Origin of the sequence: Pseudonocardia sp. (assembly GCF_050250275.1) — a bacterium.
GTDB lineage: Bacteria > Actinomycetota > Actinomycetes > Mycobacteriales > Pseudonocardiaceae > Pseudonocardia.
Map to the genome: position 1 here is coordinate 1 of NZ_JBFWOY010000015.1, position 115,343 is coordinate 115,343.

Consider the following 115,343-nt stretch of genomic DNA (forward strand, 5'->3'; position numbering starts at 1 on the left):
AGCGGTCGTTGGCGCCCGCCGGCCACGGTGACAACACCCCCCAGATCATCGACAACAGGGGCAACGAGTCATGCCGTGGCCGGTGGCCTGCAAGCCCTCACCGGGCTTGATCAAGAAGGTAACGGGGGCACCTCGACGAGCAGCATCCGCTGCGCCCACAGGGGTGGGCCGACCCGGGCGTCCGGGAGTGCGGCGGTGAGCGGGACCGCCGCCTCGACGAACGTCCCCCTCGGCCACTGTTCGGAGATCGCGTCGCGAAGGCCGCCCCAGGTGCCGGCGGCCCCGGGGTCGGGCGTCTCGACGAAGGTGCTGTGCCCGATCCCGAAGCTCCAGACGTCCACGAGCGGGGGCCGGTCGCAGGGGCCGGGCTTGCCGAGCCCGGGCGCGCCGACCCGCCCGACCCGGTGCGGGAGGCGGGTCCGCAGCCGGGACCGCAGCGCGTCGGAGTAGGGCCACAGCCGCAGGTCGCCGAGGGCCGGGATGTCAGGCCGTAGGTCGGGGTCCTCGGTACCGCCGCCCCATCCGTCGACAACGAAAGGGACGAATGCGATGAGGGTGATCCGGCAGCATTCGGGTGGAACCGCCGCCGATTCCCGATCGTCGTCGTTGCGCTCTTCCGACGCCATACCCGACGGTATTGGCGCCATTCACCTCCCGGCGAGGCCGATGACACATTCGGCCCATTCACCGGGGCCCGCGTACGTACGTCGCGTACTGCTCAGGCCGCGAACGCCGCGATCGTCTCCCGAGCCGCCCCGGGAGTGACGGGTGGGCCGAGGATCGGCAGGTCCACCCCGCAGTCGCGGTACTCGGCCAACCGTTCCCGACACCGCGACACCGGTCCGATCAGGCAGAACGCGTCGAGCATGGCGTCGCTGAACGACGCGCCGCCGGCACCGGCCACCATCCGTGTCGTCTCCTCGACGAAGCCGCTGTCGCGCCACATCCGCTGGAAGAACGGGAGACCGGTGTAGAGGGCGAGGTTCTGTCGGGCGGCGGCCCGGCACGTGGCGAGGTCGTCACCGAGGAACGTCGAGATTCCCAGCGTCAGCTCGAACGGGCCGAGCCCGACCGAGCGCGACCGGCCGTCGGAGAGCCATTCCTTGCTCTGCGCGACCCGTTGCGGGGACCAGAACGTCGGCATCGCTCCGTCGGCGATCTCGCCCGCGAGCTCGACGGCGACCCTCCCCACCGCGGCCACGTGCACGGGGACCGCGCAGGGCGCGGGCCGTTGCGGCAGGTGCGTCGCCGGCCCGGTCCCCGCGAGCCAGACCCTGACAGACCGAGTCGTTGCGCACCCATGGCGACGCCCTTCCGTTTCCGGGGCGCGGACACTACGCGCGGGGCCCGACGCCGCCCAGGGTCGAATGCCGACATTCGTGGAGTGGCACAGCCGTTCAGCGCAGTTCCGCCGGCACGAACCCGGACGAGGAACCGCATTTCCCCGACGTATCGGAGCATTCGGACCGCGACGGTACGAACGGACCTGTCGGGGCGGGTCGTGCGCTCCTATCCTCACCGGCATGCAGCTGCTCGAACGCGAGCATCCACTGTCGGTGCTGCTCGAACGGGCAGAACGCTGCGCCCGCGGCGAGGGCTGCGTCGCGCTCGTCACCGGTGAGGCGGGCATCGGCAAGACCGTGCTGCTGCGCGCGTTCGCCGCACAGGTCCGGTCGACCGTGCCGGCGCTGTGGGGCATGTGCGACTCGTTGAGCACGCCCCGCCCGCTGGGCCCGCTGCACGACGTCGCCGCCCGGCTCGACCCGCGGCTGCCCGACCTGCTGCGCGGCGCCACCGCGCAGCACGAGATCTTCACCGCGGTCCTCGACGCGCTCGCCACCCGGCCGCACGTGCTCGTCGTCGAGGACCTGCACTGGGCCGACGAGGCGACGCTGGACCTGGTGCGGTTCCTGGCCCGCCGGATCGCGGCGCTGCCGCTGCTGCTCGTTGTGTCCTACCGGACCGAGGTGGGGGCCGGGCACCCCCTCGGTGCGGTCCTGGGCGACCTCGTGACCAGCCCCGACTCGACCCGGCTGCAGCTGACGCCGCTCAGCAGGTCGGCGGTGCTCGAACTGGTGGCCGACCTCGGGCTCGACGCCGCGCACGTGCACCGCAGGACGGCGGGCAACCCGTTCTTCGTCAGCCAGATCGTCGCCCAGCCCGACTCGCCGATGCCCGAGAGCGTCCGCGACGCCGTCCTGGCCCGCGCCGCCGCGCTCGACCCGTCCGCCCGGCATTTCCTGGAACTCTTGTCGTGCACGCCCGAACCCGTCGGCGGTGCGCTGCTGGCCGCCCTGGGCATCACGTCGGCGACGGTCGAGGCGCTGGGGCGCACCGGGTTGCTCGACCGGCACGGCAACGGCGTCACGTTCCGGCACGAGATCGCCCGTTCCGCGGTGCTGGAGGCGGCGACGCCGGGCTCCGCGCCGGGCCTGCACGCCACGATGCTCGACGCGCTGGAGACCGTCGGGGCGGGGTCGAGCGTGCTCACCCACCACGCCGTCGCCGCGGGTGACACGGTCCGGGTCCTGCGCTACGCCCGCGACGCGGCCTCGCTCGCGGCGCGCGCCGGCGCGCACCGGGAGGCCGTCGCCTTCTACGAGACGGCCCTCGCCCACGTCGGCGACGACGAGCCCGCCGCCCGCGCCGACCTGCTCGAGGCGCTGTCCACCGAGCTCTACCTGACCGACCGGCTGCCCGACGCCACGGCCTCGCGCGTCCGCGCCCTGGACCTGCGCCGCAGCGCCGGCGAGGCCGCCGCCGTGGGCGCCGCGCACACCGCCATCGCCGGGTTCGCCTGGTACGCCGCCGACCGGGCCGGCGCCGAACGGCACGTCGAGGAGGCCATCGCGATCCTGCGCGACGCCGGGGACCCCCGCGCCTTCGGGTTCGCCCTCGCCCGCGACGCCTTCCTCGCCGCCCACCGCGGCGACACCCCGGCGGCCCACCGGTCGGGGGCCCGCGCCGCCCGGATCGCCGACGAGCTGGGCGACGACGTCGTCCTGCGCAGCACCGCGGCGGTCGGGGTGGCGGTGGCGCGGCTCTTCGACGGTGACGTCGGCGGCCGGGCCGACCTGCTCGCCGCGTCCGACGTCGGGCTGCGGTTCGGGCTCGACGACCTCGCGACCACCCCCATGAGCAACCTGTGCCATCTCGACGTCGAGCAGGGCCGCTACGAACAGGCCGAGCAGTCCCTGGCCCACGCGCTGCGGGTCAGCGAGGAGCGCGACACCCCGATCTGCACCGCCTGGCAGCTCGGCGTCCGGTCGCGGCTGCGGCTGCTGCAGGGTCGCTGGGCAGACGCCGAGGCCGACGCGCGTTCGGTGCTGACCGCACGCGACCTGCCGCTGAGCCACCTGTGGCCGCGGATGGTGCTGGGGCTGCTGGTCGCGCGGCGCGACGCCGCACCCGACAACCCGCACCTCGACGAGCTGTGGGAACTGGTCGGGCGGCTGGACAACCCCGGCATGGTCGCCCCGGCGGCGGCCGCGCTCGCCGAGAACGCCTGGATCACCCGCAGCCCCGACCCGCGCCTGGACGACCCGCTGGTCGCCGGGCTGTTCACCCGCCACTACACGGGCCGCGACGCGGTCGTGGCCCCGCTGCGGCGCTGGCTGGCCCGCCTCGGCGACGCCCGCGGTCACCGCGGGCCCGCCGACGCCCCGTCCGGTCTGCCCTACGACGACGCGCTGCGGAGCTGGGACTCGGGCGCGCCCGAGGACCTGCTGGCCGCGCTGCCCGTGCTCGACGGGCTCGGCGCGCGGCCGGTCGCCGACCTGTTCCGGGCCCGGCTGCGCGCGGACGGGGTGAGCAGCGTGCCGCGTGGCGCCCACGCGGCGACCCGGGCCAACCCGGCCGGCCTCACCGCACGCCAGCTCGACGTGCTGGCCCTGCTCGTCGACGGCCTCACCAACGCCGACATCGCGGCGCGGCTGGTGATCTCCCCCAAGACCGCCGACCACCACGTGTCGGCGATCCTCGCCAAGCTCGACGTCCGGTCGCGGGCCGAGGCCGCCGCGGCGGCGCGCCGGCTCGGCCTCGTGGCCACCGCGACCGTCACACCGACGTGAGCTGTTCCCGCCGCCTGCCCACACGCGCGGCGGCCACCTGCACGAACCCCAGCGGCAGCGGTGGCGCCGACGCCGACCGCAGCACGCTGCTGGTGTGGAACCCGTCGGGGGCGAGCCTGCGCAGCTCCCGTGCCACCTCGGCGTCCGCACCGGCGCCCGCCACCACGAACAGGATCGTCGCCGGCCCGTCGAGGCCGACCGCCGGCTGCGTCGTCACGGGGCGGCCCCGCGCTCGGAGCTGGGCCGCGACCTCCGCCCCGTCCCCCGCGACGACGACCCGGTGCTCCACCGGGTCCGCGGCCAGCCGCCCGCCGATCCCGACCCCGAGGTAGACCCCGGCCGCGACACCGACGGCGTACCCGACGACGTTCGCGGGGTTGTCCAGGTCGGTCACGACCTGACCCAGTGCGACGACCTGGATGACGGCACCCAGCGCGCCCAGCACGGCGGCCACCCGGCGACGGCCGCGCGCGGCCACCGCCATCCGGACCTGCCAGACCCCGACCTCCAGGACGACCAGCGCGGCGATCGCGGCGGGTTGCAGGAATGCGATCGACATGATCGCCCCTACGCCCCGTCACGGGCCGCGACGCGGGGGCCCGGTGGGGCGAGCGCTGCGCGCAGCAGGGATCGGACCGACCGTGCGCCGTCTCGGCGCGGCCACCGGCGGTACTCCTCGGCGGCGCGCCGGAGCTCGACGCCCCGCAGCACGGCCAGCTCGTGTGCCATGTCGTGACTGATCACGATGTCCTCCAGGTTCGGTTGATGGCCGGAACGGTAGGGAGCGGGCGGGCGCGGCCACATCGGGAGAACTCCCCATCTGCGCCGCGGCGACCTCCCACGTGCCGACATGGGGAGCCGGGGGGTCCGAGATGGGGAGCGCCCCCGACGCACCGGGTGGTCGCCGGTTCCTAGCGTTCGGCGGCGTCGGAGAGCCCGACACCGAATGCCGAACGGAGCCGAGATGTCCACCTTCCTGATCGAGCGCAACATCCCCGGTGCGTCGACGCTGACGCCGCAGCAGCTGCGCGACATCGCGACCACGTCGAACGGGGTCGTCGAGAAGCTCGGGGTCGCCTACACGTGGCACCGCAGCTACGTCGCCGGCGACAAGATCTACTGCGTGCACGAGACCGACGACGTCGAGACCGTCCGCGAGCACGCCCGCCGCGGCGGCTTCCCGGCCGACCTCGTCGTCACCGTCTCCGCCGAGTTCGGCCCGGAGACGGCGGAGTCCTGACCCGCCCGGCCGGGGCCCGGCGCGGCCGTGCCGCGCCCGGCTCCGGCGACGGCGGCACCGCCGCCGGTCCGGTGCCCGGGCGCACGGGCTCCGCGGCGGCGCCCGACGGTCGATACTCGACGCACCCGACCGGAGGAGGACCGTCGTGCTGCTCGACGGCATCAATCACGTCGCCTGGATATCCGCCGACGTCGCTCGCCTCGGACGTTTCTACGCCGACGTGTTCGACGCCGAGGTCGGCCCGACGCGTCCGCACGGGGAGGACGGCGAGGAGACGATGACCGTCATCCGGATCGGTCCACACACCGAGCTGAACATCGTCGTCATCCCCGGCAACACCCAGGCGCAGCGGCAGACCCCGATGTGGGGCCGCGGCCGCATCGACCACCTCGGTCTGCAGGCCGCTTCGGCCGAGGCCTTCGCCACGATCCGGCAGCGCCTGATCGACGCCGGGGCCTCCGACGGGACCGTCAACGACTTCGGCCGTGTGCACAGCATGTTCTTCCGCGACCCCGACGGCCTCGAGGGCGAGGTACTCGTCGCGAAGCCGCCGTCCTGACCGGACTCTCGGCGGGACCTTCGCGGGTCCCTCGCTGTGGCCGTCCACGGTGAACGCGACCCGGCGGTGGTCACTCAGACAGCGCGTCCGAATCCGCCGTCGACGACGACCTCTGCTCCGTTGACCCCCGACGACGAGGGGCCGAGAAGGAAACGGACGACCGCGACCACCTCGGCCGCAGTGACGAGGCGCCCGAGCGGGTGGGTGCGACCGAGCGAGACCTCCTTCTCTCCTGCCTGGTCCAAGACCGGCGCGAGAGCACGCAGCCGGTCGGACTCGACCGGTCCTGGACAGACCGCGTTGACGGTCACCCCGGCCTCCGCCCAGCGCCGGGACAGCGACTTGGTCAGCGTGCGCATCGCTGCGTTCGCCGCCGCGCCCACCGCGTAGCCGTCGATCGGCTCGCGCCCGGTGATCCCGGTGACAAGGACGATCCGCCCCCATCCGCTCAGCGCGAGCCGCTCCCCGAGCGCGGAGGCGATCAGTCCGGCCGACCACACCTTGGTGTGCAGCAAGCCGGCGAGCTCTTCGTAGCTCTTCTCCTCCAGCGGACCGCCGGACGCTCCGGACGACAACGCGACGAAGGCATGCGGAGGGTCCGGGCGGCTGCGCAGGTCCGCGAGCAGTGGGTCGAGTTCCTGCGGTCGGGACAGGTCCACGTCGACGACGGTGAGGTCACCGCCAGTGATGGCACCCAGCGTGTCGAGCCGAGCGCGACCGGTCTCCGACGAGGTCGTCGCCACCACCCGGGTACCTGCGCTCAGTGCCTCCTCCACGAGGGCCGCGCCGATGCTTCCGGAGGCACCGCTGACCAGCAGCGACTCGGGCCAGACCCTGGTCGGTGCTGTCACGGTTCCCGGCCGATGGCGAGCGCGGCCTGGTGGCCGTCCCAGAACGCCTGGTCGAGCAGACGAGGTGCGAGACAGTCCCCGACCCGGCGTACCGCGACGTCAGGTAGTTCGTTCCGCAGTGCGGGATAGAGATCGTCGACCACGCAGTTGCCGGTTGCGAGCAGAACGGTGTCTGCCGGTACCGCGAACACGTCCTGGGGCGCGTGCGTCGGATGACACAGCACCTCTGCGTCTCCGACGGCCGAGGCCCACGTCGCGGCCAGGATCCGCACGCCTGCCCGCTGCAGTCGGGAGTAGAGGGCGATCTGGTTCGCAGGTCCACTCCATTGGCCTGCGCTGATGCTGCGGCAGACGAGTGTGACGTCGTGGTCGGGTGCGAGGAGTTCCGCGACGGTGGTGGCGTGACCGTGCGGGTCGTCGTCCAGCACGACGACCCGGCGGCCGACAGCTTCGGGTCGGGAGAAGACATCAACTGCAGGCAGCACGTGGTCCTGGTCGTGGCCCGGCAGCACGTCCCGACCGGGGAATGCCGTCGAGAAGCCGGTCCGAATCGGTCGTGACCCGGTTGCGAGGATCACCTCGTCGGGGGCGAGATCACGCACCGCCGAGACTTCCGCCGGCCGGTCCAGTCGTACCTCGACGCCCGTTCGGGCCAGTTCCGCCTCCAGGAATGTCAGGATTCGCCCGAACTCGGCGCGGCTGGGTACCCGGGCCGCCAGCGCGATCTGGCCGCCGATGTGTGGGGCACGCTCCAGCAGGGTGACCCGATGTCCTACCTCGGCTGCGGTGACCGCGGCCTCGAGACCGGCCGGGCCGGCGCCCACGACGACGACGCGGCGGGCTTGTATCGATCGCTGTGGCAGGCGTGGTTCCCCGACTCGTGGGTTCACCGTGCAGCGCATCGACGCCCCGGACAGGACCCGTCCGATGCAACCCTGGTTGGCCCCGATGCAGGGCCGAATCTCGGTGGAGGCGCCGCGCTGCGCCTTCAGTGGCAGCCCGGGGTCGGCGATGAGCGCTCGGACCATCCCCACCATGTCGGCCGCGCCCGCGGTGAGGATCTGTTCCGCCTGCTCGGGGCTGGTGATCCGGGTGGCGACCAGGATCGGCAGGCTGACGGATGCCCGCACCCGGGCGGCCAGGTCGACGAACAGCCCCGGCGCGTGGCTCATGTCGGCGATCCAGAGCGGGTAGGCCTCGTTGCTGGCGCCGCTGATGCTCAGATAGTCGACGTGCCCGGACCCGGCGAGGGTCTCGGCGAGGACGACAGCCTGCTCCGGGCCGGCACCTCCTTCGACGCAGTCCGAGCCGTTCATGCGGACACCGACCAGCCAGTCCGGGCCGACAGACGCCCGGATGCACGCCAGGATGGTGCGCAGCAGCCGGGACCGTCCCGCCGGCGATCCGCCGTACTCGTCGGTCCGATGATTCATCTGCGGCGACAGGAACTGTGCCGGCCCGTAGCCTTGTGCGGCGAGAATCTCCACCCCGTCCCAGCCGGCCGCGCGCAGCGCTTCGGCGGATCGGACATAGTGATCGACAAGATCGTCGATCTCGGAGCGCTCCATCTCCTTCGGCACCTCGCGGACCACCGGGTCGGGCAGCGGAGAGGGCGCCAGCAGCGGGCCTCGATGCGCAGCCGTGTTTCCCTGTCTCCCCGACTCGTGTAGCTGGGCGACCAGGATCGATCCGTGGGCGTGAACGGCCTCCGCGAGCCTGGTGTGCCCGGCCACGGCCCGGGGGTCGGTCGCACGGTTGGTGAGCGCGTTCGGCATCGTGCGGGGCCACACCGCCCAGCTCCCCGTCACGATCATCGCCACGCCGCCGCGGGCCAAGGTCTCGTAGTAGTCGAGCTGTCGCCGACTGACCAACCCGTCCTCGGCGAAGTAGGTGCCGTGTGGTGGGGAGACGATCCGGTTCCGCAACGTCACGTTGCCGACCTGCAGCGGGGAGAACAGGCGGCCGGCCGACGCGCCCGCCGACGTCATCGGCGGGGTCACGGGCGGGGGGCCCCGTCCACCGTGAGCCGGGCGGTGAGTCCGGTCGTGTCGCCCTCGGAGACGACGGTGCCGAGGTCGAGGACGTAGCTGCGTTGAGTGATATGGGTGAGCCATGCCGGGTTCTGCTCGACGATCAGCGCCGCGGTGCCGCCGGAGGCGAGCCGGCCGATGCTCTCGTAGAGCTCGGCGGTGATCTTGGGGGCGAGCCCCGCGGACGGCTCGTCGAGCAGGAGCATCCGCGGCGCGGACGCGAACGCCACCGCGAGTGCGAGCGCCTGTCGCTGACCACCGCTGAGAAACCCCGCCCGGGCGTCTGCGTGCGCGGTGAGCAGCGGGAACATGTCCCACACCTCGTCGGTCGAGGGGGCGTCCGCCCCGCGCAGCCGGGCCGCGCGCAGACCGAGCTGCACGTTCTCGATGACGGTCAACGAACCCGGCATGGGTGCGCCCTCCCGGACCAGACACATCCCCATCCGCGCGATCTCGTGGGCGCGCAGGCCGGCAACCTGCCGCCCAGCGAACTCGACACCTCCGCCGGCGACCGGGTGGAGCCCACTCAGTACGCGCAGCAGGGTGGACTTGCCGGCGCCGTTCCGGCCGAAGAGCCCGACGACCTCGCCGTCGGCCACGGTGAGGCTCACACCGTGGAGAACCGTGGCGTCCCCGTAGCGGGCCGTGACCGCATCGACCGTCAGCATCAGCTGATCTCCTGACGCTCGGGGTTCTCCACCAGGCCGTGACTGAGGTACGACGCCAGCTCGGGCGACAGCTGCGCCGCCACCGAGCCGCGGGACACGATCCGGCCTTGCTCCAGGAGCACGACGTCGTCGCAGAACTCCATGACGAACGAGACGTTGTGCTCGACGACGAGCACGCTGATCCCGGTGGCTCGGATGCGCCGAACGAATCGACCGACGGCGCGGCGCTCGTCCGGGTTCAGCCCCGCCGTGGGCTCGTCGAGCAGCAGCAGCCGGGGCCGGACGGCGATCGCTCGTCCGATCTCGAGAACCCGTTTGGTCCCCAGCGGCAGGTCGCCGGCGCTGCGCCGCAGCGCGGCCGCAGGTATGCCGAGCGCCTCGACGATCGTGGTAGCGGCGACTTCCCGTTCGTGGGCGCGCCGGCGGGCGTTGGGCGTTCGGACGATGTCGGCGACGAACGCGGAGCCGCGGGTGTGGAGCAGGCCGAGCTCGACGTTCTGCCGTGCGGTGCACTCAGCGATGAGCTGCGGCACCTGGAAGGTCCGGCCGATGCCGAGCCGGGCCATCTCGTGATGGGAGCACCCGCCTACATCCGAGCCTCGGAACCGGATGCGGCCTCCGTCCGCCGGGTACACCCCGGCGATCAGGTTGAGGAGGGTGGACTTTCCAGACCCGTTGGGCCCCACCAGCCCTACGACTGCGCCGGACTCGACGTCCAGGTCCACGCCGTGCAGGACCTGGACCCCGGCGAAGCCCTTGGTCGCTGCGCGCACCTCCAGTACCCGGTCGCCGGGCGACCCGTCGTGCCGTAGGAAGGACAGGGATTCGTCAGGCTCGTCCTCCTCCACCTCGTCGTAGGCCTGGTCGGCAGCGTCGGCTCGCCCGCGCCCGGCGAAGACCGCAAGGTCACCTGCCCGAGCCAGGTAGGGCACGAGACCCTTGGGCGCGAGCAGCGCGGCGGCCAGCAGCGCCGCTCCGTAGACGATCGGCGACCACAGCGAGAATTCGCCGACGTAGAACTGGAAGATCACCAGGACCGCCGTGCCCAGGACCGGGCCGGTCACCGTTCCCTTACCCCCCACGATGACACCGGCGAGAAGCAGCAGGGCCATCTCGATACTGAAGGTGTCCGGGACGACGAACTGACGTTCGAAGGCGTACACGGTGCCGCACAACGCCACCGGGGCCGAGGAAACGAGGTAGACGACCATGCGGGTACGCGTGAGATCCAGCCCTGAGGAGGTGCCCGCGTACCGCGCGTCGCGCATCGCGCGGATACGCAATCCCCAGCCCGAACGCGACAAGGACCAGGTCCACGCGATCGACAGCACCAGGACCGACGCCATCAGCCAGAACCAGAACCGTCCGCCGACCTCGACGCCGAAGAACTCGGGGATCGAGATCCCGGCGAGCCCGTCCTCGCCCCCTGTCCACGCGCGCAGCAGTACCACGAAGTCGGGGAACGTGTACACCGCGAACAGCCCGATGACGCCGAGGTAGAAGCCCCGGACCTTGAGCCCCGGCAGGCACAGCACAACCGATACCGCGGTGCCGACGAGTGTCCCGGTCAGGATGCTGGGCAGCGACGCCCACCCCCAGACCGCGCTCGGGATCGCTGCGCCGTAGGCGCCGACACCGAGAACAACGGGAAAGTGCAGGACGAACTCCCCGGCGAAGCCGAGTGCCACGTTGAGATGGATCGCCGCCACCACGTAGATGATCCCGAGTGTGAGGGTCGACAACGAGTAGGGCTCGACGAAGGTCGGTGCCGCGAACAGGGCGACGCCGACCGCAAGTACGACGACGAGTCGCACCCGCCCGGACCAACGGCCGGAAGGCGGTCGTGTGTCGGTCGCGAGGGCGGCGCTCGGTCGTGGTGCACGGGAACCCATCGGGTCAGACCTCCCTGCTCCGGGCCGCCCCGAACAGACCCGGGGCGCCGAGGAGTCCGGTGGGCTTCAGAAGAAGGACCGTGACCAGCATCGCGAGCAGCACCGGCCCGGTCCACGCCGGTTGCAACAGCCCGGCGGACAGGCCGCTGACCACGCCGACCAGGCCGCCGCCCAGCAGGGTGCCGGACACGCTACCGAACCCGCCGATCGCCATCGCCGCGAACGAGGCGAAGACGAACGGGAACGAGGTGAACGCCGACGCCGAGGCGATCGGGGCGATCAGCACACCGGCCATTCCGGCCAGCGCCCCGGCCATGACGAAGGCCCACCGGACCACCCGCCGCACGTTGATCCCCAGCAGCGCGGCCCCGTCGGGGTCCTCCAGCGTGATCCGGAAGGTGCGTCCCAGGCTGGTCCGCGCGACCACAGCCATGAGGATGCCGACCGTCGCCACGCTGACCGCGATCATCAGCACGTAGAGCGGCCGGATCGGGATGCCGGCAACGGTGATCGGGTCCTCCGCCACGTACGACTGGACATGGCGCGGGTCGGCGCCGAAGAGCAGCGCGACCCCGGCGTCGACGGCAAGGGATATTCCCAGTGTGGTGAGCAGGACGATCTCGACCTTGTCTGCAGTCCGGCGCCCGATCGGAGTAACCGCGGCGAACTCGGTGACCGCGCCCGCGATACCCCCGACGATCAACGCCGCCGCCACGCACACCACGAGCGGCAGGTGCCAGGCCACAGTCATCCAATAGGCGAGGATCGTCCCGCTCATGATGATCGACGCCTGGACGAAGTTGAACACCCCGCTCGCCGCCAGGAGGATGTTGAAGCTGAGCGCGATCAGGATGTAGATGCTCGCCGACGCGAGACCCGACACGATCGACAGGGCGATGACCACCCGTCCGCCTCCCTCGTCAGCGCAGCATGCCGCCGCGGTCGATGGCCCGGAGCGCCGCCAGCTCGTCTTCGCTGATCGGTTGGTCGAGGCTTCCGGCAGCCGTGGCGTAGGTGAACCCGGTGCTCTCGGCGATCTGTGCCGCGGTGCCGGACAGGACCCGAACCAGCGTGGGCTGGCCGCGCCCGATCTCGAACTCGGCCTTCGGGGTGATGATGGCCCGGACGTTGCCCGCAGGTCTGCCGGTCACGTGGGAGACCTTGTCCACCAGCGCACGCCGGTGATGCCGGGTCATGTAGATCAACACGTTGCGGGAGCGGGCCATGCCGACCGGGAGGCCCGCCGGGCCCGGTCCCATGGCCCCGGACGACGTGACCGTGGTGTTCAACCTCCCCGCGCCGTCGACCTCGATGCCGCCGAAGAACGTGTAGTCGAATCCGCGCTCGAACAGGGTGGCGATCTCGTGATACGGCAGCACGCTCGTGGCGCCGTTCCGGTACTCGAACTGCGTCGAGGACGGCCAGAGCTGGTCGGGTAGTGGGTTCACGAAGCCTGTTCCGGAACAGATCCAGTCGATCGCCAAGCCACGTACATTCTTGGCATAGAGCACTGCCGTGATCGGGATCGCCGACGCTGCCCCGACGATGACGCGCCCGGGCCCGAGTCTCCTGCTCAGCGCCAGGGCCATGCGCTCGCTGGGAGTGGGCGGAGACAAGGTCGTGCCCGAAGGCATGCCTGAGGTCATGTCAGCACTCCTCGGCGGATGTGCAGGCGGCTCACACCCGAGCCTGCGGACGCCTTCTCGTGATCGAGGTAGTCCTCGACCGCCTCTTTGTCCTCGGGGTGGGTGCCGTGGCTGGCTGTGGGCCACGCCCCATCCCGGCACGGGGTCACCGCGTCGACCCAGACACCCGAGATGGTCGGGCCGGTCAACGCGAGCGAGGTGACCGGGACGAGGGTGTCCACCGTGGTGAGCACCCGCGCGGAGGCCTGGGCGAACATGAGGTCGAGGAACGGGGAGCCCCAGTAGTACAGGTTCCGGCTCTGGTCGCCGACCTGAGCGTGGAGCAGGGCCACGTCGACCGGTAGCGCTGCGGCCAGCGTCAGCGCACTTCCGTCGAACGGTGATGTCACGGTCCGGACCCGAGGCGACTCCTGGACCGAGTCGCTTCCGGTCTCCAGCACCGGCGCGCACGAACAGCCCTGCGCTGCAGCACGCAGCCCTGCGACCAGGATTTCCTGGTCGCAGAGCTCACGCTCGACCCGCCCCGAGGCGACCTCGCGCTGCAGTGCCGGCCCCGCTCCGCGTCCCTCGAACCCGACGTAGGGGCAGATCACCCGGTCGACCACGCCCGCGGCCACCAGCAGATCGACCCCGAGGCTCGCAGACGGAGCCGCCACGACCGTCAGGTCACGGACGCCCGAGTCCGCCACCGCGAGCAACAGCGCCACCGGAACGTTCTGCTCGAGATAGCCTCCGACAGCGACGGTCATGCCGGAGGCAACGCTGCTGACGTCAAGGGCGACATGGTCGGGCAATTTCAGACCTCCTCGAAGAAGACGGCCTTGGTGGCGCCTGGCTCGATCAACGAACCCGTCTCGACCAGAGTCACCGCGAACCGGCACGCCAGCGCGTCGTGCAGGACCTTCTCCAACGCGGTCCTGCGTCGCTCCTCCCGCCCCGTCGCCTCCACTTTCAGCTCGACGGGTCCCGGCAGCACGTATTGGCCCCGCGGCCTGCGGATCCGGAAGACAGGGCTGGGGCCGAGAGCGTCGGCGAGCACCTCCTGGATGGCCGACGGGAAGAGGTTCACCCCCTTGACGATCAGCATGTCGTCGCTGCGGCCGTTGCAGCGGATTCGCGGGGTTCGCCGGCCGCACGAGCACAGGCCCGTGCCGAGGACGGAGATCAGATCGCGGTGCTTGAATCGGAGCAGCGGTGCGGCTTCCCGCGTCAGGTGCGTGTATACGAGCTCGCCCTGGGCCCCGGTTTCGATCGGTAGGCTCTGTTCCGTGGCGGGATCGACGATCTCGGCATGCACGAGGTCCGGGGCAACGAAGTGCATTCCCTCCTGGCTCGCACACTCCGCCCACATCAGAACGACCAGGTCCGAGCCGCCCATCACCTCGCATACGCGGGCGCCCCACATCTCCTGCAGGGCGTTGCGAACGCTGGGGATACCCCCACCCGGCTCTCCTCCGGTGAGGATGACGCGGACGCCGAGACCACTCGGATCCAGTCCCCGCTCGTGCGAGCGAGTACCGAGCGCGTGCAGGAAGCCCGGGCTTCCCTGCAACCCTGTGGGCCGCAGCGTCTCCATGGCGTTGAGAATGCGGTCGGAGCCCGCCTCCGCCCCGAGTGGCAGCACCGTGGCGCCGAGGGCCAGGATCCCCTCGACCATCGGCAGACCGCCTGCCCAGCCGCGGCTCATCCCGAATCCGTGCAGGATCGTGTCGTCCGACGTGAACCCGACGGCGACGTAGCCGCGACGGATGATCTCTGCCCAGCCGGCCGCGTCGGCAGCCGTCAGCGGGACCATCGACGGGCGTCCCGACGTCCCCGAAGACATCTGCACCTGGCGGACAGCGGTCGGCGCCACGGCGAGGTGCTCACCGAGCGGCGGTGCCGCGTCCTGGCTGGCTCGGATCTCGGTCTTCTCGGTGAAGGGGACACCGCTGAGGTCCGCGAGGTCCGGCACACGATCGCGGCTGAGACCAGCGGCCTGGAGCTTGCGCCGGTAGAAGGCGGAGTCGTCCCACAAATGGCGCCACTGGCCGGCGAACCGTGAGCGCTGCAGAGCGAGCAGCTCCTCGGGCTCGAGCGCCTCGACCGCCGTGAAGGGCATGGCGATCTCGGTCATGCCTGCTCCCGACCGGCGGGCGTCCGGGCGAGCGCGATCGGAACCCCGGCGACATTCATCTCGCATGCGAAGATCCCGGCGTTGTTGTCGGGGTCGCCGTGAGCACCGGTCACGATGTAGAGCGTTGTCATCCCGGGGCCGCCGAAGCACATGCTCGTCACCATCGGCAGCGGGATCGCGATGCTGTCGACGACGTTCCCGTTCGGGCCGAGGCCCACGATCTCGCCCTGGTGGGCCAACGCCACCCACACGCCGCCTTCGACGTCCACAGCGATGCCGTCGGGTACTCCCTGAGGAAGCTCGGCGAAGACGGTGCGCTCGACGAGTTTCGGCGAGGTGCCCTCAAGATCGAGCTCGTAGGCGAAGACCAGCCGCCTGCCACTGTCACACTGGTAGAGCACGGTGCCGCCGGGATCGAAGGCCATCCCGTTGGACAACGCGATGTCGTCCGCGAGCGATCCGATCGACCCGTCGAGGTCGATGACCCATAGGCTCCCGGGCGGTCCGGCAGCGGCGCCGTCCACGGCTTCGTCCATGGCGACGAAGCCCAGCGATCCGACGTACACCCTTCCCGCCGGGTCCGTGGTCAGGTCGTTGAATCCGACGCGGTGGGTCGCGGGATCCTTGTCGAGCAGCACTTCCGTCGGGCCAGGCTCAGCCCGATCAGGCGTGAAGGGCTTGTAGGCGACGTTGCGCCCGGTGATCACTGCACCGTCCTGGTCGTGCAGCACGAGGCCGCCGATTCCGCGCCGGTGCGGGATCAGCGTCGTCCTTGCCCCGTCCTCCGCCAACGCGTGGACCCCACCGTGAGCAGCGTCCGCATAGATCAAGCCCCATCGGGGGTCGTAACGGGGGCCCTCCAACAACCCACCCTGTACCCGGCCGAGTGTCGTCGCGTCGCGGCGCGGGCTCACTGGGCAACCAGCTCCAGTGCCTCGCCGGCATAGATGCCGCGCTCAGGTGTGACGGCGCCGATGAGTCCCCAGAACTGACTGTAGTCGGCGTTGTTCGTGGTGTGGTCCTGCGGTGTGAACCCGGGATTGTCATAGACGAGCCGGTAGGCCTCCGGGTAATCCTGCCCGCCCACTGTCTGCAAGGCTGCTGCCAGAGCCGGGCCATCCGCGTTCGGGCCAGCCTTCTCGTAGGCCCATTTGACTTCGAAGACCAGGTCCGTCAGCGTCGCACTCAGGGTCGGGCTGGTCACCGGGCCCTGCTTGGCCAGCTCGTCGACGTAGCTCGCGGTCGCCGGGTCGACGGTCCCGCCCACCGCAGTCGCGAACCGGTAGTTCACGGCGTGGAACTGCGACGCGACGGCCGCGGGGACCTCAGCCTTGAGGTCACCGATGACCATGCCCGGCCCCACCAGGACGTCGGCGTCCCATCCGAGGGTCTGGACACCGGTCATGATGGTCGAGATCGCGCCGCGGCCCAGGTTGTCGAACAGCACGAGCCCGGCGCCCGCACCCCGCAGCTTGGCCAACTGGGGCGACAGGTCGGTGGCGTCCGGCGCCACCTTCTCATAGCCGACGACCTGCATCCCGGCCCCCGGCAACGCGGTCTGAAGGCCGTCGCCCAACGCCACCTGGGGTGGGGTGTCACTGACGATGATTCCGACCTTCGTCGTACCTGCCGAACTGGTCAGTCGAGTCGCCGCGGAGACCATCGCAGGAACTCGCTTGCTCGACAGGTCACCCAGGATGAACTGGTAGGGGTACTTCGTCGGGTCGCCGAGGGCAGGGGTCGAGGCGCCGGTGATCGTGAAGAGCTTCTTCGAGGTCACATAGGGCAGGGCGGCGAGCTCCTGGGACGAGATGTAGCCAGGCATGACGAAGTCGACGCGATCGCTCTCGACCAGTTCGCGAACCGCTCGCAACGTCTGGTCAGGCTGGCTCGCGTCGTCCTTGATGACGAGACGGACCTGCCGCCCGTCGATTCCACCTGCCTTGTTCACCCGGTCCACGCCTACCGTGAGACCGGCCTTGGTGATGGTGCCGTACTGACCGTAGACCCCGGTCAAAGGCAGCGAGGCTCCGAAGACGAACTCTTCGGAGCCGGTCGTACCGGAACTGGAACCGGCACCCGATCCACAACCCGCAACCACTCCGAGCAGGATCGCGAGGATTACGGCCACGTTGCCGCGTCGGCCACTCAGCATGCGGGTGACCGTAGTCACGCCGCGGAAAGTGCGTCAAGACCTTAGTGAACGGTGAATAACCTTTCGCTCACGAAAGTGCAGCTACTGACATGCCTGAAGCACAGAGTTGTTAATCGCGGGTAACACCGAGTACGCCAGGACACCCTCGCCCTCCACGACGAGCCGTCCCTCGACCCGCTGGTCCTGCACTCCGCCGACCCGTAGCATCACCTCGATGTCGGCCCGACCTTCGACCGGCGACCGCACTGAGATCTCAGCACGTCAGTACATACACGACCTGGCGATCGGGCAGCGTTTCGTCCGCTCAGACGATCTGTCACCCCCCGCCGCCAGACCTCGACTCGAAGGCCGGCCCCACTGAGTTGCAGCGTTACCCTGAACGTGAACAGCCGACAACCCGTGTTGGCTGTAGACGCCGCTACGGCGACGCTCGAAGACGCGCTAAGGCGCAGCTCGCGGGCGCTGCTACCGTTGTCCAGAGCGAGCGCAACGGCATTACCAGTGCCGGCTGGCGGTGAACCGCTGTGTACTTGGGGGGCGGGAGGGGTTCATGCGGAAGGCCGTGACCAAGCGACGGCGGGACCCGTCGCGCAGGGAGCAGATCCTTGCAGTGGCGGCGGAGTTGATCGCGTCGCAGGGTTTCCATGCTGTGGGCATGAGCGCGATCGGTTCAGCGGCCGGGATCACCGGGTCGGCGATCTACCGGCACTTCGACAGCAAGTCGGCCGTACTCGTCGCGTTGTTCGAGGACGTGATCGACCGACGGCTGCGCAATGCCGAGATCATCGCTGAGCACGCTGAGGACGACCGCGAGGTGCTGGCGGAGCTGATCACCGACCACGTGTGCTTCTCGCTGACGAACCGGCAGCTGATGCACATCTACCTACGCGAGATCCACAACCTGCCCGAGGAGGATCGGCGGCGGCTGCGGCGCAAGCAGCGTCGTTACCTCGAGGAGTGGCTGCACCCGGTACTCGAACTGCGCCCCGGCCTGAACGATGCCCAGGCCTGGGCACTCGTGCACGCCTGTATCGGGGCAGTCCAGTCCGTGCTCTACCACAACTCCGGCCTCCCCCTCACCGATCTCGGGTCCCTGATGGTGGCGGCCGCGAAAGGGCTCCTGGCCATCGACGGACTACCGGATGTCGAGCTGTCGCTGGACAACTACATCGTCCGCGTACCTCCTCCAGAACCCGTCGCACCTTAGGCCACATCACGACCGGACGCTCGCGCCGGCGGCTCGTCGATGCCATCGACGACCCTGCCTACTCGGACACCGTCGGACCGACCGAGCGACACGGGTCGCTCGACCGATCGCCTCGATCGCCGACCGTCGATTGCCGCTGCAGGTCGGCCGCGGGTGCGACAGAGGCCCGACCCGTCATTTCGACGTCTCGCGGTCGTCTCCGTCGGTCAGCATCCGGTGACGGAGCTGAATCGTGTGTTCTGTTGCGCGGCGCGGTCGGGCTCGCGGAGTCAGGGCGGGAGCAGTCCGCCGTTCAGCGGGTCCTGCGCGCCGTGGACGCGTCCCCGCCGACGCCGCGGCTGCCCGTTCGGCCGACCCTGCGGGTGAGCTGATCGAGCTGCGCAGCGACCACCCGGCGGGGACGACCTGCACGGTGTTGCCGGGTCGAGGTTTCCCGCGCGCCCGGACCGGCAACAGTCGCGGAGTGACCGACCGGTTCGACCGAATCCTGCTGATCTTCAACCCCCACAGCACGGGCGACGCGGCCGACCAGGCCGAGGAGCTCCGCGCCGAGCTCACCCGACGGCTGCCGCGGACGACGGTCGAGATGAGCCCCACCGAGCACGCCGGGCACGCCCGTGACCTGGCCCGGGAGGCGACCGGCTCACCCCGGACGCTGGTCGTGTCGGTCAGCGGGGACGGCGGCTACAACGAGGTCGTCGACGGGGTGATGCAGGCCGGCGACACCGACACGGTCTGCGCCGTCATGGCGGCCGGCAACGCCAACGACCATCGCCGTGCCACCCGGGAACGGCCATTGGCCGACGCCATCGTGGCCGGCGACGTCCGTCACCTGGATCTGCTGCGCCTCACCGTCGGTGAGGGGTCGGACGCGGTCGTCCGGTACGCCCACTCCTACATCGGCGTGGGCCTCACCCCGATCGTCGCGATCGACCTGGAGCGGGGCGGTAAGGGCTCGCTGCGGGAGATCCTGTCGGTGGTGCGGACGTTCGCACGGTTCAGCCCGTTCACGATCACGCTCGACGACGGCACCCGCACCTCGTTCGACAGCCTGGTGTTCGCGAACATCCCGCAGATGGCCAAGTACGCCACGCTCAGCGACGCGGACACCCCCGACGACGGCCGGTTCGAGGTGGTCTCGCTGCCGCACGTGTCGAAGTGGCGGATCCTGGGGGTCGCGGTCAGGGCCGCGACCCGGGGCCTCGGCCCGCAGCCCACGGCCACCCGCTACCGCTTCACCACGGGCACGCCCTCGCCGCTGCAGCTCGACGGGGAGGTCCTCGCCGTCGACGCGGACACCCCGGTGGTCGTCGAGATCGTGCCGGGCGCGCTGGCCACCGTCGGTTGAGCACGCACCGCGGCCGGCGCCGTCGCCACCGCTGACGCCCGGCGCCCCGGCCCGGTGACGTGCGCAGGGGCGGGCGGGAGGACGGTCCGGTGGCCGTCTCGGGTCAGGTCTGCAGCGGCCCGACCGCCGCGGCCAGCGACCCGAGCTCGGCGTCCCACCCGGCCACCGGCGGCCGGGTGGGGCGCAGCACGAACTTCGAGAAGCCCTGCTCGATGAAGCCCTCGAGCACGCGGCGCACCTCGGCCGGGCCCACGGGCACCATGTCGGCCGGATCGACGTCACGCCCCCGGGCCCGCGCCGCGATCGCGGCGAGCTGGGCGTCGTCGGGCGGTGTCACCGCATAGCCGATGCTCATCCCGAAGTGTTCGGGATCCAGCTCCCGGCCGGCGGCGTCGGCGGCGGCGTTGATGGCGGCGCGCGCCGCGACGGCCTCCGCCACGGTGCAGAACGCCCCGAGCCAGCCGTCGGCGAACCGGCCGCACCTGCGCAGCGACGCCGGCGCCAGCCCCGCGAGCCACGGCTCCAACGGTTCCTGGAGCGGTCGCGGCGCCACCCGCACCCCGTCGACCTCCTCCCCCGCCCACCAGCGCCGCAGTTTCGGCAGCACCTCGTCCATCACCGCGCCGCGCTCGGCGACCGGCACCCCGATCACGTCGCTCTCCACGCCGCGGGGCAGCCCCGGGACCAGCGTCAGCAGCAGCCGCCCGCCGGACAGCCGGTCGAGCGTGGCCACGGACTTGGCCAGCCGCACCGGGTTGCGGCCGGGCAGGACGATCGTCGCCCCGAGCCGCCGCGACGGGTGCAGGTGCGCCGCGGAGGCCAGGGCCACCAACGGGTCCGGCCCGGGCGAGGTCAGGATCTCCGACATCCACAGCGAGTCGAGATCATGGGCGTCGATGGCCGCCATGACCTCGGCGAGGTCGTCGGCGCTGACCTCGCCCTGGCCCAGCCCGATTCCGATGCGCACCTTCACCGGCCCCATCCTCCCCGTGGTGCCGATGATCCGCCCGGCGCGGGCCCGGGCGTCCGGGGCGGGCGCGCCGTCTCGTCCCGGGTCACCGGGTGACCGGGCGTCACCGTGTATCCGACGGCCCGCCCCGCTCCTGTCCGTCGCTCGGGGCTGTCCACCTCGAAGCGGGGAACCGCGACGGGGTCGTCCGCCCCGGCCCGGAACGTCAGTCTCGCAGGCTCCCCCGGCCGCAGGTCCGGATCACAGCGCCCGAGCACGCGGACCCCCTCGTCGAGGTCGACGAGCGCGATCGGCCCACGGCCGCCCTGCGCGGCCGTCGCGACGGTCAGGCCGCGGCCGGCCGCGACGGTCGGGGACACCGCTCCGCCGCACCGCGGGCACTGTGCCCGCCGCAGGTACCAGCGGTGGCCCCAGGCATCGCACACGCTCACCACGATTCGCGGTTCGCCGTCGGTCCAGTCGGCGCTCATGACGCACCGCCCGCGGTCCGCAGCACGGCGGTGACATGGGCCGACATCACGCCGCCGTCGGCGTGCACGAGGCCCTGCCGAGCACCGGCGACCTGGCCGCCCACCGACTCGCCCCGCAGCTGCGAGACCACCTCCACGAGGTGGGCGAGCCCGCCGGCGACGCCGCAGTGCCCGTAGGACAGCAGCCCACCGTGCGGGTTCACCGGTGTCGGGCCGACCAGGTCGAAACGGCCTCCGCCGCGTCGCCACCCGCCCGGCCGGGTCCGGCCAGGCCGATCTCCTCGAGCAGGGGCGCGAACGTGATCGTGAAGCTGTCGTAGATGCCGAAGACGTCGACCTCGTCGAGTCTGGTGCCCGCCGCGGCCAGCGCCCGGCGTGCCGACACGCGAGCACCGAGCTCGTGCAGGTCGGCCTCGCTGACGTGTTGGTGCAGGTGAGCCTGCCCGGTCCCGGCGATCTCCACATCGCGTGGGCCGCCCCCGGCCCCGATCAGGACCGCGGCGCCGCCGTCGGAGATCGGGCAGCAGTCCAGCAGGTGCAGCGGTTCGGCGACCGGGCGCGATGCCACGACGTCGTCGACGGCGATCGGCGTTCGGAACTGGGCGCCGCCGTGTCGGGTGGCGTGGGTGCGCATCGCGACGGCCAGCGGTGCCGGCCCGTCGCGGGGATCGAGCCCGTGCTCGTGCAGGTGCACGGTGGCGGAGACGCCGTTGCGATGTCCGGGCTGCGAGCGCTGTGCAACCGGCCGGCCGGGTCCCCACCGTGTCTGCGGAGCGCGCCGCATGCGTCGGTCCTGCGGGCCGGCGCCCGCCGTTCGTCCTCGGTAACGGATCTTCGTACGGTGCCGACTAATCCGGTGATCGTCGACCACGTCGGTGCAGGTGATGCGTGACCTCGAGGCACTTCGTCTCATCTGACCGGTTGAGATCGGCTCGTCCGGATGGTGGAGTAGCGGGGACGAGGGAGGCCTGCGATGGTGCTCGACGGGGGTCCGGCGGCGCCGCCGGGTTCCCTCGTGGGCCGCGACGAGCAGCTGGCGGCCCTGTCCCGCTGGTACGACCGCGCGGTCGCGGGCAGCGCCGCGCGGGTACTGGTGACCGGCTACGCGGGCGTCGGCAAGACGGCGCTGGTCGACGCGTTCGTCGCCGGGCTGCCGGACGCCGTCGTCGTGCGGGTCGAGGCGGACGGGGACCGACGGCCCGGCGCGTTCCAGGAGCTGGTGGGGGCCGAGCTGGGCGCCGACCGCGTCGCAGACCCGGCGGTCCTGCTCGACCGGCTCGGCGCGCGCCAGGAGGAGGGGCCGGTCGTCCTCGTCCTGCACGACCTGCACGACGTCGACGACGAGTCGGCGATCGGGCTGGCCCGCACCGTGCGCAGGCTGCACGCCGACCGTGTTCTGGTCCTCGCCACCGCCCGCGACGACGGGCTCGGCCGGGTGTGGGCGTCGTTGTTCGCCGACGGCCCCGACGCGGCGACGGTGCGGCTGGGCGGGCTCGACCCCGACGGGGTGCGGGCGCTCGTGTTCCGGCTGCGGCCCGGCCGGTGGAGCCGGGCGGTGACGGCGCGGCTGCACACCGAGACCGAGGGCAACCCGCTGCACCTGACGACGCTGCTGCGCGAGCTGCCCGACGACGTGCTGCGCGGGGACGCCCCGCTGCCCGCGCCGCGCGAGCTGGCCGCCGAGATCGCGGGCCGGACGGCACGGCTGTCCGACGGCGCCCGCAGGCTCCTGGCCTGCCTCGCGGTGCTCGCCCGTCCCGCCGGTCGCAGTCTGCTGGTGCGTCTGGACGAGCTCGCCGACGTCGACCTGGACGCGGCCGCGCGGGAGCTGACGGCGGCCGGGCTGGTCGACGTCCTCGCCCTCGGCGCCCGGTCCACGATGCGGGTGCGCCATCCCCTCGTGCGGGCGGCGGTGTACGACGCCATGGTTCCCGGGTGGCGCAGACAGCTCCATCTCGACGTCGCCGCGGCCGTCGGCGGGACCGCCGAGCTCACCCATCGCGTCGCGGCCGCCGCGGGCCGTCCCGACCCCGGCCTCGCCGACGACCTGGACGCCGCCGCGCGGTCCGAGCCGACCGACATCCGTGCGGCCGCGGCCCGGTTGCTCGACGCCGCCGATCTCAGCCCGACGGCCGAGCTGGCCGAACGCCGGCTGCTCGCCGCGTGCGTGCTGCTGGTCGACGCCTACGACACCGACCGGCTCCTCGCCCGCGCTCCCGCGGTCCGGGCCGCCCGGCCGTGCCCCGAACGCGACGTCGCGCTGGGGTTCCTGCTCAGCCGCGACGCGGACCCCGCCGCGCCCGCCCACCTGGAGAGCGCGCTGGAGGCCGCCGACGGCGATCCCGAGGTCCGTGCGCTCGCCGGGGTCCGGCTGGCGCTCGAACACATCTTCCGCGGCCGGGGCGTCCCTGCCGTCGCGGCCGCCGCGCGGGTGCCGGAGCTGACCCGCCGGCCGGTCCGCGCCGAGCAGGCGCTGATCGTGCGCGCCCTCGGTCGCGCGTTGAGCGAGGGGCCCGATGCCGGGCTCGACGAGCTGGCCGGCCACGTCGACCACGCGCTCGGAGCGGACCCTGCGGTGACGGCCGGGGCCCTGCACCTGGCGGCGGGACGGATCGCAGCCGCGCGGTCACGGCTGGAGGAGGGGATCGCCCGCTCACGGCGCGGCGCGGCCTCGACGAGCATCCACCGCGCGCACTGTCATCTCGCCGAGGTCCTCTACCGCACCGGTCGTTGGGACCTCGCCGACGCGCAGGCCGACGTCGCGCTCGGCTGGTTCGTCGACGGTGACCGGGGCTGGGCGGAGTCGATGGCCCACGCGGTCGCGGCGCTGGTACCGGCGGCCCGCGGGCAGCGTGACCGTGCCGCGGAGCACTGCGCCGCGGCGCGCGCGTCGTTGGAACGGACGTTCACCCCCCAGGGCGCCCATGCGCTCGCCGTCGCCGAGGCGACCCTGTGCCGGGCCCTCGGGGATGGGGCCGGGATGGCCCGGGCGTTGCGCCGGCTGCCCGCGGCCGCGGCCGCGGGCGGGATGTCGTCGGGGCCGTTCGCACCGTGGCGGCCGCTGCACGCCGAGGCGCTCGTCGCGACCGGTGACCTCGCCGGCGCCCGGGCCGCGCTGCGGTCGTGGCCCCGCGCCGGGGCGCCGCTGTGGTTCCGGCTCGCCCGCCACCAGGTCCAGGCCCGGCTGGCCCTGGCCACCGGTGACACCGCCGCCGCGGAGATCACGCTGCGGGCCGCGGTGGCGACGGCCGACCGCCACCCGGACGAGGTCGCCGACGAGTGCCCGGTGGAGCTCGCCGAGGTGCGTGTCCTGCTGGGCGGGCTCCCGAACGTCCCCGACGGTCCCGAGCAGCTGCGGGCCGCGGCCGCCGTCTTCGCCGAGATCGCCGCGACGCCGTGGCTGGACCGGATCCGCGCCGCGTCGACGCCGGTCGTGACCGACCACGGCGACACCGAGACGCCGCCGCTCACCCCGCGGGAACGCCAGGTCGCCGACCTCGTCGCCCGCGGCCTGACCAGCCGGGAGGCCGCGGAGGTCCTCTGGGTCACCCCGAAGGCCGTGGACTTCCACCTCGGCAACGTGTTCGCGAAGCTCGGCATCTCCTCCCGGCGCCAGCTGCGGGGCCGCACGTTCGCCTGAGCCTGGGTGTTTCTCCCAGTGCATGCGCGCGCGTGCGGGCGCACCGTCGTCGTCGGTGGTCCCGGCGGCTCGCCGGGGTCCGACGGCCGAGGAGGGACCTTGCGCAACAGCGTCGCAGCGGGCTTCGCGCCCTGGATCGTGTTCTGGGTGGTGTCCTCGCCCAGCACCTGGGAGTGGGCGTCGCTGGCCGCGCTCGTCATCTCGATCGGTCTCGTCATCCCCTCGCTCGGGCACCACCGGGGCGTCTCGGTGCTCGACGTCGTGAGCCTGGTGTTCTTCGCCGTCCTGTCGGTCGTCGCGCTCGTCGTGCCGCGGGACGCGCTGGAGACCCTCGAGAACTACGCACAGACCATCTCGATGGCGCTGCTCGCCGTCGTCGCGATCGGGGGCGTGCTGATCGGGCGACCGTTCACCGCCTACTACGCCCGCCGCGAGGTTCCGCGGGAGCTCTGGGGGACGCGCGAGTTCCTGCGGATCAACCGGGCCATCAGCCTGGTCTGGGGTGCCGCGTTCGCCGTGATCGCCGTCGCGGGGTTCGTCGCCGTCCGGTGGTCGGTCGCGGTGGACCTGCTGCAGTGGGTCGTGCCCGCGGTCGCGATCGTCGCGGCCGTGAAGTTCACCCAGGCCTACAGCAACCGGGACGACGGGCCACCCCCGTCCCGGGGCGCGGCCGCCGGGTCGACGCCGGGGCGTGCGTCGTGACGTTGCTCCCCACCGGGGCGCACCCGGTCCCCGTCGACGTCTCGCTGGTCCCCGAGCTGTCCGGGCTGTTCGCTCCGACGACGGCCGAGCGCGACATCGGCCCGCTGGAGGTCGTCGGCGACCTCCCACCCGAGCTCGACGGGACCTACCTGCGCAACGGCCCGAACCCGCGCTTCACCCCGATCGGCTCCTACACCTACCCGCTCGACGGGGACGGGATGGTCCACGCGGTCCGTATCGAGGACGGCCGGGTCAGCTACGCCAACCGGTTCGTCGAGACGCCTGCGCTGCGGGCCGAGGAGCGGGCCGGGCACGCGCTGTGGAGCGGGGTGATGGCGATGTACCGGCCCGACGCCGCGGAGGTCGGGGCCGGGCTCGCGGGCACCCGCAAGGACCTGCCCGACATCAACATCGTCCGGCACGCCGGCCGGACGCTCGCGCTCGCGGAGTCCGCGCCGCCGTTCGCGCTCTCCCCGGAGCTGGCCACGCTGGGCCGCGAGACCTTCGGCGGGGCGCTGCCGGCCGGGATCACCGCGCACCCCAAGGTCGACCCGCGGACCGGCGAGCTCCTCGTCTTCTGCTACGGCATCGAGGCACCGTTCCTGACCTGGTCGGTCGTCGGACCGGACGGGGCGGTCCGGCGGCCGCCGACCGTCGTCGACGGCGCCGAACGGCCCTCGATGATCCACGACATGGCGATCACCGACCGGTTCGTCGTGCTGATCGTCGCGCCGTACTACTTCGACATCGCCGCGGCGATGTCCGGGGGCGGCCTGCTGACGTGGCGCCCCGAGGACGGCACCCGGATCGCGCTGGTACCCCGCGACGGCTCGCCGACCCGCTGGCTCGCGACCGATGCGTTCTGGTGCTGGCACCTGGCCAACGCCTTCGACGAGGGGCCCGCGCCCGACGACGCCGTCGTCGTCGACTACGTCCAGTGGGACCGGCCCGAGACCGACGACGCCACCGCCGAGCAGAACGCCGTGCTCGTCCGCGCCCGCCTCGACCTGTCCCGCGGGACGGTCGTCCGGACTCCCGCCCACGACCGGCGGGTCGAGTTCCCGCGCATCGACGACCGTCTCCTCGGCCACCGCCACGACCGGGTCGCGACGATCGCGACCCAGCCCGACGACCCGCAGCTCGCCGACACCCTCGTCGTCACCGACCTCGCCGGTGGCCACGACGTGCACTGGCGCGCACCCGAGCTGGCGCTGGGCGAGCCGGTCCATCTCCCCCGCCCCGGCGACCCCGATCCCGGCCACGGCTGGTGGGCCACGCTCGCCGTCGACCGTCGCGACGACGTCAGCTGGTTCCTCGTGCTGCCCGCCGACGACCCGGCGGCGGGCCCGGTCGCGCGGGTCCGCATCCCCGTCCGTGTGCCGCTCGGCCTGCACGGCGCCTGGCTGCCGTCCACCCCCTGACCTTCCGCCCGGACCAGGAGGCTTTCGTGAACCCGTCGTACGGACCCGTCTTCGTCCCGGCGGTCGCGCTCATCGGCGCGCTCGTGCACATCGGGCTGGCCCGCCACCGCACACCGGAACGAAACCTGACGATCGCCCTGCTCTGGGGCCTGGTCGTGGCGGTAGGTGTCGGCGAGATCGTCACCGCCGGTTCGCACCTGCTCTTCGGCCCGGCCACCGCCGCCCAGATCGGCTTCCCCGCGGGCAACCCGTTCCAGAACGAGGTCGGCGTCGCGAACCTCGCCTTCGGGGTCCTCGGCATCACCTGCTACTGGGTGCGCGGCGGGTTCTGGACCGCGACGGTCCTCGGTTACCTCGTGTACTTCTGGGGCTGCGGGATCGACCACGTCTACCAGTACGTCGCGCACGGCAACACCGCTCCGTACAACTGGGGGCCGATCGTCCCGGTCGTCTTCGGCGTGCCTCTCGTCCTCGCGATCCTGCTCGTCGCGCTGCACCGGGTGCAGCGCCGGTCCGGCCCGCCGGCCGGGGCGCCCACCGAGCGCGGCGTCGCGTCGACACCGGCCGGCCCCTGAGCTGCGTCGCGGACAGCGGGCGTGCGGGTGGCAGGGTCGGCTCGCCGCCGCGGCAGCGTCGTCGTCTCGGCCGCGACCAGCGCGTCGATCGCCGCTCTGCAGGCCATGTCCACGGCGTCACGTTCGACGCGGCCTCCCGGGTGCTGCTCCACAGCGCGTGGAAGTCGAGGTGACCGCGGTGGAGCGCGACCAGGCCTCGACCCTTCCCGAGACGACGGCGGAGCTCGCCCGCCGGCTGCGCGACGGTATCGCCGCGGGCTTCCTGATGTACGCGAGCGTCGAGGCCACGATGCTGGCCCCGACGTTCGAGACCTGCATGCTGGCGCTGGGGCCGACGCCCGCCGATCCCGGGTTCGTCCGGCTCGACCGGGGGCCCGTCGACGGTCGCCCCCGCGTGCCGACCATCGCGCAACGGCTCATCCCCGACCTGAAGATCGTCGGCACCGCGACGGAGCGGCCCGGGGACGTGATCGTCGGGGACGTCACGCTGACCGGCACGTTGCCCGACGGCTGGCCGCTGCACCTGCACACCGAGTTCCACTGCCTGGTCGAGGACGGGCTGGTGACCCGGTACATCGTCACGAACGACCCGGCCGAGTTCCGGCGCTTCGCCGCGGCCCTCGGCGACCCCTATGCGGGCCTGGGCGTCGACGCGGCCGAGGTGCGTGCGGAGGCGGACCGTTGAGGTACTCGCTCGTGGAGCTCGCACCGGTCGCACCCGGTGCCGGCAAGCACACCGCTCTCGAACACGCCCTGGCGGCGGCCGAGGAGGCCGAACACCTCGGTTACCACCGGTTCTGGTACGCCGAGCACCATCACACCACCGGCTGTGCGGCCCAGGACCCGGCACCGCTGATCGCGGTCGCGTCGCAGCGGACCTCCCGGATCCGGCTCGGCTCGGGGGCCGTGCTGCTCAACCATCACAGCCCCTACAGCGTCGCCGAGCGGTTCCTGATGCTGCAGGCGCTCGCCCCGGGACGGATCGACCTCGGGCTCGGCCGCTCCTCGGCCGGCCCGCTCATCGACCACGCATTGCGCCGCGACCGCCGGGCGGCACCGCCCGACGACTTCCCCTCGCAGGTCGAGGAGGTCGTCGGCTACTACCACCGGGCGTTCGACCCCGGCCACCCCTACGGGTCGATCGACCTCACGAGCGGCATCGACGGCGTCCCCGAGGTGTGGGTCCTCGGTTCGTCCGGCGGGAGCGCCGCGCTCGCGGGCGGGCTCGGGCCGGGCTACACGTTCGGCAGCCACCATCACCGACGGGGTGATCCCGCCGCAGGTCTCGGGCACACCGGAGTCGTTGCGGTCCCAGCTGGAGCCGCTGGTCCGGGACATCGGGGCCACCGAGATCATGGTGCAGGACATGCTGACCGACCCCGGGCTGCGCAGCCGCTCCCGCGAGCTCGTCGCCGCGGCCCTCGCCCCGATCGTGGCCGGTGCGGCGGGGGCTCACCAGCCGCCGATCCACCCCTCGAAGATGCCGTAGGGCTCGGCCGCCGGACCCGCCGAGCGGCCCCGCAGGAAGTCCAGGTCGCAGCCGGTGTCGGCCTGCGTGACCCGCTCCGCGTACAGGGCCCCGTAGCCCCGCCGGTACGCCCGGCGGGGCGCGCGGGCCGCCCACCGGCGCGCGGCCAGCGTCGCCTCGTCGACCTCGAGCTCGAGCACGCCGCCGCGGGCGTCGAGGCGGATCACGTCACCGTCCTCGACGAGCCCGAGCGGCCCACCGACCGCGGCCTCCGGGCTGACGTGCAGCACCGTCGTCCCGTACGCGGTCCCGCTCATCCGTGCGTCGGACACGCGGACCATGTCGGTGACGCCCTCCCGGAGCAGCTTCTGCGGGATCGGCAGGGCCCCCCACTCGGGCATGCCGGGTCCGCCGACGGGCCCGGCGTTGCGCAACACCAGCACCGAGTCCGCCGTCACCGGGAGCGCGGGGTCGTCGATCCGCCGCCGGAGGTCGTCCATGTCGTCGAAGACCACGGCAGGCCCGCTGTGGCGCAACAGGTTCTCACTCGCGGCGCTGCACTTGACCACGGCACCGCCGGGCGCCAGGTTGCCGCGCACGACCGCGAGGCCGCCCGGTCCCTGGACGGGGTCGGAGAGCGGCCGGACCACCTCCCCGTCGACGGGTGGGGCGTCGGCGACGTTCTCCCCCAGCGTCCGGCCGTTCACAGTGAGCGCGTCCCCGCGCAGCAGCGGGGCCAGCTCCTTGAGCACGACGGGCAGCCCGCCGATCTCGAACAGCTGCTCGACGAGGTGCTTCCCGGCCGGGCGGACGTTCGCGATCAGCGGCACGTGCGCCGCGATCTCGTGGAAGTCCTGCAGCCCCAGCTCCACCTCGGCCCGCCCCGCGAGAGCCAGCAGGTGCAGGATCACGTTCGTCGAGCCGCCGAGCGCCACGAGGACGGTGATCGCGTTGTGGAAGGCGTCCGCGGTCAGGATCTGCGACGGCCGCACGCCCTCCTGGGCGAGCCGCACCGCGACCCGCCCGCAGTCCTCGGCGACCTGGCTGCGCCGGGCGTCCGTCGCGGGAATCGCGCTCGCCCCGGGCAGCGTCATCCCGAGGGCCTCGACGACCGCCGCAACCGTGGACGCCGTGCCCATCTCGGGGCAGTGCCCGACCGACGGTCCGGCGGAGGCCTCGAGGGCCTCGTACTCGGCCACGGACATGCGGCCCGCGCGCACGTCGTCGACGTAGCCCCACAGGTCGGTGCCGACCCCGATCTGCCGACCGCGGAAGGTCGCGGGGTTCGCCGGCCCACCGGGGACGACGATCGTGGGGACGTCCGCGCTCGCGGCGCCCATCAGCTGCGCCGGCATCGTCTTGTCGCAGCCCCCGAGCATGACCACCGCATCGAACGGGTAGGCGCGCAACGACTCCTCGACGTCCATCGACATCAGGTTGCGGAACAGCATGGTCGTGGGCTTCATCAGCTGTTCGCCGAGTGAGATGGTCGGGAACTCCAGCGGGAGCCCGCCCGCCTGCAGGACGCCGCGGCGCACGCTGTCGGCGAGCGCGCGCAGGTGCAGGTTGCAGCTGATCAGCTCGGACCAGGAGTTGCAGATCCCGATGACGGGACGGCCCTCGAAGCTCGACCGCGCGAAACCGGAGGCGCGCATCGCCGTGCGGTGCACGAACCCGGGAACGTGCTCGCCGGAGAACCACCGCGCACTGCGCAGCGGCGCGCTCACCCGGCTGCCGGCGACGGCGACATCCGCACACCGGGGTCCACGGTGGACGCGAGCTCCCGCAGGATCGCCGCGTGCCGCACCTTGTGCCTGATGAGCCGGTCGTGGAACTCGGCGTCGGTGTAGCCGTTGTACATGACCTCCTCGGACTCCCCCGGCTCGATCTTGAAGTAGACGGGGGCGGCGACCCGGGCGATGTCGGCCGCCTCCCACAGCCGGGTCATCCCGCCGAACGAGTCGAAGGTGATCGCCCAGATGTCCAGCGGGACGGACGTGACCGACCGGATGGCGCTCAGCATCGGCCTGCTCAGGTCTCCGACCGGGTTCACGCTGTCCGCGCCCAGGTTCTCCAGCACCCGTACCGACGCCGGGTTCGCGTGGCCCGCGTAGACGGAGACCTTGAAGAACGCGTCGGCGGGGATGTCCCCCCGCGTGCGCGCGGTGTTGAGCACGTCGAGGACGCCCTCGTCGATGACCAGGAGACCACGCAGGCCCGCATCGAAGATGCGCAGCACGTCGTGCAGCAGGTAGCGGATGTTGTCCACGCCGCGGATCCGCTTCCCCGAGGTGATGCCCTCCCGGCTGGTCAGCTGGCGGCCCGAGTCCCAGCCCGCGCGTGGCCCCGGGCAGGCCACGACCTCGATCCCGTTCTCCGCCGCCAGCTGCGCGAACGCCCGCAGCTCGCCCTTGTCGAGCAGGGTCGCGCCGCCGCCGAAGGAGATGATGCGGTGGACGAAGACGTCGTGCCGCTTCGCCTCGGTCAGCAGCGACTCCAGGTTGGACAGCCGCTCCACGCCCGACACCTCCAGCCGGAACCGGCCACCGTCGGCGAAGGTCCGCGCCGAGGTCGGGAGGGCGTAGTCGTCGGCGGTCGGAAGTCCCTGCGCCGCCAGGATGGTCTCGGGGGTCACGCTCGTGCTCATCTCTCTCCTCGCTGGACGTTCTCGCGGAGCCTGCTGGTCTCCGCCTCGTCTACGCGCCCGGCCACCACGGCCACCCCGTAGACCGCACGCGCCCGGTCGGGCGTGATCCAGCCCTCGACCACGTCGTGGGCGACCAGCGCGAGGTCCCGCCGGTGGGGCGCGCCGTAGCCGCCGCCCCCGCAGCTCTCCGAGACGACGGCCTCGCCGGGCTGCAGCTGTACGAGCCCGCTCGCCGGCAGGTCGACGAGCTCGCCGTCGACCCGGCGCAGCCGTTGCCGAGCCGGGGCCCCGGTGGTCCCGCCGCCGGCTCCGCGGGCGGGGTGGACCGCGCCGTCGCTGCCGTAGCCGAGGGTGAGCGGGGCGGTCGTGGGGCCGTACTCCACGAGGGCGCCGGGTGCTCCCCGGAACTCACCGGCGCCCTCGGTGTCGGGCAGGATGCGCTGTTGGGTCACGAGGATCGGGTGGTGGATCTCGTCGATCTCCACGCTGTCCCGCAGCATCATCCCGGCGTTGCCGGCGTGACCGAAGGTCAGCCAGCCGTCCGTCCACGGCGTGCCCGGACCACCGGTCACACCCGGGAACAGGATCTGGTTCACGAACGGCACACCCGTCCGCGGGTCGGACCCGGAGATCACCGCCCAGGCCGGTGGCTGCACCAGCCCGGCCTCGGCCATCCCGACCCCGGGACCCAGGTCGGCGATCGCCCGCTGCACCAGGTTGGTCACCCGGTCCGCGACGTTCGTGGTCGCCACCGAGCAGCTGGCCGGGTGTCGCGGGATGCCGACGACGCAGTTCTCCCGCAGCAGCACCTCGACCCGGCGCAGGCTGCCCGCGTTCGCCGGCACCGACGCGGGCAGCGAGTTGAACACGCCGACCAGCGCGGAGCTGGCGGAGGTGCTCTCGGTCAGGTTCAGCCCGCAGGGTTGACAGTCCGGGTTGTCCCGCAGGTCCACGACGACCCGCCCCCCGACCGGATCGACATCGACGGTGACCGAGACCGGCACGCCGCCGGGTACCCCCGGGAAGGGGTCGTGGGCCCCGTCGAGCGTGACCCGCCCGGCCGGCAGCTGCGCGATCGCCTCGGCGACCCGTTGCTCAGAGAAGTCGAACCACTCCCCGGCGTACTGCTCCAGCGCGTCCCAGCCGACGTCGGCGGCGAGCCGCTCGACCTCGCGCTCCCCGATCCGCGCGGCGCCGACCATCGCCAGGTAGTCGCCCCACCACTGGTCGGGAACCCGGATCCGCATGCGGCACATGCGGATCACGTCGTCGACGTCGGTGAAGTCGCGCTGTACCCGCACCGCGGGGAAGATCAGCGCGCCCTCCTCGTAGACGTCGACGGCCGAGGTCGAGTACGTGGTGGGGGTCCCGTTCCCGCAGTCGGCCTGGTGCGCCTTCACCAGCACGGTGAAGCGGTGCGTCCCGGCCGGGTCCACGACGGGCACGAGGATGCAGTGGTCGGCGGCGTGGGAGTTGCCGTGGTAGGGCGAGTTGTGCAGGTAGGCGTCGCCGCGGCGCAGGTCGGGATGCATCCGCGCCGTGTAGGCGGCCATGATGTCGGGACCGCGCATGACGTGCACCGGCAACGACTCGGCCGTCGCCACCAGCTGCGCGTCGCCGGTGAGGACGCAACAGGAGAAGTCCCGCGCGGTGTTGATCACCCCGGACCGGGCGGTGCGTGCGAGCGTGTTGGCCATCGCGCGCACCACCTGCTCCATCCGGCTGGTGAGGACCGCCAGCTGCAGGCCGTCGAGTGTCACCGGTCGTCTCCGTTCCGCCGCAGGACGAGCGCTCCGGTCGAGGCCCGGGTGGCCGTGGCGTCCGGGCGGACGACGACGACCGTCACCGGGGTCTCGACGATCGCCGGGCCGTCGACCACCTCCCCCGGCGCGATGTCGGCCTGGGCACGCACGGCGGCGTCGACGAGGCCGTGCCCGGCGAAGTAGACGCGCCGCGTGCGGCGGGCCGTGGGTCGTGGCGGGCCGCTCTCCACCTGGCCCAGCGGCGCCGTCCGGGTCCGGCAGGAGGCCCGGACCCGCCACCCGACGACCTCCACGTCGGAGCCGGGGTCGCTGATCGCGAAGAGCTTCTCGTGCATCTTGTGGAACGCGTCGGCGAGCGCCCCGACGTCGGCGGCCGAGGTGATCCGCAGCGTGGGCAGCGGCACCTCCACCTCCCAGACCTGGTGCGGGTAGCGGGCGTCGGCGAACAGCCGGACGTCCGCGAGCTCGGCGGCCACCCCCGTCGAGGCGACGAACTCCTGCGCGCGCCCGACGAGCCGGTCGGTCACCGCAGCGACCCGGCGGAAGTCGAAGTCCCGCGTGGTCGCGGGGCAGGCCGCCGCGAAGTCCGAGGACAGGTCGGAGATCGCGGCGCCCGCGGCGCTGAGCACGCTGCCGGTGTCGGGGATGACGGCCGCGGCACACCGCAGCCGGGACGCGATGTCGATCGCGTTGAACCCACCCGCCCCGCCGCCCGCGACCAGCACCGCGGCGGCCGGGTCGATGCCCTGCGCGACGGTGGTGTCCTCGATGGCGCGCACCATGTGCTCGGTCGCCAGCTCCATGATCGCCGCGGCGGCCTGCATCGTCGTGAAGCCCAGCGGCGTCGCGATCCTCTCCTGGATCGCCTGTTCGGCCCGCCCGACGTCGAGGGTGACCCGGCCGCCGAGGAAGTACTGCGGGTCGAGGTAGCCGAGCACGACCGCCGCGTCGGTCACGGTCGGCTCGGTGCCGCCCTGGCCGTAGCAGACCGGGCCCGGATGCGCGCCGGCGCTGCGCGGCCCCACGGTGAGCAGTCCGCCGGCGCCGACGGCGGCGATGCTCCCGCCGCCCGCACCGACGCTCTTGATGTCGATCGACGGCAACCCCGTCATGTGGCTCAGGTGGGGTGCGCCGAGCCAGGACTCCCGGGTCGACGACACGTCGCCGTCGCGGACCACGCCGACGTCGTAGCTCGTCCCGCCGGTGTCGGCGACGAGCACGGTCTGGTGGCCGGTCGTGCGGTCGACGACGTCGCGGCCGGCGATCGGGGCCATCGCCGGTCCGGACCCGATCACGTGGACGGGTGCCGCGGCGACCGCGGCGGCGTCCATGACCCCGCCGCCCGAGGTGACGATGAGCAGCCGGCCGCCCAGCCCCTCCTCGGTGAGCCGGGTGCGCATGGCGTCCAGGTACTCGGTCATCAGCGGTTTGAGAGCCGCATCGAGGACGGTCGAGCAGGCCCTCCGGTACTCGCGCACGATGGGGTTGAGCCGGTGCGAGAGCGTGTAGGGGATGCCGGGGGCGTGCTGTTCGATCAGCTCACCGATCCGCACCTCGTGCGCCGGGTTCGCGATCGACCACAGCAGACAGACCGCGATCGCCTCGATCCGGGCCTCGACGATCTCCTGCAGCTGCGCCACCAGTGCGGCCTCGGCGAGCGGGGTGACCACGGCACCGCCGGCCCCGATCCGCTCGTCGACCTCCCAGGTCAGGGCGCGTGGGACCAACGGCTCGGGGTAGCGGCGGGTGAAGTCGAACGGGTCGACGCGCCCGCCCTCGCGGAACAGCAGGATGTCCGGGTGCCCCCGGGTGGTCAGGAAGGCGGTGCGGGCGGTGGTGCCGGTGAGGATCGCGTTCAGCGCGCGGGTGGTGCCGTGCACGAACGTCTCGGTGCTCGCGAGCAGCTCGCGCCGGCCCACCCCGACCTCGGTCGCGGCCAGGTCGACGGCGTCGAGGATGCCGCGGATCGGGTCGTCCAGGACGGTGGGGCTCTTCACGATGCGGACGCGGGCGGTGTCACGGTCCTCGAGAACGAGGTCGGTGAAGGTCCCGCCCATGTCGGTGGCGATGGTGTACCGGTTCCCGGGCATCAGTGGTCGTCCTCCCGGACGGGGACGGGGATCTTGGCGAAGTCGAAGCTGATCGTGCGGTCCGGCTCGAGGCGGCCGCCGTGGAGCTGTCCCAGGACGAGGGCCGCCCGGATGCCCGCGTAGGAGGGCTCCCGTTCGTAGGCCACGCAGACCCGGGTGCCGTCGGGCGGGAGCGGGGCGGGACCGGTGGTGGCGAGCGCGAGCGCGGTCCCGTGAACGCTGCTCGTGACGAGCACGGCGGTGGGGTCGCCGTTCTCGTCGAGGTGGGCGAGGACGCCGCCCTCCTCGCCGGACAGGAACTCCTCGATCTCGGCCGGGGTCATCCGGACGTCAGGCCTGGGCATCGGTGGCCTCCAGCAGGGTGACCTCGGTGAGCGGGACGCGGAACCAGCGCCGCCGCCCGTCCAGCGACCAGATGGGGTCGCCGGGGACGGGTGCGACGACTCCCGGGAGCAGGTAGCCGGGCTCCACCACGGCCTGCGGGGGGTCGGCGCCCTCCGGCTGCAGCTCGGCCCGGCCACGCACGAGCACGGCGGGCGGTCGCGGAGCGCCGTCGCCGGACTCCACGACCACGACGGCGACCGCGGGATGGCGGATCATGTTCCGCGCCTTCGCGGACTTCAGGTACGTGTTCAACCACAACGCTCCGCCGCGGTGGAACACCGAGATCGGGTGCACGACCGCGCTCCCGGCCGCGGTCCGCGTGGCGACGAAGCCACGGGTGCCGGCCTGCAGGATCGTGTGCGCACGATCGGTCATCGGGGCGTCCTCTCTCAGCCGGCCGCGGGGAGCGTCTGCCGGCGCGCGAGCCCGACGAGGCTCGGCACCAGGGGACGCCAGTGTGCGCAGTAGGCGGTGATGGCGGCGAGGCCGGCGGCCCCGTCGGCGACCAGGTGCAGGGCGGGTGCCAGGCAGCACGCGCCGCGGCGGCGGAGCTCCGCCTCCAGCCACGCCGGGGCCCGCTCGGCCGAGTCCGGCCAGCCGCCCGTGACCACCCCGAAGACCGCGCGGCCGGTGAGCGGGCCGGCCGCGTCGAGCAGCCGGGTGGCGGCGCGCCGCCACCCGGGGAACGCGACGGGGATCGCGACCACGAGCACGTCCGATGCGCTCACCGCGCGGTGCAGCCCGCGCGGATCACCGGCCCCGTCCGCGACGACGACCCGCCGCTGCCCGGGCGGGAACGCCGAGGTCAGCGCGGTGCCGAGGGCTGCTCCCGCCGTGCCGGTGCCTGCCGCCGCCGGGACGTCGCGCGGGTCCGGGACGAGGACCGCCACGACCGGGGGCCGGCTCGCGCCCGCAGTAGCGTCATCCATCGGGGTTCAGCCCCTTCCCGATCACCTGTTCGGCTTCCAGGCTCGCGTACTCGTCGGCGGTCATGCCGAGGAGCTCGGTGACGACGTAGCGGTTGTGCTCGCCCAGCATCGGGGCGCGGCGGCGGTGCATCGGGTAGCGGTCGCGGGAGAACCGGACGGGCCAGCCGGCCACGACCGTCGTGCCCTCCCGGGGGTGCTGGACCTGCTCGTAGAACTCGCGCGCGGTGAACTGGGCGAGCTCGGGTTCGTGCGGCATCGCGACCCGGCCGGTGGGGACCCCGGCCGCCCACAGCAGCTCGAGGATCTCGGCGACCGTGTGCTGTGCGCACCACGTCGCGAGCCGGGCGTCGAGCTCGTCCTCGTGCGCCTTGCGGCCGTCGACGGTCGCCAGCTCCGCCCGGGTCGCCCACGCCGGATCGCCGAGGGCAGCGACGAGTACGGACCACTGCGCGTCGGTCTCCACCGAGATCGCGACCCGGGGCCCGCCGAGGCCGTCGGGCGGGTCCGAGGTCCGGTACAGGTTCTGCGGCGCCATGGCGGGCGAGCGGTTCCCGGTCCGGTGGGCCAGCGCGCCGTAGGCCGCGTACTCGACGACCTGCTCGGCCGCCACGTTCAGGGCGCTGGCGACCATCGGGACCTCGACCAGCATCCCCTCACCGGTCCGGTCCCGCACCGCCAGCGCCACCTGCAGCGCGAAGGCCGCGTGGGCCCCGGCGAGCGGGTCGCAGACCCCGCTCGGGACCTGGGGGGCCCCGTCGGGGAAGCCGGTCACCCAGGCCATCCCGGAGGCCTGCTCCATGGTCTGGGCGAACCCCGTCCGGTCCCGCCACGGCCCGGCCAGCCCGAACGCGGGCATCCGCACGACGATCAGCCCGGGGTTGGTCTGGCGCAGCACCTCGTGGCCCAGACCCCAGGCGTCGAGGACCCGCGGGCTGAAGTTCTCCACCAGCACGTCGCTGCGGTCGAGGAGGTCGACCAGCAGGTCGGGGCCCCGGGGACGGTCGAGCCGCAGACCGAGCCCGAGCTTGTTCGTGTTCGTCGCGTGGAACAGCGGTGCGTACTCCCACCACTGGTCCTGCTCGGGCGACCGGGTGCTCAGCGTCCGCATCCCGTCGGGGCGGGCCGGGGACTCGATCTTGATGACCTCGGCGCCGTGCATCCCGAGGAACTGGGCGGCCGAGGGACCGGCCCAGAACGCGGTCAGCTCGACGACGCGCAGGTCGTCGAAGGGGAGCCGGCCCGGCTCGGGCCGGTTGCCGGCGACCGGGCGGGCGGTGCGTGCCTGCGCGACCCGGTCCGCCCACACCGCGGTGTGCTCGCCGAGCGCCGGGGGCGGACCGAGCGGGGGCAGGTCGACCTTTCCGTGCAGCCGGTAGGGCGTCGCGGGCTGCACGAACCCGCCACGCGGGGTCTCGACGAACATCTCCTGGTCGACGAAGTGGTCGATCGTGGGGACCGTGGCGCCCGTGCCCACCGGCGCGGCGGGCACCCGCAGGGCCGCGGCCAGGTCGAGGATCTCCGCGGTGGTGCGGGTCGCGGCCCAGGCGTCGATGTGGGTGGTCACCTCGTCGCGGCGCCGCTCGCGCTCGACGGCCGAACCGAGCGACTCGTCGTCCATCCAGTCGATCCGTTCGACCAGCGCGCAGAAGTCAAGCCACTGCTGGCCGGTGACCGTCATGAAGCCGACCCAGCCGTCCGCGGTGGCGTGGATGCCCGGGAGCAGCGACACCGGGCGCGGGTCCCGCGGGTGTCCCGCCTCGGCGAAGTAGGTGACCGGGTGCATGTTGGTGAGGCTGAGCGCGACGGCGTCCAGGATCGACGCGTCGAGGATCTGCCCGCCCGGCTCGATCCGCTGCCTGCGGCGCGAGGCGAGCAGCCCGGTCGCGGCGAACGTGCCCGCCGCCCACTCCCCGACCCGGCCGCCGACGCTCACCGGTGGCCGTCCCGGCAGCCCCCGCCAGCCGATGGCACCGGCCCAGGCCTGCAGCGTGAACTCCGTCGCCGCCCGGTCGGCCCAGGGCCCGTCGAGGCCGAAGTGGGTGAGTGCCAGGACGTCGAGCGCGGGGAAGCGTTCGTGCAGGGCGGCGGGCTGCAGCTGCGGGTGGTCGGCCACCCGCGAGCCCGGCGACCAGACGACGGCGTCCGCCACCGCGAGCAGGTCCAGCACGGAGGCGAGGCCGGCGGGGCCGTCGGGGTCGGCGACGACGCTGTGCTTCCCGCAGGCGAGGAACTGGAACAGTGCACCGTCCTCGCCGGGCGGGGAGACGACGCCCGAGGCCGACCGCCGGCGTAGCGCGTCTCCCTCCGGGGGCTCCACCTTCACGACGACAGCACCCGCCCCGGCGAGCAGCCGGGTGCAGTAGGCCCCGGCGATCCCGCAGGACAGGTCGACGACGGTGTAGTCGTCGAGCGGAGCCATCTCGCCGTGCGCGGGGACCGCGCTCACGGCCGCCCCCCTGGTGTGGCGAGGTAGGCGTCGAGGTCGTCCCGGCGTGTCATCCGGTCGTACTCGACGACGGTGTACGGGCACTGGGTGACGACCCGGCCGGTGGGTGCGCGGTAGTACCTGCTGCCCTCGGCCTGCCAGGCCGCGACCGCGCCGATGTCGGCCTGCAGCCGCTCGTTGAAGGCGGCCACGACCTCGGGCCGGACCTCCAGTGCGTGCACACCGTTCTTGAGCAGGTACACGGTCTTGCCGACGATGTAGCGGGTCTGCGTCTCCAGCTTGTCGATGATGGAGCCGCCGTTGGTGTTGGGGCCGTAGAGCATGAAGAGGTTCGGGAAGTTCTCGACCGTCATGCCCAGGTAGGCGTACGCGCCGTCGGCCCACTGGTCGCGCAGTGCCACACCGTCGCGACCGACGACGTCGACGACGGACAGGAACTTGTGAGCGAGGTAGCCGGTCGCCAGCACGATGTGCTCACTGGGATGTTCCACCCCGTCGGCGGTGCGGACCGCGGTGGGCGTGACCTCGGCGATGGAGCTGGTGACGAGCGTGACGTCGGCCCGGTTGAAGGCCTCGTAGAACTGCGAGGACAGCAACGGGCGTTGGGCGCCGAGGCGCGCGGTCGGGCGCAGCGCCTCGCGGGTGGCGGGGTCCTGGACCGCCTCGAGGTTGGCGAGCGCGATGGCCGTCTGCTCCGCGGTCTTGGCCTCGTTGTCGAGGTCGGCGAACAGCTCGTCGAGCTCGCGGGCCGCCGTGGACCGGCCGGCCTCGACGACGGACGGGTCCTCGCGGCGGGCGCGTCGCTGTTCCTCGGTGTAGGGCCCGTGGTCCTTGGGGAAGACCCAGTTCGAGGTGCGCTGGAAGACCGTCAGGTGCCCCGTGTGCGGCGCGATGGTCGGCACGACCTGGGTGGCGCTGGCCGCCGTCCCGATGACCGACACCCGTTTGCCTGCGAGGAACCCCAGGTCGCCGTCGGGCCATTCGGCGGTGTGCGTGACCGGTCCCGCGAAGGTGTCGAGCCCGGGGACGGGCGGCCTGACGAACTCGTTGAACATGCCGACGGCGCCGACCAGCACCCGCGCCGACCACCGGCCACCCCGCGAGTCGTCGAGCGTCCACCGACCGTCCGCGTCGTCCCAGCGCGCGGACACGACGTGGGTGTCGAGCCGGATCGTGTCCCGGATCCCGAACCGGTCGACCGCGGCCTCCATGTACTCGACGATCTCCGCGCGGGTGGCGAAGGGCCGGACCCACTCGTGGTCGAGGAAGAAGCTGAAGGAGTACAGGTCGGTCGAGACGTCGCAGGTCAGGCCGGGGTAGCGGTTGTTGAACCAGGTCCCGCCGACACCCGCCGACCGTTCCAGCACCAGTACGTCGTCGATCCCGGCCTGACGCAGCTGGATCGCCGTGCAGATCCCACCGGGACCCGCACCGATGACGATCACGTCCGCACCGGTCTCGTCGACCTCGCTGTTGTCCGCTCCCACGAGGCGCCTCCTGTAGTTCCCGATCGTGTCGCGACGCTACCTTTTAGGATTCACTGCAGTCAAGATTGGATCCCACTTATGACGTCGTCGCGGACGACACGCCGCAGCAGCTTCCCGGTGTCGGTGTAGGGCAGCGCCGCACGGAAGACGACCACCGCCGGGGCGCACGTCGAGCGCAGCCGGGCCCGAACGTGACGGCGCAGATCGTCGGCGGACGACTCGCCCCCCGGCTCGAGCACCACCGCGGCCGCCACGGCCTCCCCCCACTCCGGGTCGGGGATCCCGAAGACGGCGACGTCCGCGACGGCCGGATGGTCGAGCACCGCCGCCTCGATCTCGCCGGGTGAGAGGTTCTCCCCGCCCCGGACGATCACGTCGTCGAGCCGGCCGAAGACGTAGAGGTACCCGCCGTCGTCGAGCAGCCCCGCATCCCTGGTGGGGAACCAGCCGTCGGTCCGGGTCGCCCGGTGCCCGACGTACTCGCCGGACACCTGCTCCCCGCGCACCCAGATCTCGCCGCGCTCGCCCGGTGCCAGCTCCTCGCCCTCCGTACCGCGGATGGACACGTCGAGGCCGGGCAGTGGACGGCCGACCGAGCCGAGCCGGGCCCGGACCCGGGGATCGGACGAGGCGAGCGCGGCCCGATGGTCGTCCGGCCCCAGCACCGCGACCGTGCTCGAGGTCTCGGTGAGCCCGTAGGCGTTGACGAAGCCGACGTCGGGAAAGACCTCGAGCGCCCGCTGGATCACCGGCAGCGGCATCGGCCCGCCGCCGTAGGACAGCGACCGCAGCGCGGGCAGTCCCGCGCCGTCCAGCTCGTCGAGGATCCGGGCGAGCATGGTCGGCACCACCATCGCGTGCGTGATCTGCTCGCGGCGGGCCACCTCGATCCAGCCACGGGCGTCGAAGGACTCCAGACGCACGACCCGCCTGCCCGCGAACAGGTTCGACAGCACCGCCGTGACACCGGCGACGTGGTAGGGCGGGACGCCGACGAGGGCCGCCTCGTCGGGTGCGGCGCCCGCGAACTCGACCGTGGAGACGATGTAGGACACCAGGTTCTGGTGTCGCAGGATCGCCGCCTTCGGCTCGCCGGAGGTGCCGCTGGTGAACAACAGGACGGCGACCGCATCGGCGTCGGAGGGGGCGTCGACCACGGCGGCCGCCCCCGGATCGGCAGCCGCGCCCAGCAGGTCACGCCGGTGCAGCAGCGTGATCCCGGCGGGCGTCCCGATCCGCTCGGCGACGGAGTCGTCGCCCACGACCAGGGTGGCGGGGGCGAGGCGCTCGACGACGGCGCGCAGCCGGTCGTCGGGCAACCGGTAGTTGAGCGGCGCGAACGGGACGCCGGCGTACGCCGCGCCCAGCAGCGCGAGCGGGACGGCGTCGGAGTTGAGGTCGACCATCCCCAGCCGTTGCACGGACCCGGCCGCGAGCAGGGCGCCGATCCGTCGCGCCCGCAGATCCAGTTCGGCGTAGCCGAGCCCGTCCGCGAGCCCGCCCGTCGCGACCCGCTCCCCCATCCCGTCGGCCGCCATCGTCGAGAGCATCGAGATGTTCACGGTCGACCGTCACTGCTTGATGTATCCATAGTGAGCAGTTTAGGATCCAGTTTCTCGGAAGTCGAGGACCCGACGGGAGGCGCCATGGAGGAGCAGGCAGGTGTCGCGGGGCCGACTGTGATCCGACAGACCCTAGAATGGATCCATGATGGCCGAGGTGACCGCCACCGACAGCACGCCCGCCCACGCCTCCACACCACGCCGCACCGACGACCACGACCTCGTCGACTCGCTGGTCACGGTGCTGCAGGAGCGGATCAACGCCGGCGAGATCCCCGCCGGCTCGTGGCTCCGGCAGGAGGCTCTGGCGAAGGAGTTCGGCGTCAGCCGCATGCCCGTCCGCGAGGCGCTGCGCGAACTGCAGGCGCGGGGCAGTGTCGAGCTCATCGCCAACCGTGGCGCCCGGGTTCGGCTCCCCTCGACCCGCGACATCATCGAGGTCTACGAGCTCCACGGCGTCCTGCAGGGGCACGCCGGGCAGGCCGCCGCCGAGCTGATCACCTCCGAGCAGCTCGGCCGGCTCTCGGCCGCGGAGGCGCTGTTCCGTCAGGCGGTGGAGGACCTGCGGGCCTCCGACGGCGACACCACCACCGCGCAGCGTCGCTGGCACGAGGCGAACACCGAGTTCCACGCGGTGATCATCGAGGCCGGCGGCAACAAGCACCTCGCGGAGGTCTACGAGAACCTGCACCACAAGGTGCCCCGCAACCTCACCTGGATCGCCCTGGGCAACGACGTGCGCCGGCTCGAGAAGGACGCGGCCGAACACGCCGGAATCCTCGAAGCGATCGGCCGCGGCGACGCCGCAGCGACCCGCACGCTGCTGACCGAGCACGTCAAGCGGGCCAGCGACCTGCTCGTCCGCACGGTGGACGAGATCGGACAGGACAGTTCCCCACGGCGGAGGTGACCGCTGGTCGTCCCCGCCGCACTCCCCCTCGGAGAGGCGAGTCATGACCACACCCCCCTTGCGCCCCGGCCTCCGGCTGCGCAGCCGGACGTGCACGGCCGAAGTCGTCGTCGTGCGTCCCGGACCCGGGACCGGCACCGTCGAGTGCGGCGGCGTGCCGATGACCCCGGGCGACGCCGCTGCACCCGCGGTCACGACCGACGGTCCGGGTGTACTGCTGGGCAAGCGCTACACCGACGAGTCCGGGACACTCGAGGTACTGGTCACCAGGGCCGGGGCCGGGCCGCTGAGCCTCGGCGGGGTCGCACTGACCGTCAAGGCGGCCAAGCCGCTCCCCTCGTCGGACTGACCCTGCGGCGTCCCGCACTAGGATCGACGTTCCGCGACACCGGCCGAGGGACGACCCATGACGAAGATCCGCAGCAAGCAGCAGCTCGTCGAGGCTGCGGCGAGGGTCTTCGAGGAGAAGGGCTACGCCGCCACCCGGATCGAGGACGTCGCGGCCGAGCTCGGCGTCATGCAGGGCAGCCTCTACTACCACGTGGGCAGCAAGGCCGCGTTGCACCGGCTCGTGGTGCAGCATCACCTCGGCCTGCTGATCACCGGGCTCACCGCGATCGTCGAGAGCCCCGCGGACCCCTCGGAGAAGCTGCGGCTGGCGATCCTCAGCCATCTCACCCACGTCGAGAAGCACCTGCTCGAGGCTCCCGGATGGTTCAGTGACCCCACCCGGTCGGCCGACATCACCGACGAGGAGACGGCGGCGCAGCGTGATCTGGTGCTGCGCTACCGCGCGGGATGGGCGCGCATCGTCGAGGAGGCCGTCGCCCGGCGCGAGATCGCTGCGGACACCGACGCCACGGCCGTCGCGGTGTCGCTGATCAGCATGTGCGACTACGTCCCGTACTGGTTCCGCCGCGACGGGGAGAAACGCATCGAGGAGGTCGCCGCGCTGCAGCACGCGATCGTCTGGTCCGGGATCGCCCTGCGCCGCGGCGACTGACCTCCGGCGCCCGATTCGAGGGACATTCGGTTCCACGGCTATCCTGGCCGGGTCGTCACCGAGGTGGGGCAGGGGCCGAACGGGACATGACCAAGATTCGCAGCCGGCAGCAGGTCGTCGACGCCGCGGCCCGGGTGTTCGCCGAGAAGGGCTACGACAACGCCCGCATCGAGGACATCGCCAAGGAGCTCGGCGTCCTGCAGGGCAGCCTGTACTACCACGTGAGCAGCAAGGCGGCACTGCTGCGGCTGGTGACCCGCCAGCAGTTCACCGAGGTCGTCGTGCGGCTCGAGAAGGTCGTCGCCGGGCGCGCCGCCCCCCGGGAGAAGCTCAAGAAGGCCATCCGCGCCCAGCAGCGTTACGTCGACCAGCACCGCACGGCGTCGCCGCGCTGGTTCACCGACACCCACGATCCCCGGCGCACCGAGATCGAGGCCGAGGAGGACGCGCGGCTGTTCGCCCGCTACCGGGAGGCCTGGAAGTCGATCCTCCGGGACGGGGTCGCCGCGGGCGACGTCTCGCCGGCGATCGACCCCACCGTCACCGTCCTCACCCTGCTCGGCATGTGCATCTCCCCCGCCGCGTGGCCCCCGCCCGGGCCCGGCCGGTCCCCCGGCACGATGGCGGCGCTCCAGCTCGACATCGTGTGGTCGGGCCTGGCCGCCGGACCGGCCTCCGCGGGCGCGGGCGAGCCCGGCCCGAGCTGAGAACACGAGGTCGCGCCCGTGCGCGGGGGCGCCACCGGTCGCTCCCGGAGCGTCGCCTGCGGGGCGCTTGACCCCGCACGTGGCGCGTGCCATATTTCGAAGGCAATTCGAATTTTTGGGTGGTAGGGCAACCTCTCGCAGCGGTCCCGCCGTCCCGTTCGACACCCGTTCGGCACTGCCCCGAGCGGACGCGCCGCCGCCCTCGTGGTGGGCGCCGAGTCCCTCGCCCGCCACAGCACTCAGGCCAGGCGTCATCCGTCGAGAGGATCAGCATGTCCAGCCACGGTCTCCCCACCTCGAAAGATCCACAGGCCGGACCGGATACCGTCGCCGCCGCCGCGGCGGACGGCACGGAACCCCGGGGCTCGTCCACCACGCTCGTGCTGCTCGTCCTCGGCGTGTTCGCCTACCTCACGATGGAGATGATGGTCGCCCCGATCGTCCCCTTCGTGCAGCAGGAGCTCGGCATCTCCGCATCGCAGAGCGCCTGGATGCTCACGGGGCTACTGGTCGTCGGTGCGGTGTGCCTCCCGCTCGCGACCCGCTACGCCGACATCGCCGACAAGAAGAAGGTCTTCCTCGTCGTGCTCGGGGTGTCCGGGATCGGCGCCGTCCTCGCCGCCGTCGCCACGACGGCTCCGCTCCTGATCGCGGGCCAGATGATCCAGGGTGTCGGTGTGGCCGTGGTACCGATCGCCATCGGCATCATGCGCGACAGCCAGCCCCTCGAGCGCGCCCGCACCGCCAACACGATCTTCGTGGTCAGCGGCGGCCTCGGCGCCGCGGTCGCGTACGTCGTCGTCGGCCCGATCGTCACCCACCTGCACTACTCCTTCATCTACTGGTTCCCGACCATCGTGATCGCCGCGGTCGTGGTGGTCGGTCTGCGCGCCCTTCCCACCTGTCCGCCGATCGGGGGCGGCACGGTCGACTGGACCGGTGCGGTGGTCCTCGGCGCGGCGCTGGTCGCACTGCTGCTGGGGCTGACGTTCCCGACCACGCTGGGCTGGGGTTCTCCCCTCGTCCTGGGACTGCTCGCCGCGACGATCCTGCTGCTCACGGTGTTCACGATGGTCGAACGGCGCCACCCGTCGCCGTTGGTCGACCTGCGCGGACTGGCCGAGCGTGAGGTCCTCGGCGTGATGTCGATCAACTTCGCCCACGCGATCGTCACCTTCGTGATGTACGTGATCCTGCCGACGGTCGCGCTGCTGCCGATCGCGATCGGTTACGGAATGGGTGGTGACGCCTCGACCGCCGGACTCGTCCTGCTGCCCTACGCCCTGCTCGTCGTCGTCGCCGGGCCGACCGCCCAGCGTCTCGAACCGATCCTGGGCCGGCGCGGCAACATGATCCTCGGCGCGGTCTTCATCATCGCCGCCGGCCTGGTCCTGCTCCCCATCGGCAGCGCGCCCTGGACGCCCTACCTGTGCTCGGCACTGATGGGCCTCGGCCTGGGCATCGGGTTCACCCAGTCGCTCAACACGATCGTCCGCGTGGTTCCCGCCGAACGCGTCGCCAGCGCCAGCGGCGCGGTGTACGTGATCCGCTCGGTCGGCGGCGTGCTGGGCGGCCAGATCGCCGCGGCCATCTTCTCCGCCGGCCTCACCGCACAGGGCGCACCGTCCTGGGGCGCGATCCTCGCCAACATCCTGCTCATCGTCGCCCTGGGCGTGGCGAGCGTGGGCCTGAGCTACCTGTTGGCCGGCCGGCGCGCGACCGCGGCCGCCACGGCGGCGCTGACACCCGCCCAGGCCTGACCTCTCCCGAAGGGACCTGTCGTGCAGGTTGGTGTGCTGTTCTACGTCACCGGACACACGATCGACCCCGTCACGCTCGGCCGGGCGGTCGAGGCGGCCGGGTTCGACTCGGTCTGGCTGCCCGACCACCCGGCCCTGCCGGTGAAGACGGACCTGCCGTTCCCGATGACCGGCGGCGACTTCCCCCGCCTCTACGGCGAGATGGCCGACCCGTTCGTCACCATGGGATTCCTCGCCGCTGCCACGACCACGCTCAAGGTGGCGACGGGTGTGTGCGTGGTACCCGGGCGGCATCCGCTCAACCTCGCCAAGGCGGCGAGCACCGTCGACAACTTCTCGGACGGACGCCTGCTGCTCGGCATCGGCGCGGGCTACCTGCGCGAGGAGATCGAGCTCTTCGGCGTCGACTTCGACACGCGCTGGACCTACACCCGCGAGACGGTCGACTTCTGCCGCAGGCTCTGGCGGGACGGCCAGGCCGCCTACGACGGCACGATCGTGACCTGCCCCGAGGTGATCATCGACCCGCTCCCGGTGCAGCGGCCGGGCCCGCCGATCGTCATCGGGGGCCTGAACACCCGGCACACCTACCGCCGGATCGCCCGCTGGGGCGACGGCTGGCTCGCCACACTCCCCTCGCCCGAGCAGATCGCCGAGGGGCGCAAGGCGATCACCGCCGAGTGCGAGGCCATCGGCCGCGACCCGGCCGGGATCGAGATCTCGGTGCTCACGCACGAGGCCGACCCCGCCCTGCAGGAGGCCTACGCCGAGGCGGGCGCGGACCGCCTCGTGGTGCAGCTCTACAACCACCCCGGCCGTGCCGTGACCCCGGACGAATGGCTCGAGGTCGGCGCCCTCGCCGCGACCTCCCCCGCACCCACCGCCGACCAGACCCTGCGTGCGCTCGACCTCGTCCGCACGCGCGCGCGGCTCTGACCGCAACCACGAGAGGACGACGCACGATGGCCAAGGACTTCCTGAAGGACCTGCTGGAGCGACACATCGCGGAGGGCTCGGACAACACGATCTGGTGGGACGAGGAGCGGATCCCCCTCCACACGATCGACCAGCGCGTCACGGACGTGATGAGCTTGAAGGGCCGCAAGGCCGTCGTGACCGGAGGGGCCGGGGTCAACCTGGGGCAGGCCGTCGTCAACCGCCTCGCCGGGCTGGGTGCCGACGTCGCGATCGTCGACATGGAACCCGCGAAGGCCGCCGCCCTGCAGGAGTCCTGGGGTCGCAGGCCGGGGCCGTCGGCCGAGGAGCTGGCCAAGACCGTCTCCGACCGGTGGGAGGTCGAGGCGATCGGGATCTACGGTGACGCGCTCGACCCCACCGGTGTCCGGGCCGTCCTGGCCGAGGCGAACGAGCGCCTGGGCCGGATCGACATCCTGGTCAACAGCGCGGTGGCGACCTACGTGGGCGACCTGGCCACGGCCACCCCCGAGCAGATCGACGCCGCGATCGCCGGCACCCTGGCCGCGCCGATCCATTCCTGCCGCGCGGCCCTGGACTACATGATCCCCCAGGGCTACGGCCGCATCGTCAACATCGGCTCCGAGGCCTCCCGGACGGCGCTCCCGGACCTGGGGCTCTACGGCACGCTCAAGGCCGGGGTCGCCGAGTTCAACCGCCACCTCGGCAAGGAGGTGGCCAGGCACGGCGTGTTCGTGAACGGCGTCAACGCGGGAAGCATGTGGGGCCCGGACAGGGAGCTGCTCCCCGACACCTGGCAGACCCTCTACGACCACGGCCGCACGGCGATCCAGCGCTACCAGCTGCCCGAGGAGGTCGCCAACATGGTGGCGTTCCTGGCCTCGGACGCGGCGAGCTCCATCGTCGGGACGACCGTGGACGTCGGGGGCGGGATGTCGCTGTGACCCTGCCCGGACAGACCCTCGACGAGCCGCGGGGCGGGGATCTGACCCCGGACAACCTCACCGACGTGCACCAGCGGATCTGGACCGGTCGCGGCGAGATCGCCGGTCTGCGGCTCGTCGTCCCGCCGTGTCCGTACACCGCCGCGGAGCTGACGGCGCTCGAGCGGGCAGGCCGTCGGGTCGGGTACCTCCCGCCGGAGGCCGCCACCCGCGCCACCCGCCACGTTCTCGGCACGATCTTCCCGTCGATGGGCTGCTACAGCCTGCAGCCGGACAACGAGGTGGAGAACCTCGTGAGCCGGGCGGGCTGGTTCGACTACGAGGCTGCGACCGACGCCCCGTACCCGGGGACGGACGAGGCCGAGCTGCTCGAGCAGGTGCGGGCCGCGGGTCGCGACCTGATCAGCATGAACCAGTACATCGTCGCCGCGCAGGACAGCAGGCTGTTCACCGGCCACTACCTCGACGAGCGTCGGACCTGGCCCCGCATCGGGATCCGGGTCAGCGGGCGCATCGTCTGCGCGCGCTTCGACGGCGACGAGATGGCCGAGGGGCTCGGTGACGAGCCGCCCGTCGCGGGTTCGCTGCTGACCGGCTACGACCTGCACCCCGACTTCCGCGCGCCCTACACCGGCGGGCGCTCCGCCGGCGTCGCCCGCAGCGAGCGCACGACCCGGGTCGAGCCGGAGCCGCCTGCCCCGCGCCGCGGCATCCATCCGTCGCAGGAGGGCGAGCCCCACCTGGAGGCGGAATGGCTGCGCCAGGTCGACGGGCTCGTCAGGGCCGGCTTCGCCGCCGAGCTGGGCATGGGCGCCGAGGAGTACACGGCCACGCTCCCCCGCTTCGCGGCGCAGCCGCCGCAGTACCGGGGCCGGTTCGACGCACCCGTCGTCGTCGAGACCCGGATCCCGTGGGAACGCCAGTACGAGCTGCTCGGGATCCGGGTCTCGCCGTTCATGGCGTTGTTCCCCGACCCCGTCGCGTGGCACCCGGACTCGGCCCACCGGGACGTGCCGTACGCGGCGTGGTTCACCCGGTGGGGGCAGCGGTTCGAGGAGCCGACGGCACCCGACGACGCGCGTGCGGCCCTGCGCCCCGACGAGGTGGGCGCGAACCTCCAGGAGGGCGGGGCCGTGCTGCACGCCCATCCTGCGCTCAACGCCGCGGCCCGCTTCTTCGACCTCGTCGGCTTCGTCTTCCCGGCGGCCGAGATCGGTGGCGGTGTGCCGTTCGAGCCGATCGAGCGGACCCCGGGCATCTGCCGGTGGCGCGGGCGCGCCGAGTTCGCCGCCAACCTGTACCCGTTGGCGTTCAGCGTGTTCCGACCGCTCGTGCGGGGCCGGGCGACCAGCTCGTGAGCCCGGGGGCCCCGGTCCGGATCAGGTCCGGGGCCCACCCGCCACGTAGAGGACCTGCCCCGAGACGAAGCCGGATCGCTCGTCGACGAGGAACGACACGGCCTGCGCGATGTCCTCGGGAGCACCCGCACGCCCCACCGGGATCTCGGCCACCCGCTGCGCGAGGTAGTCCTCCCACGGCACGTCGATGCGGTCCGCGGTCGCCCGCGTCATGTCGCTGACGACGAACCCGGGCGCGATGGAGTTGACCGTGATCCCGAAGCGGCCCAGCTCGAAGGCGAGAGTCTTGGTGAAACCCTGTAGGCCGGCCTTCGCCGCGGCGTAGTTTGCCTGGCCGCGCTTGCCCAGCGCCGAGGTCGACGACAGGTTCACGATGCGGCCCCACCCCGCCTCGACCATGTGCCGCTGCACGGCCCTGGAGACGAGGAACGAGCCGCGCAGGTGCACGTCGACGACCGCGTCCCAGTCGGCCTCGCTCATCCGGAACAGCAGGTTGTCCCGGGTGATACCGGCGTTGTTGACCAGCACGGTGGGCGGGCCCAGCTCGGCGGCGACGCGGTCGACGGCGACCTGCACCGCCTCCGCGTCCGCGACGTCGGCGGCGACCGCGACCGCGCTGCCGCCCTGGGCGAGCACCGCGTCGGCAGTGGCCTTCGCGGCGCTCTCCTCGAGGTCGAGGACGGCGACGGCGAGGCCGTCCGCCGCGAGACGCCGGGCGGTGGCGGCACCGATTCCGCGGGCGGCGCCGGTGACGATCGCGACGCGTGACTCGGACATGCAGGACACTCCTCGGTGGTGGGGGGTGGGGCCGGGGGTGGGTCAGGCCGGCCGGAGCGCCCGGCGCAGCCAGTCCGTGCGCCGGCCCACCGCGGCGGCGGAGACCGCGGCGGCGGGGGCGAGGATCTCGAAACAGTGGTAGGCGCCGGGCCACACGTGCAGCTCCGCGACTCCTCCGGCCTGCCAGATCCGCGTGGCGTAGTCGACGGCCTCGTCGCGGAACGTGTCGACGGAACCGACGTCGACGAAGGCGGGCGGGAGCCCGCCGAGGTCCGTCGCCCTCGCCGGGGCGGAGTACGGCTCGACAGCCGGGCCGCCCCGGCGGGCGCCGAGGCGTGCCTCCCAGGCCGTGCGGTTGGCGGTGCGGTCCCACACGCCCACGCCGTCGAGCTGGCGGCTCGCGGGCGTCAGCTCGCGGTCGTCGAGCATGGGGCACAGCAGGAGCTGCCCCGCGGCTCGGGGGCCGCGGCGGTCGCGCGCGAGCAGCGCCGTCCCGGCGGCCAGCCCGGCACCCGCGCTGTGCCCGGCCAGAACCAGCCGGGAGGGGTCGATCCCGAGCTCGGTGGCGTGCCCGGCCACCCACCGGAACCCGGCGTAGCAGTCCTCCACGGCGGCCGGATCGGGGTGCGCGGGCGCCAGCCGGTAGTCGACGGACACGACCGGCACGCCGAACTCGACCGCCCACGCGAGCGCCAGGTCGACGCCGAACCTGAAGTCGCCCAGGACGACCCCACCACCGTGGATCCAGTAGAGCGCGGCCGAGCCGGCCCGGCTGCCGGCGGGGTGCGCCACGAGGAGCCGCAGGTCGGGGGCGTCCGTGCGGGAAACGGTGACGGTCCGGACGGTGACCCCGAACTCCTCGGCGATGGCGGTGAGCGACGGGGCCGACTCGGCCGCGCCGCGCCGCAGGGCGGCGAGCATGTCCGGGGTGACCGTCGTCGGGACGTCCTCGGCGGCCGCGAGGGCGGCGGCGAGCTCCGCGTCGAACGGGGGGTGGGCCGGGGGGAGGTCCGTGCCGGTCAAGTCCTTCTCCATGGTCCGGGGTGGCCGAGGTGCTCAGGTGCCGAGCAGCAGTACCTCGCCGATCACGGCGACGAGCGCGATCCGGGCGTCGGCGACCTGGTTGGCCGCGCTCTCGCCGCGCAGCTGCCGCACCGCCTGGACGACCCGTTGCAGCCGCTGGGACTCACCGGTGTGCGAATGCGACATGGTGCCGCCGTCGGTGACGAGCGGGTACCGCCCGGTCGCCTCGATCGCGTCGCCCGCGACGAGGTCGGGGCCCTCGCCGACGTCGCAGTACCGCAGGGCCTCGAAGTACCGGACGATCTCCCACGAGAAGTTGTCGTAGAACTCGAAGACGTCGACGTCCTCGCGCGCGACGCCGGCCTGCGCGAAGGCCGCGTCCCCCGCCTTGCGGCCCCACATCGCGACACGGTCGTACGTCGGCGGGTGCGTGTAGGTCGGTCCCCAGCTGTCCCAGGCTCCGCCCAGCACCCGCACCGCTGCCACGTCGAGGTCGGCGGCACGTTCGGCGGTCGTCAGCACCAGCGCCGCGCCACCCTCGCTGGTGGTCGCGCAGTCCAGCAGGTGGTAGGGGTCGGCGATCATCCGCGAGGCGAGCACGTCCTGCGCCGTGTACGGGCCCCGGCCGAAGTACACCGCCTCCGGGTTGCGGGCGCCGTTGTTGCGGATGACCGCGGCGACGTGGGCGATCTTCTCCCGCGGCACCGAGAAGCGGTGCAGGTACTGCTGGGCCGCCATCGCCCACTCCCCCGGGGTCATCAGTCCCCAGCACTCGATGAACTCGTGCGCGGGCCGGGCCCACGGGGCGACGGCGGCCCGGTCGATGTACACGCCGGCCTGGCCACCGGCGAGCACCACCGTGTCGCAGGCCCCGGCCCCGATGGCGGCCGCCGCCTCGACGACGGCGGCCGGGCCGGGGACCTGTGCACCGGTCCAGAACCAGGGGATGCCCAGTGCGTAGCCGAACGCGTCGGCCCCGCCCCGGTACTGCAGGCCGGGCAGCACCGTCAGCCCGTCGACGTCCGACACGGTGAGCCCGGCGTCGTCGAGCGCGCCGGTGATCGCCGCGAGCGTGACCGAGTCCGAGGTCTGGCCTTCGAGCACCCGGGCCTGCGGTGTGTTGTACGCACCGACGACGACGACCTCGCGGCGGCTCACGCGGCGAGCTCGAAACAGGGCAGGGTGACCGTGTCGGTCACCGGGGTGAAGCGCACCCGCACCGGCGCCCCGATCACGACCGCGTCGGGTGGCGCGCCGACGATGTTGGTGACCATCTCGTAGCCCTCCTCGAGGCGGACGACGGCGACGACGTAGGGCACCTCGAACGCCGGCGTCTGCGGGCGCCAGATCACCGTGAACGTCACGACGTGCCCGACGCCCGCCGACTCCACCCAGGTCAGGGCGTCCGCGTGGCACTCCCGGCAGAACTCCTGCGGCGTGAACACGTGGGCCCCGCACTTGTCGCAGCGCTGGACGAGCAGCCGACCGTCCCGGCACGCGTCCCAGAAGGGCTGCGTGAGCGGCGACGGGTGCGGGACCGGCCGGTCCGGCGCGGTCACACCTCGTCCAGCGGCCGACCGTCGGCGTCGAGGTGGGCGTCGAAGGGCAGCTGGTAGAGGCGGATGGCGTTGCCCCGCACGATCCGGTAGGTGATGGCGGGATCGACACCGGCGAACTGGTCCGCGAGATGGCTGCGGGTGTGCGGGAACGGACCGTCGCTGTGCGGGAAGTCGACCTCGAACATCAGGTTGTCGACGCCGATGTGCTCGGCACTGGCGATCGCGTGCTTGTCGGCGAAGATGCAGCCCCACATGTTGCGGCGCACGTACGTCGAAGGCTTCTCCTTGAGCTTCTCGTCGCCCAGCGCCCAGGTGTGGTGGGCGTAGGCGTGGTCCATCCGCTCCATCGCGTAGGGGATCCAGCCGGCCTGGCCCTCGGAGTACGCGAGCTTGAGCCGGGGGAAGCGGTCCAGCACCCCGGAGAACACGAAGTCGGCCATCGAGGCGTACGAGTTCGCGAACTGCAGGACGGGCAGCAGGAGCAGCGGCGCCTCCGGCGGCAGCGTCATCAGCAGCGACGACGAGCCGATGTGCATGCAGACCACCGTGTCGGTCTCCTCGCACGCGGCGAAGAACGGGTCCCAGTTGCCGTCGTGGATGCTCGGGTAGCCCAGGTGCCCGACGATCTCGCTGAACGCGACCGCGTGCACTCCGCGGGCGGCGTTGCGCCGCACCTCGGCCGCGGCCAGGTGCGCGTCCCAGAGCGGCACGACCGGAGCCGGGACCAGCCGCCCACCCGAGTCGCCCGCCCACTCCTCGACCTGCCAGTCGTTGTAGGCCCGGATCAGGGCGACCCCGAGATCACGGTCGTTCTCGGTCTCCTCGCTGAACGCCTGCCCGCAGAACCGGGGGAACGACGGGAAGCCGATGGACGCCTCGACGCCCTGCTCGTCCATCGCCTTGAGCCGGGCCTGCGGGTCGTAGCAGGCGGGGTCCATCTCGTCGAAGGTCACCGGCTCCTTGTCCCGCATCTCCGCGCTGGTGTGGACGCCGTCGAGCACGACGACGGCACGGCGCGGGACGTAGACGGACTTGCCGAAGACCCAGACGTCGCTGGGCATGCCGTTCTCGTCCTCCTCGAACCCGAAGAGGTCCGTGTCCAGGCTGACCATCCGCCGCTCCACGCGGGGGGCCCCGTACTGGAACTTGGTCGGTAGCCAGCGCTCGAACAGGTGCGCGGGCTCGACGAGGTGGTCGTCGACGGAGATGATCTTCGGAAGGTCGGCTGCGGTCATCTGTTCCTCACCCTCGGGTCGTGGTGGTGTGAACGGCGCCGCCGGGAAGCGGCGCCCCGTCGAAGAGCAGACCGCGGTAGCGGCCGTCGGCCCGCCACTGCTCGACGATCCGCTCGAAGCGCCACACGCCGGGCGCGAAGGGACCGTTGCGGCGGAAGGCCTCGACGTCGGGGTTGCCCTCGTTGTTGTAGTAGCCGGGCGTGCAGGTCGCGAGGAACTCGCCGTTGCGGCGGGCCGACTCGATGACGGTCCGCACCCAGGCGTCCTCGGCGTCCTGCTCCACGTCGACGGAGGTGGCGCCGGCGGCCCGGGTCGCCGTGACGACGTCGGTGATGTGCCGGGCCTGGACGTCGAGCAGATGGGTCTGGTTCGACGAGATCCCCGCCTGGTTGATCGCGACGACGAAGAAGTTCGGGAAGCCACGGGTCTGCATCCCGTAGAGCGTCGAGATCCCGGTGGCGAACTTGGCGCTGAGTGCCCGGCCGTCACGACCCACGACGTCGTAGCCGAGCCGCCGTGAGAAGGGCGCGCCGACCTGGAACCCGCTGGCGAAGACGATGCAGTCGACCTCGTGGTCGATCCCGTTCGCGACGACCGCGGTCTCGGTGATCTTCTCGACGCCCTGGCCGTCGGTGTCCACCAGGGTGACGTTGGGCCGGTTGAAGGTCGGCAGGTACTCGTCGTGGAACGTGGGCCGTTTGCAGAGCGCCCGGTAGTACGGGCGCAGCGCGGCCGCGACGGCCGGGTCGGTGACGGTCTCGTCGACCCGGTTGCGGACCGCCTCCATGACCTCGAAGTCGACGTCCTCGTCGAGGACCCCGCCGTGCAGCGCCCGGTTGCGGAAGATCTTGGTCCAGCCGTCGTCCACGAGGTCCTCGCCGACCTCCTCGCCCGCGATGAAACCGGAGAAGTTCCGCACCCGCTCGCGCTGCCAGCCCGGCTCCAGTGTCGCGACCCAGTCCGGGTCCGTGGGCCGGTTGTCGCGGACGTTGACCGCCGACGGGGTCCGCTGGAAGACGTAGAGGTGCTCCGCGCTCGCGCCGAGGTGCGGGACCGCCTGGATCGCCGTGGCGCCGGTGCCGATGATCGCGACCTTCTTGTCGGCCAGTCCGACGAGGTTGCCGCGGGCGTCACCGCCGGTGTAGGCGTAGTCCCAGCGGGTGGTGTGGAACGAGTGCCCGCCGAAGTTCTCGATCCCGGGGATGCCCGGCAGCTTCGGCAGGTCCATCGACCCGGCGGTCATCGCGACGAACCGGGCGCGGAACCGGTCGTCGCGGTTCGTGGTGATCGTGTACCGCTGCTCGTCCTCGTCCCACCGGACGTCCAGGACCCGGGTGTGCAGCAGTGCGTCCCGGTACAGGTCGAAGTGACGCGCGATCCGCCTGCAGTGCTCGTGGATCTCGGGGCCCTTGCTGTAGCGCTCGGTGGGGATGTACCCGGTCTCCTCCAGCAACGGGAGGTAGATGTAGGACTCGGTGTCGCACGCCGCACCGGGGTACCTGTTCCAGTACCAGGTCCCGCCGACGTCGCCGCCCTGCTCGATCAGCCGCACCCGGTCGACGCCGGCCTCCCGCAGCCGGGCGCTGACCAGCAGCCCTCCGAACCCGCCCCCGATGACGGCGACCTCGACGTCGTCGGTCACGGGCGCGCGCCCGGCCACCGGGAGGTAGGGGTCGACGAGATAGCGCCCGAGGTCCTCGGTGATCTGCCGGTACTGGGCGGACCCGTCGGGGCGCAACCGTTTCTCGCGCTCCTGCCGGTACTTCTCCCGCAGGGCCTCCGCGTCGAAGGCCTGCTCGGTACGGGGCTGCTCGGTCACGGGTGAGTCCTTTCGCCGCCGCGGCGGCGGTCCTTTGCCGGCGGACGGTTTCCCCGCCTCGCCGGATTCCGGAAACGTTGTGGGCAATCGCAGGTCGTGCTCGGACCGGTGACGGCGTGTCAGCCGGCGCGCCGCGCGTTGGTGGTGAACTCCTCGACGACGGTCGCGTGCACCCCCACCGGCAGCTCGTGACCGAGTCCGGGGACCACGACCAGCCGTGCGTCCGGGATCGCGCCGGCCGTCGCCACTCCCCCGTCGACGCCGACCAGCGGGTCGTCGGCCCCGTGGACGACCACGGCCGGCAGGCGCAGCCGGCGCAGCGCGGGTGTGCGGTCGCGGGCCGTCAGGATCGCCGCCTGTTGCCGCAGCTTCCCGTGCGGGTGGTGGCAGCGGTCGTAGGCGTGCGCGGCCCCCGCGCGGACGTCGTCCTCGTCGAACGGGAACCCGCCACCGGCGAGCGCCCGCGCCGTGGCGACCTGGGCCTCGACGACCTCGGCCCTGGTGCGCGCAGTACTCGCCCGGATCGCGGCGAGCACCTCCGGCCGGGCCTGCCCGACCCTGCGGTCCCCGGTGGTGGACATGACCGAGCACAGCGAGGCGACGCGATCCGGGTGCCGGATCGCCAGCACCTGCGCGATCATTCCGCCCATCGAGGCCCCCAGCACGTGCGCACGGGCGATGCCGAGCACGTCGAGCAGGCTCGCGGCGTCGTCGGCCATGTCCTCCAGCCCGTACACCGCCGCTCCGCGCTCGCCGCGGCGAGCTGCGGCGACGTCGGGGACACCGCTGAGCTTCGACGACAGCCCGACGTCGCGGTTGTCGAACCTGACCAGGTGGAAGCCACGCTCGACGAACCGCCCGCAGAACGCGCGGTCCCAGGCGTCGAGCTGCATCCCGTGCCCCATGATCAGCAGCACGGTCGGGTCCGCCGGATCGCCGAGGGTCTCGTAGCAGAGGTCGATGCCGTTCGCCCGGACCGTCCCCGACCCGGGCCTGGTCGGAACCCGCGTCACCGGGCGGCGCCGAGGTCCAGGGGCTGCCTGCCCCGGCCGGCGCGACGGAGCGGCCCGGCGGCGCCACCGCACCCGGCCGCCGGGTCGCCGGTGCGCACGAACGCCCCGAAGGCGGCCCCGTACTCCTCCGCCGGCGCGCCCGCAGACGGCACCACCAGGGTCGAGACGCGTTCGGCGACACGGTCCTCACCGCAGCGCCAGACCGTCCACGTGGTCGGCCCGGTGGCGCGGGTGGCGCGGCCGACCAGCACCTCGACCGGGGACACAGCGGTGCGCAGCAGCTCGATCAGGTCTCCGGCGGCGAGGTCGTCGTGGGCCACGAGACCGAACGGGGAGCGGCCCCGGTGGCGGCCCAGTGTGGTTTCGGCCCGGAGGATCACCGCCGCCCCGACCTCGCGCAGGTCGCCGCGGCCGCCGGGGTCCGCGTCGAGGATGTCGAGCAGGGCCGCGGCGACGCGGGTCGCTTCCGCGGGGGTCTGGACCCGCCCCGCGGGCACACCCGCGGGCAGGACCAGCCGGCGCACCAGGGGGCTCGTACGGGGAAGGCCTGCCAGCAGCGCGGCGGCGTGCGCGCCCTCACCGCGCCCCGACACGGTGAGGTCCGCGGGGTCCCCACCGAAGGCACGGGCATGGGTCGCGACCCAGGTCAGGGCTTCCATCTGGTCCAGGAGTCCGAAGTTGCCGTTGCCGAAGCCGGCGCGCAGCTCGGTCAGATCGAGGTAGCCCAGCGCCCCCTGCCGGCGGCGGGGCGCCACCACGACCAGGCCGTGCTCGGCCACGAGGCCGGCGCAGAACCGGCGCGCCCGGCGGGTGTGCCCCGGCTCGTCGTCGAACCAGACGAGCACCGGCCGGTCGGTCGCATCGGCGGGTGCCCAGACGTCGAGCGTCAGCTGGGTGGCCTCGGCGAACGCCGCTCCGAGCGCGCCGGGGACGGCGGCTCCCAGCGGCGACCAGGAGTCGGAGCGCGGGCAGGGCGCCGGTGGCGCGAAGCGAAGCCAGCCGACCGGTGGCGCGGCGTAGGGGAGCCCGAGGAACGTACTGACGTGCGGGTACTGCCGGTCCCGGCTCCCCTGGACGGTTCCTTCGGACAGGGTGACGGTCAGGTGTGACATGGCGATCTCCCCTTCCTGGTCGACGCCGTGCCGATGGTGCACGTGCCCCGCGGAGTCCTCGGGCTGACACCGACCGTAGCTACGGGATTCATTCTGGTCAATATTGGATCCCGCGTTTCGGTCACACGTCGAGACGGCCACCAGCGATCAGAAACGGGGTAGGACCCCGGTTGACTGGGCCAGCATAAGGAGTGACCCCCCACTTGTCGAGACCACCACCGCCGAGGAGCCCCGCCACCGGGCCCGGACATGACGAAGCGCCGGTGGCGGTCTCGTCGACCACCACCGGCGCCCGGTGACGTCACTGCCCGTTCAGAGCCTCCGGCAGCGGCGGGTCGACGGCCTGCAGGCGGGGGAGCACCTCGGCCGCGAAGAGCCGCATGGAACGCTCCGCCGTCTCGGCGGACATCCCACCGAACCGCGGGTTGACGATGAACTCGACCGCACCCGTCTTCTGCTGGATGAACTGCAGCTTCTCGAACACCTGGTCCGGCGTGCCCCAGGCCTGCGGCCGCGCCGCGTACTCGAGCATCTGCCCGTCCTTGACCGGATCGGCGCCCGGCCCCAGGTACGGCGGGACCTTCGCGTAGTGCTCGTAGCCCTTCACGCCGATGAACTGCGACGGGTCGTCGAGGCCGTACTGCTTGGCACTGCTGTTGTAGCTCTCGAGCATGTGCGTGGACATCACGCTCCAGGCCTCGGCCTCACTGTCGAAGCACGACAGCATGACCTGGACCGTCGGCTGCGTGGGCTCGAGGCCGATGCTGCGGCGAATCTTGTTGACCTGCTGGATGTCCTCGGCGTACTCGTCCCAGCTCTTGGTGTTGGTCATGATCACGCCGTGCCCGGAGTTCGCCACGATCGGCAACGTGTCCGGGCTCTGCCAGGCGATCCGCATCCGCTCGAGCAGCCGCTCGGGATTGCGGAACCCGGGCCGGATCGACGTCTCCGGGATCTGGAAGTGTTCGCCCTCGAACGAGAACCACTCGCTCGTCAGCGCCCGGCGCAGGATCTCGACCGACTCGGCGAACCGGCCGCGCGCATGGGGCATCGGGACGCGGAACCGGTCGAACTCCTGCTTGGCGGCACCCCGGCCGAGACCGATGGTGAGCTGCCGGCCCTGCAGCATGTTGTCGAGCACACTGATCTGGTCGACCACGGTGAGCGGGTCGTACCAGGGCAGCACGACGACGATCGAGCCGAAGTCCAGCTTCGTGGTCCGCCCGGCCATGTAGGTGAGGTGCTGGAGCGCACCACCGGTCATCGCGTACGGGGTGAAGTGGTGGTCGACCGCCCAGTAGGAATCGAAGCCGAGCGGCTCGACCAGCCCGGCGAGGTGGAGGTCCTCCTCGTAGATCTGCTGGTCGGTGATCGCCGGCGGACCGGGCTGCCTCGACTTGAAACGGTCCCAGTCCGTGTAGTTCTGGAAGTAGAGATGGACACCGATCTTCATGGTCACTTCCTCGGGAGTCCGACGACGGCGGCCGCGTGCGGGGCAGTTGCCGGGGCGCATGAGCGCAGCAACTCAAATATGATTCGAATCTGACCGGGCCAGAATCGCAGGCGTCCCTGCGCCCGTCAAGGCCGGAACGGAAGACCCCCCCACTTGACGAGCCCGAGCCCGCAGGTGTCTCATTCCGACTCGGCTTCGAACCTACTGCGGTTCGAAAACGTCGACCGACATCGAGTCCGCGGAGGAACCCAGGTGCCCGATCCGACCCTGACGGCCCCGGCCGTACCGCTGACCGCAGGCCTCCGCTTCGCCGAGGCGCCTCGCTGGCACGCGGGATGGCTCTACTTCTCCGACATCTTCGCCCACCGCGTCCTGCGCGTCGACGAGTCGGGGAACCTGGAGACCGTCCACGAGTTCGGGGACGACGTGCACCCCTGCGGCCTGGGATTCCTCCCCGACGGCCGGCTGCTGGTCGTCAACATGGCCCGCCCGGAGATCCTCCGGATCGACGCACCCGGACAGGTCCGCATCCACGCCGACCTCGCGCACCTGGCCGTCGGGGGCCTCAACGACATGGTCGTCGATGCGCAGGGCCGGGCCTACACGGGCTCGATGGGCACCCACGACCCCGCCGCGCCGCGCCCGGTCCACCCCGACGGCCGGGTGATCCTCGTCGAACCGGACGGGTCCGCGCGCGTCGTCGCCACCGAGGTCGACGACCCCAACGGCCCGGTCCTGCTCCCCGACGGGACCTACGTCGTCGCCTCCTTCCCCTCCGCCCAGCTCCTCGGCTTCGACCGCGCCACCGACGGGACCCTCACCCGCCGCCGGGTCTGGGCCGATCTCGCGCCGGGCAGCGCCGACGGCATCGCCGCCGACCGCGAGGGGGCGATCTGGACGGCCTCGCCGCTGCAGGGAGTGCTGCGGCGGGTGGTGGAGGGCGGAGAGATCACCGACGTCGTCACGATCTCCGACGACATCGCCCACAAGATGCCGCTGGCGTGCGCCCTCGGTGGCCACGACGGCCGGACCCTGTTCGTGCTGTGCCTGCTGGGCGGGGTCGCGGCGATCACCGCGGGCACCACCGGGGCCGTCGTCGAGACGGTCCGCGTCGCCGTCCCGGCGTCCTAGGAGCCGGCGTGGAGTTCGGGCTCTTCTTCGGCCAGCAGCTGCCCCGCCCGTGGGGGCCGGACGCCGAGCTGGACCTGTTCCGGGAGAGCCTCGACCAGGTCGAGCTGGCCGACCGGCTCGGATTCGGCTATGCCTGGGCCCCGGAGCAGCACTTCCTCGAGGAGTACTCCCATTCGTCGGCACCCGAGGTGTTCCTGGCCGCGGCGAGCCAGCGGACCCGCACGATCAGGCTGGGCCACGCCGTCGTCCTGCTGCCCCCGGGCTACAACGAACCGGCGCGGGTCGCCGAGCGGATCGCGACCCTCGACCTGGTCTCACGCGGGCGCGTCGAGTTCGGCATCGGGCACTCGAAGACGCGCATGGAGCTCGAGGGCTTCGGCGTCGACCCGCAGCTGCGGCGCGAGATGTCGCTCGAGGCGCTCGGCCAGGTCACCGAGATGATGGCCCGGGAGCCCTACCCCGGACACGTCGGCAGGTACTTCTCGATGCCTGCGCGCAACGTCGTGCCGAAGCCGGCCCAACGACCCCATCCGCCGCTGTGGATCGCCTGCTCCGACGACGAGACCGTGAGACTCGCGGCGCGGCTCGGGATCGGGGCGCTCGCCCACTCGTTCTTCGACGCCGCCGAGGCCGCCCGGGTCGTCGAGGACTACCACGCGACGTTCGAGCGCGAGTGCGTCCCGATCGGGCACACCGTGAACCCGCGGGTCGCGACGATGGTCCCCTTCCACTGCCACCCCGATCCCGACGTCGCGCGGGAGCGTGGCGAGCGCGCCGGCAGCTTCTTCACCTACGCCGTACGGCACTACCACGTCTTCGGCAGGCACCGGCCCGGTGCGACGGACGTGTGGGAACGCTCGGAGACCGTCCGCGAGGAGCTCGGCGGCACCATCCCCCATCGCGGCGAGCACGCGATCGGCTCTCCCGCCGAGCTCACCGAACGGCTGCGCGCGTACCAGGGCGCCGGGCTGGACCAGACCATCCTGCTCCACCAGTTCGGACGGCTGCCCTACGACGAGGTCAGGGCGTCGCTGGAGCTGTTCGCCGCCGAGGTCATGCCCGGCTTCGCCGCCGACCACGCCGGTATCCGGGCGCGCCGGGACGCGGAGCTGGCTCCGCACATCAGCGCCGCACTGGCCCGCAAGGAGCAGGTGTCCGGGGCGGCGATCCCGCCCGTCGACGCCTACGGGCGGAGCCGGCCACCGCTGGAGGACCCCGATGCCCATCCCCCGCACGTCAGGGAACTGCTGGCCGAGCTCGCCCGGATGGCCGACGTGGCGGGGCGGCTCGACCCCTGACTGCGCGACCCGGCCCTCAGGGGCAGGGGTGGATGCCCGCGAGCGCGAGGCGCACCAGGCGCCGCGCGGTCACGGCGTCCTTCTCCGTCGCCGTTCCGATCGCGTTCATCAGGGTCATCAGGTCCTGACCGTTGACCCCGGGACGCAGCACGCCGGCGGCGGCCGCGCGGTCGACCAGGACCTGCAGCTCGTCGATCAGGCGGTCGGTCACGCAGATCTCGTCCGCGGTGAGGCCGTCCTCGCCCGGGGCGTCGGGGCTGCCCAGCAGCGCGATCCCGAGCCCGCGGTTGTCGGCGATGTAGGCCGTCGTGTCCTCGACCCAGGTGTCCAGCTCGGCGGCCGGGTCCGTGCCGGGCTGCGCCGCGGCGTGGTCGCACAGCTGCTCGACGCCCTCCCGGTAGACGGCCTCCAGCAGCGCGTGGCGCGACGGGAAGTGCCTGTGCAGGGTCGCCGAGCCGAGGCCCGCGCGGCGCGCGATCTCCTCCAGCGACGCCTGCGCGCCCTCCTGACGGATGAGTTCCGCGGCGGCTGCGAGCAGCCGCGCCCGGTTGCGCCGTCCGTCGGCGCGCAACGTCTTCACCGCAGGCACGGCGCTCCTCTCCTCGACAACCGGGGTGGCCCTCGATATCGTAGCCCAGGTATAAACGGGGTGGTACCCCATTTAATCCGACGTCGATCGAAGGAGTGCAGACATGGGTGAGTTCGTCCTGGTCACAGGGGCGACCGGGCAGCAGGGCGGCGCCGTCGCGCGGGCCCTCGCCGCAGCCGGTACCCCGGTGCACGCGCTCGTCCGCAACCCGGACAGCGAGAAGTCCCGGGCCCTGGCCGAACAGGGGGTCCGGCTCGTCCGCGGCGACCTCGACGAGCCGGAGTCGCTCAAACCCGCCCTCGACGGGGCCCGCGGCCTGTTCTCGGTCCAGACCCCGGACTTCGCGAACCTCGCCGGGGACACCGAGATCGACCGCGCCCGCACCCTCGCCGCGGCCGCCGCGGCCGCCGGTGTCCCCCAGATCGTGCACACCTCGGCCTCGGGCGCCACCAGGATCATCGACGAGGAACGCTGGGGCCCGTTCGTCGGGCACGCGTTCCGCGTCAAGACACTGACCGAGGACGCCCTGCGGGAGGCCGGGGCCGCGTCGACCACGATCCTGCGGCCCTCGGCCTTCATGGAGAACTTCCTGGCGCCCTCCTACTTCTACGCACCCGGGTCGAGGGAGAAGGTCCTGGTCGGTTACGACATCGATGTCCCCCAGGCGTTCGTCGCGGTCGCCGACATCGCCTCCGCGGCAGCGGCCGCGTTCGCCGACCCGCAGCGCTTCGACGCCGTCGAGCTGGAGCTGGCGGGTGACCGGATCAGCCTCCGCGAGGCCGCGGCCACCCTGTCACGGGCCTGGGGTCGGTCGATCACCGTCCCGGCGAGCCGCGACGCCGCGATCGCGGACGGGCTGCCCGAGGTGTTCCGGCAGTCCCAGGGATACCTGAGCGCGCACCCCGCGCCGGCCTTCCCGGAGTACCTGCGGGCGTTCGGCCTGCCCGCCACCTCGCTCGAGGAATGGGCGCGCGACGCCGCCCGACGAGGTGTCGCCTGAGGGCACCGCGGGGCCGGACGACGAGGAGGACCGATGGACACCGGGCCCGCGACCGCGCGGCGCAACGAGATCGAACAATCGGTCCTCGCGACCTACGACGACTACCTCGCCGCCTTCCAGCGCTTCGACGCCGCGGCCACGGCCGCGCACTTCGTCGCGCCGCTGTGCCGGCTGTCGAGCAGCGGCCCCGGCACGTCCGCGACCCGGACCGACATCCGGCAGTGGCTGGTCACGACCTGGGAGGCAATGGCCGCGCGGCGGTACGGGGGCGCCACGACGACCTCCCGGACCGTGACCGTGCTCGACGCGCGGACCGTCCTGCTCCGTGCACGGGGCGCCCGACACGACCTGTCGGGCGCCCCGCTCGAGGACTTCGACGTCCTCTACGTGCTGGTCCGGACCGACGACCACGGTCCCTGGCGGATCGCGGTCGTCACCTCCGTCGATCCCGCCGGGGTCACTTGACGGCGAGCGGGTTCACCGGCGACCCGACCGCACCGACGAACTTGATCGGCGGGCCCGCGAACAGGAACTCGTACACCCCGTCGCTCGCGCAGTCCGCGGCGAGCTCCTCGAAGTCGAGGATCTCGCCCAGCGGCATGCCCATGTCCCTGATCAGCACGCAGTGCACGGCGAACTTCTCGTCGCCCTCACCGGGCAGGACCTCGATCGCCCAGTTGTCCGAGCACAAGGCCGCCACCTCGTGGTCGTGGAGCCACTGTGCGCACGCCAGCCCGATGCCGGGCTCGCCGTCCATGAACGCCGCGGCGTCTCCCGTCGTCGTGAACACCCGGCGCCACCCCGTCCGGATCAGGAGGATGTCGCCCGCCCCGACCCGCACGCCCTGGGTCCCGGCGGCCTCGTCGAGGTCCGCGGGCGTGATCGCGTAGCCGCGTTCGAGGTGGTCCACGCCCTTGAGGCGGGCGACGTCGAGCAGCACACCGCGGCCGACGACGCCCTTGCCGAGCTTGTCGATCGCGAGCTTCGCCGCTCCCCGCGGGCCCACCTCGGCGGTGGGGTATCCGTTGTAGAGCATGCCGTCGTAGAAGACGTGGGACAGCCCGTCCCACTGGGAGGCGGCCTGCAGCGGCATGAAGACGTAGTCGTCGGCGAAGTGCATGCCGCCCGGGTACACCTGCCCGGCCCCGGTGTCGCGCATGAGGTGCACGGGGTTGATCCGGGCCCCGCCGGGCTGCGGGCCGTCGGCGGCGAAGGGGATGCCGAGATCGAAGATCCGGCCCGTCCGCACGAGCCCCGCGGCCGCGACGACGGCCTCGGGGGTGATGAGGTTCAACGTTCCCCGCTCGTCGTCGGGGCCCCAGCGGTGCCAGTTGCTGAGCCGGCGACCCACGTCGCGGAAGCGCTCCACGTCAGACCCCGATCGCCCGGCCGACCAGGTCACGGTGGTGGCCCGGGGTGCCCAGCAGGAACTCGCTGCTCCTGGCGCGTTTGAAGTACAGGTGCACGGGATGCTCCCAGGTGAAACCGACGCCGCCGTGCAGCTGGATCGCCGTCGCGGCCGCGCGGGTGTAGGTGTCCGAGCAGACCGCCTTCGCGACGGAGGCGGCCACCTCGAGCCCGGGGTCGTCGGCGGCGACGGCGCGCGCGGCCTCCTGCGCCGCCGACCGGGCCGACTCGACGGCGACGAGCATGTCGGCCAGCTGGTGCTTGACGGCCTGGAACGACCCGATCGGCCGGCCGAACTGATGGCGCACCTTCGCATACCCGACGGTCATCTCCAGGACCCGCTGGGCCCCGCCGACCTGCTCCGCGGCCAGGGCCACCGCGGCAAGCCGGAGCGCCCGCCGAACCCCCGCCCAGGCGTGCCCGCTGCGTCCGACGAGCACCGCAGGTGCCCGGTCCAGGACGACGCGTGAGAGCGGGCGGGTCAGGTCGAGGGTCGTCTCGACCTCGACCACGCAGCCCGGGCCCCGCGCCCCGACCTCGAACAACGAGAGCCCGTCAGCGGTGTGCGCGACGACCAGCAGCAGGTCGGCGACGTGCCCGGCGAGCACGAAACGCTTCACGCCGGTCAGCGTCCAGCCGGACCCGGCCGGCTCGGCCCGCATCCGGACGGCGGTGTCGTCCCAGCCCCCCTCCTCCTCACCGAGCGCAAGGGTCGCGACCAGCTCGCCCCGGGCGATCGCGGGCAGGTGGCGCGCACACGCGGCCTCGTCACCGCTGTGCCGCAGGACGTTCGCGGCGAGCGCGACGGTGGCGAAGAACGGGGACGGCAGCAGCGCCCGGCCCATCTCCTCGAACACGACGCACAGCTCCTCGTAGCCGAACCCGGCGCCGCCGTGCGCCTGTGCGATCGCCATCCCCTGCAGCCCCAGCTGGTCGGCCATCACCGACCACACGTCGCGGTCGTAGCCCGTGGCGTCGTCCATCAGCCGGCGGACGTCGGCCTCGGCGGACCGCCGCTCCAGGAAGCGGCGGACCTCGCGGCGGAGGTCGTCGCGGGCATCGTTGCCGATCATCGCCTCGTCCATGGCTCAGCCCCGCGGAATCCGGGAGAACGGAAGGTGCTTGTCGCCGCGCGGTTCGGGCGGCAGGCCGAGCACCCGGTCGGCCAGGATCGTGCGCATGATCTCCGACGTGCCGCCCTCGATCGACTGGGCCCGCGAGCGCAGGAAGCGGCGGCGCAGATCCGCGTCGCCCTGCCCTGCGAGCGCCTCCTCGGTGTACGCGACGGGTTCCCAGGAGTCGTAGAGCAGGCTCTCGTCGCCGAGCAGGTCGAGGCACAGCTGCAGGGCGTCCTGGTTCAGCTCGGCGTGGACGAGCTTGCCGATCGAGCCCTCGGGACCGGGGATGCCGGCCGTCCGGTTCGCGGCCGCCCGCACCGTGTTGAGGTGCTGGACCCGGGCCCGGATCCACAGGTCGATCATCCGCGTACGCAGCTCGGCCCCACGCTCCCGGCGCCGGTAGAGGTCCAGCGCGATGTCGGTGGGGCCCGCGTCGTCGCGCCGGCGGTTGAACAGGACGCGCTCCTCCATGAGCGTCGTCATGGCCACCTTCCAGCCCTCCGACACCGCACCGATGCGCGCGGCGTCGGGAACCCGCACACCGGTCAGGTAGACCTCGTTGAACTCGGCGTCCCCCGTCAGCTGCCGCAGCGGCCGGACCTCGACCCCGGGCGCACGCATGTCGAGCAGGAAGTAGGTCAGGCCCTGGTGCTTGGGCAGCTCGGGATCGGTGCGCACGACGAGCATCCCGATGTCGGAGATCGTCGCCATCGAGCTCCACACCTTCTGCCCGTCGACGATCCAGGAGTCGCCGTCACGCACGGCACGGGTGGATAGGCCCGCCAGGTCCGACCCGGCGCCGGGTTCGGAGAAGAGCTGGCACCAGCGCTCGTCGCCGACGAACAGCGGCCGCAGGTAGCGCTGCTGCTGCGCCCGGTCACCCCAGGCGACGACGGTCGGGGCACCCATCGCGTAGCCGAGCCGGTTGGCCGCGGCACCGTCGGGCGCGCCGGCCTCGGCGAGCCGCAGCACCACCTCCCGCTGCAGCTGCGGTGCGACGCCCAGCCCGCCGCAGCCGTGCGGGAAGTGCACCCAGGCCAGCCCGGCGTCGAACTGGGCCGCCAGGAAGTCGCGCCGGGCGGTCGTCGTCGGCGGGTGGTCGCGAAGCAGTTCCTCGATCCGGGCCCGGACGAGGTCGCCGTCGGCCGTCACACGAACCCCTCGGCCCGGAAGGCGCCGTCGCGCCAGTCGAGCGCCGCCTGCAGCCCGCTCTCGTCGAGCCGCTCGCGGAAGGCTTTCGCGCCGGGCCGGAAGTTGCCGCTGAAGGAGTGCCACGACCAGGACTGGTCGAAATGCGTCTTCATGCCCTGGATCTCGAAGGCCTGGTTGACCGAGTGCTTGTTCGCGGCCAGCAGCCCCGGGGCGATCGACGAGATCGCCCGCAGCTCGCGCAGCGTCTGTGCCTCGAGCTCGTCGGGCGGGAAGGACTTGACCACCCAGCCCATCCGGGCGGCCTCGGCGCCGGAGACCGAGTTCCCGGTCAGCTGGAGGTACTTCGCGTGCGCCATCGTCATCTTCCACGGGAAGAACGGGACGTCGGGGCTGGTCATCCCGCGCATCGGCGGATACCCGATCCGCGCGTCGTCCGCGACGAAGGCGATGTCGCACATGGACATGAGCTCGGTCCCGCCGGCCACGCAGTGCCCGTGCACCATCGCGACGACGGGCTTGAGGAGGTCCCAGATCGTGTACCAGTCCCGCACGCAGCTGCGCGCCCACTGGTCGGTCCAGCCGTCGAACTCCGCCGCGTCCACCCAGCGCTCGGGCCGGGTCCCGTCGTCCTGGTAGTAGCTCGCGCTCTGCCGGCCGCTGGTCTTCGGGCCGGTCGAGAGGTCGTAGCCGGCGCTGAACGACGGTCCGGCCGCGCGGACGAGCACGACCGACACGTCGTCGTCGGCCTCGGCGGTGCGCAGGGCGTGGATGATCTCGCGCCGCATCAGGTAGCTGAGCCGGTTCCGCTTGTCCGGGACGTTCAGGGTGACCGTCGCCACCCGGTCGGCCACCGCGTAGAGGATCTCCTCGTACGCGGGTTGGGGCTCTGTCGTGGTCACGGGCGGTCCGATCTGGTGAGGGGGTCCGGGTGGTCGAGGAGGGCGCGGAGCTCCCGTTTGAGCACCTTGCCCGCGGCGTTGCGCGGCAACGGGTCCGAGCCGATGAGGTACCGGGTGGGAATCTTGAACGGGGCGAGGTGGGGCCCGGCGTGCGCGCGCAGGTCGTCGGCGGTCACCGCCGCCCCGGGCCTGACCTGCACGACCGCGGCCACCTCCTCGCCGAGGTCCCGGTGTGGCACGCCGACGACGGACACGTCCTCGACGGCCGGATGGTCGCCGAGGCGTTCCTCCACCTCGGCGCAGTAGACGTTCTCGCCACCCCGGATCACGACGTCCTTGATCCGGTCGACGATGTGCACGAAGCCCTCGGCATCCCTGCGGACCAGGTCGCCGGTGCGCAGCCAGCCGTCGGCCGTGAACGCGGCGGCCTGGTGGTTCCAGTAGCCACGGGCGAGGGTGGGACCCCGGAACCAGGCCTCGCCGACCTCGTCGGTCCCGACGTCGGCACCGTCCGCCCCGACGACCCTGAGCTGTGAGGTCGGGAAGGGTCGGCCGACCGACAGCGGACGTCGGAAGTAGTCGCGCGACCCGATCATCATCATCGCGCCGGTGGTCTCGGTGAGCCCGTACCCGGTCCCGGTGCCGGTCCGGCCCTCGAACAGGGTCGCGATGCGGCCCACCAGGGCAGCGGTCGACTGCGCACCGCCGGTGGCCAGTGTGCGCAGCGACGGCAGCCGGCTCCCGGTCCGCTCCACCTCGTCCATCAGCTGTCGGGCCACGGCCGGGACCGCGGTGAGGGAGTCGACCTCCTCGCGCACGATCAGCTCGACGGCACGGCGGGCGTCCCAGCGGTACATCAGGACCAGGTGCAGGCCGGTGACCGCGGCCGAGACGACCCGGGGCAGGTAGGCGACGTGGAACAGCGGACCGGTGACCAGCATCGTCGGCGTGTCCGGGGGCGGCGGCACCGCTTCTCCGCGAGCCCTGGCGAGCTCGGCCTCGACCACGCCGTGCAGGCGCATGTTCATCGCGGTCGTGAGGTGTGCGCGATGGGTGGCGACAGCACCCTTCGGCCTGCCACTGGTGCCGGAGGTGTAGAGGATCGTGGCGTCGTCGTCGGGGTCCAGGGGCACGGTGTCCGGGTCGAAGCGGCGGTGCTCCCCCGCGAGGACCGCGGTCCACTCGTCGTCCCCGCGGACGCGCTCGCCCGGGCGGACCTCGACGACGGCCCGCAGCCCCGGCAGGTCGGCCCGCCGGGCCTGGACGGCCTCGGTGCGCTCGCGGTCGGCGACGAGCAGCCGCGCCCCGCAGTCCGCGAGGGCGCCGGCCAGCTCCGAGCCGGTCCACCACGCGTTGAGCGGGACGCACACGGCGCCGACGCTCACGGCCGCCGCGAACGCCACGATCCACTCGGGATGGTTGCGCATCGCGATCGCGACGCGGTCGCCCTTCCGGATCCCGTACCGGTCGACCAGCAGCGTGGCGAACCGGTCCACGGCGTCCTGGTGCTGCGACCAGGTGCGGTGCTCGTCCTCGTAGGTGACGGCGGGCCGCCGGCCCCACCGCCCGCCACCGGCCACGACCTCGCGCAGGTCGGCCGGGGCATGGACGTAGACGTGCCCGCCGCGGCCGGGGCGGAGGGCGAACTCGCCGTCCCCGCCCGTCAACCGGGCGATGATCGCGGCGCGGCGCTCGGTCTCGGTCACTCCCCGACTCCTCCGCGGCCGCCGCGACGGCGCGTCGGTGCGCGCGCGGCGGGCCGCTCAAATCCTCGACGAGGCTATCGTTCGGGATACCAAGTGGTCAATACTGGATCCTATTCGGTCACTGTCCCGTCCACGCCGGGGCCCGCTTCTCGACGAACGCGCGGGCCCCCTCGGTGGCGTCGGCGGAGGTACGGACCCGGTGGGCGTGCTCCGCCTGCCAGGCGAACCCGGCCGCGTCGGCGCGCCTGCCCGCCGTCAGCACCGCCTTGGTCGCGGCCACGGCGAGTGGGCCGTTGGCGGCGATCCGGGCGGCGAGCCCACGCGCGGCCGCCAGCGCCGTGCCGTCGGCGACGACGCGGTTCACCACGCCGAAGCGGTACCCGTCGGCGGCGGAGAACCGGTCGCCGACCAGCGCGATCTCCATGGCCTGATGGTGCGACACGGTCCGCGGCAGCCGCAGCAGGCCCCCGCCCGCCGCGATCAGGCCACGCCTGACCTCCGGCAGCCCGAAGACCGCGGACTCCGCCGCGACCACGAGATCACACGCCAGCGCGATCTCCGTACCGCCGCCGAGCGCAGCACCCTCGACGGCGGCGATCAGCGGGGTGTCCGGCGGTCGCTCCACCAGCCCGGCGAAACCCCGGCCCTCGACGACCGGGCGCTCACCCCTGCCGAACTCCTTCAGATCCATCCCGGCGCAGAACCAGCCGCCTGCTCCGGTGACGATCCCGGCCCGCAGCCGCGGATCGGCGTCGAGCCGGTCCATCGCCCCCGCCAGGCCGTCGGCGACCGCACGGTTCACGGCGTTGCGCACCCGCGGCCGGTTGATCGTCGCCACCAGGACACCGTCGGTGACCTCCACCAGTACCGCGTCGGTCACGCCTGCACCGCCCCGAGCACCTCGTCGGTGTGTTCCCCGAGGCGCGGCGTCGGGAGAACGCCGGCAGGGGTGAAGCCGCGGTACCGCGCGGGGGTGCGGACGGCGAGCTCGGCCCGCTCGCCCTCCCCCACCGTGACCGCGAGCTCCCCCTCGACGAACGCCGCCGAGCCGATCACGGCGCTCCACCCACGGACCGGCGAGGCCATCACCCCCGCCGCGGTGAGCAGGTCCACCCACTCGGCCACGGTGTGCGCGGCCAGGGCCCCCTCCAGCGCCACGGCCAGCTCGGCGGGATGGCGGGCGCGTTCGAGCTGGTCGGCGAACCGCCGGTCCTCGCGCAGGCCGGGGCACCCGAGTACGTCGACGAGCAGGTCCCAGTGCTTCGGCACGTAGGCGAAGAGCATCAGCCAGCCGTCGGCCGCGCGGAACGGGCCGGACGGGGCGACGGCCATCGACGAGCGCCCGGTCTCGGTGAGGTGGGCGTGCTCGGGCGCGGTGTGGAGCTGGCGGGTGATGTGGGGGGCCTGCATGCTGACCGCGACGTCGTAGAGGGCGACCTCGACGGCGTCGCCCTCGCCGTGCCGTTCCCGGGCCAGCAGCGCGGCCAGGATCGCCTGCGCCAGGACGTGCCCGCTGCAGGCGTCGACGACCGTCGGAGCCGGGAGCAGCGGAGCCCCGTCCGCCCTGGTCAGCCCCGTGAGCAGGCCCGACTCGGCCTGGATCAGCGCATCGATCCCGGGCCGGAGGTGCTGGTCGCCGTTGCCGGAGAACGCCGACAGGGAGGCGTGGACGAGCCGGGGGTTGCGGCGGCGCAGCACGTCCGCACCCAGCCCGAGCCGGTCGAGGACGCCGGGCCGGAAGCCCTGCACGAACACGTCCGCGGTGTCGGCGAGCGCGAGCAGGCGCTCGACGTCGTCCTCGGCGCGCAGGTCGAGCACGACCGACTTCTTGCCGCGGTGGTGCGGCAGGAAGTAGGGCCGCAGGTCCTCCTGGCCGGGAATCGTGGAACGGATGTTGCGGCCCGCCTCGCCGGTGGGGGGTTCGATCTTGACGACCTCCGCCCCGAGGTCGACGAGCACCTGGCAGGCGAGCGGTCCCGCCACGTTGGACGTCAGGTCGAGGACCCGCATCCCCGACATCGGGCGGTGGACCGCCACGGTTGTTCCGGTCACGGACCCTCCAGGGTGCCGACGGGGTACGACGCGCCCTCTGCCGGGTGCGCGAAGGTGATGCGGACGGGCGACCCGGCTGCGGGCTCGTCCGTCCCGGTGAGCCGGACCTGCAGCCACGGCCCCTCGGTCAGCTCGACGATCGCGGTCTGCAACGGCAGCGCGCCCGCGAACGCGGGATGGGGTGCGGCGTGCACGACGGCCCAGGTCACGACGATGCCGCGGCCGGCCGTGACCGCCCACCGCAGCGGCCCGCAGCAGGCCGTGACGTCCGGGGGGTACCACTCGCCGCAGCCGCTGCAGCGCGGCACCACCAGGACGTCGCGAGCGGCGGCGGCGAAGAAGGGAGCGGTCGCGGCGTCGGCGTCGATCGGCGGTCCCGGTGTCGTCACCGCCGGCCCCCCGGGCGGTGCGGGGAGAGCACCACGGTCGAGTGGTGGTCCAGGATTCCGCCGTTGCCGCTGACCATGACCACGTCCCGCTTCGGGACCTGGCGCTCCCCCGCGTGCCCGCGTGCCTGCAGCACGGCTTCGGTCAGCGGCGTCATGCCCCAGAGGTAGTAGCCCGACAGCTGGCCGCCCCCGGTGTTGACCGGGAGTGCGCCACCGGGCGCGGTGTGACCGGCGGCGACGAACGGGCCGCCCTCGCCCTTCGCGCAGAAGCCGTAGTCCTCGAGGGTGACGACGACGGTGTAGGTGTAGCAGTCGTAGGCCTCGACGACGTCGACGTCCTGGACCCGGACACCGGCCATCCGCAGCGCGTCCGCACCGGAGCGCGCGGCGCCGGTGGTGAGCCCGAAGCCCGAGCCGCGGGCGGCCGGATGGCCGGGGTGGCCCTGGCCGAGGCCGAGGACGTGCACCGGCGGCCGGGCCAGGTCGGCCGCCCGGTCCGCGCGGGTGACCACGACGGCGGCGCCGCCGTTGGAGACCAGGCAGCAGTCGAGCAGGTGCAGCGGCTCGGCGATCCAGCGCGACGACTGGTGCTGGTCGATGGTGAGCGGCTCACGCATCTGCGCGAGCGGGTTGAGCGCGGCCCACTGCCGCTGGGCCACGGCGACCGCGCCGAGCTGAGCGCTCGTGGTGCCGAAGGCCTGCATGTGCCGCCGGGCGGCCAGGGCGTACTGGACCGTCGGGTTGCCACCCGCGACGGTGCGCAGGGCGGGCGCGCCGGTGGTTGCGTACCGGCGGCGGCCGGCGTAGGCCGCACCCGACGGCTCACCCGCCCGCAGCGGGGCGTCGGCGAAGACACAGACCACGACGTCGGCGAGGCCCGTGCTCACGGCTCCGGCGGCGTGGCCGACCATCGCGCCGGCGGTCGCGCCGAACGCCTGCATCTCGCTGAGCAGCCGCAGGTCGCGCAGGCCGAGCCTGCGCTGCAGCGAGACGTCGACGTCGCGTGTCGTGCCCGAGCCGACCAGCAGCCCGTCGACGTCGGCGAGGGTCAGCCCGGCGTCGGTGACCGCGCGGCGCACGGCGTCCGCGGCGAAGTCCGGTGCGCTCCGGCCGTGTACCCGGCCGACGTCGGTGATGCCGAGGCCGACGATCGCGGCGTCCATGCGGGACCTTCCGTGTCGGGGTGCCGGGCTGTCGGAGAACGGCACAGGATTGAATCCAATCTAGACGATTTTGAATCCTCTCGATAGCCTGGTTTCCGCCAACGGACACCGGGAGACCGCATGACAGAGCACCTGCCGTTCGCCGGCGTCGTGGTCGTCGACCTGAGCCAGGGCATCGCCGGCCCCCTCGCCACGATGATGCTGGCCCAGTACGGCGCGACCGTGATCAAGGTGGAGCCCCCGGGCGGGGACTGGCTGCGCGCTCCCGCGCAGCTCCCCGGCGGCAACACCGGCGTCACCGTGTCCGGGAACATGGGCAAACGCAGCATCTGCATCGACCTCAAGACCGAGCAGGGCGCCGCGATCCTCAGGCGGCTCATCGTGGGTGCGTCGGTCTTCGTCGAGTCGTTCCGCCCGGGCGTCATCGGGCGGCTCGGCTTCGGCCACGACGCCGTGGCCGCACTGAACCCGGAGATCGTCTACGCCTCCGTCTCCGGCTTCGGCCAGACCGGGCCCGACGCGCAGCGCCCCGCGATGGACCCCGTCCTGCAGGCCTACGCCGGACTGATGGCCGAGCACGGGACCTTCCTCGACGGGCCGCACCGCCTGATCACGATCCCCGTCGACCTCACCGCGGCCCTGTTCACCTTCTCGGCCCTCTCCACCGCGTTGTACGGCAGACAGACCCACGGCCAGGGCACCTACCTGGACCTCACCCTCCTGCAGGCGGCCGCGTGGCTCGACCTGCACGCCCTGCACGAACGGCTCCTGCACGGCGGGCGCCTCGCCCCGCAGCCCACGATCTACGGCAACTACCGGACGTCGGACGGCGAGATGTTCGTGGCGGCCCTGAACGAGACCGAGTGGGCCCGCTTCCGCGCCGCCCTCGGCGACGACGAACGCCTCGTCGCCGACCGGTTCCGCCCCTACGGCGCGCTGCGCGCCCCCGAACCGCACACCGGGGCCTCGGCCGAGCTCCGCGCACTCGTGGCGGAGCTGCTGCTCCGCAGGACCACCGCCGAGTGGGTCGGGCGGTTCACCGAGCACCGCATCATGTGCGCCCCGATCAACGACTCGCTGACGTTCGTGCGGGAACCCCATGTCGAGCAGCTCGGGCTGTTCGCGCAGCTGACCCAACCCGGCATCGACTCCCCCGTCCCGGTCCCCGGGCTCGCCGGACTCCCGATCCGCGAGGGGTCCCCGCGTTCCGTCGCGCCGCTCGCGGGCGCCGACACCGCGGCCCTGCTCACCGAGTACGGCTACTCCGAGGCCGAGATCGCCGCCCTCCACGACACCGGTGTCGTCGCCTCCTTCGCGGAGCCGGTGCCCGCCGAGTAGCTCACGGCGCGTGGACGACGCCCGCGGCATGGAGCCTGTCGATCTCCCCGGTCGCGAGCCCGGCCGACCCGAGCAGCTCCCGGGCACCCTCACCCAGCGCGGGCGTGCGGGCGACCCGGTCCCGGCCCGGCGGCAGCAGCCGCAGCGGAGCCGCGGGAGCCTCCACGACCGAGCCGTCCGGGTGCCGGAGCCGGACCACCCCGCCGCGCTCCCGCACGTGCGGGAGCCGCACCCCCTCGGCCACGGTGAGCACCGGCGACACACAGACGTCCTCGTCGGCGAAGAGCTCGAGCCACTCGGACCGGTCACGCGTCGCGAGCACCTCCGCGACCGTGGCACGCAACCAGTCCTGCCGGCCGCGGTCGTGCTGGGCCCCCTCGTCGTCGATCCCGGCGAGCGCGCAGAACCGGCGCCAGAACCGCTCCTCGAGCGCGGCCACGGCGAGCAGCCCGCCGTCGGCGCAGGGATAGACCGCGTAGCAGGCGAGCTCGCCGCCGAGCATGCTGGTCCGCGCGCTCACGTCTGCGCCGAGCATCAAGGCCTGCGCCTGCGCGATGACCAGCGCGAACATCGCACCGTCGAACAGCGACGACTCGGCAACCACACCCGTGCGCGTCCGACCCGCCTGGTACACCCCGCTGACCGCGGCCAGCGCGGCCAGGCACGCGGCCAGCCAGTCCGCGACCTGCACCGGCGCCGGCGCCGGCTCGTCCTGGCGGGCCATCGACAGCACACCGGCCACGGCCGCGTAGTTGAGGTCGTGACCGGCCCTGGCCGACAACGGACCGCCCGACCCGTAGCCGGGCAGCGTGACGTAGCTGAGCGCCGGGTGGGCCTGCCGCAGCACCCCGGCACCGATGCCGAGCCGGTCCGCCACCCCGGGCCGCATCCCCTCGACGACCACGTCCGCCGTCGCCGCCACCGCCAGGAACACGTCCCGGCCCTGCGGCAGGCGGAGGTTCACCGGCAGGCTCTTCTTGCCGCGGTCGAAGACGAGGTGGTTCACGCCCACCCCGCTCACCAGCGGTTCCATGGTGCGGGCGTTGTCGGTGCCGTCGACCGGCTCGACCTTCCAGACGTCGGCCCCGAGCTCGGCGAGCAGCCACGTCGTGATGCAGCCGACGCCGATCCACGAGAGGTCCAGCACGCGGACACCGGCCAGCGGACCGGCCCGGTCGGTCACGGCGAGGACACCAGGGACGGGCGGACACCGTAGGACTCGACCAGCCGCCCCTCGTCGTCGTGGGTGTAGAGCAGGGCGGTCGAATGCCGGAACACCACGTCCACCCGGTCGTCGGGCCCGAACGGCCAGGTCCGGGTCCGTGCGGACGCGACGATGCGGGCGTCTCCCACCTGCACCACCCAGTCGCTGCTGTCGCCGCTGTACACCACATCGGTGACGACCCCCGGGACCCGGGCGACGTCGGGATCCTCGGGCCCGGACCCCGGTACGACGAGCGACACGTCCGCCGAGCGCAGGTAGAGGTCGAAACGGGTACCCGGCAGCTCGCCCGCGGCGGGCAGGGCGATCCGCGCGTCACCACCCCCGACGACCCAGCCGCCGTCCGCGTCCCGGACGAGCTCGAGCCGGTTGCCGATGCCGAGGAACCGGGCGACGTAGGCGCTGGCCGGCCGCGAGAACAGGCTCGCCGGATCGGCCAGCTGCTCGACCTTCCCGTCCTTGAGGACGGCGACGACGGTGCCGAGCTGCATGGCCTCCGTCTGGTCGTGTGTCACGTAGAGGCCGGTGAAGCCGAGGCTGCGGTGCAGGTCGCGCAACTGCCGCCGCAGCTGGGCCCGCAGCCGGTAGTCCAGGTTGGACAGGGGCTCGTCGAAGAGCATGAGGCCGGGCCGGGCGACGAGGGCCCGGGCCAGCGCGACACGCTGTTGCTGCCCGCCGCTGATGGCCGACGGGATCCGGTCCGTCAGCGCCTCGCACTCGACGAGCGCGAGGGCCTCCCGGGCCTGCCGGCTCCGCTCCTGCCGCCCGGTCCCGCGCACCCGCAGCGGGTAGGCGACGTTCTGCTCGACCGTCATGTGCGGCCAGAGCGCGTAGTTCTGGAAGACCATCCCGATGCCCCGCTTGTGCGTGGGCACCTGGGTCCGGCCGCCTCGGCCGAACATCACGGCGCCGCCGATCTCGATCGTGCCGCTGTCCGGCGTCTCGAGCCCGGCGACGCAGCGCAGCAGCGTGGTCTTGCCGCAGCCACTGGGCCCCAGCAGCACGACGAGCTGGCCCTCAGCGAGGCTCAGGCTCAGGTCGTCCACCGCCCGGACGCCACCGGAGTCGAACCACTTCGTCAGTCGGTCGATCCGTACTTCGCTCACTTCGGTGCTCCAGCGTTGTGAGGGACGGCGTTGTGAGGACGGCGTCGGGGCGGGTCAGATCTTGTCGACGGTGTTGCCACCTGCGATGGCCCAGGAGATGCCGATACCGACGAGCGTCACCGCGAGCATGAGCAGGGACAGGACCGCGACGTCGGGTGCGGAGCCGTTGACCGTCTCGTCGTAGAGCAGCGACCCGATCACCCGCCGGGTCGGTGAGGTCACCATCAGCGACACGGTGAACTCGTGGGCGACGACGATCGTCACCAGCGCCGCGGCCACCCCCAGCCCGCTACGGACGAGCGGGAAGTTGATCCGCCAGGCCGTGCCCAGCGCACCCGCACCCGACACCCGCGACGCCTCGGCGTACTCGGGCCCGATGGCCGTCAGGGCGGAGAGCTGGGGCCTGACGGCGAAGGGGATCGTCAGCGTCACGTAGGCGACGACCACCATCGCCGTGGTGCCGTAGAGCTGGAAGGGCGGCTCGGAGTAGGTGAACAGGAAGGCGAACCCCAGCAGCGACACCGGCATGCACAGGGCGATGCTGCTCAGGATGTCGACGGGCAGCCGGACCACACCCGGGACCCGGGTCCGCCTCAGCAGCGCCACCGACACGAGGTAGCTCAGCGGCAGGACGACCACCAGCGTGAGCAGCAGGGCCTCCAGCGTCGTCGTCACGGCGTCGACGGTGTTCCGGTCGGCCCACACCGACACCCAGTTGTCCAGGGTGAACGTCGACGGGTCGATGCGTCCGGACCAGAACGGGGACAACGAGACCGACACGAGCGCGACCAGCGGCAGGATCACGGCCACGAGCAGGTACCCGACGATCGGCACGAGGGCCCAGCGGGAGGTCGTGAGCCCGACCTGGCGGCTGCGCGCCGACACCGAGACGTAGCGGCGCTCGTCCCGCAGCGCACGTCGCTGCACGAGGATGACGACGATGCCCAGGACCAGCAGCGGCAGTGCGAGGGCGCCACCCAGGGCGTAGTCCACCGGGTAGTCGGCCGACACCTTGTAGACGGCGGTGCTCACGACGTCGATCCGGTCCGGCGTGCCCAGCAGGAGCGGCACGGTGAACTGGCCCAGTGCCAGCAACAGGACGATGGCGGTCGAGTACACGAGCGCGGGCCGCAGCATCGGCAGGGTGACCGTGAGGAACGTGCGTCCCGGCGAGGCCCCGCACGCCGCGGCCGCTGCTTCCAGCTCCGCGCCGCGCTGGCGCAGGCTCGCACTCACGAACATGAAGACGAACGAGGTCAGGATCGTCCCCGCCATCAGGATGATGCCCGCCATGGAGTACACGTCGAGCGGGCCGCTGTCCCCGGAGCCGATCCCCCATTCCCGCAGGTAGCGGTTGAGGATCCCGGTCCGCGGCGACAGCAGGTACGACCAGCCCTGGACACTCGCGACCGAGGGCATCAGCAGCGGCACGATCGGCAACAGCGACATCGCCTTGTACAGCCGCCTGGGGACGCGGGTGAGGCACCACGCGAGGCCCGTCCCGGCCACGACGGCGACCGCCGTCGAGCCGACCGCGATGATCACGGTGTCGAGATAGATCTGCCCGAGGTCGGGCACGGCGGCCAGTCCGCGCACGGCGCCCGGCAGGTCCTCGACGACCCGCGCCTGGAGCTTGACCAGGGGCCAGAGGATCAGCGCGGCCATCACCAGGGCGAGCAGGACCCACTGCCATCCCCTGGCCGCGAACGGCCGCCGGGCCGGTTCGTGGACGGGCTCGGGGGCGGTGGCCCGGTCCAGCATCGATGTCATGTCCCGGTCCCTGACGATTCGGTACCTGACGATTCGGGACCTGACGACCCGGTCCCCGACGACCGGGTCCCCGACGACCCGGCGGTCGATGTCACGTGCGTGCGCGCCACGGTGGTCAGCCCAGCCGCATCTTCGCGTTCCACATGTCGCTCACCCAGGTCTTCTGCTCGGGTGTGAGGACGCCGTCGACCACGGTGGCACCGGCCGGGATCGAACGCATCGTCGCGGGAACGCTGCCGAGTGCGGGAAGGTCGAGCGGGGTCAGGAGCGAACCACTGCCGTTGAGTGCGACCTGTCCGGCCGGCGAGAGCAGCCAGTTCTGGAAGACCTGGGCAGCGTTGGGGTTCTTCGCCCACCCGACGACCGCCGCGGTCACAGGGGTCGAGATCACCGGCTCGAGGGTCACGAACCGGATCGGTGCACCCTTGGCGGCCAACGCGTCGATGGTGCCCTTGATGTTGTAGGCGCCGACCGCTACCTCGCCCGAGGCGAGGTCGGTGGCCAACGTCGCGGGCACCGTGTAGAGGCGCGGCTGGAGCTCGGCGAGCCGGGTGACCGCGGAGTCGCCCCCCATCTGCTCGGCCGCATAGAACCACCACTGTTCCGCCGCCGGTGCGCCGGTTCCGGGGACGATCCCGAGGGCGCCCTTGAGCTGCGGCTGCAGGAGGTCCTTGTAGGTCGTCACGGCGGGGTTGCCCAGCTTCGCGAGCTGCTCCGTGTTGATCCCGGCGCCGAGCGGGGTGGCGGCGGCCAGGACGTACTTCCCACCGCCGTACACGTACCGGCTGCCTGCCCAGTACTTCGCCAGTGCCGGGCCGGAGGGCTCGACGAGGACGTCGAGGTTCGCCTCGAGCCAGGGTTTCGTGGAGACGGTGATGACGTCGGCGCCGACCACCCCGCCGCCCTTCTCGGCGTCGAGCTTGGTGGTGAGCTCGCCCGAGGCGTACTTGGACACGACGAGCTTGATTCCGGGGTAGGCCGTTGCCCACGCGGCTTCGAACGCGGCGTTGACCCCGTCGGAGTTGCTGTAGAGAACGACCTGGCCCTCGCGGTTGGCCGCGTCGACCACGGACTGCCAGGCCGGTCCCCCACCCTCGTTCGGGTCGACGGCGGACCCGCCTGCGTCGGCGGGCGTGGCGCTGGAACCGCAGGCGGCCGTGAGCGCCAGTGCTGTGGCGGCGAACGCGGCCACCACCACCGACCTGCACTTCCGGGAAAAGAACCTCATCGCGTCTTCTCCTTCTGACTCGCGCACGGACCCGTGCGGCGAACCGGGCGGCGTGCGGGGGCACGCGTCCGTCGAGCTGTGGTGCCGGTCGAGCGGCGCGCGGCGGCCGAAGCGTGCGCGCCTTGCGTCGAATGTGTGGCCAGGAACGTAAAGGAGGGATACTGTTCTGTCAATATTGGATCCGACTTGAGATCGCGACGAGAACGCGTCGATCAGCGCTGCGCGGAGGCGCCGCCGTCGACGACCGCGTCCACGAGACCCCACTCCAGGGCCACACCGGCCGACAACCCGACGCCGGAGAGAGCGAGATAAAGTGTCCTGTGCCGACCGATCCGCCGCGGGATCGACACGGTCCCACCCGCACCCGGGATCAGCCCCATCGCGACCTCCGGCAACCGGAACGTCGTATCCGGCGCAGCGACGACCCGCCCGGCGAACGCCGGGAGCTCGATCCCGGCGCCGACGCACGCGCCGTGCAGCCGGACCTCCACCCGCCCGGCCAGGGCGTGCAACGGGCGGGCAGCACCTCCCCGGGTCCGGACCAGGTGCGCGGTGACGGGATCCGGGGTCGTCCCGAACTCCGCGAGGTCACCCCCGGCACAGAACGCGGGCCCCTCCCCCGCGAGGACGACCCGCCCGATCGAACCGTCCAGCAACGCGATGTCGAGCGCGTCGACCAGCGCATCCCGCAGCAACCGGCCGTAGGCGTTGCGCCGCTCCGGCCGGTTCAGCGTCACCCGCAGCTCGTCCCCGACGCGCTCCACGCGGACCGGCTCGTCCACGTCCGGCGGAGCCGGCCGGGCACCCCGGCGGTCGAGCCATCCCCGGAACTCGGCGCCGCCCAGCAGCGTCGAGTAGGCGAACGACTCGGCGTCGAGCGCCGCGTGCACGGGCAGCCCGCCCGACCACCGCAGCAGGCCCGCCAGCACCGCAGCGGCCCGCGGCGCCGCCGCCACACCGGCACCGAGCTCCCCGAGCGCGGCCTGTGGGTCGGCGACCGCCACGGTCGCGGCGCCGTCGGCGACCGGCGAGACCGTGACGTCGAGGTCGGCGACGAGGCTCGCCCATCCGGCTGCCACCGGTCCGAGACCGACGAGTATCCGATCGTGGCTCCACGACGGCACGTCGGTGACCGGACCGCGCAGGTCGACGCCGACCAGCGCGTCGGCCGCGGACACGACGTCGCCGCCTCGACACCCCGACAGGGCGCCGAGATCGGCAGGGCGCACGATCGGGACATGGGCCATGGCCGCCGTAACCTATCCGCCCCTCGCGCAGCGGACGAACAGGACGCCACCGCCGACTGGGCGGCATCCGGCGTCGTGGCCCTCACCGGGCACCCCGACGACACGCCACTGACCCCTCCCGGCCGGGCCGCGTCCGTGGCACGCGAGCTGGGCGAGCTGTTCGACGTCGACGGGGCCGCGCTGCTCGGTGAGCGCGCCGCGTCGACAGGGCGCGGACGGGCGGGCCGGGTGTCGGTCGGCGGCAGCTGCCGGCTGCTCCCCCTGGCCTCCGGGTGGGCGGCGGTGTCCTGTGCCCGCGCCGGCGACGTCGCGCTGCTCGGGGCGCTCGTCGAGGACACCCTCCCCGACGCCGACCCGTGGGGCACCTTCGCCGCAGCCGTCCGCGTCATGGGACCCGACACGTTCGACGAGCGCGCCACCCTGCTCGGACTACCGGCCGGATCGGTCCGCGCGGAGCCGCTCGCCGGCCCCGCCGTGGACGGGCCCCCGCACGATCTCACCGGCCGGCTCGTCGTGTCGTTCGGGGCGCTCTGGGCGGCCCCGCTCTGCGCGCAGCTCCTCGCCCGGCGAGGAGCGATGGTCGTGACCGTCGAGACCCCCGCCCGGCCGGACGGCGCCCGCCGCGGCACGCCGCGGTTCCACGCGCTCCTGCACGCACACGATCGCGCCGTCCAGCTCGACCCCGACACCCACCGCGACGCCCTCCACGCACTCGTCCGAGCCGCGGACGTCGTCATCGAGGCGTCGCGGCCCCGCGCGCTGCGGGCCTGGGGTCTCGATGCCGACGCGGAGGTCGCCCGCGGCGCCACCTGGATCTCGATCACCGCCGCCGGCCGCTCGTCGGACCGCGTGGGCTTCGGCGACGACGTCGCCGCGTCGGCCGGGCTCGTCGCCGTCGACGCCGACGGGCTGCCCGTCTTCGTCGGCGACGCGATCGCCGACCCGCTCACCGGCCTCACCGCCGCGGCCCTGGCCCTGACCGCACCCGGCCGGCTGCACGACGTCGCGATGAGCCGCGTCGTCGCCGCGACCCTCGACGGAACCCCCGGCGGCCCGGCCACCGGCCCGGTCGCGCCGCCCCGCACCCGGCCCGTCCCCGGCCCGGCCCCGGCACCCGGCGCCGACACCGCGGCCGTCATGCACGAACTGGGCATCCCGTGGCCCTCCTGATCACCGACGCCGACATCGGCGGCCGGCGACGCGACCTGTGGGTGGACGGCGGCCGGATCGTGCACCCGGGCACCCCGACCGACGTGATCGACGCCCGGGGCGGAGCGGTGCTGCCGGGGTTCACCGACCACCACCTGCACCTGCACGCGCTCGCCGCCGCGCGCCGCTGCGTGCACGCCGGGCGGAGCCGGGACGATCTCGCGACCGCGCTGCGCCACACCGCACCGGACCCGACCGGCTGGATCCGCGTCGTCGGCAGCGACGACGACCTGCTCGACGCCACCACCCTCGACCGGATCCGCCCCGACGTCCCGGTCCGCGTGCAGCACCGCAGCGGAGCGATGTGGGTGCTGAACTCGGCGGCGCTGACCCGCATCGGCCCGCTCGACCATCCGGGCCTGGACCGCGACCCCGACGGCACCCCCACCGGGCGACTGCACCGCGGCGACGACTGGCTCCGCGACCGCCTGCCCCGCAGCGACCCACCCGACGTGCGCGAACTCGGTCGCGAGCTCGCCGGTTACGGCATCACCGCCGTCACGGACGCCACGCCCGACCTCGACGACGCGGCCATCTCGTCACTCACCGCCGTTCCCCAGCGCCTGACGCTGCTGGGCGTCGCGCTCGGCTCGGCACCACCTCCGGGCACCGAGGCCGGGCCGTACAAGATCGTCCTCGCCGACTCCGACCTGCCCGACCCGGACGAGCTCGCCGCGCGGATCCGCGAGGCCCACGCGGCCGGGCGGCCCGTCGCCGTCCACTCCGTCACCCGTGAGTCGCTGATCCTGCTGCTGGTGGCGCTCGAGGCCGCCGACCGGCTGCCGGGGGACCGGATCGAACACGCCGCCCTCGTTCCCGACGAGCTCCGGTCCGCGCTGCGCGGGCTGGTCGTGGTCACCCAACCCGGGTTCATCGCCGACCGGGGCGACCTCTTCCGGCGCGGGACCCCACCCGAGGAGCACGCGGACCTCTACCGCTGCGGCAGCCTCCGCGCAGCAGGTGTCTCGGTCCGCCTCTCCTCCGACGCCCCCTACGGCCCCGTCGACCCCTGGCTCGTCCTGCGCGCGGCAACCACCCGCCGCACTCCCGACGGCTCGACGCTGGGCCCGGCAGAGGTGCTCACGCCACGCGAGGCGATGGACGCGCTGACCGGCGTGGCGGGGCCGCGGACCCTGCGGCCGGGCGACCCGGCCGACCTGGTGCTGCTCCACGTCCCCCTCGACGAGGCGCTCCGCGTGCCCGACCGGGCCCTCGTCCGCACGACGTTCATCGACGGCCGACAGCCATGACCGGGCCTGTCGTCCTCCGCGACCACCGCCCCGCCCGAGCCCGCCACCACACCGGTGTGCCCGCGCAGCCGGTCGCCCGGTTTCCCGGCACGACGCCGCGGCGCACACGAGCAACCGCCACCCTCGCCCGCCGCCGCGATCCCCGCTAAGGTGAGCGGCCCCGTCGTCGCAGGTGGGGGTGGCTGATGAGCCGTGCAACCGGGGACGCACCCGTCGAGGACCCTCCCGGGGAACCGGCGACGGATCCGCTGCCCGGCGAGCTGCACCGGCTCTACGCCCGCCACGCCGCGGCCGCCGTCGTCGGCTTCGACGATCCCGGCGGCGCGCTCGACGCCGCCGCTCGCGCCCACCTCCGGCTCGCCGCCCACCGCGCCACCGGCACCGCGGTCATCGACATCCACGGCGACCCCGGCACGGACGTCACCGGCGACGTCGAGGAGGCTGCCGGGGCGGCGACCGTCGTCGACCTGGTCACCGACGAGACCCCCGCGCTCGTGCCGTCGGTGCTTGCCGGGATCGGCCGGGTCGGCCGGCAGGTGCACCACGTCGTGCACGCGATGGTGGTGGTGCGCCGCGACCCCGACGGGCGGCTGCGCGACGTCGACGCCGCCGCCGACCCCGGCGACCCGCCGACCGGTGCCCTCGTCGAGGCCTGGATCCGGCTCCAGCTCGACCCGGCCGCCCCCGAGGAGGGCGAGGACCTCGGCAGCGAGCTCGACGAGGTGCTCGCGGCCGTGCACCACGTCGCCGCCGACGCCCACCGGCTCACCGACACGGTCCGCACCGTCGCCGCCGAGCTCGCCGGGGCGGGGGCCACGCCCGAGCGCGACGACGCAGCCCGGCTGCTGCGCTGGCTCGCGGACGGTCACTTCGACTTCCTCGGCTACCGCCGCTACGAGGCCGCCGCCGCGACGCTGCGGGCCGTCCCCGGGTCGGGGCTGGGGGTGCTGCGCCACAACGGGTTCCGCGACGGGATCCCCGACGTCGTCGGCGACCGGCCGCTGGTCGTGCTCACCCGTGCCGACGTCCCCAGCCGGGTGCTGCGCCCCGAGTACCCCTACGACGTCGTGATCGGGATCCTCGACGACGACGGCCACACCGTCGGCGAGCACCGGTTCCTCGGCCTGTTCACGACCGCGGCACTGCACGAACACGTCCTGGACACCCCGATCGTCGAGGCACGGGTGCGCGCCGCGATCCACCGGGCCGGGGTGCCCGTGGAGTCCTGGAGCGGCCAGCAGCTGCTCGACGTGCTGTCGCGGTTCCCGCGTGAGGAGCTGTTCTGGGCCGGCGAGCAGGCCCTGCACGAGACCGCCGCCGGGGTGCTGACGCTGGCCCACGACCGGCGGCTGCTGCTGACGGTGCACGCGGAGCCCTACGGCCGGTTCCTGTCCTGCCTGGTGCACCTGCCCCACGACCGCTACTCCCCGCAGGCGCGCTCGGCGATGCAGCGGGTGCTGCTGCGCGAGCTCGACGGCTGGCGGGTCGACCACGACGTCACCGTCGGGGAGACGGGGCCGGTGCAGGTCCACTTCACCGTCCACGTCGGGCCGGCCGCACCCCCACCGGACCAGGAGCGGCTGCGCGCCCAGCTCGCGGCGGCGATCCTGACCTGGGACGACTGGGTCATCGACGCGGCCGGCCGGGACGCCGAGCAGATCGCGGAGTACCTGCCGGGGCTGCCCCAGGGCTACCGCGACGACGTCGACCCGGTGCGCGCGGTCGCCGATCTGCGGCGCGTGCGCGACCTGGGCGTGGATCCCCACCTGGAACTGGCCGGTGAGCCCGACGACCTGCACTTCCGGCTCGTGGTGGCGGGTGCCCCGGTGTCGCTGTCGGCGGTGCTGCCGGTCCTGCAGAGTCTCGGCGTCGACGTCCTCGACGAACGCTCCTACGAGATCGTCCGGCCCGACGGGGTCGGTTGCCGGCTCTACGACTTCGGGCTCGTGGCCGACGCCGCGACCCGGCTCACCCTGTCGGGCCGCGGCGGGCAGGCGGCCCGCGACCGGTTCTGTGCGGCGTTCCGCGCGGCCTGGTCGGGGGCCGCGGAGACCGACCGGTTCAACGCGCTCGTGCTGCACGCCGGCCTCGGCTGGCGCGAGGTCGCGGTGCTGCGCGCCTACGCCCGCTACGCCTCGCAGCTCGGCGGGCCGTTCGGGCGCCGCTACGTCGCCGACATCCTGCTCGCGCACCCGGACGCGGCGCAGGCGCTGGCCTCGCTGTTCCGGGCCCGCTTCGACCCGGCGCCACCGACGGCCACCCGGGAGCGGCGCAGCGCCGAGGCGCTCGCCACCGCGACAGCCCTGATCGACGAGGTCACCAGCCTGGACGCCGACCGGATCCTGCGGGGACACCTGTCGATGCTCATGGCGACGTCGCGGACGAACTGGTTCCAGGATCGGCCCTACTTCTCGTTCAAGATCGATCCGGGCGCGGTGCCGGATATGCCGTCGCCACGGCCGCGGTTCGAGATCTTCGTGTACTCGCCGCGGGTGGAGGGCGTGCACCTGCGGTTCGGGCCGGTCGCCCGGGGCGGGTTGCGCTGGTCGGACCGCCCGCAGGACTACCGGACCGAGATCCTGGGGCTGGTCAAGGCACAGATGGTCAAGAACGCGGTGATCGTGCCGGTGGGGGCCAAGGGCGGGTTCGTGGTCGCCGCGCCCGCACCGGACCCGGCCGAGGCGGAGGCCTGCTACCGGATCTTCATCTCAGGCCTGCTGGACGTGACCGACAACCGGGTCGACGGGGCGACGGTGGCACCGCCGGACGTGGTGCGCCACGACGGCGACGACAGCTACCTGGTGGTGGCCGCGGACAAGGGCACCGCCCGGTTCTCCGACGTCGCCAACGAGGTGGCCGCCGGCTACGGGTTCTGGCTCGGCGACGCGTTCGCCTCGGGCGGCTCGGTGGGCTACGACCACAAGGCGATGGGCATCACCGCGCGCGGCGCCTGGGAGTCGGTCAGACGCCACTTCCGCGAGCTGGGGGTGGACACCCAGAACCAGGACTTCAGCGTCGTCGGGATCGGCGACATGTCCGGGGACGTGTTCGGCAACGGGATGCTGCTGTCCCCGCACATCCGGCTGGTGGCCGCGTTCGACCACCGGCACGTGTTCGTCGACCCCGATCCGGACCCGGCGGCGGGCTGGGCCGAGCGGGCCCGGTTGTTCGCGCTGGCCCGCTCGTCGTGGGACGACTACGACCGGGCGGCGATCAGCCCCGGCGGCGGGGTGTGGCCGCGCACCGCCAAGTCGGTACCCGTCGCACCCCCGCTGCGGGCGGCCCTCGGACTTCCCCCGGACGTCGAGCGGCTCAGCCCACCGGAGCTCGTCCGGGCGATCCTGTCGGCGCCGGTGGACCTGCTGTGGAACGGCGGGATCGGCACCTACGTCAAGGCCGCGACCGAGAGCCACGGCGAGGCCGGGGACAAGGCCAACGACGCGGTCCGGGTCGACGGTCGCACGCTGCGGGTGCGGGTCGTCGGGGAGGGCGGCAACCTCGGGCTGACGCAGCGGGGCCGGATCGAGTTCGCGCGCGCCGGCGGGCGGATCAACACCGACGCCATCGACAACTCGGCCGGGGTGGACTGCTCCGACCACGAGGTCAACATCAAGATCCTGCTGGACCGGCTGGTGACGGCCGGACAGCTGGACCGCCCGGGGCGCGACACCCTGCTGGCGGAGATGACCGACGAGGTCGCCGAACTGGTCCTGGCCGACAACACGGACCAGAACGCCGCTCTCGGCATCGCCCGGGCCCGGGCCGCCGACACCCTCCCCGTGCACGCCCGGATGATCGACGCGCTCGCCACCCGCGCCGGGCTCGACCGCGACCTCGAGGCGCTCCCCCACCCGGAGGAGATCGACGAGCGGATCGCCGCCGGTCACGGGCTCGCCTCACCCGAGCTGGCGGTCCTGCTCCCGCACACGAAACTCGACCTCAAGGCGGCCGTTCTGCGGACCGACCTGCCCGAGCGGCCGGAGTTCGCACAGCGGCTGCCCGGCTACTTCCCGCGGCCGCTGCGCGAACGCTTCCCCGCGGCCGTCGCCGCGCATCCCCTGCGCCGCGAGATCGTCGCGACGATGCTGGTCAACGAGCTGGTCGACCGGGCCGGGATCAGCTTCGTCCACCGCCTGGGCGAGGACGCGGCCGCGGGTGCCGACGACGCCGTGCGCGCGTTCCGCGTCGCGGTCACCGTGTTCGACCTGCCGCAGCTGTGGGCACGGGTCGCCGCACTCCCGGGGACGGTGCCGACCGCCGCGCTCGACGCCATCGCCGTCGCGACGCGGCGGCTCGTCGACGCCGCCGCCCGCTGGCTGCTCGCGTACCGCCCGCGCCCGCTCGACGTCCCCGCCGAGATCGACCGGTTCGCCGCGGCGGTGCAGCGCCTGCTGCCCGAGCTGGGGTCGCTGCTACGGGGTGCCGAGGCCACCGCGGCGGCGGACCGCGCCGCCGCCCTCGCCGGCCACGGCGTCCCGGCCGCGCTCGCCGACCGCGTCGCGGCGCTGGCCGCGGCCCACGGCCTGCTCGACGTCGTCGAGGTCGCCGCACCCGCCCACCAGCTGCCCATCGAGGAGATCGCCCGGCTCTGGTTCACGCTCTCGGAACGCTCGGCGGGGCGGGTCACGGGCGGCTGACCCCGTGCCGACCCGAGCACACCGGGTAGCGAAGTGGGGGTGGGTCACATGGGAGGGCCACGCCGCAACCGACCGGGGTCGTCCTACCGCGGCCGAGGCACGGCCGGCGGGCTCAGCGCCGGCGCCGGGACGGCGCACAGGCGACGCACGTCTCGGCCGCGGGCAGCGCGTCGAGCCGCTCGGGTGGGATCGGTCCACCGCAGCGCGCGCACCGTCCGTACGTGCCGTCGGCGAGCCTGCGCTCGGCCCGCTCGAGAGCCTCCAGGTCGCGGCGCGCCCCGGCGAGCAGGCCCTGGAGCTGGGCCCGCTCGAACCCGATCGTCACGCCCTCGGGGTCGTGCTCGTCGTCGTGGGTGGTGAGGGCCTGCTCGTCGGCCAGCGCAGCAACCTGCCGGGTGAGCCCCGCGATCCGGGCCTCGGTGTCGGCACGCTCGGCCGCGAGCCGCGCGGCCCGGTCGACGTGGAGCGGGTGCGCGTCGTCCCCGCCGGGTTCGTCCATGTCCCCAGGGTCGCGCACCGCCCTGCCCGCCGCCGTCCACATCGGCCGGGTCGCCCGGTCGAGGTCCGCGGTCGGCGCTCGTGGAGCACCCGGTTCCGCCGGCACCGGACACGACCGCGCGTCGGCCGCGGCGATCCCGGGGACACGTGCCGCAACGGGCGGCCGCCTCAGATCGCGACGGTCGGCCCCACCGTGACCCAGTCCGGCGCCTTGCCGGAACGGCCGTCGCCGGACGAGCGGCGCCGCAGCCGGCGGCCGACCCACGGCAGGACGTGTTCGCGGTAGTACCGGACACCGTGCGGCGCGTCGGCCGGGTCGCCCACCTGCGGACCCGCGTCCGCGGCCGCGCCCGCGGGCTCGACCCCCAACGCCGCGAGGACGAGACCCGCGACGCGCCGGTGCCCGGCCGCGTTGAGGTGCAGCCGGTCCGCCGACCAGTTCCCCCGCGCACGGAGCTCGCGGTCGTGGAAACAGTCGACGAACGTGACGTCGTTGTGCGCGGCCAGCTCGGCCACCGCGGCGGTGAGCGCGCTCCCCCGCCTGCGCACGACCGATCCCAACGGGATGTGGTCGGACGGATCGGCCCCGCTGAGCAGGACCAGCCGCGTCCCGGCGTCCCGGCACACCCGCACCGCCCGCTCGGTGAGGGCCACCAACGACGCGATGTCGGTCCGCGAACGCAGCATGTCGTTGCCGCCGCCGTTGAGCGTCACCAACGTCGGCGGCGGGGTCAGCGCGAGCGCCGCAGGCACCTGCTCGTGCACCACCGGCGCCAGCAGCCGCCCCCGTACGGCGAGGTTGGCGTACTGCACCGGCTCCCCGTACGCGGCGGCCATCCCCGCCGCGACCCGGTCCGCCCAACCCACCATCGCCCCGGACGCGTCCGGGTCGCCGACGCCTTCGGTGAAGCTGTCGCCGACGGCCACATAGCGCATCGCTGGTCCCTCCGGTTCCCGGTCGTCGCCCGATCCTGCCGCAGGACCCGCGCGCCGCTCCCGATCGCGTCGACCATGAGACGCGGCTCGCCCGGCCGCGACCCGGTCCGCGGGCACGCCGGCTCGTACGCCCTGGACGGGGCTGCCCGCCGAGCCGATATCGTGGCGCGGCCGGGGCGGTAGCTCAGTTGGTCAGAGCAGCGGACTCATAATCCGTCAGGTCGTGGGTTCGAGCCCCACCCGCCCCACCGTCCGACCAGCTTCTGTTGTTCTCATCGGTTCCTGCCGACCGTTCTCGTGGCACGAAAGGCACGGTCGCGCCGTACTCGTGGGCGTCAGTCGGTGGGGGCGAGGGCGAAGCGGTCGGCCAGCCACGGGGCGATCCGCGCAGCGGCGAGCTCGTTGCCGGTGGGCTCGCCCTCGGCGAGGGAGTTGCCGAAGTGCAGACCGCGGACCCGCTCGCTGGAGAGGTCCGCGGCGCCGAGGGCGTCGATCATCGCCCGGGAGTCGGCCGGGAAGGCGGCCTGGTCCCCGGTGACCTCGAGGAACAGCGTCGGCACGGTGACGCCCGGGGCACAGCGGACGAAGTCTGCGTTCGAGCTCAGGCCCGACCAGGTCGACAGCCACGCCTCGGGGGTGGTGATACGGCCGAACCCGACCAGCCCGTAGTCGATGAGGTCGGGGCGCCGACCGAACACCGAGCCGTAGGGTCGCTCGCTGGGGTCCAGGGACAGGTCGACCGTGCGCAGGTCCGCGTCCGTGCGGTAGATCGTCATGATCCGCGGGGCCAGCGAGTGGCGCCGGTCCTCGGCCCGGCCGTGTGCCTTCCACGCCGTGCGGTACTTCGCTGCCTCCGCGAGGTGCTTGCGCGCGACGGCGTCGATCCGGGCGACCCGTTCGCGCTGCGCGGCCCGATAGCGCTCCACGAACTCCGGCGGGTAGGTCGAGCCGGCCGGCGGCTCGGCGAAGCCGTTGGCCGGGGCGAACGGGTCCAGCTCCGGGATCACCGACAGTGGGTCCGACTCGTCCGCCACCGACGGATCGATACACCCGAGCAGCAGCCGGCCCTGGCCGGGGTGCGGGGCGAGGAAGACCGCCCCGTCCGGCACCGGCATGTCCGCCTCGGGTAGCGGTACCGGCCGCCCACCCGGGGTCCGGGAGATCCGCCGGTCCCCGGGCAGCCCGGCCTGCTCGTGGTAATAGGCGTAGAGAGTGCCCCCGCCGGAATGGCCCAGGGTCACCACGGACTCGAACCGCTCGCGCACGAACGTCATCCCGGACGCGACGTCGAGCAGCGCCTGTTCGTGCACGAGGCTCAGGTCGTTGTTCACCGACCTGCTGTGCTGGGTCCACACCGCCACCCCTGCCTGCAGCAGCAGCGGCACCAGCGGGTGGTGCGTGACGTCCTGGCGAGGGTGCATCAGGCACACCACGGTCCGCGCGCCCGGCACCGTGGCGAGGACCCCCCGCACGGTCGCTGCGTCATGGGTCGAGAGTTCGTGCACCGAGGTCGTCGTGACCACGGGACGGCGACCGGGGACCAGGTAGCGGCCTGTGCCGAGGCCCGTCGTCACACCGGCTCCACGCGCAGCGCGTCCCTGTCGTGCTGGACGATGCGGCTGCCCCGATCCACCCCGGCCACGCAGGAGTACCAGACCGCGTGCCGACACGTCGTCGCCCGGCGGTCGACCACGACGGCTCCGTCGGCCTTGATCTGGAAGTACGGGCCGATCCGGTCGACTGTCACGTTCGGGTCTTCCGCCGCCACCTCCGCGACGGAGGTGTTCTCCGGGACGTCGAGCACGTAGAGAGTGCTCACGGCACCTGCACCTCGTGCGCCGGCGCCCAGGCCCCCGCCCGCTCGATGATCAGCTCGGCCTTGCGCGCCAACAGGTTCCCGAACGAGGGGTCCGGCCCGTCGACGACGTCGAGCAGCGCATCGATCGTCAGGTTCGCGTCCAGGTCCTCCTGAGGGGTGACCGGCCGCATGGCCCGGGTGATCTCGAACATGTAACCGTTCGGGTCGTGGGTGTAGATCGACTCGATCGTCTCGTGGCGGATCTGCATGAACACCGGCCATTCGCTGGCGTCCAGGCGGCGGCGGTACTCCAGCAGGTCGTTCTCACCGTCGACGTGGATCGCGAGGTGGCGGGAGTTGACGAAGTACTCGGGAACCTCCGGTCCGAACCGGGCGTAGTCGTCCCCCTTCGCCCCCGCCGCGCCGGCGACCGAGCGGTCGACGCCGAAGTAGTAGAAGAACGCGATCCGGTCACCCATGCCGATGTCGAAGAAGAAGTGGATGAAGTCCGGGTGGTCCGCAGGTCCCCAGCCCGCGGCGCAGACCGAGTGCACCACGGGGAAGCCGAGGACGTCCCGGTAGAAGCGCACCGTCTCCGCCGGGGCGAAGGTGGGGAAGGCGGCGTGGTCCACACCGCGCACCGTGTGCGCCAACGGCTGGTCCATGGTCATCGAGAGACCTCCCTTGAACTCGTCGACGTCCGCCACCGTAGGCAGCCCGAGGGAGCACCGTCAACGGATGCGTCATCTACGCGACGGATACGTAGGCCGATCCGGTGACGCTTGCGGTGAACCGTTGACGATGTCGTCGCGGAGCACGAGTGTTCCCGGCCATGGGTCACCGGCGGCCCGGCGATTCACCGCCACGCCGGCGGCACCGACGACGTTCCAGGAGGTGGCGGGCATGGCACGCGATGCCCCGCGCAGGGTCGAGGTGATCGGCGGCGGCCCGGGCGGGCTGTTCGCCGCGAGGTTGCTCAAGCGCAGGCACCCGGAGTGGGCGGTGACCGTCCACGAGCGGCTGGAACCGGGGCGGACGTTCGGCTTCGGAGTAGGCCTCACGGGTGCCCTGCTGGACTCGGTCCGGGCCGCGGACCCGGAGCTGCACCGGGACGTGCTGGCGGCGGGCTTCCGGTTCTCCGCGGGGCGGTTCCTGCTCACCCGTGGCGCCGTGCATCTCCCGGGCTTCAACAGCGGGGTCTCCATCGGCCGGACCGAGCTGCTCCGCCTCCTGCTCGCGCACGCCGAGGCGGCAGGCGTCGTGGTGCGGTTCGGGAAACCCGCCACGCTCGACGGCGTGCGCTCGGCCGATCTCGTCGTCGCCGCGGACGGGGTGTCGAGCGCCGTCCGCGACCGGCTGTCCGCGGCCTTCCGCCCGTCGATCACGACCGGTCGGGGGCTGTTCATCTGGTGCGGCAGTGACCTGGAGCTGCCCGGCAGCACGTTCCTTCCGGTCCACACGCCCGACGGACTCTTCGTCGCACACGCCTACCCGTATGCGGCCGGGCGCTCCACCGTGGTCATCGAGACCGATCCGGAGAGCCGACGGGCCGCGGGCCTCGACGCGGCGGAGCTGGACCCGCTGTCCGCGGACTCGGACGAGCGCTCCCTCGACTACCTGTCCGAGTGGTTCGCCGACCTCTCCGGCGGTCGGAGGCTGCTGGGCAACAGGTCGCGATGGGCGCACTTCCGCGTGATCACCAACGAGAGCTGGGTGCACGAGAACGTCGTGCTGCTCGGCGACGCCGCCGCGACCGCGCACCCGTCGTTGGGCTCGGGCACCAAACTGGCCATGGACTCGGCGATCGCCCTGCACGACGCCCTCGACCACGACGAGCCCGACATCGGCGAAGCCCTGGCGCGGTTCGAGACGGCCCGCCGGCCCGCGGTCGACCGGCTCCAGGAACGCGCCCGGCGCAGCCAGCTGTGGTGGGAGTCCTTCGGCCACCGGGCCGATCTCCCGCCCGACCGCGTCGCCCTGTCCTTCCTCAGCCGGGCAGGCGTGCTGTCACTGGAGGACCTGCATCACAGCTCCGGGGGCATCGTGCCGCGCGCCGTCGCCGAGTTCGCCGGGGTCCACGTCGATCAGACCCCCGCCGAGGGGCTGACCGGGTGGGTCCTCGACCGCCCGTTGCGCGCGCCCGGGATGGAGCTGTCGAGCAGGCTGATCTCACTCGCCGAGCGCACGGTCCCGATCAGCGGAGTGCTCGACGTCGAGGACGGGGACGCCTGGGGCCCCACCGGCCAGCGGCTCCTCGACCGCGCTGCGGACCTGCTGGCGGCCACCCCGGGAGCGCTCGTGCTGGCCGGCCCCGACGATCGGTCCGCGGTACTGAACCGGCTCGCCGTGGGCGAACGGCTGCGCGCGGAGCTCGCGGCACTCGTGGTCGTGGTGGTCGACCGCACGCACCTGCAGGATGCGGCCGATGGACTCGTCGCCGGCCGCGCCGATCTCGTGGCACTGACCGACGGGCCCGTCCTGGAGACGGTGCCCGCCTCCTCTCCCACACTGCGAGGAACCCCTTCATGAAGCTGACGCAGCGTCGCGACGGCGTCGTCCCCTACCCCGACGACATGGTCGCCCGGTACCGCGCAGACGGGCTCTGGCACGACCGCACCATTCCCGACGAGTTCCGCGCCGTCGCCCGGCGCACCCCCGACGCGCCTGCCCTGGCCGGCCCCCGTGGCCGGTACACCTACGCGGAACTCGACGCCGCGAGCGACCGGGTCGCCGCCGGGTTGGTGCGGCTCGGCCTGCCCGCGGGCGGCGCCGTCCTGATGCAGATCGAGAACACCGAGTGGGCGGTCGTCGCGTGGTACGGCCTGCTCAAGGCCGCGCTCGTTCCCGTCGCGACACTGAGCGTGCATCGCGAGCACGAGATCGGCCCGATCGCCGCGCAGACCGATGCCGTCGCCCATCTCGTCCAGGCCGACCTCCCGAACTTCGATCTGGTGGCCTTCGCCCGCGACCTCGCCGACCGCACGGACCCGTCCCGCGTCGTACTCGGTATCGGGGACCGGGCGCCCACGCCGGGCGTCGTCGCGGTCGAGACCCTCGGCGCCGAGCTCGACGACGACACCACGCGCGCTCTCGCGCAGGTCCCCGCGGCCTCGGACGACGTGGCGGTCTTCCAACTCTCCGGCGGTACCACCGGCGTTCCCAAGGTCATCCCGCGACTGCACGCCGAGTACTGGTACAATGCGCGCGCCTACGCCGAGCGACTGGGGTGGGACGACACGACGCGCATCGTCCACATGGGACCGCTCATGCACAACGTGGGTATCGTGTGCGCCCTGCACCCGGTCCACGGCGTGGGCGGAACCTTCGTCGTCGGCACCCGCGACCTCGACGTCATGCTCCCGCTGATGGCCGACGTCGGCATCACCGACACCACACTGCAGCCAGGCGTCGCGGCCGGTATGCGCGAGCACCCGCTCTTCGAGGCGGCCTTCGCCCGGGCCCGCCGGATCGTGCTGAGCGGGTCGGCCATCTCCGAGGAGCTCTTCGAGTCCTTCGACGGCCGGGGCATCCGCGTGGCCGGGCTCTTCGGCATGGGCGAGGGGCTCTGCACCGTGACCCCGCTCGACGATCCTGCGGAGTCCCGCAGGCTGACCGTGGGGAGTCCGATCTCCCCGCTCGACGAGGTGCGCATCCTCGAGCCCGGCACCGAGACCCCGGTCCCCGAGGGCGAGACCGGCGAGCTCTGCGCACGGGGGCCGTACACCCTGCGCGGGTACCTCTCCGCCCCCGAGCGCAACGCCGAGGCCTTCACCTCCGACGGCTTCTACCGCACCGGCGACCTGATGTCGCTGCGCCGAATCGAAGGCCTCCCGCGCTACGTGTTCGAGGGCCGGGCGAAGGACCTGGTCAACCGTGGCGGGGAGAAGATCAACTCAGCTGAGATCGAGGCGCTGGCGCTGCAGCTGCCCGGGGTCCGCTGCGCCGGGCTCATCCCGGTCCCCGACGCCCGGCTCGGCGAGCGTGCCTGCCTGTGCCTGGAGCTGGAACCCGATGTGCCCCCGGTCGAGCTGGACGACCTGCAGAGGTTCCTGGAGGACCGCGGCGTCGCGAAGTACAAGTGGCCCGAGTTCATCGAGCACTTCGACGAACTGCCCCGCACCCCCGTCGGCAAGATCGACAAGCGCCGGCTCGGCGCCACCGTCACCACCGCCTGACCCTGCGCGACAAGGAGGTCGTAGTAGTGAGATACGTGATCGGGATCGACGTGGGCGGCACCTTCACCGATGCGGTTGCCGCTGACGAACACGGCCGCATCGTCGGCGCGAAGACGCCGTCGACGCCGCACGACTACGCCGAGGGCGTACTGAACGCCGTCGCCGAGCTCGCCGCCAACCTCGGGACCGGCGAGCGCGAGCTGCTCACCGACACCGCCTACATCGCGCACGGCACCACCGCCAGCATCAACGCGCTGGTGACCAAGGACGTCGACCCGGTCGGGTTCATCACGACCAAGGGCCACGGCGACTCCATCGCGATCATGAACGTGGAGGGCCGCTACCTCGGCCTCTCGGCCCACGAGACCCAGGACATCCTCCACACCCGCAAGCCCGCGCCGCTCGTCCCGAAGGAGCGCGTCGCCGAGGTGACGGAGCGGGTCGACCACAGCGGCCGGATCGTGGTGCCGCTCGACGAGGACGAGGTGCGCGTCGCCGTGCGCGGGCTGCTCGACACCGGCGTCCACGCGATCGCCGTCTCGCTGCTGTGGTCCTTCCAGACCCCTGCCCACGAGCACCGCGTCCGCGAGATCATCGCCGAGATCTCCCCGGAGACCTTCGTGTCGCTGTCCAGCGACGTCTCGCCGCGAATCCGCGAGTTCGCCCGCAACGCCACCACGATCATGAACACCCAGCTCGGCCCGCCGCTGCGGCGGTATCTGCAACCGTTGGCCCGGCAGCTCGCCGAACGCGGGCTCACCGGACCACTGCTGATCATGCAGAGCGCAGGCGGCACCATCTCGGCCGAGGAAGCGCCGGCCTCCGCGATCACGACCGTCGGGTCGGTCCTGTCCGGCGGGGTGGTCGGTGCCTCCCGGCTGGCCGAACAGCTCGGCCACCGACACGTCGTCACGGCCGACGTCGGCGGCACGACGTTCCTCGTCGGAATGGTGGTCAACGGCGAACCCGTCCGTGCCTCGCGCACCATCATCGACCAACACCCCATCAACGTCCCGACGATCAAGGTCGACGTCATCGGGTCCGGCGGCGGGGCCATCGCCTGGATCGACCAGGGCGGCAACCTGCGCGTCGGGCCACGCAGCGCAGCCGCGGTACCCGGCCCCGTCGCCTACGACGCGGGCGGCACCGAACCGACCGTCACCGACGCCGACCTGGTGCTCGGCATCATCAACCCGGACAACTTCCTCGGCGGGCGCCGCAGGCTGCGGCGCGACCTCGCCGAGGCCGCACTGTCGGAGAAGATCGGCAAACCGCTCGGCCTCGACGCCCGGCAGGCTGCCGCCGCGATCTACGAGGTGCAGAACGCGCAGACCGCCGACCTCGCTCGCAAGGCCGTCGTCGAGTCCGGACACGACCCCCGCGGCTTCGCGGTCTACGCCTTCGGCGGTGCCGGCCCCATCCACGCGGCCGCGTTCGCCTCCGAGCTCGGCGCGAGCGAGCTGGTGATCCCACTGGGCGCGGCGGCCTCGGGGTTCTCGGCGTTCGGGCTCGCCGCCTCCGACGTCGTGGTCACCGCCGAGCTCTCCGACCCCGCCCCGTTCCCCCTCGACCCCGTCACCGTCGAGCACACCTACGACCGGCTCACCCGGCAGGCGCGGGGCGCACTGGAGCGCCAGGGCGTCGACTACGCCTCGGTGGAACTGCGCCGCGAGTTCGACGCCCGCTACACGACCCAGATGTTCGAGGTCACCGCGGAGGCCCCGGACGGCCGGATCGACGCCGAAGCCGTCGAACTGATGGCCAAGTCCTTCGAACGCCGCTACGCCGACCTGTTCGGCGAGGGCTCCGGCTTCGCCGGTGCGGGCTTCCAGATCATCACCTACCGCGTCCACGCCGTCGGCAGGCTGCCCTTCCGCCCCCGGCTGCCGCACCACACCACCGCGGACGGGCCCGCCCCGATCTCCCGGCGGAGACCGGTCTACCTGCAGTCCGAACGCGGCTTCGAGGAGACCCCGATCTACGACTACTCACTCCTGCACAGCAGCCACGTGGTGCCCGGCCCCGCGGTCATCGAGGTGCCCACCACCACCGTCGCCGTCCCCGCGGGCCGCAGCGCCCGCGTCGACGAGCTCGGCAACATCCGCATCACCCTCACCGAGGAGGCCCCGCGATGAGCGAGCCTGCGAGCGATTCATCGACACAGCGCCCTTGCGCGAAGCGCCGTCCGAGCGTCAGCGAGGACGAGCGATGAGTGTCGTTCCCGTCCCCGGCTCCGAGGCCTTCAGCAGCAGGCCGATTCCGATGGACCAGCTGCGGCGGTCCATCGACTCCCGGCTCGCCCTCCACGAGGTCGCGCCGGACGCCGAACCCGTCGACCCGCTGACCTACGAGGTCATCCGGCACCGCATCTGGTCGATCACCGACGAGATGGGTGAGACCCTCAAGCGGATGTCCGGCTCCCCCGGCGTCACCGAGGCCAACGACTTCGACTTCGCCATCTGCGACGAGCTCGGACAGGAGGTGCAGGTCGGGCTCTACAACACCGGCCTCGTCGCCTCCATGGACCTGGCCGTCTACTGGATCCTGCGGAACCGCTCCGGCAACCCCGGGATCGAGCCCGGGGACATGTTCCTGAGCAACGACCCCTGGGTGGGCGGCGGCCTGCACCAGAACGACACGGCGATCATCGCGCCGGTGTTCTGGGAGGGAAGGCTCTTCGGCTGGACGAGCGCCGTCTGCCACCTCATCGACATCGGAGGCACCAAGCCCGGTTCCGTGGACCTGCAGGCCGGCGACGTCTACAGCGAGGCCCTGCCCACCCCGCCGATCAAGATCGTGCGAGGCGGCGTCCTCCAGGAGGACGTGCTCGACGCGTTCGTCCGCCGCTCCCGGATGCCCCACCACGTCCAGCTCGACCTGCGCGCGGAGATCGCCGCCAACCAGGTCGGCCACCAGCGGCTCACCGCGCTCGCCGAGCGGTACGGCGCCGACCGGGTCAAGGTCGTGATGAAGGCGATGATGGACGACTCGGAGCGCCGCCTGCGCTCGCGCCTGTCCGGTATCGCGGACGGGAGCTGGAGCAGCGTCGGCTACCTCGAGCAGGCCTCCGTCGGCGATCGCGGGCTGCACAAGATCGCGCTCACCCTCACCAAGACCGGCGACCGGCTGACCTTCGACTTCACCGGCACCGACGCCCAGGTCGGGATGATCAACTGCCCGTACTCGGGGATGCGGGCCGGCGTCATGTTCGCCCTGCTGCCCATTCTCGCCGGGGACATCCCGTGGTCCGCGGGTGGGCTCATGCGCTGCTTCGACCTGGTCTCCGAGGAAGGCACGATCAACAACGCCACATTCCCCGCCGCCATCGGGCTGGCGCCGATCTCGTCGGCCTGGGCGACGTCCAACCTCGTCGCCGAATGCCTGGGCCGGATGCTCGACACCTCCGTCGAGCTGCGCGCACGGGTCCAGTCGGTGTGCACCGGCTCCTACGACGTCGTCACCCTCGCCGGGGTCGACCAGCGCGGGCAACCGAACGTCACCATGCTGTTCGACGTCATGGCCGGCGGCTACGGCGCCCAGCCCGACTCCGACGGCGCGGACACCGCCGGGATCCTGCCGATCCCCATGGGCCGCGCGCCGGACGTCGAGATGCAGGAGTTCCTCGCCCCCTACCTGTTCCTGTGGCGACGCGAGGAGATCGACTCCGGCGGCGCGGGACGCACCCGGGGCGGGTTGTCCATCTCGATCTGCCTCGTGCCCCACGACACCCCCTACCCGGTCGGCGGTGCGTTCTCGGCCAACGGGAAGGCGCGGGCGGAGAGCGCCGGGCTCTCCGGCGGCTACCCGGGCGGCGCCGGCCGCGACCTCATCGTCCGGGACGCGGACGTCACCGCGTTGCTGGCGTCGGGGGTGATCCCCGCGAGCCTCGACGAGCTCGGGGGCACCATCGAGACCGTCCACAACCGCACGGAGACGCTCATCGGGCTGGGCGACGCGATCTTCGTGCACCCCGGTGGCGGCGGCGGGTACGGCGACCCCGTACTGCGCGATCCCGCCGGCGTCGCCGACGACGTGCGGGCCCGCCGCGTCTCACCGCAGGTGGCGCTGGACGTCTACGGCGTCGTCCTCGACGACTCGCTCGCGGCGGACCTCGACGCGACCGTGAGCCGGCGGGAAGAGCTGCGGCGCGCGCGGATCGGCTCCGATCCTGTCGCCGTCGACCCGGCAGCGGGTGCGCGAGGGACACCGATCGACGACAACCTCGCGCTCCACGACGGTCAGGTCGGCTGCCGACACTGCGGCGGAATCCTCGGCGGGCTGCAGAACGGTCTGCCGACCGGGGCCGTCCTGCGGGAACTGCCGGTGCCGGTGGCCGTCCCGGGCATGGCGGGCGGAGACTACGTCGACCGCGAGCTCGTGTTCCGCACCTACTCCTGCCCCGGCTGCGCGACGCAGGTCCATGCGGAGGTGGCGGCGGCGGGATGACCCCTTCAGCCGCCCGCGGCCGGGTCCGCGCCGCCCGACGAGGAGAATCACGAGCCATGCCGGCAGACGACTCCTCCCTCGGCCCGGACCCGGCCGTCGAGCCCCGCGACTCCCGACGGCAGCGCGGACCCCGCTCGGCCACCGCCGAGCGGTCGGCGTTGCTCCGCCGGGACCTCATGGAGGGCGAGCTCTACGAGAAGGCCGCCCAGCTGTTCTCCGAGAAGGGGTTCGCCGGGACGACCCTGCAGGACATCGCCACCGCGATGGGGGTGAGCAGGCCCTCGCTCTACCACTACATCAAGAGCAAGGACGAGTTGCTCGAACGGCTGGCGGAAGACGTCACGGCCGCGGCCTCCGCCATCGTGGCGGAGATCGCGAACGACGCCACGCTCGACGCGGCGCGCAAGCTCCATGTCGTCATCCGCCGCATGATCGAGTTCATCGCGGCCAAACCGTCCCGCTTCCGGTTGCTCAACCAGAGCGAGAGCGCGATGCCCGAGCACCTCGCCGCCACTCAGCGCCGGCTGGGCCGGCAGATCCTCAAGGGTGTCATCGCCATCATCGACGAGGGGCAACGGTCGGGCGTCTTCCGGCCGGTGGACCCCCGGGTCGCCGCGCTGGGGATCATCGGCACCTGGAACTGGGTGGCCTGGTGGCACACCCGCGGAGACATCGGCGAGGCTGCCGAGCAGCTCGCCGCCACCGCCGTCCTCGGCCTCCTCGCCGAACCCACGGATTCGAGCGACGTCGGCCCGGCCGCCCTGTTCGCCCTCGTCCACGAGAACCTCGCCCGGCTCGAGGCCGTGGTCGGTGCCGAGCGGAGACCTCGCGTCTGAAAGGACCGGGTTCGCGTAGTCACATCGGTCGACCTCGGTCGCGCGACAGTGCAGGTGGCGCTGTCCGGCGGGAACGACCAGAAGACGCCCCGCACGGAGTTCGAGACCCGCCCGGGCGCGATCACCGCCTTGTGGTTCTTCCGGCTGGAGATCGACCTGACGGCCGTCGTCCTGCTCCCCCAGCCGGGGTGCAACTGCCCGTCGCGCTCCAAGAGCGCGTCACTGACCATCAGCCGGCGGGGCTCCCCGATCGTTCGTCACCCGTCCAGCACGACTGCCCGAGCGCTGGAGCTGGGCGGGCTTTCCACAGCCGCGCCGTGATCGCTCTGTTCGACGCAGACCTGCTCGACGGGGCGCCCAGCCCAGCTCGTCGGGCCGCCGCGTGAACGGGCAGGGCATCGGCCGAGCTTGCGAGGCGACGACGACGCCCACCGACGGCGCGACGGCGCGACGGCGCGCCGATGCTGGTGTCGGCCAACCGGACCGGTGCTCCTGTCTGCGACCGCTGATCCCGAGCCACGGGCGGCAGCGCCCGGTGCCGGGTCAGTCCCGCGACCGGCCGGCCGGTCGCGGCTGGGGCACGTACTGGACGCTGCCCCAGGCTGCGCGGGCACCACTGTCACCGATCCGGACGACCTGCACGGCCGACACCGTGGCGAACACGACCGTCAGGGCCGCCAGCACGATCAGCGCCACCCGGGCCTGGCCGTCACGGATCCGCGGGGCGGCCATCGTGCCCGGCCCGGCATGCCGGGCCGACGACGTTGCCAGCCCGACCGCCCGCCGCCGCAGCCGGTCGATGACGACCAGGGCCGCGACGCAGACCAGCATCGGGGCGATGAGGATCAGCAGCTGATCACCCAGCTCGGCATGGGTCTCGATCGCGGCGGTCCGCGGAAGGTTGTGCTCCAGGCCTTCCCCGGTGCTGGTGGCGACGGGGACGGCAAGGGTCGCGAGCACGGCGATGACGACGACCGGCCATCCCCACCGGCCGCGGAGGCGGGGCCGGACCGCGACGAGGGCCGCCCCGATCACGGCTGCGGGGACCAGGACGACGACAGCGTGCACCACCAGCGGGTGCAGCGGGAGTCCGAACATGAACGTGGGCAACGGTGGGCCTTCCGCCGTGGTCGGGGAGCGACGTCGATCGTCGCGGCCGATTCTCAGAGGTTCCTTGGAACTGCACGGGCCGCGCTGGGCAGGGTCAGGCGGAAACACGCACCCGCCCCGTCCGAGGTGTCGACGAGCGCGACCGCGCCGTCGTGCGCGGCGGCGATCTCGGCGACCAGGGCGAGTCCGAGCCCGTAGCGGCGCCCATCGGGCGCTCCGACGCGCGATGGGCCTGCACGCGGTGTGGTCACGAACCGGTCGAACAGCCGCGGCGCGAGCGCCGGGTCCACACCGCTGCCGTCGTCGGCCACATCGACCACCGCGGTCGCCGCCTCGACACGCACCGTCACCTCGACGGTGTGGGCAGCGTGGTGGACGGCGTTGTCGGTCAACGCGGTGAGGGCCCGGCGCAGCGCCGCGGTCGACCCGGTGACCGGTACGTGGCCGGGCGCGTCGAGGCGGAGCGTGATCCTGCGCTCCTCGGCGTCCGCGCCGGCCGCGGCGAGCACCTCGCGGCACAGCTGGGTGAGGTCGACCGGCTCCCGCGGCCGCACTCCGAGCGGGTCGGCGGCCAGCAGCAGGTCCTCGAGGATCGCGGTGAGCCGCCCGGCGTCGGCGACCACCCCCTCCACCTCGGCCAACAGTTGTGGTTCGGTGTCGGGGTCTCGACGCAGCCGTCGGCGCAGCAGCTGTGCCCGGGTGCCGAGCAGCGTCAGGGGTGTCCGCAGCTCGTGGCCGGCGTCGGCGACGAACCGCCGCTGCAACGACAGCGCCCCCGACAGCGGTGTGAGCGCACGGTGCCCCAGCCAGGTCCCGGCCGCGCCGGCCACGAACAGCCCGGCGATCCCGGTGGCGAACATCGTGGCCAGCAGCTGATTGCGTTCGGAGTGGTTGGCGGTCAGGTCGAGGATCGCCTGAACCGTGACACCGTCACCGCGGCGCTGCGTCGCGATCTCGTACTGCACGTCCTCGACGTTGCGCTCGACGATCGGCGGGTCACCCCCGACCGCGGCCACCGACACCGCCGCGAGATCCGCGACCCCGGCGGGCAACCCGGGCGACGCGGTGAGCACCCCCGCCGGGTCTCGCAGGACCAGGTACATCCCGGCCGGCGGGTCGTCGACGTCGTCGGCCCGGTCGATCGCATGCTGCAGCTGCGCCCCGACCTGCGCCCGTTGCCCGTTGAGCAGGACGAGGACCGCGACCGCGGTGAGCGCGACGACGATCAGCCCGGTGAGCACGGCGGCCTGCACCCCGAGCCGTACCGCTGCCCGCCGGGCCAAGACGGCTTCCCCGGCCGGTCGGGGACGGCTCACCCCGGCGCGCCGATCCGGTAGCCGCGCCCGCGGACCGTCTCCACCACGCCGCGTCCCAGCTTGCGCCGCAGATAGTGCACGTAGGTGTCGACGACCACCGGGTTCTCCGCCTCCGGGAACGCCAACGCGAGCAGGTCCTCGCGCCCGAACACCTGCCGCGGCCGAGCCGCGAGGGTGGCGAGCAGGTCGCACTCACGCTGCGACAACGCCGTCCGCGACGAGCCTGCGACGACCTCGCGTGCGTCGAGGTCCAGCCGGGCCCCGCCGACGGGCAGCGTCCGTGCGGCGTCCAGGTGCCGGCGCCGCAGCGCCCGCAACCGGGCGAGCAGCTCGTCGATGTCGAACGGCTTGGCGAGATAGTCCTCTGCACCCGCGTCGAGGCCCGCAACGCGGTCTGCGGGGTTGCCGAGCGCCGAGAGCACGAGCACCGGGGTGGTGACGCCGCTGCGCCGAAGTCGCGCCAGCAGGTCCAGCCCCTCCACCGCGGGGAGCCCACGGTCGAGTACCGCGACGTCGTAGCTGCGGCTCAGTCCGTAGTGCAGGCCGGTGTGCCCGTCCGGGGCGACGTCGACCGCGTAGCCCTCCTCGCGGAACAACCCCGCCAGCATCCCGGCCAGCTCTGCCTCGTCCTCGACCAGCAGTACGCGCGGACGCAGCACGGAGTCCGCCTCGCCCCGCCCGGGATCGATGCTCACAGCGCCATGATGACGAACCTCCGGCGCCCGCGTCGCCCGAGCCCACGTCGTCGGTCCGAGCAGACGCCCTCGCTCCCAGGAACCTCCAAGAAGCCCGGCGTTGAGTGGGAGCCGTGAACGAGTCGCAACTTTCCCGCGCCGATGCCCGCGACCGTGGACTGCGCCGAGCCTCGCACACGACAGGAGTCCTCGCCGCCGGCGGAGTTGCGGCGACCGTGCTGGCCGCGGTCGTCTTCGCGCACACCGCGACGGGTACCGACGCCGCCGCCGCGGTCTCCGCCGACCCGCCCGTTGCCGGCGCGCAGGCCACGCAGGCGCCGTCGGGACCGGCCGCCGGCGATGCCCCCGCCCCCGCGCGGCACACTCGCTCCACCCGTCACACGCCGGGCGGATCGAGCACGCAGGGCCTGCAGCCGCCGGCCACCCCGGTCGCGCCATCCGTGGCGCACCGCTCACACGTCACGTCGGGGGCGTCGTGACCGTGGTCGTCGCGCCGGTCGCGGCCGAGTCGTTCCCGGCGATCGGTACCACCGCCACCGTGGTGGTCGACGACCGCGGCGCGCTCCCCCTCGCCGTCTCCCTCCTGCGGGCCGATCTCGACGACCTCGACCGCGCGTGTTCCCGGTTCCGGCCGGACTCGGAGATCCGCGCCGCCGAGCGGGCAGCGGGCACTCCCGTCCAGGTCGGCGACACCCTCGCCGCGCACCTGGACACGGCCGTGCGCGCCGCGCAGCTCACCGACGGCCTCGTGGACCTCACGGTCGGGACCTGCATGATCGCGCTCGGATACGACCGCGACTTCGCCGAGCTGACCGACTCCGACCAGGCCGTCGCGGCCCGGCCGGCGCCCGGCTGGTGGCAACTCGGCTGGGACCCCGCCAACCGGACACTGGTCGTCCCCGGCGGCATGCGGCTCGACCTCGGCTCGACCGCCAAGGCGCTCGCCGCCGACCACGCCGCCGGCCACATCGCCGACCGCACCGGCTGTGGCGTCCTGGTCGGCCTCGGCGGTGACATCGCCGTCGCCGGGCCGCCACCACCGGACGCATGGCGGGTCAGTGTCAACGATGATCACACCTCCCAGGGGCCCGGCCCGATCGTCGCGATCGCCTCCGGCGGGCTCGCGACCTCCGGCACCACCCGCCGGCGCTGGCGGCGCGCAAGCCTGCAATGCCATCACGTCGTCGACCCCCGCACCGGGCTGCCGGCCCACCGCGGCTGGCGAACCGTCAGCGTCGCCGCAGGCCGGTGCGTGGACGCCAACATCGCCGCCACCGCGGCACTGTTGCTCGGACCCACCGCCCCCGCCTGGCTCGACCAGGCCGGCCTGCCCGCCCGCCTGGTCGCCGACGACGGCGCCGCCCGCACCGTCGGCACCTGGCCGGACGAACCCCCGCCACACACCGGACGCCGACTCTGATGTGGACCTGGTACGCCAGCCGCGCCGCCGGACTCGTCTCCCTGGTCCTGCTCACCACGACACTCGTCCTCGGCGTGTCCGGCATCGCCCGCGCAGCGACCGCGGCCTGGCCGCGGTTCACCCTGGCCCGCCTGCACCGCAACGTCTCGCTGCTCGCCGTCGTCTTCGTCGCCGCCCACGTCGCCACCGCCGTCCTCGACGGTTACGTCCCGATCCGCTGGGTGGACACCGTCGTCCCCTTCCTCGCCGGCTACCAGCCGTTCTGGCTCGGCCTCGGTGCCGTCGCGCTCGACCTGCTCCTCGCCCTGATCGTCACGAGCCTGCTGCGCACCAGGATCGGTCTGCGGACCTGGCGGGCCGTCCACGTCGGGGCTTACGTGTGCTGGCCGGTCGCGGTAGTGCACGGTCTGGGCATCGGCGGCGCCGACACCACCACCGGCTGGGTGCTCGTCCTGACCCTCGGCTGCGTCGTCGCCGCCGGGGCCGGCCTGCTGTGGCGGGCGCTGATCTGGTCCGACGAGTCCGGGGAGCGTCTCCGATGACCGCCGTGCCCGCCCTGTCCGCCGCCCACCGGTTGCTCGCCCCCTGGTACGTCGACGGGACCTGTGACGACCTCGACGCGCACCACCGCCGCCACGGTCCACGACCTGTACTCGACGTGCGGGAACTGGCCGACCTCGCCGACGCCGCGGGGCTGCGCGGTCGCGGCGGCGCCGGGTTCCCGACGGCGACGAAGCTGCGCGCGGTCGCCGCGGCACGCCGGCATCCCATCCGCCGGTCCGGGCCGGTCGTCGTGGCCAACGGCTGCGAGGGCGAACCCGCATCGCGCAAGGACGCCCAGCTCCTGCGCCACTCCCCTCACCTCGTCCTCGACGGGATCGCGCTCGCCGCCGACGCACTCGGCGCCACCGACACCTACCTGTGCGTGCACGCCGACGGCACCGAGCTCCGCGACCACGCCGCCCACCGCGACGACCCCGTGCCCGTCCAGGTCGTGGAAGTCGAGCCCCGCTACGTCGCGAGCGAGGAGTCGCCCTCGTCAACCTCCTGTCCGGCGGCCCCGCACTCCCGACCACCACCCCGCCACACCCCGCCGAGCGCGGAGTCGGCGGCAGGCCCACCCTTGTCGACAACGTCGAGACCCTCGCCCACCTCGCGCTGATCGCCCGCCACGGACCCGACTGGTTCCGCAGCGTCGGAACCCCCGACCTGCCCGGCACCCTGCTCGTCACCACCGGCGGCGCGCTCGCCCGCCCCGGCGTCGACGAGGTCCCCGCCGCCACCACCGTCCGTGACGTCCTCGACCTCGCCGGCGGACCTGCCGAACCCGTCCAGGCGATCCTGTCCGGCGGATACGGCGGCGCCTGGCTCGGGATCGACGGGCTCGACACCCCGCTGACCCACGACGCCATGCGCGCCAGCGGGTCGACCCTCGGCGTCCCGATCCTGCTCGCCCTGCCCGCCCGCTCCTGCGGGCTCACCGAGACCGCACACCTGCTCGACCATCTCGCAGACGAGTCCGCCGGACAGTGCGGGCCCTGCCGGTTCGGCCTGGCCGCGATCGCGCTCGACCTCCGCGAGATCGCCCACGTCACCCCCGGGGCGCAGGCCGCGGCGAGCCGGCTCGTCCGCAGGCTCGACGCCATCGCCGGTCGCGGCGCCTGCGCCCACCCCGACGGCGCGATCCGCCTCGCGCGCAGCGCCCTGCGCGTGTTCCGCCGCGACCTCGACGACCACCTGCGCGGTCTGCCCTGCCGCGGCGCCACCGCGCCACCGTTGTTCCCGTTGCCGGGCCGGGCACGATGACCACGCACCGCCGCGCCGAGCTCCGGCTGCGCCTGGACCCGCTCTCCTGCGACGGCCACGGCCTGTGCGCAGACCTCCTGCCCGAACACGTCACCCTCGACGAGTGGGGTTACCCGATCCTCGACGACACGTTGCGGAGCTCCCCGATCACGCCCGAGCTCCTCGGGGCCGCCCGTGCCGCCGTCGCCGCCTGCCCGAGCCTTGCGCTGCGGCTGCGGCGCGCGACCCGACCGTGACGCACCCCGACCGGTGGTAGGCGGTGGCAGGGCCGGCTCGGGGCGGGCCGACGGGTCCAGGTCTGTCGCGCCGGCCGCAGGATCGCGACACGTCGTGGTCCCTGCCAGTCGTTTCCCTCGCCCACGAGACTGGCCCTCGGCTCGGGAGCACCGGATCGGATGCCGGCTCGATGCCGCAGCCGAGGGTGATCTCGGCGGTGTCCCGGTCCTCCGAGGTGCGAGCCGTGGTGCCGGCCGAGCCCGGTGCCTCTCAGGTGATCGTGCTGCCGGGGGACGCCGTCGAGCCGGTCGGGGATGCCGTCGAGGCGGACGTGTCCATCTCCGTGACCGCCGGCCCTGCGGCCGGCTTCTTCGCCCGATCCCCGCCGTGCCTGACCTCGGTACCCAGCCCGACCACGGTGATGCGTCCGGCGCCCCCCGGAGCGCACTCCTAGCGAGCCGCCTTGAGCGGTGCGCCCGCGACCACCGCCCGCGACATCACGCGCCGAAGACCGTGGTAGTCGTTGACCGCCAGGTGCCACACCTGCGTGTTGTCCCAGATCGCGACCATTCCCGGCCGCCAGTGGAGTCGGACGGAGAACTCGGGCCGCTGACAGTGCTGGAACAGATAGTTCAGCAGGCCGAGGCTCTCACGACGGGTCCACCCTTCGAACCGGGCGGTGTAGGCCGGGTTGACGAACAGGGATTTGAAGCCCCCAGGGTGACTGATGACGACGGGGTGGAGGACACCTTCCGCATCGTCATAGGCATCGACGGACGGCTCCGGCGGCACCGTCGCGGCCGAGCTCGGCGTGAGTCCGCGCACGTTCGCGTGCACCGCGCTGAGCCCTTCCAGTGTGTCCTTCAGGCTTTCGGAGAGAGCATCGTAGGCGGTCCGCATGCTTGCCCAGATCGTGTCACCGCCGTACCGGGGAAGTTCTCGAGCCACGAGCAGGGTCACGGCAGGCGGGGCGGCCGTGTACGTGCCGTCCACGTGCCAGGTGTCCCCGATGTTCTGGGTCTCGTCCGCTTCCTTTCGCAGCTCTTGTGTGGTGAGCAGGTCACCGAACCGCCGGGCGAGGCCCTGGTGCTGCTCCACCGTCAGATCCTGATCGGGGACGAACAGGACCCCGTTCTCGTCGAGAGCCGTCCGGAGCCGGGAGTACGTCTCGTCGGAGAAGTCCAGGCCGAGGTCGAGGCCGACGACCTCGGCGCCGATCCCGCTTCCGACAGGAACGATCTCCAGTTGCTGGGTCATACGTTCGACTCCCTCTTGTCCAGGAACATGGTGCGGCGACGTGGCGGTCGGATCGGACAGGCGCGACGCCAGAGGACTGTCGGCGGCCAGGCGTACACCTCGTCGCGCACATCCACCGCGACGAGAACCGCCGCGGGTCTCTCCTGCTGCTGCAGCATCACCCCGCTCGACCCGCCCCACGGACGGGGCGACGCCGAGGCGGTGTCCGACCGACATCCCGTCACTCGGAACGATGGTGCGATCGGTCGCACGGAGTCTGGCCAGTTCCTCCCACGCCGTCAAGCCACGCTTCCGACCGGGCGGCCGGCTCCTCCCCCGACCGGGCTCCCGCACGGCGGTCACCACGCCGACCGACCTGGGACGGGACCCGGTCGATCACGCGTCGCGAGAGCGTCGCGGGGGCGGTCCTCGGCTCGCGCCGCCGACGTCGGCGGACTGAACGGGGCTGGGACCATGGGGGCCGACGAGTGATCACTACAGCACGTCGTCGCGCCGCTCACGTGGCCTTGCGTGTGCGTCGACGCGGCTCCATCCGGCCACTTCCCGGGACGCCGTCGACGAGTCGCGACGGACCTCCGGTCGCGCACCCACGCCAGGTCGGCATCCCGCCGCACGGTCACCGCCGAGCGCGACCACGGTCCCCCGTTCGCCGCCCCGCCGCACGGGCGCACAGCGGGCCGGAACACGTGCCGAGAGGGGCGCCGACGGCACGTCGCGACACCTCACCCCCGGCGCCCCCGCGGTCACGTCGCGTGGCGCCGGTTTCCCCCAGATCGTGCGACCGATCCCCGGCAACGTGCTGTAGCGTTGCTGCGATGGACAAGCGCCCTACCGTGTCCGAGGTGGCGAAGCTGGCCGGCGTGCACCGGTCGACAGCTGCGCGCGCGCTCAGCGCCGCCACGAGCGGCCTGCTCCGGGCGGAGACCGTCCAGCGTGTCAACGCCGCTGCGCGCGAGCTGGGCTACAGCTCGAACTCCATCGCCCGCGGCTTGCGCACGAACCGATCGAACTCCGTCGGCGTCCTCATACCCGATCTCAACAATCCCCGTTTCCCGCCGATCGTCCGAGGAATCGAGGATGCCCTCCTTCCCCACGACTACACGGTTCTGATCGGGAACACCGACAACAACCAGGAACGCGCGCGAGCACAATTCGAGACCATGTTGTCACAACGCGTGGACGGATTCATCGTGGCGACCGCGCGGCTGCACGACGAGGTGCTGATCGACGCCCAGCGGCGCGGCGTTCCGGTCGTCCTGGTGAATCGCGCAGCCGACTCCAACACGTTCCCGATGGTCCTGGGGGACGACCGGAACGGCATGGCCGCCAGCGTCGATCATCTCGTCGAACTCGGCCACCGCCACATCGTTCACCTCTCCGGCCCGAACGACGTCTCGACGTCGATGGTGCGGCGCGCAGCCTTCCGTGAGTTCGCGTCCGCGCGGGGCCTGAGCGAATCGGACGCCGAAATCGTCGTGTGCGACGCATTCACCGAGGACGGCGGGGCAGCCGGGGCCGCCGAAGTCCTCGCACGATCTCGCCGGCCGACGGCGATCATCGCAGGCAATGACCTCATCGCGCTGGGCGTCCTCCGGACGATGAAGAGGCTCGGCCTGTCGTGTCCTGACCAGGTTTCCGTGGTCGGATTCAACGACATGCGTTTCACCGACGCCATCTCTCCGCCACTGACTACTGTGCACGTTCCACACGACCGCCTCGGCTACGAGAGCGCGAACCTGCTGGTCGAACTCCTTCGCTGCCCCACGAGCCCGCCGAAGGCGCTCCTTCTCCCCACACATCTCGTCGTGCGCGAATCGACCGCCCCGCCGGCGTCCGGCCGCCGCCCGAGGTAGCCGCCTGCCTCACGATTCGCCGTCGCTTCTCCCACCCATCCGTCCGCCCCGGGCACGAGGCCGGGAACATCGGCCGGCCCATCCGCCACCGCGTCATCCGGCCGCCGGCGGGCACCCCGCACCAGCCGGCCGGCGCCTGCGGTGAGGCGCGGTCACGGGTTCGAACTTCTGGACCGTGTGGCAGGTGACCGGCTCGGATCGGCCGCTGGACAGCGACGCCCGGCGAGACACCTGCGCGACGTACACCGATCCGAGGTCGTCGACCGCCAGGCCGTGCGCGCTGTAGAACTCCCCGGGACCGCACACCTCGCCGGAGCCTCCCCACCGTGCGAGCAACGCGCCCTCGGGCGAGAAGACCGATACCCGTGATCCGGGGGTGCCCGGGCCGACGGGCGGGAACTGGATGCCGTCACAGCATTCCGCTCGCGCCACCCGGAGCCCGAGCTCGGCGACGAACACGTTGCCGAAGGCGTCCAGCGCGACCCGGTTGGGACGGCACACGTCAGTCCATTCTGCACGAACCGACCCGTCGCGGCCGAGGAACTGCAGACGTGAATTCTCCCGATCCGCGACCACCATTTCCTCCTCGTCCCGGGCGAGCGCGATCGAATGCGGCAGCCTGAACTGGCCAGGGGCCTGTCCGGGTGATCCCCATGAGTCGACAAGTCGACCGTCGCGCGTGAAGCGGTGAATTCTGGCGTTCCCGTAACCATCCGAGACGAAGATGTCGCCACTCGAGTCGAGAGCTGTTGCCGTCGGCCGGTTGAACGGTCCGGCGCCACGCTTCACGGACATGTGTTTCCCCAGGACGGCGCCGGTATCCGACGGCACACCGAGGACACCGAGTCCACCCAGCACTCCACCCTCCTGGTCGAGATGGACCACCACATGAAGTTCACTGTCCGTACACCAGAGCGACCGGTCGCTCCCGAGAGTGATTCCGTGCAGAGTTCCCTCGTGGGGATAGCTGATCAGGCGAACGAGATCGCCGCCGGCGTCGAGAACGACGATAGCGTTCGCGGCTCGGCTCAGCAGATGGACATCGCCGCGACCATCCACCTGGACGTCGGCGACGTCGCCGAGGTCCAGGCCGTCCGGAATCCGTGGCCAGTCCGGCACGAGACGATAGGTGAAGTCGCCGGTTCCTACTCGGATGGTCCTGTTCATCTACTCCCCTGAGTGGCGGCGCGGCTGTCGCCGCCGAGACTTCGGATCAGGTCACGCACGTGACCACAGGCGGAAGGCGACACGGCGCCCGAGCGACCGTTCGACGCGAGGTCGCGGCTGCACCGCGACGACATCGAACGTTCGCAGCAGGATCGCGTTCCCCGCAACCCGGGATCAGCCCCGGAGTCCGACGCGTCGGAAGGACCTTGACGGTTCGGGTCGACTCTGGGCATTATCGTGCGACCGATCGCAAGCGATGCCGTCCTGCCGGCGAGGCCGCCCGAGTCGGACACGTCAGCGCAAGGCTCTCGACGCAGGCGTTCAGAGGAGAACGGCATGCAGACACGCGACGCCCGAAGGACCCGTACCCGAGTTCGGCCGGGCCCGTGAGACGGACAGCCCCCACGGCCCCCGGGAAGTACAACGCCGCGCTCCCCCACCCCGGACAGGGACAGTGGGCCATCCGGCGCGCGACGGCGGTGTCCACCGTCCGAGCAGTGCCGGGGCTCCACGACGTCCGGATCGCCGGCGAGTCCATGTCCACCGAGACCCGCTCCGCCGCCTCCTTCCGGCCGGGAACGCCGTCGATCGACGCACGCCGCCGCTCGCCGACGGCCGCGATCACTGACCCACATGCGCATCTCGGTCGCGAAGGTCTGCTCGCAGGATCGGCACCACCCGGCGTGCCGCTCTCACGCCGCGAGTGCTCGACCGAGCCGCCGAACCGGTCGCCCCTGACGAGCCTGCCGGGATTCGACGTCGTCGATCGAATGGCCGGCATCAGCGAAGCCGTACGTGGCCACAACCGCAGCGACACGACCCCGGTGTCCCAGGGCCGTGGACTTGCGACACCATCAGCCCGGCCGTACGGACCGGTCGCAGGAGGTCAGGCCGCTTCGATCAGTGCGACGATCATGCTCGGCGCGGACCGACGCTCCAACGCATCCGGACGTGTGGGCGAAGTCGTGTCCGAATGGCACAGGTGGGCGGCATCCCGATCGCGGTGCGTCCGGGTGCCCGGCATCAGGTCGAACCTGTCGCCGACGGTGACCATGTGCAGGGCCGGGCGCAGGACCCCCAGACTGGATGGGCCGGATTCGCGTCCGCCACGGTGCAGGACCGCCGAGCGCTGCTCGACGAGACCGCGCGGGCCCGGATCCGGGTATCGACGAACTCCTCCGGTGCCACCCAGGCGGTGGAGAGCATTGCGCGACGTGTTGACGTTCGCGACCTCCGCCGGGGCACGAGCCACCGACAGGTCTTCACCGGCGGGGACATCGGTCGGATCGCCCGGTCGGGGATTGCGGTGACGCCGATGACCGGCCACCAGCTCCATCAGACCGGAGAACGCGCGGCAGGCGACCGAGATCCACGCGCCCGCGAGGTTCCGCTCCGTCGGATGCTCGAGCGCGGCATCACTTCGCGCGCGGCAACGACAACCGCCCGCCCGGCCGGGTCGCCGACCAGGCACCCACGCCGTCCCGGAGGCTGTCTGCGATGACGACGGGCGAGGCACTCCTCCCCGGTGAGGGACGCGGGGATGCGGACGGATCTCGTTCTCCACCACGACGACCCTCTTGCCGTCCCGCCTGCCGACTCCCATCGGTCCGCATGAACGCCGTGTTCGTCGGAGCGCACTCCCACCTCGTCCCGAAAGGCCGCCAATGAGCGCTTTCACCCCTCTCGACACCCGTTCGGCCATCTTGCGTCGTATGAAGATCGCCGCGGCATTGACGACAGCATCCCTCGTCGCTGTCACCGGCTGTTCCAGCCCTGCACCCGAAGCGTCGACCGACACCGGCAACGCCGGAGTCGTAGCGCGCATAGTCACGGTCGGGTCTCCGGGCACGAGCTACGGCTTCGTCTCCGACAAGGTGCGGGAGACCGTCGCGAAGACGGGCGCGACGGCTGAGGCGACAGGGTACTTCCCTGCCACAGAGCCTGCCCTGGAGGCACTGAACGCCGGAGCCGCCGACATCGCCGAAGTCGCCACCTCGGGCGCGCTCAGCGGTCTCGCCGGACGTGGGGACTACATCTTCCTCGGCGTCAACACGAAGGCGCCCGGCACGAACACCACGATCGTCGTGCCGAACGACAGTCCGGTGAGGACGTTCGAAGACCTGGTCGGGCGCAGCGTCGCGGTTACCCGGGGAGGAGCGGGCGAGTACATCGTCGACATGGCACTCGCCAACCGCGGGTTGAGCGCCGACAAGATCAACAAGGTGTTCCTCGGCCCCGGCGATGCCGCCGCGGCGTTCACGAACGGTTCCGTCGACGCGTGGGCGGCGTTCTCGACCTTCATCCCCTCAGCCCTCGAGAGGATGAACGCCCGCACGATCGTCAAGCGCGAAGAGCTCGACGGGAAGTACGACTACGGAGTTCTCGTGGTCCGGCGTGAGTTCGCCCAACAGCACCCGACGGTCGCCAAGGCAGTACTCGACGGGTACGCCGCGGCGAGCGACGAGACGAGGGCCGACCCGACCGCGTGGCTCGAGAAGCAGCGGTCCACGAACGGCTTCTCCCCCAGCCAGCTCAAGTATCTCGAGGAGAACCTCGGGCGGTACGAGCCGTACGACGCCGAGACCACCGCCGACCTCCAGTCGAGCATCGACGCATGGGTCAAGATCGGGACACTCCAGCGCCCACTCGTCGCATCGGAGATCATCTTCGACTACGACGCCGCCGGCGACTGACCCGGACGACCTGAGACCGGAGACGGTGAAGGCCCACCGCGGTCGCCCCGCTCCAACCGTGCAGCGGGCGGCGACTGCGGGCACCACCCGGCTCCGGCGCGCAGCAAAGGAAGAGAGCGCGGGAGGAAAGACCGGCCGATATCGGCCCGTTCGATCGGTCGGCTCGCTCGGGTGATGACGGTCTGACAGACCCTCGGGTGCCGGAATCATCCTCGGACACCATTCTTCCTTCACCGATCATGGCCGTATCGGTCGGTGAAGGAAG

Annotated in this window: 100 protein-coding genes, 1 tRNA gene and 2 pseudogenes; 42 read left to right on the top strand and 61 right to left on the bottom strand. The window is 72.8% G+C overall.

What is annotated here, in order from left to right:
- Window positions 1–110: 110 nt before the first annotated feature.
- Window positions 111–626, bottom strand: coding sequence for a hypothetical protein (locus AB7F12_RS14880; RefSeq protein ID WP_428498902.1), 516 nt, complete (start codon window positions 624–626; stop codon window positions 111–113).
- Window positions 627–718: 92 nt separating this feature from the next.
- The gene (locus tag AB7F12_RS14885) at window positions 719–1,630 is read right to left on the bottom strand and encodes an LLM class flavin-dependent oxidoreductase (protein WP_428516597.1); all 912 of its coding nucleotides are present in this window, start codon (window positions 1,628–1,630) and stop codon (window positions 719–721) included.
- Between AB7F12_RS14885 and AB7F12_RS14890 the strand changes: the two genes are divergently transcribed.
- Window positions 1,524–4,070 carry an ATP-binding protein gene (locus AB7F12_RS14890; protein WP_428498900.1) on the top strand — a complete coding sequence of 849 codons (2,547 nt, stop codon included), beginning with the start codon at window positions 1,524–1,526 and terminating at the stop codon, window positions 4,068–4,070. The genes AB7F12_RS14885 and AB7F12_RS14890 overlap by 107 nt on opposite strands.
- Here AB7F12_RS14890 and AB7F12_RS14895 read toward each other — a convergent pair.
- Window positions 4,057–4,629 (bottom strand): DUF5698 domain-containing protein, encoded by a 573-nt coding sequence (locus AB7F12_RS14895; protein WP_428498899.1) that lies wholly within the window; start codon window positions 4,627–4,629, stop codon window positions 4,057–4,059. The genes AB7F12_RS14890 and AB7F12_RS14895 overlap by 14 nt on opposite strands.
- A gap of 8 nt (window positions 4,630–4,637) precedes the next feature.
- Complete coding sequence (locus AB7F12_RS14900) at window positions 4,638–4,814, bottom strand: hypothetical protein (RefSeq protein ID WP_428498898.1); 177 nt, start codon at window positions 4,812–4,814, stop codon at window positions 4,638–4,640.
- A gap of 220 nt (window positions 4,815–5,034) precedes the next feature.
- Here AB7F12_RS14900 and AB7F12_RS14905 point away from each other — a divergent pair, with 220 nt between their 5' ends.
- Both AB7F12_RS14905 and AB7F12_RS14910 read left to right on the top strand, forming a co-directional pair.
- Complete coding sequence (locus tag AB7F12_RS14905) at window positions 5,035–5,310, top strand: DUF4242 domain-containing protein (RefSeq protein ID WP_428498897.1); 276 nt, start codon at window positions 5,035–5,037, stop codon at window positions 5,308–5,310.
- A 145-nt stretch (window positions 5,311–5,455) separates the two neighbouring features.
- Window positions 5,456–5,869, top strand: coding sequence for a VOC family protein (locus AB7F12_RS14910; RefSeq protein ID WP_428498896.1), 414 nt, complete (start codon window positions 5,456–5,458; stop codon window positions 5,867–5,869).
- Window positions 5,870–5,943: 74 nt separating this feature from the next.
- On the opposite strand, the gene AB7F12_RS14915 is transcribed toward AB7F12_RS14910, so the two are convergent.
- The 10 genes from AB7F12_RS14915 to AB7F12_RS14960 form a co-directional block, all read right to left on the bottom strand.
- The gene (locus AB7F12_RS14915; protein ID WP_428498895.1) at window positions 5,944–6,720 is read right to left on the bottom strand and encodes an SDR family NAD(P)-dependent oxidoreductase; all 777 of its coding nucleotides are present in this window, start codon (window positions 6,718–6,720) and stop codon (window positions 5,944–5,946) included.
- Window positions 6,717–8,720 carry an FAD-dependent oxidoreductase gene (locus AB7F12_RS14920; protein ID WP_428498894.1) on the bottom strand — a complete coding sequence of 668 codons (2,004 nt, stop codon included), beginning with the start codon at window positions 8,718–8,720 and terminating at the stop codon, window positions 6,717–6,719. The genes AB7F12_RS14915 and AB7F12_RS14920 overlap by 4 nt, the downstream gene beginning before the upstream one ends.
- A complete protein-coding gene (locus AB7F12_RS14925) occupies window positions 8,717–9,418 on the bottom strand; it encodes an ABC transporter ATP-binding protein (RefSeq protein ID WP_428498893.1) in 702 nt (233 codons plus the stop codon). The genes AB7F12_RS14920 and AB7F12_RS14925 overlap by 4 nt, the downstream gene beginning before the upstream one ends.
- Entirely contained in the window at window positions 9,418–11,232 is a 1,815-nt protein-coding gene (locus AB7F12_RS14930; RefSeq protein WP_428498892.1) for an ATP-binding cassette domain-containing protein, read from the bottom strand. The genes AB7F12_RS14925 and AB7F12_RS14930 overlap by 1 nt, the downstream gene beginning before the upstream one ends.
- An 82-nt stretch (window positions 11,233–11,314) precedes the next feature.
- Window positions 11,315–12,214 carry a branched-chain amino acid ABC transporter permease gene (locus tag AB7F12_RS14935; protein WP_428498891.1) on the bottom strand — a complete coding sequence of 300 codons (900 nt, stop codon included), beginning with the start codon at window positions 12,212–12,214 and terminating at the stop codon, window positions 11,315–11,317.
- A 16-nt stretch (window positions 12,215–12,230) separates the two neighbouring features.
- Window positions 12,231–12,956, bottom strand: a complete 726-nt coding sequence (locus AB7F12_RS14940; protein WP_428498890.1) for a hypothetical protein — start codon at window positions 12,954–12,956, stop codon at window positions 12,231–12,233.
- Complete coding sequence (locus tag AB7F12_RS14945; protein WP_428498889.1) at window positions 12,953–13,837, bottom strand: CoA transferase subunit A; 885 nt, start codon at window positions 13,835–13,837, stop codon at window positions 12,953–12,955. Before AB7F12_RS14945 ends, AB7F12_RS14940 begins: the two co-directional genes overlap by 4 nt.
- Window positions 13,753–15,072, bottom strand: coding sequence for a phenylacetate--CoA ligase family protein (locus AB7F12_RS14950; protein ID WP_428498888.1), 1,320 nt, complete (start codon window positions 15,070–15,072; stop codon window positions 13,753–13,755). Before AB7F12_RS14950 ends, AB7F12_RS14945 begins: the two co-directional genes overlap by 85 nt.
- Window positions 15,069–15,986, bottom strand: a complete 918-nt coding sequence (locus AB7F12_RS14955) for an SMP-30/gluconolactonase/LRE family protein (protein WP_428498887.1) — start codon at window positions 15,984–15,986, stop codon at window positions 15,069–15,071. Before AB7F12_RS14955 ends, AB7F12_RS14950 begins: the two co-directional genes overlap by 4 nt.
- The gene (locus AB7F12_RS14960; RefSeq protein ID WP_428516599.1) at window positions 15,983–17,245 is read right to left on the bottom strand and encodes an ABC transporter substrate-binding protein; all 1,263 of its coding nucleotides are present in this window, start codon (window positions 17,243–17,245) and stop codon (window positions 15,983–15,985) included. Before AB7F12_RS14960 ends, AB7F12_RS14955 begins: the two co-directional genes overlap by 4 nt.
- A 532-nt stretch (window positions 17,246–17,777) precedes the next feature.
- On the opposite strand from AB7F12_RS14960, the gene AB7F12_RS14965 reads away from it, so the two are divergent.
- Both AB7F12_RS14965 and AB7F12_RS14970 read left to right on the top strand, forming a co-directional pair.
- Window positions 17,778–18,434 carry a TetR/AcrR family transcriptional regulator gene (locus AB7F12_RS14965; protein ID WP_428498885.1) on the top strand — a complete coding sequence of 219 codons (657 nt, stop codon included), beginning with the start codon at window positions 17,778–17,780 and terminating at the stop codon, window positions 18,432–18,434.
- 463 nt (window positions 18,435–18,897) lie between these two features.
- Window positions 18,898–19,782, top strand: a complete 885-nt coding sequence (locus tag AB7F12_RS14970; RefSeq protein WP_428498884.1) for a diacylglycerol/lipid kinase family protein — start codon at window positions 18,898–18,900, stop codon at window positions 19,780–19,782.
- A gap of 103 nt (window positions 19,783–19,885) precedes the next feature.
- Here the strand turns inward: AB7F12_RS14970 and AB7F12_RS14975 are convergent, their stop codons facing one another.
- The gene (locus AB7F12_RS14975) at window positions 19,886–20,755 is read right to left on the bottom strand and encodes an LLM class flavin-dependent oxidoreductase (protein ID WP_428498883.1); all 870 of its coding nucleotides are present in this window, start codon (window positions 20,753–20,755) and stop codon (window positions 19,886–19,888) included.
- Between the two features lie 463 nt (window positions 20,756–21,218).
- Window positions 21,219–22,135, bottom strand: a pseudogene (locus tag AB7F12_RS14980) (thiolase family protein).
- A 60-nt stretch (window positions 22,136–22,195) separates the two neighbouring features.
- On the opposite strand from AB7F12_RS14980, the gene AB7F12_RS14985 reads away from it, so the two are divergent.
- The 7 genes and pseudogenes from AB7F12_RS14985 to AB7F12_RS15015 all read left to right on the top strand — a co-directional run bounded on the left by AB7F12_RS14985 (window position 22,196) and on the right by AB7F12_RS15015 (window position 29,049).
- On the top strand, window positions 22,196–24,862 hold the full coding sequence (locus AB7F12_RS14985; RefSeq protein ID WP_428498882.1) for a helix-turn-helix transcriptional regulator: 2,667 nt from the start codon (window positions 22,196–22,198) through the stop codon (window positions 24,860–24,862).
- Window positions 24,863–24,961: 99 nt separating this feature from the next.
- Window positions 24,962–25,564 (top strand): hypothetical protein, encoded by a 603-nt coding sequence (locus tag AB7F12_RS14990; RefSeq protein ID WP_428498881.1) that lies wholly within the window; start codon window positions 24,962–24,964, stop codon window positions 25,562–25,564.
- Window positions 25,561–26,985, top strand: a complete 1,425-nt coding sequence (locus AB7F12_RS14995) for a carotenoid oxygenase family protein (protein ID WP_428498880.1) — start codon at window positions 25,561–25,563, stop codon at window positions 26,983–26,985. The genes AB7F12_RS14990 and AB7F12_RS14995 overlap by 4 nt, the downstream gene beginning before the upstream one ends.
- A gap of 26 nt (window positions 26,986–27,011) precedes the next feature.
- Window positions 27,012–27,560, top strand: coding sequence for a DUF6790 family protein (locus AB7F12_RS15000; RefSeq protein ID WP_428498879.1), 549 nt, complete (start codon window positions 27,012–27,014; stop codon window positions 27,558–27,560).
- A 178-nt stretch (window positions 27,561–27,738) separates the two neighbouring features.
- A complete protein-coding gene (locus tag AB7F12_RS15005) occupies window positions 27,739–28,245 on the top strand; it encodes a hypothetical protein (protein ID WP_428498878.1) in 507 nt (168 codons plus the stop codon).
- A gap of 11 nt (window positions 28,246–28,256) precedes the next feature.
- Window positions 28,257–28,763: pseudogene (locus AB7F12_RS15010) on the top strand (MsnO8 family LLM class oxidoreductase); the annotation flags it as partial.
- A 64-nt stretch (window positions 28,764–28,827) separates the two neighbouring features.
- A complete protein-coding gene (locus AB7F12_RS15015) occupies window positions 28,828–29,049 on the top strand; it encodes a hypothetical protein (RefSeq protein ID WP_428498877.1) in 222 nt (73 codons plus the stop codon).
- On the opposite strand, the gene AB7F12_RS15020 is transcribed toward AB7F12_RS15015, so the two are convergent.
- Genes AB7F12_RS15020 through AB7F12_RS15065 form a run of 10 tightly spaced genes read right to left on the bottom strand, consistent with a single transcriptional unit; the run spans window position 29,013 to window position 42,336 of the window.
- Window positions 29,013–30,755, bottom strand: coding sequence for a dihydroxy-acid dehydratase (locus AB7F12_RS15020; protein ID WP_428498876.1), 1,743 nt, complete (start codon window positions 30,753–30,755; stop codon window positions 29,013–29,015). The genes AB7F12_RS15015 and AB7F12_RS15020 overlap by 37 nt on opposite strands.
- A complete protein-coding gene (locus AB7F12_RS15025) occupies window positions 30,752–31,675 on the bottom strand; it encodes a hypothetical protein (protein ID WP_428498875.1) in 924 nt (307 codons plus the stop codon). Before AB7F12_RS15025 ends, AB7F12_RS15020 begins: the two co-directional genes overlap by 4 nt.
- Window positions 31,672–33,435 carry a hydantoinase B/oxoprolinase family protein gene (locus AB7F12_RS15030; RefSeq protein ID WP_428516601.1) on the bottom strand — a complete coding sequence of 588 codons (1,764 nt, stop codon included), beginning with the start codon at window positions 33,433–33,435 and terminating at the stop codon, window positions 31,672–31,674. The genes AB7F12_RS15025 and AB7F12_RS15030 overlap by 4 nt, the downstream gene beginning before the upstream one ends.
- Window positions 33,432–35,528 carry a hydantoinase/oxoprolinase family protein gene (locus AB7F12_RS15035; protein ID WP_428498873.1) on the bottom strand — a complete coding sequence of 699 codons (2,097 nt, stop codon included), beginning with the start codon at window positions 35,526–35,528 and terminating at the stop codon, window positions 33,432–33,434. The genes AB7F12_RS15030 and AB7F12_RS15035 overlap by 4 nt, the downstream gene beginning before the upstream one ends.
- Window positions 35,528–35,872: a hypothetical protein gene (locus AB7F12_RS15040; RefSeq protein WP_428498872.1), complete on the bottom strand. Its 345-nt coding sequence runs from the start codon at window positions 35,870–35,872 to the stop codon at window positions 35,528–35,530. The genes AB7F12_RS15035 and AB7F12_RS15040 overlap by 1 nt, the downstream gene beginning before the upstream one ends.
- Entirely contained in the window at window positions 35,859–36,287 is a 429-nt protein-coding gene (locus AB7F12_RS15045; protein ID WP_428498871.1) for a pyridoxamine 5'-phosphate oxidase family protein, read from the bottom strand. The genes AB7F12_RS15040 and AB7F12_RS15045 overlap by 14 nt, the downstream gene beginning before the upstream one ends.
- A 14-nt stretch (window positions 36,288–36,301) precedes the next feature.
- Complete coding sequence (locus tag AB7F12_RS15050) at window positions 36,302–36,841, bottom strand: hypothetical protein (protein ID WP_428498870.1); 540 nt, start codon at window positions 36,839–36,841, stop codon at window positions 36,302–36,304.
- The gene (locus AB7F12_RS15055) at window positions 36,834–39,287 is read right to left on the bottom strand and encodes a CaiB/BaiF CoA transferase family protein (RefSeq protein WP_428498869.1); all 2,454 of its coding nucleotides are present in this window, start codon (window positions 39,285–39,287) and stop codon (window positions 36,834–36,836) included. Before AB7F12_RS15055 ends, AB7F12_RS15050 begins: the two co-directional genes overlap by 8 nt.
- Window positions 39,284–40,774, bottom strand: coding sequence for a flavin-containing monooxygenase (locus AB7F12_RS15060; protein WP_428498868.1), 1,491 nt, complete (start codon window positions 40,772–40,774; stop codon window positions 39,284–39,286). The genes AB7F12_RS15055 and AB7F12_RS15060 overlap by 4 nt, the downstream gene beginning before the upstream one ends.
- Before the next feature lie 59 nt (window positions 40,775–40,833).
- Window positions 40,834–42,336 carry a class I adenylate-forming enzyme family protein gene (locus AB7F12_RS15065; RefSeq protein ID WP_428498867.1) on the bottom strand — a complete coding sequence of 501 codons (1,503 nt, stop codon included), beginning with the start codon at window positions 42,334–42,336 and terminating at the stop codon, window positions 40,834–40,836.
- A 145-nt stretch (window positions 42,337–42,481) separates the two neighbouring features.
- On the opposite strand from AB7F12_RS15065, the gene AB7F12_RS15070 reads away from it, so the two are divergent.
- From AB7F12_RS15070 to AB7F12_RS15105, 8 genes are all read left to right on the top strand, one after another.
- On the top strand, window positions 42,482–43,246 hold the full coding sequence (locus tag AB7F12_RS15070; protein ID WP_428498866.1) for a GntR family transcriptional regulator: 765 nt from the start codon (window positions 42,482–42,484) through the stop codon (window positions 43,244–43,246).
- Between the two features lie 43 nt (window positions 43,247–43,289).
- On the top strand, window positions 43,290–43,595 hold the full coding sequence (locus AB7F12_RS15075) for a hypothetical protein (RefSeq protein WP_428516603.1): 306 nt from the start codon (window positions 43,290–43,292) through the stop codon (window positions 43,593–43,595).
- A gap of 57 nt (window positions 43,596–43,652) precedes the next feature.
- Window positions 43,653–44,249: a TetR/AcrR family transcriptional regulator gene (locus AB7F12_RS15080; RefSeq protein ID WP_428498864.1), complete on the top strand. Its 597-nt coding sequence runs from the start codon at window positions 43,653–43,655 to the stop codon at window positions 44,247–44,249.
- Between the two features lie 86 nt (window positions 44,250–44,335).
- Window positions 44,336–44,956: a TetR/AcrR family transcriptional regulator gene (locus tag AB7F12_RS15085; RefSeq protein WP_428498863.1), complete on the top strand. Its 621-nt coding sequence runs from the start codon at window positions 44,336–44,338 to the stop codon at window positions 44,954–44,956.
- A 272-nt stretch (window positions 44,957–45,228) separates the two neighbouring features.
- Window positions 45,229–46,716: an MFS transporter gene (locus AB7F12_RS15090; protein ID WP_428498862.1), complete on the top strand. Its 1,488-nt coding sequence runs from the start codon at window positions 45,229–45,231 to the stop codon at window positions 46,714–46,716.
- Window positions 46,717–46,737: 21 nt separating this feature from the next.
- Window positions 46,738–47,652: an LLM class F420-dependent oxidoreductase gene (locus AB7F12_RS15095; RefSeq protein WP_428498861.1), complete on the top strand. Its 915-nt coding sequence runs from the start codon at window positions 46,738–46,740 to the stop codon at window positions 47,650–47,652.
- Window positions 47,653–47,678: 26 nt separating this feature from the next.
- The gene (locus AB7F12_RS15100) at window positions 47,679–48,596 is read left to right on the top strand and encodes an SDR family NAD(P)-dependent oxidoreductase (protein WP_428516605.1); all 918 of its coding nucleotides are present in this window, start codon (window positions 47,679–47,681) and stop codon (window positions 48,594–48,596) included.
- Window positions 48,593–49,954, top strand: a complete 1,362-nt coding sequence (locus tag AB7F12_RS15105; protein ID WP_428497870.1) for a hypothetical protein — start codon at window positions 48,593–48,595, stop codon at window positions 49,952–49,954. The genes AB7F12_RS15100 and AB7F12_RS15105 overlap by 4 nt, the downstream gene beginning before the upstream one ends.
- Window positions 49,955–49,975: 21 nt before the next feature.
- Here AB7F12_RS15105 and fabG read toward each other — a convergent pair whose 3' ends face one another.
- The 9 genes from fabG to AB7F12_RS15150 form a co-directional block, all read right to left on the bottom strand.
- Window positions 49,976–50,731 (bottom strand): 3-oxoacyl-ACP reductase FabG, encoded by a 756-nt coding sequence (fabG, locus tag AB7F12_RS15110; protein WP_428497871.1) that lies wholly within the window; start codon window positions 50,729–50,731, stop codon window positions 49,976–49,978.
- A gap of 42 nt (window positions 50,732–50,773) precedes the next feature.
- Window positions 50,774–51,754 carry an alpha/beta hydrolase gene (locus tag AB7F12_RS15115; protein ID WP_428497872.1) on the bottom strand — a complete coding sequence of 327 codons (981 nt, stop codon included), beginning with the start codon at window positions 51,752–51,754 and terminating at the stop codon, window positions 50,774–50,776.
- A 33-nt stretch (window positions 51,755–51,787) separates the two neighbouring features.
- Window positions 51,788–52,912, bottom strand: a complete 1,125-nt coding sequence (locus tag AB7F12_RS15120; protein WP_428497873.1) for a thiolase family protein — start codon at window positions 52,910–52,912, stop codon at window positions 51,788–51,790.
- Window positions 52,909–53,313 carry a Zn-ribbon domain-containing OB-fold protein gene (locus tag AB7F12_RS15125; protein ID WP_428497874.1) on the bottom strand — a complete coding sequence of 135 codons (405 nt, stop codon included), beginning with the start codon at window positions 53,311–53,313 and terminating at the stop codon, window positions 52,909–52,911. Before AB7F12_RS15125 ends, AB7F12_RS15120 begins: the two co-directional genes overlap by 4 nt.
- The gene (locus tag AB7F12_RS15130; RefSeq protein ID WP_428497875.1) at window positions 53,310–54,548 is read right to left on the bottom strand and encodes an amidohydrolase family protein; all 1,239 of its coding nucleotides are present in this window, start codon (window positions 54,546–54,548) and stop codon (window positions 53,310–53,312) included. Before AB7F12_RS15130 ends, AB7F12_RS15125 begins: the two co-directional genes overlap by 4 nt.
- 7 nt (window positions 54,549–54,555) lie before the next feature.
- On the bottom strand, window positions 54,556–56,367 hold the full coding sequence (locus tag AB7F12_RS15135; protein WP_428497876.1) for a flavin-containing monooxygenase: 1,812 nt from the start codon (window positions 56,365–56,367) through the stop codon (window positions 54,556–54,558).
- A gap of 119 nt (window positions 56,368–56,486) precedes the next feature.
- The gene (locus AB7F12_RS15140) at window positions 56,487–57,380 is read right to left on the bottom strand and encodes an alpha/beta fold hydrolase (protein ID WP_428497877.1); all 894 of its coding nucleotides are present in this window, start codon (window positions 57,378–57,380) and stop codon (window positions 56,487–56,489) included.
- Window positions 57,377–58,492 carry a carboxylesterase family protein gene (locus AB7F12_RS15145; protein ID WP_428497878.1) on the bottom strand — a complete coding sequence of 372 codons (1,116 nt, stop codon included), beginning with the start codon at window positions 58,490–58,492 and terminating at the stop codon, window positions 57,377–57,379. Before AB7F12_RS15145 ends, AB7F12_RS15140 begins: the two co-directional genes overlap by 4 nt.
- Window positions 58,493–58,793: 301 nt before the next feature.
- Window positions 58,794–59,945: an LLM class flavin-dependent oxidoreductase gene (locus tag AB7F12_RS15150; protein ID WP_428497879.1), complete on the bottom strand. Its 1,152-nt coding sequence runs from the start codon at window positions 59,943–59,945 to the stop codon at window positions 58,794–58,796.
- Between the two features lie 252 nt (window positions 59,946–60,197).
- On the opposite strand from AB7F12_RS15150, the gene AB7F12_RS15155 reads away from it, so the two are divergent.
- Entirely contained in the window at window positions 60,198–61,076 is an 879-nt protein-coding gene (locus tag AB7F12_RS15155) for an SMP-30/gluconolactonase/LRE family protein (RefSeq protein WP_428497880.1), read from the top strand.
- A gap of 8 nt (window positions 61,077–61,084) precedes the next feature.
- Window positions 61,085–62,374: an LLM class flavin-dependent oxidoreductase gene (locus AB7F12_RS15160; protein WP_428497881.1), complete on the top strand. Its 1,290-nt coding sequence runs from the start codon at window positions 61,085–61,087 to the stop codon at window positions 62,372–62,374.
- Window positions 62,375–62,390: 16 nt separating this feature from the next.
- On the opposite strand, the gene AB7F12_RS15165 is transcribed toward AB7F12_RS15160, so the two are convergent.
- Window positions 62,391–62,963, bottom strand: a complete 573-nt coding sequence (locus AB7F12_RS15165; protein ID WP_428497882.1) for a TetR/AcrR family transcriptional regulator — start codon at window positions 62,961–62,963, stop codon at window positions 62,391–62,393.
- 103 nt (window positions 62,964–63,066) lie between these two features.
- Between AB7F12_RS15165 and AB7F12_RS15170 the strand changes: the two genes are divergently transcribed.
- Together AB7F12_RS15170 and AB7F12_RS15175 are read left to right on the top strand one after the other, a co-directional pair.
- A complete protein-coding gene (locus AB7F12_RS15170; RefSeq protein WP_428497883.1) occupies window positions 63,067–63,963 on the top strand; it encodes an NmrA family NAD(P)-binding protein in 897 nt (298 codons plus the stop codon).
- Between the two features lie 33 nt (window positions 63,964–63,996).
- Complete coding sequence (locus AB7F12_RS15175) at window positions 63,997–64,428, top strand: hypothetical protein (protein WP_428497884.1); 432 nt, start codon at window positions 63,997–63,999, stop codon at window positions 64,426–64,428.
- On the opposite strand, the gene AB7F12_RS15180 is transcribed toward AB7F12_RS15175, so the two are convergent.
- The 9 genes from AB7F12_RS15180 to AB7F12_RS15220 form a co-directional block, all read right to left on the bottom strand.
- Entirely contained in the window at window positions 64,421–65,332 is a 912-nt protein-coding gene (locus tag AB7F12_RS15180) for a cyclase family protein (protein ID WP_428497885.1), read from the bottom strand. The genes AB7F12_RS15175 and AB7F12_RS15180 overlap by 8 nt on opposite strands.
- A gap of 1 nt (window position 65,333) precedes the next feature.
- Entirely contained in the window at window positions 65,334–66,443 is a 1,110-nt protein-coding gene (locus tag AB7F12_RS15185; protein WP_428497886.1) for an acyl-CoA dehydrogenase family protein, read from the bottom strand.
- Between the two features lie 15 nt (window positions 66,444–66,458).
- Window positions 66,459–67,640 (bottom strand): acyl-CoA dehydrogenase family protein, encoded by a 1,182-nt coding sequence (locus AB7F12_RS15190; RefSeq protein WP_428497887.1) that lies wholly within the window; start codon window positions 67,638–67,640, stop codon window positions 66,459–66,461.
- Window positions 67,637–68,539, bottom strand: a complete 903-nt coding sequence (locus AB7F12_RS15195; RefSeq protein ID WP_428497888.1) for an enoyl-CoA hydratase-related protein — start codon at window positions 68,537–68,539, stop codon at window positions 67,637–67,639. Before AB7F12_RS15195 ends, AB7F12_RS15190 begins: the two co-directional genes overlap by 4 nt.
- The gene (locus tag AB7F12_RS15200) at window positions 68,536–70,245 is read right to left on the bottom strand and encodes an AMP-binding protein (RefSeq protein WP_428497889.1); all 1,710 of its coding nucleotides are present in this window, start codon (window positions 70,243–70,245) and stop codon (window positions 68,536–68,538) included. The genes AB7F12_RS15195 and AB7F12_RS15200 overlap by 4 nt, the downstream gene beginning before the upstream one ends.
- A 118-nt stretch (window positions 70,246–70,363) precedes the next feature.
- Window positions 70,364–71,125 (bottom strand): crotonase/enoyl-CoA hydratase family protein, encoded by a 762-nt coding sequence (locus AB7F12_RS15205; protein ID WP_428497890.1) that lies wholly within the window; start codon window positions 71,123–71,125, stop codon window positions 70,364–70,366.
- Window positions 71,122–72,297: a CaiB/BaiF CoA transferase family protein gene (locus tag AB7F12_RS15210; RefSeq protein ID WP_428497891.1), complete on the bottom strand. Its 1,176-nt coding sequence runs from the start codon at window positions 72,295–72,297 to the stop codon at window positions 71,122–71,124. The genes AB7F12_RS15205 and AB7F12_RS15210 overlap by 4 nt, the downstream gene beginning before the upstream one ends.
- Window positions 72,294–72,686: a Zn-ribbon domain-containing OB-fold protein gene (locus tag AB7F12_RS15215; RefSeq protein ID WP_428497892.1), complete on the bottom strand. Its 393-nt coding sequence runs from the start codon at window positions 72,684–72,686 to the stop codon at window positions 72,294–72,296. The genes AB7F12_RS15210 and AB7F12_RS15215 overlap by 4 nt, the downstream gene beginning before the upstream one ends.
- Window positions 72,683–73,849, bottom strand: a complete 1,167-nt coding sequence (locus AB7F12_RS15220; protein WP_428497893.1) for a thiolase C-terminal domain-containing protein — start codon at window positions 73,847–73,849, stop codon at window positions 72,683–72,685. Before AB7F12_RS15220 ends, AB7F12_RS15215 begins: the two co-directional genes overlap by 4 nt.
- 120 nt (window positions 73,850–73,969) lie before the next feature.
- Here AB7F12_RS15220 and AB7F12_RS15225 point away from each other — a divergent pair, with 120 nt between their 5' ends.
- On the top strand, window positions 73,970–75,187 hold the full coding sequence (locus AB7F12_RS15225; RefSeq protein WP_428497894.1) for a CaiB/BaiF CoA transferase family protein: 1,218 nt from the start codon (window positions 73,970–73,972) through the stop codon (window positions 75,185–75,187).
- Window position 75,188: 1 nt separating this feature from the next.
- Here AB7F12_RS15225 and AB7F12_RS15230 read toward each other — a convergent pair whose 3' ends face one another.
- The 5 genes from AB7F12_RS15230 to AB7F12_RS15250 all read right to left on the bottom strand — a co-directional run bounded on the left by AB7F12_RS15230 (window position 75,189) and on the right by AB7F12_RS15250 (window position 81,760).
- Complete coding sequence (locus AB7F12_RS15230; protein ID WP_428497895.1) at window positions 75,189–76,370, bottom strand: CaiB/BaiF CoA transferase family protein; 1,182 nt, start codon at window positions 76,368–76,370, stop codon at window positions 75,189–75,191.
- Window positions 76,367–77,515 carry an ABC transporter ATP-binding protein gene (locus AB7F12_RS15235; RefSeq protein WP_428497896.1) on the bottom strand — a complete coding sequence of 383 codons (1,149 nt, stop codon included), beginning with the start codon at window positions 77,513–77,515 and terminating at the stop codon, window positions 76,367–76,369. The genes AB7F12_RS15230 and AB7F12_RS15235 overlap by 4 nt, the downstream gene beginning before the upstream one ends.
- Window positions 77,516–77,569: 54 nt before the next feature.
- Window positions 77,570–79,285: an ABC transporter permease gene (locus tag AB7F12_RS15240; protein WP_428497897.1), complete on the bottom strand. Its 1,716-nt coding sequence runs from the start codon at window positions 79,283–79,285 to the stop codon at window positions 77,570–77,572.
- A gap of 115 nt (window positions 79,286–79,400) precedes the next feature.
- Complete coding sequence (locus AB7F12_RS15245) at window positions 79,401–80,513, bottom strand: ABC transporter substrate-binding protein (protein ID WP_428497898.1); 1,113 nt, start codon at window positions 80,511–80,513, stop codon at window positions 79,401–79,403.
- A 212-nt stretch (window positions 80,514–80,725) separates the two neighbouring features.
- Window positions 80,726–81,760 carry an enoyl-CoA hydratase/isomerase family protein gene (locus tag AB7F12_RS15250; RefSeq protein ID WP_428497899.1) on the bottom strand — a complete coding sequence of 345 codons (1,035 nt, stop codon included), beginning with the start codon at window positions 81,758–81,760 and terminating at the stop codon, window positions 80,726–80,728.
- Window positions 81,761–81,835: 75 nt separating this feature from the next.
- On the opposite strand from AB7F12_RS15250, the gene AB7F12_RS15255 reads away from it, so the two are divergent.
- The 3 genes from AB7F12_RS15255 to AB7F12_RS15265 all read left to right on the top strand — a co-directional run bounded on the left by AB7F12_RS15255 (window position 81,836) and on the right by AB7F12_RS15265 (window position 88,856).
- Window positions 81,836–82,930: a CoA transferase gene (locus AB7F12_RS15255; RefSeq protein WP_428497900.1), complete on the top strand. Its 1,095-nt coding sequence runs from the start codon at window positions 81,836–81,838 to the stop codon at window positions 82,928–82,930.
- Entirely contained in the window at window positions 82,918–84,219 is a 1,302-nt protein-coding gene (locus AB7F12_RS15260; RefSeq protein ID WP_428497901.1) for an amidohydrolase family protein, read from the top strand. Before AB7F12_RS15255 ends, AB7F12_RS15260 begins: the two co-directional genes overlap by 13 nt.
- Before the next feature lie 185 nt (window positions 84,220–84,404).
- A complete protein-coding gene (locus AB7F12_RS15265) occupies window positions 84,405–88,856 on the top strand; it encodes an NAD-glutamate dehydrogenase (protein ID WP_428497902.1) in 4,452 nt (1,483 codons plus the stop codon).
- Window positions 88,857–88,968: 112 nt separating this feature from the next.
- Here the strand turns inward: AB7F12_RS15265 and AB7F12_RS15270 are convergent, their stop codons facing one another.
- Entirely contained in the window at window positions 88,969–89,355 is a 387-nt protein-coding gene (locus AB7F12_RS15270; protein WP_428497903.1) for a TraR/DksA family transcriptional regulator, read from the bottom strand.
- Window positions 89,356–89,522: 167 nt separating this feature from the next.
- A complete protein-coding gene (locus tag AB7F12_RS15275) occupies window positions 89,523–90,290 on the bottom strand; it encodes an SGNH/GDSL hydrolase family protein (RefSeq protein WP_428497904.1) in 768 nt (255 codons plus the stop codon).
- Window positions 90,291–90,463: 173 nt separating this feature from the next.
- On the opposite strand from AB7F12_RS15275, the gene AB7F12_RS15280 reads away from it, so the two are divergent.
- A tRNA-Ile gene (locus AB7F12_RS15280) sits at window positions 90,464–90,538 on the top strand.
- 87 nt (window positions 90,539–90,625) lie between these two features.
- Here AB7F12_RS15280 and AB7F12_RS15285 read toward each other — a convergent pair.
- The 3 genes from AB7F12_RS15285 to AB7F12_RS15295 all read right to left on the bottom strand — a co-directional run bounded on the left by AB7F12_RS15285 (window position 90,626) and on the right by AB7F12_RS15295 (window position 92,759).
- Entirely contained in the window at window positions 90,626–91,711 is a 1,086-nt protein-coding gene (locus AB7F12_RS15285; RefSeq protein ID WP_428497905.1) for an alpha/beta hydrolase, read from the bottom strand.
- 149 nt (window positions 91,712–91,860) lie between these two features.
- Complete coding sequence (locus AB7F12_RS15290; protein ID WP_428497906.1) at window positions 91,861–92,109, bottom strand: hypothetical protein; 249 nt, start codon at window positions 92,107–92,109, stop codon at window positions 91,861–91,863.
- The gene (locus AB7F12_RS15295) at window positions 92,106–92,759 is read right to left on the bottom strand and encodes a VOC family protein (protein ID WP_428516608.1); all 654 of its coding nucleotides are present in this window, start codon (window positions 92,757–92,759) and stop codon (window positions 92,106–92,108) included. The genes AB7F12_RS15290 and AB7F12_RS15295 overlap by 4 nt, the downstream gene beginning before the upstream one ends.
- Window positions 92,760–92,991: 232 nt before the next feature.
- On the opposite strand from AB7F12_RS15295, the gene AB7F12_RS15300 reads away from it, so the two are divergent.
- The 6 genes from AB7F12_RS15300 to AB7F12_RS15325 all read left to right on the top strand — a co-directional run bounded on the left by AB7F12_RS15300 (window position 92,992) and on the right by AB7F12_RS15325 (window position 101,866).
- Window positions 92,992–94,617 carry an FAD-dependent monooxygenase gene (locus AB7F12_RS15300; protein WP_428497907.1) on the top strand — a complete coding sequence of 542 codons (1,626 nt, stop codon included), beginning with the start codon at window positions 92,992–92,994 and terminating at the stop codon, window positions 94,615–94,617.
- A complete protein-coding gene (locus tag AB7F12_RS15305; RefSeq protein WP_428497908.1) occupies window positions 94,614–96,263 on the top strand; it encodes an AMP-binding protein in 1,650 nt (549 codons plus the stop codon). Before AB7F12_RS15300 ends, AB7F12_RS15305 begins: the two co-directional genes overlap by 4 nt.
- A 26-nt stretch (window positions 96,264–96,289) precedes the next feature.
- On the top strand, window positions 96,290–98,398 hold the full coding sequence (locus tag AB7F12_RS15310) for a hydantoinase/oxoprolinase family protein (RefSeq protein WP_428497909.1): 2,109 nt from the start codon (window positions 96,290–96,292) through the stop codon (window positions 98,396–98,398).
- 73 nt (window positions 98,399–98,471) lie between these two features.
- Window positions 98,472–100,709: a hydantoinase B/oxoprolinase family protein gene (locus AB7F12_RS15315; RefSeq protein WP_428497910.1), complete on the top strand. Its 2,238-nt coding sequence runs from the start codon at window positions 98,472–98,474 to the stop codon at window positions 100,707–100,709.
- 56 nt (window positions 100,710–100,765) lie between these two features.
- A complete protein-coding gene (locus AB7F12_RS15320) occupies window positions 100,766–101,545 on the top strand; it encodes a TetR/AcrR family transcriptional regulator (protein ID WP_428497911.1) in 780 nt (259 codons plus the stop codon).
- 54 nt (window positions 101,546–101,599) lie between these two features.
- Window positions 101,600–101,866 carry a hypothetical protein gene (locus tag AB7F12_RS15325; RefSeq protein ID WP_428497912.1) on the top strand — a complete coding sequence of 89 codons (267 nt, stop codon included), beginning with the start codon at window positions 101,600–101,602 and terminating at the stop codon, window positions 101,864–101,866.
- Between the two features lie 222 nt (window positions 101,867–102,088).
- Here the strand turns inward: AB7F12_RS15325 and AB7F12_RS15330 are convergent, their stop codons facing one another.
- From AB7F12_RS15330 to AB7F12_RS15340, 3 genes are read right to left on the bottom strand one after another with little or no spacing between them, the layout of a single operon-like run.
- Window positions 102,089–102,655 carry a DUF2231 domain-containing protein gene (locus AB7F12_RS15330; protein ID WP_428497913.1) on the bottom strand — a complete coding sequence of 189 codons (567 nt, stop codon included), beginning with the start codon at window positions 102,653–102,655 and terminating at the stop codon, window positions 102,089–102,091.
- 53 nt (window positions 102,656–102,708) lie between these two features.
- Window positions 102,709–103,938: a sensor histidine kinase gene (locus tag AB7F12_RS15335; RefSeq protein WP_428497914.1), complete on the bottom strand. Its 1,230-nt coding sequence runs from the start codon at window positions 103,936–103,938 to the stop codon at window positions 102,709–102,711.
- A 29-nt stretch (window positions 103,939–103,967) separates the two neighbouring features.
- A complete protein-coding gene (locus AB7F12_RS15340; RefSeq protein WP_428497915.1) occupies window positions 103,968–104,666 on the bottom strand; it encodes a response regulator transcription factor in 699 nt (232 codons plus the stop codon).
- A 475-nt stretch (window positions 104,667–105,141) separates the two neighbouring features.
- Here AB7F12_RS15340 and AB7F12_RS15345 point away from each other — a divergent pair, with 475 nt between their 5' ends.
- The 5 genes from AB7F12_RS15345 to AB7F12_RS15365 all read left to right on the top strand — a co-directional run bounded on the left by AB7F12_RS15345 (window position 105,142) and on the right by AB7F12_RS15365 (window position 108,128).
- Window positions 105,142–106,086 (top strand): FAD:protein FMN transferase, encoded by a 945-nt coding sequence (locus AB7F12_RS15345; RefSeq protein ID WP_428497916.1) that lies wholly within the window; start codon window positions 105,142–105,144, stop codon window positions 106,084–106,086.
- Window positions 106,086–106,628, top strand: a complete 543-nt coding sequence (locus AB7F12_RS15350; RefSeq protein WP_428497917.1) for a ferric reductase-like transmembrane domain-containing protein — start codon at window positions 106,086–106,088, stop codon at window positions 106,626–106,628. The genes AB7F12_RS15345 and AB7F12_RS15350 overlap by 1 nt, the downstream gene beginning before the upstream one ends.
- A complete protein-coding gene (locus AB7F12_RS15355) occupies window positions 106,625–107,248 on the top strand; it encodes a hypothetical protein (RefSeq protein ID WP_428497918.1) in 624 nt (207 codons plus the stop codon). The genes AB7F12_RS15350 and AB7F12_RS15355 overlap by 4 nt, the downstream gene beginning before the upstream one ends.
- A 248-nt stretch (window positions 107,249–107,496) precedes the next feature.
- Window positions 107,497–107,892, top strand: a complete 396-nt coding sequence (locus tag AB7F12_RS15360) for an NADH-ubiquinone oxidoreductase-F iron-sulfur binding region domain-containing protein (protein ID WP_428497919.1) — start codon at window positions 107,497–107,499, stop codon at window positions 107,890–107,892.
- On the top strand, window positions 107,889–108,128 hold the full coding sequence (locus AB7F12_RS15365) for a ferredoxin (RefSeq protein WP_428497920.1): 240 nt from the start codon (window positions 107,889–107,891) through the stop codon (window positions 108,126–108,128). Before AB7F12_RS15360 ends, AB7F12_RS15365 begins: the two co-directional genes overlap by 4 nt.
- A 430-nt stretch (window positions 108,129–108,558) precedes the next feature.
- Here AB7F12_RS15365 and AB7F12_RS15370 read toward each other — a convergent pair whose 3' ends face one another.
- Entirely contained in the window at window positions 108,559–109,365 is an 807-nt protein-coding gene (locus AB7F12_RS15370) for a TauD/TfdA dioxygenase family protein (RefSeq protein ID WP_428497921.1), read from the bottom strand.
- An 815-nt stretch (window positions 109,366–110,180) separates the two neighbouring features.
- Here AB7F12_RS15370 and AB7F12_RS15375 point away from each other — a divergent pair.
- A complete protein-coding gene (locus AB7F12_RS15375) occupies window positions 110,181–111,218 on the top strand; it encodes a LacI family DNA-binding transcriptional regulator (RefSeq protein WP_428497922.1) in 1,038 nt (345 codons plus the stop codon).
- A 93-nt stretch (window positions 111,219–111,311) separates the two neighbouring features.
- Here the strand turns inward: AB7F12_RS15375 and AB7F12_RS15380 are convergent, their stop codons facing one another.
- The gene (locus AB7F12_RS15380; RefSeq protein ID WP_428497923.1) at window positions 111,312–112,385 is read right to left on the bottom strand and encodes a hypothetical protein; all 1,074 of its coding nucleotides are present in this window, start codon (window positions 112,383–112,385) and stop codon (window positions 111,312–111,314) included.
- A gap of 886 nt (window positions 112,386–113,271) precedes the next feature.
- The gene (locus AB7F12_RS15385; RefSeq protein WP_428497924.1) at window positions 113,272–113,721 is read right to left on the bottom strand and encodes a hypothetical protein; all 450 of its coding nucleotides are present in this window, start codon (window positions 113,719–113,721) and stop codon (window positions 113,272–113,274) included.
- 376 nt (window positions 113,722–114,097) lie between these two features.
- Here AB7F12_RS15385 and AB7F12_RS15390 point away from each other — a divergent pair, with 376 nt between their 5' ends.
- Window positions 114,098–115,078, top strand: coding sequence for an ABC transporter substrate-binding protein (locus AB7F12_RS15390; protein WP_428497925.1), 981 nt, complete (start codon window positions 114,098–114,100; stop codon window positions 115,076–115,078).
- Window positions 115,079–115,343: the final 265 nt, after the last annotated feature.

What these genes read in the sequence shown, in the direction of transcription:
- AB7F12_RS14965 (WP_428498885.1), top strand. Translation starts at nt 17,778, where the DNA reads ATGCGGAAGGCCGTGACCAAGCGACGGCGGGACCCGTCGCGCAGGGAG.
- AB7F12_RS15285 (WP_428497905.1), bottom strand. Translation starts at nt 91,711, where the DNA reads ATGCACCCTCGCCAGGACGTCACGCACCACCCGCTGGTGCCGCTGCTG.
- AB7F12_RS15375 (WP_428497922.1), top strand. Translation starts at nt 110,181, where the DNA reads ATGGACAAGCGCCCTACCGTGTCCGAGGTGGCGAAGCTGGCCGGCGTG.
- AB7F12_RS14950 (WP_428498888.1), bottom strand. Translation starts at nt 15,072, where the DNA reads ATGACCGAGATCGCCATGCCCTTCACGGCGGTCGAGGCGCTCGAGCCC.
- AB7F12_RS15270 (WP_428497903.1), bottom strand. Translation starts at nt 89,355, where the DNA reads ATGGACGAACCCGGCGGGGACGACGCGCACCCGCTCCACGTCGACCGG.
- AB7F12_RS15360 (WP_428497919.1), top strand. Translation starts at nt 107,497, where the DNA reads ATGCGCGCCAGCGGGTCGACCCTCGGCGTCCCGATCCTGCTCGCCCTG.
- AB7F12_RS14905 (WP_428498897.1), top strand. Translation starts at nt 5,035, where the DNA reads ATGTCCACCTTCCTGATCGAGCGCAACATCCCCGGTGCGTCGACGCTG.
- AB7F12_RS14925 (WP_428498893.1), bottom strand. Translation starts at nt 9,418, where the DNA reads ATGCTGACGGTCGATGCGGTCACGGCCCGCTACGGGGACGCCACGGTT.
- AB7F12_RS15090 (WP_428498862.1), top strand. Translation starts at nt 45,229, where the DNA reads ATGTCCAGCCACGGTCTCCCCACCTCGAAAGATCCACAGGCCGGACCG.
- AB7F12_RS14885 (WP_428516597.1), bottom strand. Translation starts at nt 1,630, where the DNA reads ATGCCCGCCTCACCGGTGACGAGCGCGACGCAGCCCTCGCCGCGGGCG.
- AB7F12_RS15315 (WP_428497910.1), top strand. Translation starts at nt 98,472, where the DNA reads ATGAGTGTCGTTCCCGTCCCCGGCTCCGAGGCCTTCAGCAGCAGGCCG.
- AB7F12_RS15385 (WP_428497924.1), bottom strand. Translation starts at nt 113,721, where the DNA reads ATGGAGCTGGTGGCCGGTCATCGGCGTCACCGCAATCCCCGACCGGGC.
- AB7F12_RS15305 (WP_428497908.1), top strand. Translation starts at nt 94,614, where the DNA reads ATGAAGCTGACGCAGCGTCGCGACGGCGTCGTCCCCTACCCCGACGAC.
- AB7F12_RS15175 (WP_428497884.1), top strand. Translation starts at nt 63,997, where the DNA reads ATGGACACCGGGCCCGCGACCGCGCGGCGCAACGAGATCGAACAATCG.
- AB7F12_RS14895 (WP_428498899.1), bottom strand. Translation starts at nt 4,629, where the DNA reads ATGTCGATCGCATTCCTGCAACCCGCCGCGATCGCCGCGCTGGTCGTC.
- AB7F12_RS15275 (WP_428497904.1), bottom strand. Translation starts at nt 90,290, where the DNA reads ATGCGCTATGTGGCCGTCGGCGACAGCTTCACCGAAGGCGTCGGCGAC.
- AB7F12_RS15185 (WP_428497886.1), bottom strand. Translation starts at nt 66,443, where the DNA reads ATGATCGGCAACGATGCCCGCGACGACCTCCGCCGCGAGGTCCGCCGC.
- AB7F12_RS15265 (WP_428497902.1), top strand. Translation starts at nt 84,405, where the DNA reads ATGAGCCGTGCAACCGGGGACGCACCCGTCGAGGACCCTCCCGGGGAA.
- AB7F12_RS15390 (WP_428497925.1), top strand. Translation starts at nt 114,098, where the DNA reads ATGAAGATCGCCGCGGCATTGACGACAGCATCCCTCGTCGCTGTCACC.
- AB7F12_RS15040 (WP_428498872.1), bottom strand. Translation starts at nt 35,872, where the DNA reads ATGCCCAGGCCTGACGTCCGGATGACCCCGGCCGAGATCGAGGAGTTC.
- AB7F12_RS15080 (WP_428498864.1), top strand. Translation starts at nt 43,653, where the DNA reads ATGACGAAGATCCGCAGCAAGCAGCAGCTCGTCGAGGCTGCGGCGAGG.
- AB7F12_RS15250 (WP_428497899.1), bottom strand. Translation starts at nt 81,760, where the DNA reads ATGGCCCATGTCCCGATCGTGCGCCCTGCCGATCTCGGCGCCCTGTCG.
- fabG (WP_428497871.1), bottom strand. Translation starts at nt 50,731, where the DNA reads ATGTCCGAGTCACGCGTCGCGATCGTCACCGGCGCCGCCCGCGGAATC.
- AB7F12_RS15035 (WP_428498873.1), bottom strand. Translation starts at nt 35,528, where the DNA reads ATGCCCGGGAACCGGTACACCATCGCCACCGACATGGGCGGGACCTTC.
- AB7F12_RS14985 (WP_428498882.1), top strand. Translation starts at nt 22,196, where the DNA reads ATGGTGCTCGACGGGGGTCCGGCGGCGCCGCCGGGTTCCCTCGTGGGC.
- AB7F12_RS15045 (WP_428498871.1), bottom strand. Translation starts at nt 36,287, where the DNA reads ATGACCGATCGTGCGCACACGATCCTGCAGGCCGGCACCCGTGGCTTC.
- AB7F12_RS15145 (WP_428497878.1), bottom strand. Translation starts at nt 58,492, where the DNA reads ATGTCACACCTGACCGTCACCCTGTCCGAAGGAACCGTCCAGGGGAGC.
- AB7F12_RS15240 (WP_428497897.1), bottom strand. Translation starts at nt 79,285, where the DNA reads ATGACATCGATGCTGGACCGGGCCACCGCCCCCGAGCCCGTCCACGAA.
- AB7F12_RS15220 (WP_428497893.1), bottom strand. Translation starts at nt 73,849, where the DNA reads ATGGACGCCGCGATCGTCGGCCTCGGCATCACCGACGTCGGCCGGGTA.
- AB7F12_RS15070 (WP_428498866.1), top strand. Translation starts at nt 42,482, where the DNA reads ATGATGGCCGAGGTGACCGCCACCGACAGCACGCCCGCCCACGCCTCC.
- AB7F12_RS15170 (WP_428497883.1), top strand. Translation starts at nt 63,067, where the DNA reads ATGGGTGAGTTCGTCCTGGTCACAGGGGCGACCGGGCAGCAGGGCGGC.
- AB7F12_RS15075 (WP_428516603.1), top strand. Translation starts at nt 43,290, where the DNA reads ATGACCACACCCCCCTTGCGCCCCGGCCTCCGGCTGCGCAGCCGGACG.
- AB7F12_RS15050 (WP_428498870.1), bottom strand. Translation starts at nt 36,841, where the DNA reads ATGGATGACGCTACTGCGGGCGCGAGCCGGCCCCCGGTCGTGGCGGTC.
- AB7F12_RS15350 (WP_428497917.1), top strand. Translation starts at nt 106,086, where the DNA reads ATGTGGACCTGGTACGCCAGCCGCGCCGCCGGACTCGTCTCCCTGGTC.
- AB7F12_RS15100 (WP_428516605.1), top strand. Translation starts at nt 47,679, where the DNA reads ATGGCCAAGGACTTCCTGAAGGACCTGCTGGAGCGACACATCGCGGAG.
- AB7F12_RS15225 (WP_428497894.1), top strand. Translation starts at nt 73,970, where the DNA reads ATGACAGAGCACCTGCCGTTCGCCGGCGTCGTGGTCGTCGACCTGAGC.
- AB7F12_RS15085 (WP_428498863.1), top strand. Translation starts at nt 44,336, where the DNA reads ATGACCAAGATTCGCAGCCGGCAGCAGGTCGTCGACGCCGCGGCCCGG.
- AB7F12_RS15130 (WP_428497875.1), bottom strand. Translation starts at nt 54,548, where the DNA reads ATGACCGCAGCCGACCTTCCGAAGATCATCTCCGTCGACGACCACCTC.
- AB7F12_RS14890 (WP_428498900.1), top strand. Translation starts at nt 1,524, where the DNA reads ATGCAGCTGCTCGAACGCGAGCATCCACTGTCGGTGCTGCTCGAACGG.
- AB7F12_RS15380 (WP_428497923.1), bottom strand. Translation starts at nt 112,385, where the DNA reads ATGAACAGGACCATCCGAGTAGGAACCGGCGACTTCACCTATCGTCTC.
- AB7F12_RS15370 (WP_428497921.1), bottom strand. Translation starts at nt 109,365, where the DNA reads ATGACCCAGCAACTGGAGATCGTTCCTGTCGGAAGCGGGATCGGCGCC.
- AB7F12_RS15025 (WP_428498875.1), bottom strand. Translation starts at nt 31,675, where the DNA reads ATGAGCACGAGCGTGACCCCCGAGACCATCCTGGCGGCGCAGGGACTT.
- AB7F12_RS15150 (WP_428497879.1), bottom strand. Translation starts at nt 59,945, where the DNA reads ATGAAGATCGGTGTCCATCTCTACTTCCAGAACTACACGGACTGGGAC.
- AB7F12_RS15320 (WP_428497911.1), top strand. Translation starts at nt 100,766, where the DNA reads ATGCCGGCAGACGACTCCTCCCTCGGCCCGGACCCGGCCGTCGAGCCC.
- AB7F12_RS15355 (WP_428497918.1), top strand. Translation starts at nt 106,625, where the DNA reads ATGACCGCCGTGCCCGCCCTGTCCGCCGCCCACCGGTTGCTCGCCCCC.
- AB7F12_RS14940 (WP_428498890.1), bottom strand. Translation starts at nt 12,956, where the DNA reads ATGACCTCAGGCATGCCTTCGGGCACGACCTTGTCTCCGCCCACTCCC.
- AB7F12_RS15365 (WP_428497920.1), top strand. Translation starts at nt 107,889, where the DNA reads ATGACCACGCACCGCCGCGCCGAGCTCCGGCTGCGCCTGGACCCGCTC.
- AB7F12_RS15295 (WP_428516608.1), bottom strand. Translation starts at nt 92,759, where the DNA reads ATGACCATGGACCAGCCGTTGGCGCACACGGTGCGCGGTGTGGACCAC.
- AB7F12_RS14880 (WP_428498902.1), bottom strand. Translation starts at nt 626, where the DNA reads ATGGCGTCGGAAGAGCGCAACGACGACGATCGGGAATCGGCGGCGGTT.
- AB7F12_RS15300 (WP_428497907.1), top strand. Translation starts at nt 92,992, where the DNA reads ATGGCACGCGATGCCCCGCGCAGGGTCGAGGTGATCGGCGGCGGCCCG.
- AB7F12_RS15245 (WP_428497898.1), bottom strand. Translation starts at nt 80,513, where the DNA reads ATGAGGTTCTTTTCCCGGAAGTGCAGGTCGGTGGTGGTGGCCGCGTTC.